The organism is Halobacteriovorax sp. GB3 (assembly GCF_028649655.1).
In the GTDB taxonomy this organism is placed as follows: Bacteria; Bdellovibrionota; Bacteriovoracia; order Bacteriovoracales; family Bacteriovoracaceae; genus BSW11-IV.
Genome location: NZ_JAQSLN010000003.1, coordinates 516,779 through 632,121, shown reverse-complemented (window position 1 = coordinate 632,121; position 115,343 = coordinate 516,779). Strand labels below are relative to the sequence as shown.

116 protein-coding genes (2 of these 116 running past the window's edge) are annotated in these 115,343 nt (G+C 37.7%); 64 read left to right on the top strand and 52 right to left on the bottom strand.

Annotated elements, in window-relative coordinates:
- Nucleotides 1-330: the start of a sulfite exporter TauE/SafE family protein gene (locus tag HBN50_RS09305; protein ID WP_273869433.1), read on the bottom strand. The gene continues 531 nt to the left of window position 1, outside the view; 330 of the gene's 861 nt are visible here — the first part of the coding sequence; it begins with the start codon at nt 328-330; its stop codon lies beyond the left edge, outside the window.
- Nucleotides 331-392: 62 nt separating this feature from the next.
- Nucleotides 393-1,052, bottom strand: a complete 660-nt coding sequence (locus HBN50_RS09300) for a Crp/Fnr family transcriptional regulator (RefSeq protein ID WP_273869432.1) — start codon at nt 1,050-1,052, stop codon at nt 393-395.
- A gap of 122 nt (nt 1,053-1,174) precedes the next feature.
- On the opposite strand from HBN50_RS09300, the gene HBN50_RS09295 reads away from it, so the two are divergent.
- The 3 genes from HBN50_RS09295 (at nt 1,175) to HBN50_RS09285 (ending at nt 5,465) form a co-directional block, all read left to right on the top strand.
- Nucleotides 1,175-2,026, top strand: a complete 852-nt coding sequence (locus HBN50_RS09295) for an MBL fold metallo-hydrolase (RefSeq protein WP_273869431.1) — start codon at nt 1,175-1,177, stop codon at nt 2,024-2,026.
- A gap of 68 nt (nt 2,027-2,094) precedes the next feature.
- Nucleotides 2,095-4,221: a response regulator gene (locus HBN50_RS09290; protein WP_273869430.1), complete on the top strand. Its 2,127-nt coding sequence runs from the start codon at nt 2,095-2,097 to the stop codon at nt 4,219-4,221.
- Between the two features lie 2 nt (nt 4,222-4,223).
- Nucleotides 4,224-5,465, top strand: a complete 1,242-nt coding sequence (locus HBN50_RS09285) for an HD-GYP domain-containing protein (RefSeq protein WP_273869428.1) — start codon at nt 4,224-4,226, stop codon at nt 5,463-5,465.
- Between the two features lie 16 nt (nt 5,466-5,481).
- Here the strand turns inward: HBN50_RS09285 and HBN50_RS09280 are convergent, their stop codons facing one another.
- Together HBN50_RS09280 and HBN50_RS09275 are read right to left on the bottom strand one after the other, a co-directional pair.
- Nucleotides 5,482-6,048: a YceI family protein gene (locus HBN50_RS09280; RefSeq protein ID WP_273869427.1), complete on the bottom strand. Its 567-nt coding sequence runs from the start codon at nt 6,046-6,048 to the stop codon at nt 5,482-5,484.
- Nucleotides 6,049-6,127: 79 nt separating this feature from the next.
- On the bottom strand, nt 6,128-6,580 hold the full coding sequence (locus HBN50_RS09275) for a hypothetical protein (RefSeq protein WP_273869426.1): 453 nt from the start codon (nt 6,578-6,580) through the stop codon (nt 6,128-6,130).
- Between the two features lie 158 nt (nt 6,581-6,738).
- On the opposite strand from HBN50_RS09275, the gene HBN50_RS09270 reads away from it, so the two are divergent.
- Nucleotides 6,739-7,389, top strand: a complete 651-nt coding sequence (locus HBN50_RS09270; RefSeq protein WP_273869424.1) for a response regulator transcription factor — start codon at nt 6,739-6,741, stop codon at nt 7,387-7,389.
- Here the strand turns inward: HBN50_RS09270 and HBN50_RS09265 are convergent.
- Nucleotides 7,359-8,642, bottom strand: coding sequence for an alkaline phosphatase family protein (locus HBN50_RS09265; protein ID WP_273869423.1), 1,284 nt, complete (start codon nt 8,640-8,642; stop codon nt 7,359-7,361). The genes HBN50_RS09270 and HBN50_RS09265 overlap by 31 nt on opposite strands.
- A gap of 168 nt (nt 8,643-8,810) precedes the next feature.
- Here HBN50_RS09265 and HBN50_RS09260 point away from each other — a divergent pair, with 168 nt between their 5' ends.
- Nucleotides 8,811-10,514, top strand: a complete 1,704-nt coding sequence (locus HBN50_RS09260; RefSeq protein ID WP_273869422.1) for a hypothetical protein — start codon at nt 8,811-8,813, stop codon at nt 10,512-10,514.
- 1 nt (nt 10,515) lies between these two features.
- Here the strand turns inward: HBN50_RS09260 and HBN50_RS09255 are convergent, their stop codons facing one another.
- From HBN50_RS09255 to HBN50_RS09220, 8 genes are all read right to left on the bottom strand, one after another.
- Nucleotides 10,516-11,703, bottom strand: a complete 1,188-nt coding sequence (locus HBN50_RS09255; protein ID WP_273869421.1) for a M20/M25/M40 family metallo-hydrolase — start codon at nt 11,701-11,703, stop codon at nt 10,516-10,518.
- 112 nt (nt 11,704-11,815) lie between these two features.
- Nucleotides 11,816-13,084 carry a radical SAM protein gene (locus HBN50_RS09250; protein ID WP_273869420.1) on the bottom strand — a complete coding sequence of 423 codons (1,269 nt, stop codon included), beginning with the start codon at nt 13,082-13,084 and terminating at the stop codon, nt 11,816-11,818.
- Nucleotides 13,084-14,118: a uroporphyrinogen decarboxylase family protein gene (locus HBN50_RS09245; protein WP_273869419.1), complete on the bottom strand. Its 1,035-nt coding sequence runs from the start codon at nt 14,116-14,118 to the stop codon at nt 13,084-13,086. The genes HBN50_RS09250 and HBN50_RS09245 overlap by 1 nt, the downstream gene beginning before the upstream one ends.
- Nucleotides 14,119-14,121: 3 nt before the next feature.
- A complete protein-coding gene (locus HBN50_RS09240) occupies nt 14,122-14,826 on the bottom strand; it encodes a response regulator transcription factor (RefSeq protein ID WP_273869418.1) in 705 nt (234 codons plus the stop codon).
- Nucleotide 14,827: 1 nt separating this feature from the next.
- Complete coding sequence (locus HBN50_RS09235) at nt 14,828-15,733, bottom strand: sensor histidine kinase (RefSeq protein WP_273869417.1); 906 nt, start codon at nt 15,731-15,733, stop codon at nt 14,828-14,830.
- Between the two features lie 14 nt (nt 15,734-15,747).
- A complete protein-coding gene (locus tag HBN50_RS09230; RefSeq protein ID WP_273869416.1) occupies nt 15,748-17,016 on the bottom strand; it encodes a glutamate-1-semialdehyde 2,1-aminomutase in 1,269 nt (422 codons plus the stop codon).
- A gap of 9 nt (nt 17,017-17,025) precedes the next feature.
- The gene (hemC, locus tag HBN50_RS09225; RefSeq protein ID WP_273869415.1) at nt 17,026-18,576 is read right to left on the bottom strand and encodes a hydroxymethylbilane synthase; all 1,551 of its coding nucleotides are present in this window, start codon (nt 18,574-18,576) and stop codon (nt 17,026-17,028) included.
- A complete protein-coding gene (locus HBN50_RS09220) occupies nt 18,569-19,498 on the bottom strand; it encodes a hypothetical protein (protein WP_273869414.1) in 930 nt (309 codons plus the stop codon). Before HBN50_RS09220 ends, hemC begins: the two co-directional genes overlap by 8 nt.
- Before the next feature lie 166 nt (nt 19,499-19,664).
- Here HBN50_RS09220 and HBN50_RS09215 point away from each other — a divergent pair, with 166 nt between their 5' ends.
- The 10 genes from HBN50_RS09215 (at nt 19,665) to HBN50_RS09170 (ending at nt 28,505) form a co-directional block, all read left to right on the top strand.
- On the top strand, nt 19,665-20,084 hold the full coding sequence (locus HBN50_RS09215; protein WP_273869413.1) for a hypothetical protein: 420 nt from the start codon (nt 19,665-19,667) through the stop codon (nt 20,082-20,084).
- A 136-nt stretch (nt 20,085-20,220) separates the two neighbouring features.
- Nucleotides 20,221-21,882 carry a Na/Pi cotransporter family protein gene (locus HBN50_RS09210; RefSeq protein WP_273869412.1) on the top strand — a complete coding sequence of 554 codons (1,662 nt, stop codon included), beginning with the start codon at nt 20,221-20,223 and terminating at the stop codon, nt 21,880-21,882.
- A 103-nt stretch (nt 21,883-21,985) separates the two neighbouring features.
- A complete protein-coding gene (locus tag HBN50_RS09205; protein WP_273869411.1) occupies nt 21,986-23,047 on the top strand; it encodes a guanosine monophosphate reductase in 1,062 nt (353 codons plus the stop codon).
- Between the two features lie 8 nt (nt 23,048-23,055).
- Nucleotides 23,056-24,837, top strand: a complete 1,782-nt coding sequence (locus HBN50_RS09200; RefSeq protein WP_273869410.1) for a 1-acyl-sn-glycerol-3-phosphate acyltransferase — start codon at nt 23,056-23,058, stop codon at nt 24,835-24,837.
- Nucleotides 24,838-25,767 carry a cation diffusion facilitator family transporter gene (locus HBN50_RS09195; protein ID WP_273869409.1) on the top strand — a complete coding sequence of 310 codons (930 nt, stop codon included), beginning with the start codon at nt 24,838-24,840 and terminating at the stop codon, nt 25,765-25,767. It abuts the gene before it with no gap.
- Nucleotides 25,764-26,201 carry a hypothetical protein gene (locus tag HBN50_RS09190; protein WP_273869408.1) on the top strand — a complete coding sequence of 146 codons (438 nt, stop codon included), beginning with the start codon at nt 25,764-25,766 and terminating at the stop codon, nt 26,199-26,201. The genes HBN50_RS09195 and HBN50_RS09190 overlap by 4 nt, the downstream gene beginning before the upstream one ends.
- A gap of 69 nt (nt 26,202-26,270) precedes the next feature.
- A complete protein-coding gene (gene infC, locus HBN50_RS09185; protein ID WP_337961807.1) occupies nt 26,271-26,843 on the top strand; it encodes a translation initiation factor IF-3 in 573 nt (190 codons plus the stop codon).
- A gap of 185 nt (nt 26,844-27,028) precedes the next feature.
- Nucleotides 27,029-27,226 (top strand): 50S ribosomal protein L35, encoded by a 198-nt coding sequence (gene rpmI, locus HBN50_RS09180; protein ID WP_273869407.1) that lies wholly within the window; start codon nt 27,029-27,031, stop codon nt 27,224-27,226.
- 114 nt (nt 27,227-27,340) lie between these two features.
- Complete coding sequence (rplT, locus tag HBN50_RS09175) at nt 27,341-27,685, top strand: 50S ribosomal protein L20 (RefSeq protein ID WP_273869406.1); 345 nt, start codon at nt 27,341-27,343, stop codon at nt 27,683-27,685.
- A gap of 148 nt (nt 27,686-27,833) precedes the next feature.
- Nucleotides 27,834-28,505, top strand: a complete 672-nt coding sequence (locus tag HBN50_RS09170; RefSeq protein ID WP_273869404.1) for a response regulator transcription factor — start codon at nt 27,834-27,836, stop codon at nt 28,503-28,505.
- Here HBN50_RS09170 and HBN50_RS09165 read toward each other — a convergent pair.
- Complete coding sequence (locus HBN50_RS09165) at nt 28,502-29,266, bottom strand: DUF547 domain-containing protein (protein WP_273869402.1); 765 nt, start codon at nt 29,264-29,266, stop codon at nt 28,502-28,504. The two genes, HBN50_RS09170 and HBN50_RS09165, sit on opposite strands and share 4 nt — an antisense overlap.
- Nucleotides 29,267-29,398: 132 nt before the next feature.
- Here HBN50_RS09165 and HBN50_RS09160 point away from each other — a divergent pair, with 132 nt between their 5' ends.
- Entirely contained in the window at nt 29,399-29,989 is a 591-nt protein-coding gene (locus tag HBN50_RS09160) for a sigma-70 family RNA polymerase sigma factor (protein ID WP_273869401.1), read from the top strand.
- Between the two features lie 22 nt (nt 29,990-30,011).
- Here the strand turns inward: HBN50_RS09160 and HBN50_RS09155 are convergent, their stop codons facing one another.
- Together HBN50_RS09155 and fsa are read right to left on the bottom strand one after the other, a co-directional pair.
- Nucleotides 30,012-30,830 (bottom strand): matrixin family metalloprotease, encoded by an 819-nt coding sequence (locus HBN50_RS09155; RefSeq protein WP_273869400.1) that lies wholly within the window; start codon nt 30,828-30,830, stop codon nt 30,012-30,014.
- 86 nt (nt 30,831-30,916) lie between these two features.
- Entirely contained in the window at nt 30,917-31,561 is a 645-nt protein-coding gene (gene fsa / locus HBN50_RS09150) for a fructose-6-phosphate aldolase (RefSeq protein WP_273869399.1), read from the bottom strand.
- Nucleotides 31,562-31,671: 110 nt separating this feature from the next.
- Here fsa and HBN50_RS09145 point away from each other — a divergent pair, with 110 nt between their 5' ends.
- The gene (locus tag HBN50_RS09145; protein ID WP_273869398.1) at nt 31,672-32,490 is read left to right on the top strand and encodes a hypothetical protein; all 819 of its coding nucleotides are present in this window, start codon (nt 31,672-31,674) and stop codon (nt 32,488-32,490) included.
- Here HBN50_RS09145 and HBN50_RS09140 read toward each other — a convergent pair.
- Nucleotides 32,487-33,461, bottom strand: coding sequence for a tyrosine-type recombinase/integrase (locus tag HBN50_RS09140; RefSeq protein ID WP_273869397.1), 975 nt, complete (start codon nt 33,459-33,461; stop codon nt 32,487-32,489). The genes HBN50_RS09145 and HBN50_RS09140 overlap by 4 nt on opposite strands.
- A 197-nt stretch (nt 33,462-33,658) precedes the next feature.
- On the opposite strand from HBN50_RS09140, the gene rnc reads away from it, so the two are divergent.
- From rnc to HBN50_RS09120, 4 genes are all read left to right on the top strand, one after another.
- Nucleotides 33,659-34,510: a ribonuclease III gene (gene rnc, locus HBN50_RS09135; RefSeq protein ID WP_273869396.1), complete on the top strand. Its 852-nt coding sequence runs from the start codon at nt 33,659-33,661 to the stop codon at nt 34,508-34,510.
- Between the two features lie 22 nt (nt 34,511-34,532).
- Complete coding sequence (gene era / locus HBN50_RS09130) at nt 34,533-35,519, top strand: GTPase Era (protein ID WP_273869394.1); 987 nt, start codon at nt 34,533-34,535, stop codon at nt 35,517-35,519.
- Between the two features lie 17 nt (nt 35,520-35,536).
- Nucleotides 35,537-37,480: a ribosome biogenesis GTPase Der gene (locus HBN50_RS09125; protein ID WP_273869393.1), complete on the top strand. Its 1,944-nt coding sequence runs from the start codon at nt 35,537-35,539 to the stop codon at nt 37,478-37,480.
- A gap of 186 nt (nt 37,481-37,666) precedes the next feature.
- Complete coding sequence (locus HBN50_RS09120) at nt 37,667-38,056, top strand: response regulator (protein ID WP_273869392.1); 390 nt, start codon at nt 37,667-37,669, stop codon at nt 38,054-38,056.
- On the opposite strand, the gene HBN50_RS09115 is transcribed toward HBN50_RS09120, so the two are convergent.
- Nucleotides 38,057-38,530 carry a hypothetical protein gene (locus HBN50_RS09115; protein ID WP_273869391.1) on the bottom strand — a complete coding sequence of 158 codons (474 nt, stop codon included), beginning with the start codon at nt 38,528-38,530 and terminating at the stop codon, nt 38,057-38,059. It abuts the gene before it with no gap.
- On the bottom strand, nt 38,527-39,276 hold the full coding sequence (locus HBN50_RS09110) for a hypothetical protein (protein WP_273869390.1): 750 nt from the start codon (nt 39,274-39,276) through the stop codon (nt 38,527-38,529). Before HBN50_RS09110 ends, HBN50_RS09115 begins: the two co-directional genes overlap by 4 nt.
- Nucleotides 39,277-39,507: 231 nt before the next feature.
- Between HBN50_RS09110 and HBN50_RS09105 the strand changes: the two genes are divergently transcribed.
- A complete protein-coding gene (locus tag HBN50_RS09105; RefSeq protein WP_273869389.1) occupies nt 39,508-39,870 on the top strand; it encodes a hypothetical protein in 363 nt (120 codons plus the stop codon).
- Nucleotides 39,871-39,910: 40 nt separating this feature from the next.
- Here HBN50_RS09105 and HBN50_RS09100 read toward each other — a convergent pair whose 3' ends face one another.
- A complete protein-coding gene (locus HBN50_RS09100; RefSeq protein ID WP_273869388.1) occupies nt 39,911-40,684 on the bottom strand; it encodes a hypothetical protein in 774 nt (257 codons plus the stop codon).
- A gap of 14 nt (nt 40,685-40,698) precedes the next feature.
- Nucleotides 40,699-41,181, bottom strand: coding sequence for a hypothetical protein (locus HBN50_RS09095; RefSeq protein WP_273869387.1), 483 nt, complete (start codon nt 41,179-41,181; stop codon nt 40,699-40,701).
- A 148-nt stretch (nt 41,182-41,329) separates the two neighbouring features.
- Here HBN50_RS09095 and HBN50_RS09090 point away from each other — a divergent pair, with 148 nt between their 5' ends.
- Together HBN50_RS09090 and HBN50_RS09085 are read left to right on the top strand one after the other, a co-directional pair.
- Nucleotides 41,330-41,998, top strand: coding sequence for a tetratricopeptide repeat protein (locus tag HBN50_RS09090; protein WP_273869386.1), 669 nt, complete (start codon nt 41,330-41,332; stop codon nt 41,996-41,998).
- Between the two features lie 10 nt (nt 41,999-42,008).
- On the top strand, nt 42,009-43,121 hold the full coding sequence (locus tag HBN50_RS09085; protein ID WP_273869385.1) for an outer membrane protein assembly factor BamB family protein: 1,113 nt from the start codon (nt 42,009-42,011) through the stop codon (nt 43,119-43,121).
- 2 nt (nt 43,122-43,123) lie between these two features.
- On the opposite strand, the gene HBN50_RS09080 is transcribed toward HBN50_RS09085, so the two are convergent.
- The 10 genes from HBN50_RS09080 to dusB all read right to left on the bottom strand — a co-directional run bounded on the left by HBN50_RS09080 (nt 43,124) and on the right by dusB (nt 58,215).
- Nucleotides 43,124-44,020 (bottom strand): hypothetical protein, encoded by an 897-nt coding sequence (locus HBN50_RS09080; protein ID WP_273869384.1) that lies wholly within the window; start codon nt 44,018-44,020, stop codon nt 43,124-43,126.
- 87 nt (nt 44,021-44,107) lie between these two features.
- The gene (locus HBN50_RS09075; protein ID WP_273869383.1) at nt 44,108-45,028 is read right to left on the bottom strand and encodes an endonuclease/exonuclease/phosphatase family protein; all 921 of its coding nucleotides are present in this window, start codon (nt 45,026-45,028) and stop codon (nt 44,108-44,110) included.
- Complete coding sequence (locus tag HBN50_RS09070) at nt 45,025-45,756, bottom strand: hypothetical protein (RefSeq protein ID WP_273869382.1); 732 nt, start codon at nt 45,754-45,756, stop codon at nt 45,025-45,027. Before HBN50_RS09070 ends, HBN50_RS09075 begins: the two co-directional genes overlap by 4 nt.
- Before the next feature lie 115 nt (nt 45,757-45,871).
- Nucleotides 45,872-46,897, bottom strand: a complete 1,026-nt coding sequence (locus tag HBN50_RS09065) for a hypothetical protein (protein WP_273869381.1) — start codon at nt 46,895-46,897, stop codon at nt 45,872-45,874.
- Nucleotides 46,898-47,112: 215 nt separating this feature from the next.
- Nucleotides 47,113-47,955: a metal ABC transporter permease gene (locus HBN50_RS09060; RefSeq protein ID WP_273869379.1), complete on the bottom strand. Its 843-nt coding sequence runs from the start codon at nt 47,953-47,955 to the stop codon at nt 47,113-47,115.
- Nucleotides 47,955-48,743: a metal ABC transporter ATP-binding protein gene (locus HBN50_RS09055; RefSeq protein WP_273869378.1), complete on the bottom strand. Its 789-nt coding sequence runs from the start codon at nt 48,741-48,743 to the stop codon at nt 47,955-47,957. The genes HBN50_RS09060 and HBN50_RS09055 overlap by 1 nt, the downstream gene beginning before the upstream one ends.
- Nucleotides 48,744-48,750: 7 nt before the next feature.
- Nucleotides 48,751-49,512, bottom strand: a complete 762-nt coding sequence (locus HBN50_RS09050; RefSeq protein WP_273869376.1) for a metal ABC transporter solute-binding protein, Zn/Mn family — start codon at nt 49,510-49,512, stop codon at nt 48,751-48,753.
- Between the two features lie 60 nt (nt 49,513-49,572).
- Nucleotides 49,573-54,600 carry a hypothetical protein gene (locus HBN50_RS09045; protein WP_273869375.1) on the bottom strand — a complete coding sequence of 1,676 codons (5,028 nt, stop codon included), beginning with the start codon at nt 54,598-54,600 and terminating at the stop codon, nt 49,573-49,575.
- A gap of 225 nt (nt 54,601-54,825) precedes the next feature.
- Nucleotides 54,826-56,964 (bottom strand): hypothetical protein, encoded by a 2,139-nt coding sequence (locus tag HBN50_RS09040; protein WP_273869373.1) that lies wholly within the window; start codon nt 56,962-56,964, stop codon nt 54,826-54,828.
- A gap of 159 nt (nt 56,965-57,123) precedes the next feature.
- Nucleotides 57,124-58,215, bottom strand: coding sequence for a tRNA dihydrouridine synthase DusB (dusB, locus tag HBN50_RS09035; RefSeq protein WP_273869371.1), 1,092 nt, complete (start codon nt 58,213-58,215; stop codon nt 57,124-57,126).
- A gap of 64 nt (nt 58,216-58,279) precedes the next feature.
- Between dusB and HBN50_RS09030 the strand changes: the two genes are divergently transcribed.
- Together HBN50_RS09030 and ffh are read left to right on the top strand one after the other, a co-directional pair.
- Entirely contained in the window at nt 58,280-58,948 is a 669-nt protein-coding gene (locus HBN50_RS09030; RefSeq protein ID WP_273869370.1) for an HAD family hydrolase, read from the top strand.
- Between the two features lie 9 nt (nt 58,949-58,957).
- Nucleotides 58,958-60,397, top strand: coding sequence for a signal recognition particle protein (gene ffh / locus HBN50_RS09025; RefSeq protein ID WP_273869368.1), 1,440 nt, complete (start codon nt 58,958-58,960; stop codon nt 60,395-60,397).
- 9 nt (nt 60,398-60,406) lie between these two features.
- Here ffh and HBN50_RS09020 read toward each other — a convergent pair whose 3' ends face one another.
- The 3 genes from HBN50_RS09020 to HBN50_RS09010 form a co-directional block, all read right to left on the bottom strand.
- Nucleotides 60,407-60,754 (bottom strand): hypothetical protein, encoded by a 348-nt coding sequence (locus tag HBN50_RS09020; RefSeq protein WP_273869367.1) that lies wholly within the window; start codon nt 60,752-60,754, stop codon nt 60,407-60,409.
- An 84-nt stretch (nt 60,755-60,838) separates the two neighbouring features.
- Nucleotides 60,839-61,795 carry a hypothetical protein gene (locus HBN50_RS09015; protein ID WP_273869366.1) on the bottom strand — a complete coding sequence of 319 codons (957 nt, stop codon included), beginning with the start codon at nt 61,793-61,795 and terminating at the stop codon, nt 60,839-60,841.
- 87 nt (nt 61,796-61,882) lie between these two features.
- A complete protein-coding gene (locus HBN50_RS09010; RefSeq protein WP_273869365.1) occupies nt 61,883-62,944 on the bottom strand; it encodes a tRNA-dihydrouridine synthase family protein in 1,062 nt (353 codons plus the stop codon).
- Between the two features lie 112 nt (nt 62,945-63,056).
- Here HBN50_RS09010 and HBN50_RS09005 point away from each other — a divergent pair, with 112 nt between their 5' ends.
- Nucleotides 63,057-63,491 (top strand): response regulator, encoded by a 435-nt coding sequence (locus tag HBN50_RS09005; RefSeq protein WP_273869364.1) that lies wholly within the window; start codon nt 63,057-63,059, stop codon nt 63,489-63,491.
- Nucleotides 63,492-63,506: 15 nt separating this feature from the next.
- Nucleotides 63,507-63,908, top strand: a complete 402-nt coding sequence (locus tag HBN50_RS09000; protein WP_273869363.1) for a response regulator — start codon at nt 63,507-63,509, stop codon at nt 63,906-63,908.
- Here HBN50_RS09000 and HBN50_RS08995 read toward each other — a convergent pair.
- Entirely contained in the window at nt 63,898-64,587 is a 690-nt protein-coding gene (locus HBN50_RS08995) for a TatD family hydrolase (protein WP_273869362.1), read from the bottom strand. The genes HBN50_RS09000 and HBN50_RS08995 overlap by 11 nt on opposite strands.
- 170 nt (nt 64,588-64,757) lie before the next feature.
- Between HBN50_RS08995 and HBN50_RS08990 the strand changes: the two genes are divergently transcribed.
- The 6 genes from HBN50_RS08990 (at nt 64,758) to HBN50_RS08965 (ending at nt 68,406) form a co-directional block, all read left to right on the top strand.
- A complete protein-coding gene (locus HBN50_RS08990; protein ID WP_273869359.1) occupies nt 64,758-65,189 on the top strand; it encodes a Dps family protein in 432 nt (143 codons plus the stop codon).
- A gap of 82 nt (nt 65,190-65,271) precedes the next feature.
- Nucleotides 65,272-65,682 carry a hypothetical protein gene (locus HBN50_RS08985; protein ID WP_273869358.1) on the top strand — a complete coding sequence of 137 codons (411 nt, stop codon included), beginning with the start codon at nt 65,272-65,274 and terminating at the stop codon, nt 65,680-65,682.
- A gap of 106 nt (nt 65,683-65,788) precedes the next feature.
- The gene (gene rpsP / locus HBN50_RS08980; RefSeq protein WP_337961801.1) at nt 65,789-66,034 is read left to right on the top strand and encodes a 30S ribosomal protein S16; all 246 of its coding nucleotides are present in this window, start codon (nt 65,789-65,791) and stop codon (nt 66,032-66,034) included.
- A 108-nt stretch (nt 66,035-66,142) separates the two neighbouring features.
- Nucleotides 66,143-66,382, top strand: coding sequence for a KH domain-containing protein (locus HBN50_RS08975; RefSeq protein ID WP_273869357.1), 240 nt, complete (start codon nt 66,143-66,145; stop codon nt 66,380-66,382).
- 129 nt (nt 66,383-66,511) lie between these two features.
- Nucleotides 66,512-66,880, top strand: coding sequence for a response regulator (locus HBN50_RS08970; protein ID WP_273869356.1), 369 nt, complete (start codon nt 66,512-66,514; stop codon nt 66,878-66,880).
- Between the two features lie 50 nt (nt 66,881-66,930).
- Nucleotides 66,931-68,406, top strand: a complete 1,476-nt coding sequence (locus HBN50_RS08965; protein ID WP_273869355.1) for a hypothetical protein — start codon at nt 66,931-66,933, stop codon at nt 68,404-68,406.
- Between the two features lie 13 nt (nt 68,407-68,419).
- On the opposite strand, the gene HBN50_RS08960 is transcribed toward HBN50_RS08965, so the two are convergent.
- A complete protein-coding gene (locus HBN50_RS08960; RefSeq protein ID WP_273869354.1) occupies nt 68,420-68,617 on the bottom strand; it encodes a Sec-independent protein translocase subunit TatA/TatB in 198 nt (65 codons plus the stop codon).
- Nucleotides 68,618-68,672: 55 nt separating this feature from the next.
- On the bottom strand, nt 68,673-69,110 hold the full coding sequence (gene queF, locus HBN50_RS08955; RefSeq protein ID WP_443135170.1) for a preQ(1) synthase: 438 nt from the start codon (nt 69,108-69,110) through the stop codon (nt 68,673-68,675).
- A 211-nt stretch (nt 69,111-69,321) separates the two neighbouring features.
- On the opposite strand from queF, the gene hemH reads away from it, so the two are divergent.
- Genes hemH through HBN50_RS08940 form a run of 3 tightly spaced genes read left to right on the top strand, consistent with a single transcriptional unit; the run spans nt 69,322 to nt 73,419 of the window.
- Nucleotides 69,322-71,775, top strand: a complete 2,454-nt coding sequence (gene hemH, locus HBN50_RS08950; protein WP_337961800.1) for a ferrochelatase — start codon at nt 69,322-69,324, stop codon at nt 71,773-71,775.
- 1 nt (nt 71,776) lies between these two features.
- A complete protein-coding gene (locus tag HBN50_RS08945) occupies nt 71,777-72,637 on the top strand; it encodes an EamA family transporter (RefSeq protein ID WP_273869350.1) in 861 nt (286 codons plus the stop codon).
- Nucleotides 72,638-72,696: 59 nt separating this feature from the next.
- Nucleotides 72,697-73,419 (top strand): transporter substrate-binding domain-containing protein, encoded by a 723-nt coding sequence (locus tag HBN50_RS08940; RefSeq protein ID WP_273869349.1) that lies wholly within the window; start codon nt 72,697-72,699, stop codon nt 73,417-73,419.
- A gap of 28 nt (nt 73,420-73,447) precedes the next feature.
- On the opposite strand, the gene bfr is transcribed toward HBN50_RS08940, so the two are convergent.
- Both bfr and HBN50_RS08930 read right to left on the bottom strand, forming a co-directional pair.
- Entirely contained in the window at nt 73,448-73,918 is a 471-nt protein-coding gene (bfr, locus tag HBN50_RS08935) for a bacterioferritin (RefSeq protein WP_273869348.1), read from the bottom strand.
- A gap of 83 nt (nt 73,919-74,001) precedes the next feature.
- On the bottom strand, nt 74,002-74,208 hold the full coding sequence (locus tag HBN50_RS08930) for a (2Fe-2S)-binding protein (RefSeq protein ID WP_273869347.1): 207 nt from the start codon (nt 74,206-74,208) through the stop codon (nt 74,002-74,004).
- A 215-nt stretch (nt 74,209-74,423) separates the two neighbouring features.
- On the opposite strand from HBN50_RS08930, the gene HBN50_RS08925 reads away from it, so the two are divergent.
- Nucleotides 74,424-75,896, top strand: coding sequence for a phospholipase D-like domain-containing protein (locus tag HBN50_RS08925; RefSeq protein ID WP_273869346.1), 1,473 nt, complete (start codon nt 74,424-74,426; stop codon nt 75,894-75,896).
- Here HBN50_RS08925 and HBN50_RS08920 read toward each other — a convergent pair.
- The gene (locus tag HBN50_RS08920; RefSeq protein WP_273869344.1) at nt 75,855-76,694 is read right to left on the bottom strand and encodes an ATP-grasp domain-containing protein; all 840 of its coding nucleotides are present in this window, start codon (nt 76,692-76,694) and stop codon (nt 75,855-75,857) included. The two genes, HBN50_RS08925 and HBN50_RS08920, sit on opposite strands and share 42 nt — an antisense overlap.
- A 64-nt stretch (nt 76,695-76,758) precedes the next feature.
- Between HBN50_RS08920 and HBN50_RS08915 the strand changes: the two genes are divergently transcribed.
- From HBN50_RS08915 to HBN50_RS08900, 4 genes are all read left to right on the top strand, one after another.
- Nucleotides 76,759-77,898, top strand: a complete 1,140-nt coding sequence (locus HBN50_RS08915) for a M14 family zinc carboxypeptidase (RefSeq protein ID WP_273869342.1) — start codon at nt 76,759-76,761, stop codon at nt 77,896-77,898.
- An 86-nt stretch (nt 77,899-77,984) separates the two neighbouring features.
- On the top strand, nt 77,985-78,902 hold the full coding sequence (gene speB, locus HBN50_RS08910) for an agmatinase (RefSeq protein WP_273869341.1): 918 nt from the start codon (nt 77,985-77,987) through the stop codon (nt 78,900-78,902).
- A gap of 8 nt (nt 78,903-78,910) precedes the next feature.
- Nucleotides 78,911-80,842 carry a biosynthetic arginine decarboxylase gene (speA, locus tag HBN50_RS08905; RefSeq protein ID WP_273869340.1) on the top strand — a complete coding sequence of 644 codons (1,932 nt, stop codon included), beginning with the start codon at nt 78,911-78,913 and terminating at the stop codon, nt 80,840-80,842.
- Between the two features lie 61 nt (nt 80,843-80,903).
- A complete protein-coding gene (locus HBN50_RS08900; RefSeq protein WP_273869338.1) occupies nt 80,904-81,131 on the top strand; it encodes a hypothetical protein in 228 nt (75 codons plus the stop codon).
- Between the two features lie 3 nt (nt 81,132-81,134).
- Here the strand turns inward: HBN50_RS08900 and HBN50_RS08895 are convergent, their stop codons facing one another.
- Genes HBN50_RS08895 through HBN50_RS08885 form a run of 3 tightly spaced genes read right to left on the bottom strand, consistent with a single transcriptional unit; the run spans nt 81,135 to nt 83,401 of the window.
- On the bottom strand, nt 81,135-81,593 hold the full coding sequence (locus HBN50_RS08895; protein ID WP_273869337.1) for an EVE domain-containing protein: 459 nt from the start codon (nt 81,591-81,593) through the stop codon (nt 81,135-81,137).
- A 9-nt stretch (nt 81,594-81,602) separates the two neighbouring features.
- On the bottom strand, nt 81,603-82,460 hold the full coding sequence (gene speE, locus HBN50_RS08890) for a polyamine aminopropyltransferase (protein WP_273869336.1): 858 nt from the start codon (nt 82,458-82,460) through the stop codon (nt 81,603-81,605).
- A 2-nt stretch (nt 82,461-82,462) separates the two neighbouring features.
- Complete coding sequence (locus HBN50_RS08885) at nt 82,463-83,401, bottom strand: adenosylmethionine decarboxylase (protein ID WP_273869335.1); 939 nt, start codon at nt 83,399-83,401, stop codon at nt 82,463-82,465.
- A 257-nt stretch (nt 83,402-83,658) separates the two neighbouring features.
- Here HBN50_RS08885 and HBN50_RS08880 point away from each other — a divergent pair, with 257 nt between their 5' ends.
- Nucleotides 83,659-85,614, top strand: a complete 1,956-nt coding sequence (locus HBN50_RS08880) for a sigma 54-interacting transcriptional regulator (protein ID WP_273869334.1) — start codon at nt 83,659-83,661, stop codon at nt 85,612-85,614.
- Here the strand turns inward: HBN50_RS08880 and HBN50_RS08875 are convergent.
- Complete coding sequence (locus HBN50_RS08875; protein WP_273869333.1) at nt 85,611-86,027, bottom strand: secondary thiamine-phosphate synthase enzyme YjbQ; 417 nt, start codon at nt 86,025-86,027, stop codon at nt 85,611-85,613. The two genes, HBN50_RS08880 and HBN50_RS08875, sit on opposite strands and share 4 nt — an antisense overlap.
- An 81-nt stretch (nt 86,028-86,108) precedes the next feature.
- On the opposite strand from HBN50_RS08875, the gene cdaA reads away from it, so the two are divergent.
- The 9 genes from cdaA (at nt 86,109) to HBN50_RS08830 (ending at nt 94,580) form a co-directional block, all read left to right on the top strand.
- Nucleotides 86,109-86,921, top strand: a complete 813-nt coding sequence (gene cdaA, locus HBN50_RS08870) for a diadenylate cyclase CdaA (protein WP_273869332.1) — start codon at nt 86,109-86,111, stop codon at nt 86,919-86,921.
- A 2-nt stretch (nt 86,922-86,923) separates the two neighbouring features.
- Entirely contained in the window at nt 86,924-87,853 is a 930-nt protein-coding gene (locus HBN50_RS08865; protein WP_273869331.1) for a CdaR family protein, read from the top strand.
- Between the two features lie 25 nt (nt 87,854-87,878).
- On the top strand, nt 87,879-89,249 hold the full coding sequence (gene glmM, locus HBN50_RS08860) for a phosphoglucosamine mutase (protein WP_273869329.1): 1,371 nt from the start codon (nt 87,879-87,881) through the stop codon (nt 89,247-89,249).
- Nucleotides 89,250-89,260: 11 nt separating this feature from the next.
- Nucleotides 89,261-90,013 carry a pyridoxine 5'-phosphate synthase gene (locus tag HBN50_RS08855; protein ID WP_273869328.1) on the top strand — a complete coding sequence of 251 codons (753 nt, stop codon included), beginning with the start codon at nt 89,261-89,263 and terminating at the stop codon, nt 90,011-90,013.
- Nucleotides 90,014-90,024: 11 nt separating this feature from the next.
- Nucleotides 90,025-91,611 (top strand): NAD(P)H-hydrate dehydratase, encoded by a 1,587-nt coding sequence (locus HBN50_RS08850; protein WP_273869327.1) that lies wholly within the window; start codon nt 90,025-90,027, stop codon nt 91,609-91,611.
- 9 nt (nt 91,612-91,620) lie between these two features.
- Nucleotides 91,621-92,067, top strand: coding sequence for a tRNA (adenosine(37)-N6)-threonylcarbamoyltransferase complex ATPase subunit type 1 TsaE (gene tsaE / locus HBN50_RS08845; protein ID WP_273869326.1), 447 nt, complete (start codon nt 91,621-91,623; stop codon nt 92,065-92,067).
- A 359-nt stretch (nt 92,068-92,426) separates the two neighbouring features.
- Nucleotides 92,427-92,984: an Rrf2 family transcriptional regulator gene (locus HBN50_RS08840; protein ID WP_273869325.1), complete on the top strand. Its 558-nt coding sequence runs from the start codon at nt 92,427-92,429 to the stop codon at nt 92,982-92,984.
- On the top strand, nt 92,968-94,131 hold the full coding sequence (locus HBN50_RS08835; protein WP_273870848.1) for a cysteine desulfurase family protein: 1,164 nt from the start codon (nt 92,968-92,970) through the stop codon (nt 94,129-94,131). Before HBN50_RS08840 ends, HBN50_RS08835 begins: the two co-directional genes overlap by 17 nt.
- Nucleotides 94,132-94,301: 170 nt before the next feature.
- Nucleotides 94,302-94,580 (top strand): HU family DNA-binding protein, encoded by a 279-nt coding sequence (locus tag HBN50_RS08830; RefSeq protein ID WP_273869324.1) that lies wholly within the window; start codon nt 94,302-94,304, stop codon nt 94,578-94,580.
- A 141-nt stretch (nt 94,581-94,721) separates the two neighbouring features.
- On the opposite strand, the gene HBN50_RS08825 is transcribed toward HBN50_RS08830, so the two are convergent.
- The 5 genes from HBN50_RS08825 to HBN50_RS08805 form a co-directional block, all read right to left on the bottom strand.
- The gene (locus HBN50_RS08825) at nt 94,722-94,874 is read right to left on the bottom strand and encodes a hypothetical protein (protein WP_273869323.1); all 153 of its coding nucleotides are present in this window, start codon (nt 94,872-94,874) and stop codon (nt 94,722-94,724) included.
- Nucleotides 94,875-94,975: 101 nt separating this feature from the next.
- Nucleotides 94,976-95,782 (bottom strand): ankyrin repeat domain-containing protein, encoded by an 807-nt coding sequence (locus HBN50_RS08820; RefSeq protein ID WP_273869322.1) that lies wholly within the window; start codon nt 95,780-95,782, stop codon nt 94,976-94,978.
- Between the two features lie 9 nt (nt 95,783-95,791).
- The gene (locus tag HBN50_RS08815) at nt 95,792-97,168 is read right to left on the bottom strand and encodes a D-alanyl-D-alanine carboxypeptidase (RefSeq protein WP_273869321.1); all 1,377 of its coding nucleotides are present in this window, start codon (nt 97,166-97,168) and stop codon (nt 95,792-95,794) included.
- 24 nt (nt 97,169-97,192) lie between these two features.
- Nucleotides 97,193-97,969: a trypsin-like serine protease gene (locus tag HBN50_RS08810; RefSeq protein WP_273869320.1), complete on the bottom strand. Its 777-nt coding sequence runs from the start codon at nt 97,967-97,969 to the stop codon at nt 97,193-97,195.
- 405 nt (nt 97,970-98,374) lie between these two features.
- Nucleotides 98,375-99,022: a MarC family protein gene (locus HBN50_RS08805; RefSeq protein ID WP_273869318.1), complete on the bottom strand. Its 648-nt coding sequence runs from the start codon at nt 99,020-99,022 to the stop codon at nt 98,375-98,377.
- A gap of 125 nt (nt 99,023-99,147) precedes the next feature.
- Between HBN50_RS08805 and HBN50_RS08800 the strand changes: the two genes are divergently transcribed.
- Together HBN50_RS08800 and HBN50_RS08795 are read left to right on the top strand one after the other, a co-directional pair.
- Entirely contained in the window at nt 99,148-100,335 is a 1,188-nt protein-coding gene (locus tag HBN50_RS08800) for a hypothetical protein (protein ID WP_273869316.1), read from the top strand.
- A gap of 134 nt (nt 100,336-100,469) precedes the next feature.
- Nucleotides 100,470-101,477, top strand: a complete 1,008-nt coding sequence (locus HBN50_RS08795) for a PDC sensor domain-containing protein (RefSeq protein WP_273869315.1) — start codon at nt 100,470-100,472, stop codon at nt 101,475-101,477.
- Nucleotides 101,478-101,529: 52 nt separating this feature from the next.
- On the opposite strand, the gene HBN50_RS08790 is transcribed toward HBN50_RS08795, so the two are convergent.
- Nucleotides 101,530-102,150 carry a hypothetical protein gene (locus HBN50_RS08790; RefSeq protein WP_273869314.1) on the bottom strand — a complete coding sequence of 207 codons (621 nt, stop codon included), beginning with the start codon at nt 102,148-102,150 and terminating at the stop codon, nt 101,530-101,532.
- A gap of 289 nt (nt 102,151-102,439) precedes the next feature.
- Between HBN50_RS08790 and fusA the strand changes: the two genes are divergently transcribed.
- The gene (fusA, locus tag HBN50_RS08785) at nt 102,440-104,605 is read left to right on the top strand and encodes an elongation factor G (RefSeq protein WP_273869313.1); all 2,166 of its coding nucleotides are present in this window, start codon (nt 102,440-102,442) and stop codon (nt 104,603-104,605) included.
- A gap of 843 nt (nt 104,606-105,448) precedes the next feature.
- Complete coding sequence (locus tag HBN50_RS08780) at nt 105,449-105,850, top strand: response regulator (RefSeq protein WP_273869312.1); 402 nt, start codon at nt 105,449-105,451, stop codon at nt 105,848-105,850.
- Here the strand turns inward: HBN50_RS08780 and HBN50_RS08775 are convergent.
- The gene (locus HBN50_RS08775) at nt 105,822-107,183 is read right to left on the bottom strand and encodes a sensor histidine kinase (protein ID WP_273869311.1); all 1,362 of its coding nucleotides are present in this window, start codon (nt 107,181-107,183) and stop codon (nt 105,822-105,824) included. The two genes, HBN50_RS08780 and HBN50_RS08775, sit on opposite strands and share 29 nt — an antisense overlap.
- 54 nt (nt 107,184-107,237) lie before the next feature.
- Between HBN50_RS08775 and HBN50_RS08770 the strand changes: the two genes are divergently transcribed.
- A complete protein-coding gene (locus HBN50_RS08770) occupies nt 107,238-107,693 on the top strand; it encodes a hypothetical protein (RefSeq protein WP_273869310.1) in 456 nt (151 codons plus the stop codon).
- Here the strand turns inward: HBN50_RS08770 and HBN50_RS08765 are convergent.
- Complete coding sequence (locus HBN50_RS08765) at nt 107,690-108,394, bottom strand: hypothetical protein (RefSeq protein ID WP_273869309.1); 705 nt, start codon at nt 108,392-108,394, stop codon at nt 107,690-107,692. The genes HBN50_RS08770 and HBN50_RS08765 overlap by 4 nt on opposite strands.
- A gap of 306 nt (nt 108,395-108,700) precedes the next feature.
- Between HBN50_RS08765 and HBN50_RS08760 the strand changes: the two genes are divergently transcribed.
- From HBN50_RS08760 to HBN50_RS08730, 7 genes are all read left to right on the top strand, one after another.
- Nucleotides 108,701-109,600 (top strand): LysR family transcriptional regulator, encoded by a 900-nt coding sequence (locus HBN50_RS08760; RefSeq protein WP_273869308.1) that lies wholly within the window; start codon nt 108,701-108,703, stop codon nt 109,598-109,600.
- Between the two features lie 7 nt (nt 109,601-109,607).
- Nucleotides 109,608-110,828: a hypothetical protein gene (locus HBN50_RS08755; RefSeq protein ID WP_273869307.1), complete on the top strand. Its 1,221-nt coding sequence runs from the start codon at nt 109,608-109,610 to the stop codon at nt 110,826-110,828.
- Between the two features lie 92 nt (nt 110,829-110,920).
- Nucleotides 110,921-111,343, top strand: coding sequence for a hypothetical protein (locus HBN50_RS08750; RefSeq protein WP_273869306.1), 423 nt, complete (start codon nt 110,921-110,923; stop codon nt 111,341-111,343).
- A gap of 137 nt (nt 111,344-111,480) precedes the next feature.
- The gene (locus HBN50_RS08745; RefSeq protein WP_273869305.1) at nt 111,481-113,256 is read left to right on the top strand and encodes a hypothetical protein; all 1,776 of its coding nucleotides are present in this window, start codon (nt 111,481-111,483) and stop codon (nt 113,254-113,256) included.
- A 73-nt stretch (nt 113,257-113,329) separates the two neighbouring features.
- On the top strand, nt 113,330-114,085 hold the full coding sequence (locus tag HBN50_RS08740) for a DUF3050 domain-containing protein (protein WP_273869304.1): 756 nt from the start codon (nt 113,330-113,332) through the stop codon (nt 114,083-114,085).
- Nucleotides 114,086-114,093: 8 nt separating this feature from the next.
- The gene (locus HBN50_RS08735; RefSeq protein WP_273869303.1) at nt 114,094-114,519 is read left to right on the top strand and encodes a YqaA family protein; all 426 of its coding nucleotides are present in this window, start codon (nt 114,094-114,096) and stop codon (nt 114,517-114,519) included.
- A 94-nt stretch (nt 114,520-114,613) separates the two neighbouring features.
- On the top strand, nt 114,614-115,343 hold the 5' portion of the coding sequence (locus tag HBN50_RS08730; protein ID WP_273869302.1) for a hypothetical protein. It continues 473 nt past the right edge of the window; only the first 730 of its 1,203 coding nucleotides appear in the window; the start codon lies at nt 114,614-114,616; the stop codon falls past the right edge of the window.

Sequence of the window (115,343 nt, the reverse complement as noted above, 5' to 3'; positions counted from 1 at the left end):
AACTGAGGCAATGACCATAATGATGGCAAAGAATATGAGTTGTGTTTGACCTGAAAGGTAGGCCGCAATCCTTGCTCCAGCAAAAGTTCCAATCATGGCAAAAGGTCCAAAGAGAATTCCAATTTTTAGATTGATATTTTTCTTTTTATAATGACTAAGGCTGCCAAATAAACTTGTGATACCAACGATTGCTAGACTAAGGGCGATGGCAAGTTTTGCATCCATTTTTAAAACGTAGACGAGAATGGGAACAGTAAGAATCGAGCCTCCGCCGCCCAAGAGTCCAAGGGTTAATCCAATAAAAAGAGCAAGAGAGAATCCTAAAATCATAATATCTATCCCCGTTTTTTTATTATTCTATAGAAAGAGGGGTTTTATAAACATGACCGTGATCAAATTTTGTGTCGTTCTTCCTCTTTATGAATGAAGTCGAGAAGTAATTGAGGCTCGGGAATCATGATTGAGCGTCCCTCTCTTTTGATCAGTCCTTGTTGTTCAAGAGAGCTTAACGTTCTAGAAACCGTTTCTGTTTTAGCTCCACAGAATTCTCCGATCTCTCTTCGCGTCCACTTGTGATGTGGGTATCTGGTCTTTAAAAAGATGAGAGACTCAATGATTCGATCAGCAACCTTTTTTGAACTCATATCTTTCAAACGGATCTCCGAGCGTCTAAGTTCTTTTGCCAAAACTTTGGCAATATAAAGAAGAAGTTCGCTGTTATCTTGGCACAAGTTCTTGAGGTCTTCTTTGTTAATGAAGAGGATATTTGTCTTTTTAAGAGCAATACTTGTCGCATGATAAGGCTCTTCACTAATAAGAGAGCGATGGCCAAAGAAGTGTTCGTGACCAAAGACACGAAGGAGGGATTCATCACCATTTTTTGCAATATCAACTAGTCCCACAAGGCCGCTTTTTATGAAATAGAGCCCCTCTGGTTCGTGACCAACATGATAAATCGTCTCATCTTTTTGATAAGTTCTAAGCTTTAAGGATTGAGGAGCAAGCTCTTGAATTCTATCAAATAATTCTTTTCCAAAGTCAAAATGATTCATGTAATCTATCTTAACATTAAAAAATTCTCTGGCAATAAATGAAAGAAATCGCTCGAATTTTGATCGTCATCAAAGTTCTTTTGGTGCGAATCTTTTATGATGAATATAAAGCGAGGTGACTTATGAAAATAGAAGTCTTTTACGATAAAACAACTTTCACACTGACATATCTTGTATTTGATGAACAAACAAAAGATGCCATCGTTATTGATCCTGTTTTGGACTATGATCAATATGCTGGTAAATTATCGCATACAAGTTTTGAAAGAGTTCATCATTTCATTCAACAGAACAAGCTAAATCTTCACTATGTTTTAGAAACTCATGCTCATGCTGATCATTTGAGTTCTTCTCAAATTTTTAAAGATCACTATCCAAATGTAAAAATTGGAATAGGTGAACATATAAAAGAGGTTCAAGAAACATTTAAAGGTGTTTTCAATCTTGAAGGTTTAAAGATAACGGGAGAGCAATTTGATCATCTTTTCAAAGACGGTGAAGTTCTTAACGTTGGTCCCATCGAAATTAAAGTTATCAATACTCCAGGGCACACTCCGGCCTGTGTTAGTTATCTAATTGAAGATCAACTTTTTACGGGAGATGCTCTTTTTATGCCTGATTTTGGTACTGGACGTTGTGACTTTCCAAAGGGCTGTGCAGAGGACCTTTATCACTCGGTTCATGAAAAACTCTATGAGCTACCAGATGAGACAAAGGTCTATGTTGGGCATGACTATCAACCAGGGGGAAGAGAGCTCATGTATCAAACGACAATTGGAGAGTCTAAAAAGAGCAACATTCAGCTCAAGGGTGAAACTTCGCGTGAGGATTTTGTAAGCTTTAGAAAGGCTCGAGACGCGACACTTTCAGCACCAAAGCTTCTTCTTCCAAGTATTCAGGTTAATATTGATGCAGGAAAGCTGCCTAAGGCCGAGGAAAATGGTGTCTCTTACCTTAAGTTGCCTTTAACTTAAAATAAAATTAAAGAAGGAACCTTAGGGTTTTGCTTTAAAATACCGATAAACCCTCTAAATGAGGACATATGTTTAAAGTTTATCGGTATTTGACCTACCTTATCATGGCCTTTGTACTTGTTAAGTTAGGTATGACAATTCAACTCGGACACGAGAAGGTTCCTCTGATTTGGCCTTTGGCCGGATTTGCGGTTGCTATTTGTGCAAATAGGGAAAAGATCACTCTCTTTTTGATCTGGCTTGGAACTTATTTAGCTCTTTTAAGTCACTACCTTCCTATGAATGTCGAGGCCTTTTCATTGACATCTCTTTTAGGGACTTCCCTTTGCTATATTATTTCGCCACTTATTTTTGTTGTTTTCTATCGTAACTACAGAGTTAAAGTCCCTCTTTTTTCTAAAACAAGAGAGTTTATTAATTTCTTTTTTATGAGTATTTTCTCATCTCTTGTTATGTCGTGCTTTTTTACGATATTCATGGTGCAGTCTAATATTATCGAAGTTATCAATGCACCGTTATGTTTTATGGGGATGTGGCTAACAGAATTTTTTAGTGTTTTTGTTTTCGCACCAATCTTTCACTATATTATAAGTAATCGTACTGAATTCTTTCCATCGCTTCCTCGATGGGTCGACTTCATTCTCTCGCTCTTAGTTTTCTTTTTCCTCTTTCTATTTTCATCTTATTCGTTGGTCTTTAATATCAATGAAGATGTTATTTTTCTTTTAGGTATTGAAGCGGTTTCATTGATTTTTTGCTTTTTTGCTCTTTATTTCTTCTTTTCTGTTTATAAAGGCGGGGAGCAGGATATTTATGACAATCGTTATTTGAGTCTGTCATTAACAGTTGGACTATCCCTTTATAGCTTTATCATGTCCTTCTATCTCTTTAGTCTAAAGACGACTCAGAGACTGGATCAAGATCAATTTATACTCTTTTCTTTCATTCTCCTGCTCTTTAGCCTCTCCATCTCGATTGTTCTTGGAACACTCTTTTTCTTATTAGAGAACTATAAGCGCAATCACGTTATTATTAAGAATAAGTACGATAAGAAAGAAGAATTTATTTTCTCTAAAAACCTCTTTCTATCAAATATTGGTCTCGAAATGAGAACACCTATGAATGGGATTATTGGAACACTTGAAATTCTTGGTGATACAAACTTAGATGTCGTACAAAAGAATCTCATTAAAACGGTTAGAGATTCTTCAAACTCGCTTCTTGATGTTATTAATGATGTTATGGATTTTTCTAAAATCGAAGAGAGTGAATTAAAACTAAAAGAAAGAAGCTTTGCTGTTCACGATCTTCTTTCAAGCCTGGTTGATTATTTTAATTTAAGTTCTCATGGTAAAGATGTCTCTTTTGTCGTTAGGCAGATGGAAAAACTTCCTGCCAGTATTCGAACAGATGAAGATCGACTAAGACAAGTTCTTAAAAAACTTATCTCTCACGCATATCACTATGTTGATCATGGCGATATCGTCTTAACGGTAAAGGTTTTAGAAGAAAGTTTAGATGGACGCTTCTATGTTTTAGAATTTGAAATAAGAGATGCCGGACGAGGAATTCCAAAGAACCAACTTAAAAATCTTTTTAATCCACTTCGTTCGCATGACTACAATACACATTCTACAATTGGACTCGGCCTATCTGTATGTCGAAAAATTATACAATTGATGGGAGGTGATATTTCTGTCGATTCTCAAATGGGTAAAGGGACGACTGTTAAATTTACGATCGATGTGCCAAAAGGTGATGATGATGGAAAATCAATGAAGTCCATGGAGAATTCTGATTTTGCCAAGGCCTTTCCTTCAAACATTCTCGTTGTTGAAGATAATCATATCAATCGCAATGTTGTCGTTCAATTTTTAAAGAAGCTTGGTTACGCTCCTGATGAAGCGTGTAATGGAAAAGAGGCCATCGAGGCCTTTCGTTATAAAAGTTATGACTTTGTTTTTATGGATCTCATCATGCCCATGATGAATGGGATAGATGCAACACGAGTTATTATGGATCACTATGGACAGGGGAGACCTCCCATTGTTGTCGCTTTGACTGGACAAGAAGATGAGAAGGTTCGTCTTGATTGTTTAAATAGTGGCATGAGTGAGTTTTTAACAAAGCCAGTAGATCGCTTGTCTCTTATGCGTGTGATTGAAAAATACTTAATTATAAGAGAGTCTAGGTAATTATGAGAGTTATTGTTATCGATCAAAATGAAAAGATAAACTTTATAGAGAAAGTGTGTATCGAAGCAGCACTTAGTGCGGAAGTTTTTGTTTACTCCCCCAAAGAAGTACTCGATCATTTAGACAAAGAAAAGGACGATATTATTGTTGGAATTGAATATGATGAAGATTATTTTCAAAAAATTGAAGGACAAGTCCTAGAGAGTACAGTTCCTTATATAAAAATTCCCTATGAAGAGTTTGGTCTGAGTGAGAGCATCATTTTTAATATTCAAACTTTTTTTAAGATAGATAAAGATAACATGCGCTGGTTCTCTTTAAAAAAAGATACAATTCTTTTAAGTGATGGCCATTACGATATTTACATAAAAATCTCTGATAATAAATATGTTAAGATCCACTCGGCCCATGGACTCAATTTTAAAGATTCAATTGAAAATTATTTTCAAAAGGGGATAGAGTTTTTCTTTCTTCATAAAGAAGACTTTAGCTACTTTCTTGAATCAACTAAGAGAAAACTTCTAAGTAAAGAGTCGACGACTGAGCAAATGAATTATCAAAAAAGTTCAATTGAGCTTGTCCAAGAAAAAGTTCGAAAGTTAGGTATTAGAGAGAACGTCGTTTCAGATGTTAATTTAGTTGTCGATGCAATCGTTGCTTCTATCTATAAAAGAAAGGATCATTTGATTGATTTAATTCAAAAGATTAAAGGGAATGACTATCTCTATGAACACTGTCTACTCATAAGCTATGTGGCGCCTTTAATTGCGGAAAATCTTGGACTTTATTCCAAGTCTTTTAATGAGAAAATCGTTTTTGTGGCCCTTTTTCACGATGTCACTCTGATTGATGAAGAAAAAAAATATCTCGATGCTATGAATGAAAATAGTTTTGATCACTTGAGCTGGCAGGTGATTAAAAAAATTAAAAATCATCCTCTTGCAGCGGTTAATATTGTTAAGTCGTTCTCAAATGCTCCACCAGATGTTGAGATGATTATAATGAATCATCATGAAAAAGAAGATGGAAGTGGATATCCCAAAGGTCTTGTCGCTTCACAAATACCACTTATGGCCGCTATTTTCATTGTCTGCGAAGATTTTTGTCATCGAATTTTTCGACTTGAAATCAGTGCCTTGTCTATTGAAATTGTCTTAGAAGATATGAAGGAAAGTTATACGCAAGGTGTTTTTAAAAAGTCTTATCAGGCCTTAGAAACTGCCATATCAAAAGCGGCGCTCTAGAAGCGCCGCTTAGAAATTATTTACATGCTTTAAAGTTTGAAGTGATTTCAATATTTACATCACTCCAAGTTTTCCCTTCGTGAAGAGAGTAGCAGGCTTTGTTGATGGCCTTAAGCTCGTCATTCATTGCAAAGTCGAGTACATCGATAACTCCGTTTGCAACAAATTTGTTATTCTCAAAAGTATAAGCGAGTGGAGCTTCTACTGTTTTTCCATTCATTGTTAGAGCAACAGTTACTTTCTTATCTGTTACATTAACAACTTTCCCTTTAATAACTTCACCATCGGCCATTGTTTTGAAAAAGAAAGTAGCAATTTTCTTATCTCTAGCTGTGTTTTTTGTGAAAACAGAAGTTGTATCAATAGAGAAAGTTGCTTTTTTAAGCGCGTCTTTAATTGATTTTGCTTCTTTAGATGTTGAAAGAGTAAACTCTTTGAAAGATCCACCAACTCCTACTTTTGCAGGTGTTTTATAGGCCTTCCAGTTAATAGAAGTTTGTGATTGATCAAAACTAATACAATTAGCTGATGCAATTGGTGCTAAAATCATTAGTGAAGATATAGCGATCATTTTCTTAAGCATAATAAGCCTCCTAATTTTTTGTTATTCTATCTTAGAGGTAACGGGGAGACAAATATTCTTAATGAAATTAAATATCTAATTACATCTCTTGATTTGGTGTGACATTTAAATAGAGACCTTGTCCATGTCTTGATTGAAGTGATGTTCTTAGAACTGGAATTTTCTTTTTAAGATTAGATAAGTGAGTATTTGTTGAGCTCGATCTCTTGCCTATATCGACAACACAATTAGGTTTTTGACATAGTGGATAAAGGATATCAAATTCTTTTTCTGTCAGTTTATAGACTTCATCAACAGTTTCAAGTTCTCTTGAAATTGTATTTAGCCTAAACTCTCTAAAAGAGAGAAGAGATTTATCATTAGCTGTACGTGGGATTTTTGCTAAGTCGTAACTATCATCTTTGATCTTTGATAGGCCGCGCATAATGGTTTCGCTAATTTGCTTATCGTCGACAGTTCTTCTTATAAATTCATTTAAAAATTCAATTTCTGAAATAATTGAGTTTACAATTAATTCTTTTGAATTCCCCATTTAATCCTATCCTTACCATCTATAGTTAATATTTATAAATATTTTATATCCACAAATATTAACTTCCCATTTCTATATTCGAATTACTGTTTCGCAATACGAACAAATGTTTAATTAAGAACTCTTTATGTTTTATTTATATTCGAGTACCATAAATTATGACTAAGTTTACCCATACTATCGCAGTCATCGATGATGATGAGATTTCAAGAAATTCTATTGAGGCCATTGTTTTACCTTTTGATGTGAAGGTCATTCATTTCGATAGTGCTGAGAGCTTTTATCAGTGGAATCAATTTGATCTCATTGATGGACTCGTCACTGATATTCGACTTAAAGGCGATAATGGTGTCACAATGGTTGAAGAGATTCGTGAACGTGGGTTTCATTTACCTTTTGTCGTGATCTCTGCCTATTGCTTAACTAGGCTTGTCGTTAAGGCCATGAAGCTTGGAGCCGTCGATGTCTTAGAAAAACCTTTGGATGAACAGCTTCTTTGGGATTCTGTCAGTGCCATGATTAGAGAGAGCGATAGGGTTAAAAAAGAAAAAGCGATTGTTTCAAAAATTGAGCAAGATTTTGAAGGACTTGATGATATTGATCGCTCTATTGTTCATGGAATCGTTAAGGGGATGATCAATAAAGAAATTGCAGCACATCTTAGTCTGTCGACGCGATCAATTGAAATACGAAAGAACAATATCCTCCAAAAAATGACTGCCGGCTCAATGAGTGAGTTTATTTACTTTCTGAGTAAAACCAATCTTCTTGAAGATTTCTACTGTTCTGAATTTAAAGATTCTTTGTAAAGTGGAAGTAAGTAGCGAAGCTCTCCATCTATTTCATGATTGATTTCTAGATTTAAGAGTTTTGCTAAAAATGGATAGATGTGAATATTATCCACAGTCCCTAGTTCTACATCTTTTTTTATATTTGGACCACTGGCATAGAAGATTCCATGCATTGTCTTATGATTGTTGTCATACCCATGATTTCCTGGATGGAGCTCTTTATCTTCCAAAGAAACACTGACGCCTTTGTTTGCAATGATAACAATATCTCCAATATTTGGATCTTTTGAAAAGTGAAAACGCTTAGGGATATCTTCTCTTAAATACGCCTTAAAGGGGAGTTGTTCTGAGTTCATAGAGTGTACAAGGCCTATGGACATAGATTTTTGATCACGCTTTTGATCTTCCTTAAAATAAAAATGAACGAGTGGGCCATGGCCATAGCTTGTGTAATTCTTAAGAAGACTCACAGATCTGGCACTTAGTTTCTCTTTTAAGACGACCTTCTTATAAATTGGCGCCATTCCGTGATCAGAAGTGATAACTAAGTTAATAGGAAGCTTTGATTTTTTGATAACTCGAAAAATTTCTAGAAGTGTCTGATCCACTTTTGTAATTGCTTCTTTTACTTCTAATGAATTTGGCCCAAAACGGTGACCAGCTGTATCGACATCGCTAAAGTAAAGGGCCATGAGATGAGGGCGTTTATTCTTTTCAATAGAAAGCCATTTTTTAACTTTCTTTACTCGCATTTCATGTGTTGCCTTTGGATCATAAGAACTCCAAAAGCTTGGGAGGTGACCAGCGATCTTTGCTTCAGAACCCGGCCAGAAGTAAATAGCACTCCTCATTTGTTGTGACTCAGCAAGCGACCATAAAGGGATACCTCGATAAAATTTTGAATTTGTCACAGCACTCTTGTCACTTAAGCGGTATTCTCTTTTAAGTTCTTTGTTGTAAAAGTGGTTGGCCACAATGCCATGCTTTTCAGGATAGAGACCGGTCATTATCGTCAGGTGGTTAGGAAAAGTCTTGGTTGGAAAGCTTGGCCTAAGAGACTTTACTCGTGAAGCTCCCTTTGTAATGTAATCATAAAGAAAACTTGGCCTATAGGTTTGGGTATAGTCATGCCTGTAGCCATCAATTGAAATAACAAGGAGGTAGGGGGCCTTTTTTGCAGTTTCTCCATTTTCACTAATTTTCTCTAGCATAGAAGTTGAACAGCTTTGCAAAATAAAGAGCGCGAGAATAAGAGTGATTAAGTTTTTCATGATTTCCCTGTGTTATTAATTGTATCTCTGTTCATTATAAATAACTCACTTAAAGGTTCAATTGAAAAAAAGACTCTAAATATTCCAAAAGTAAAAATTTATCTAGTATTAAGGATTACTTCAGCTAAAAGAGCTTAGAATGGAATCATATCTAAGTGAGGACAATTCGTGTTTAAAAGAACCAGCTTATCACGCTACATTCGTTTTATTGGAATTTTACCCATCTTCATTGTTATTAGTGGTTTTGTTCTTTTTTACTTATTCAATGATCTCGTTGATAAGAAAAATAAGGAGCGAATTAAATCCTATGAACAACTTCATCATACAATCGTCGAGTATGAGGAGAGTTTATTTCGTATAATACTCTTTGATTTTAAAGACCCACGCTTTTTTAAAGATATTGTCTTAATGAATACGAAACATTTTGAGACATCTAAAATGCAACTCTTAAATCATATAACGAAACTAAATTATGAGTATGCAAGGGATAAGGATGTCTTAAAGGATCTCTACAATGCTGTCGATAAATCAGCCTATGATATGAGAAATCTTATACGTATACGAAGAGAAATTGGAAACTCAGAAACTGGAATCTATTATTCAATTGGTGAAATCGAAAAAGATATTGTGCGAAAGAATCAACTCTCTAGGAATCAATTTGTACAATTCTCAGAAATCCTAAGTTTAAAGGGTCACTATCTTAATAATCATGAATATGCCGTACTTTTAGAGGCAAAAGAAAAGCTTCGACGATTAAATAAAGAAATTAATAGCCCCTCAGTTGCTGAATATATTAAAATTTTAGATCATCTTTCTGAGGCCATTGATGGTCAAAATAAATCAATGAGATTATTTCTATCAAAAATATCAAGATCAAAAGTTCTTACAAACCGCCTTTTCGATGATTCTGATCGTATAGGTAAAGAAAGAGAGATCTTAACGAGCTTCATTACTCTTTTTTCTCTCGTTGCTCTCGTTGCTTTGAGTATTTATCTCGTTTTACGGCTTTCTCTTCGAATTCAAAGACCACTCAATCGCATACAGAGTCATCTCTATGATCCTAAGAGAGATTGGCTTCATCCTAATGAAGGAGAAGGTATTAAAGAATTAGAGCATCTGACATCTTCACTTAGAGATTATGAGAAAACCATTTTGAAACTAGAGCGTAAGCAGGAACGTTCTGGAAAGGTTATTTCCTTTTCTAAAATTGCATCGAGTTTATCACATGAAGTAAGAAATCCCCTTGCTATCATTTTGGCCAAGGCCAAGCACATTTCTAGAATTCCAATTTCAACAAATCAACAGGTTGAAATGAATAATTCGATAGAGAGTATCAAAAAACAAGTTTTAAAAATAACTGAGCTCTTTGATAGTCTTTGGGAATTGAAAGGTACAAAAGAAGATACGTCTTCGATGATTCAGACAAAAAATGTTGAGGACTTTTTAAGGCCAATTTACGAGGGATTGCAACAGAAGTTTAAAGAAGAGGGAATTATCTTCAATATTTCAGGAAAAATAGATGAACTTACAATTCATGGCCACTTTATTTTATTAGAACAAGCAATAATGCTTCTTTTGGAAGATTCAAAAAAACGCTTAACAGGTTCAACCAAAAAAGTGATATGGCTACGAGTGATGGCCAATAGAAATAATCTTTTCTTTCTTATTCGAGATACAGCAGACTTCTCATTGGTAGATAAGAAAAGTATTTTTGCTTTCAACCAGATTGAGAAAATTATTAAAATGCACAGTGGAAAATTATGGACTAAAGGCGATAAACGGGAAGGACAGTTGAAAGAGTATCGTTTTATTATTCAATTGCCCAAAAAGGCCGCGCTAGATTTTGAGAGTCGCGGCCAGATCGGGGCTTAAATTATTTCGCCAATTCGATGGCGTAAGATAGTGCTAACTTAGAAAATTTAAGGGCGTGATTTGCATTTCCACCCATACTTTCAAGTGTGTCATTCTTTGTATGGATATTGTGATTTTTTTCACTCATACGAGACTCAAAAGGAATCGAAGCTGGGAAACCTTGGAGGTGCCATGAGGCGTGGTCAGAACAACCATATCCACATTTGTCATATCCCCACTCAAGTCCTGTCAGGTATGTGTCAATAAGCTTGCCAATAAATGTGTTTTGCTCAGCATTTGTATAGTCTTGCATGAGAACGATATCCCATTTTTGACCTTTAAAATTTGTCATATCAAGTTGGAGAACACCTGCAATTTCCACATTGTCTTGCTTATACTTTTTAGCGATTTCTTTTGATCCAAGAAGACCAACTTCTTCTGCAGCGTAGGCCATGAATGCAATTGTTTTTTCTGGTCTATGGTTCATTTCCATGAGAACTCTAATTGTTTCAGTCATCGTTGCAATACCTGAAGCATTATCGTCAGCTCCTGGAGCATGAGCTTTATGACGGGCCCAAAAACCTGCAATTGAATCTGCGTGACCACCGATGACAACAACTTCTGGCGATTTCCCTTTGATTGTTAGAATTACTGATGGTTGTGGCCAATTGCTATGATTGAAAAGCTCTACGCTGACATCACTTCTGTGGTCCGTTAGAGATTTCCACTGATCAAAGATCCAGTTACTCGCTTGAACACCTGTTTCACTCTTGTAGTAACGGTTATGGTAAGAAGAAAGTTTTGTAATAACGTTTCTGATATTTTCTTCTTTTGCCATTGATATGGCCTTAGAGACAGTCGATTCTTGATTGATTGTATAATCTTGAAAAGAGAGCATACTCTGTTGGAAGTGAGCGTGATTATCAAATTCAGAGATCGCTTCTTCTAATGTTTCATAGCTAAAAAAACCACCGCAACGGTGAAATTTTTCGTGTGCAAGTAACGAAGCTTCAAGCTTGTCAGATTGCTTAACTTCCAAAAGAGAGTGATTATGATCTTCCTTGATCACTTTAATATGACTGTTAGACTTCATTAAGTCTTTGGCCATGTCATTACCCACACTGATGTAGTGTGGTGCAGCGTGAGAAAGAACTGTTGTCGCTAGAGCAAATGTGCTGATGAGTGTTTTCAATGGGCCATTCCATTTCATGAGAACCTTCCATGGTTTTTGTAAAACTTATTATTATTTTTACACATGTTCTCTTGGGCTAAAATGTCAAAAAACAAATACTTTCTTACTTTTTAAGATAAAATTGACTTTACTACTTGGATGCTAAAGAGCGAGTGAGCTCTTCTAGGATGTACTTGAGAAAGTGGAGGCCGAAACTATCGATGAGATAGTCGTTTTGAGACTCAATGATGACCTTGTCACGAAGCATCAATTGTGTGAGCTCAGACTTTTGTAAAAGGCTTTTTGGAATTCGTTTCGTTATGAGGATTTCATTAATGCGTTGATCTATTTCTTTTTCTTGCTCACTTTGCCTATGAGTCATCTGAAAATTCAACTTCCTCTGCTTCGCTTGAAAGAGATACTTGTCATAAATCGATTCATTTTGAAAAAAGAGCCCTTCCAATTTCGAAATCGCCGATGGGCCAAGTCCAATCAGTGAGTCTATGGTGTAGTTCATATTACCCATGATGGTTCTGTTTTGAAATGAAGTGCGTTTTGAAAGCTCACTTTGTTGCCAGTGACCAAAGTTTATGTGTTCGAAGTTTAATTTTTCAAGCGCCTTAATTGCTCCGAGGTATACTTCGTATAATTCTTTAGTTGAAAGTGGACAATAAACTCCAAAAGCATTTTGACTGGCCTTTTGCCATGGCACTGGTGCGAGGGGGTAGAGTTGAAAGCTTGTTATCCCACATTGGGAATAGAATTCCACCGCTTTTTCAAGATTTTGCTTCTGTTGATGTGGGAGACCGTAAATAAGCTCTGCCGTTATATCAACACCTTTCAATTGCTTGAGTGCGTGAATGACAGCACTCATTTCTTCCTGATCTTGATCGCGATTAACTTGTTTTAAAACTTTGCGATCAATGTCTTGCAAACCAAGAATGACCCGTTCTACATTGTAACTTTTAAGAAAATCAATGAGTGTCTCCTGAACTCGTCGCGGGTCAAGTTCAAGAATAATTGGCGTCTTCTTCGTTACTCCAAGAGTATCAAAGAGAAGATCTAGATCCTTTACACCTAAGAAATTTGGACTACCCCCGCCAAAGTAAACACCCTGTAGTTCAAGTGTAGGGTTTAACTCTAGGTAGTGTTGCCACTGTGCTTTTATGGCCTCGATGTAGTGTTCGACGAGATCTCTATCGGAGGTAACTTTTATATTACAACCACAAAAAGTGCAAAGGCTCTGACAAAAAGGGATGTGCACATAGAGATAGGCACTTCCCTTAATGTTTTTAATTGAATGTTCAATTTGAGAGATCTCTACCTTGTTTTCCCATTGTGATTTTCTTGGGAAATAAGTGAAACGGCCACCGGCCGAGTGGTACTTTAAAAGATTCTCATAGAGTCTTTGCTCATCCATTAGTAGCGAAATCTCTCGTGGATAAGGGCAACAGAATTTTTAACATTCTCTTCTGGTGTATGTTGAAGAACACCGTGACCAAGTCCACAAATCCAGCGATTTGCTTTTCCAGTTCTCTCTACTTTCTCCCAAAGGGCCATCCATTTTTTCTCTAGAAGTTCCCATGGTAAATGAAGGTGAGAAGGATCGAGGTTTCCTTGGATATAGTATCTGTCAGAAAGCGCATTGAGTGCATCTTCGATATTAACACGCCAATCAATACCAAGGACGTCGATATTTTTATCATCGATCATTTCTAGGTAATCAATGTGAGTTAACTTAGAATAATAAACAATTTTCTTGTCAGGAAATTCTGATTTAAATTTCTCTGTTACTTCTTTTATTTTTGGAAGAACAAATTCACAGAAATCATCTTTGGTTAATTCACCAACTGCTGTGTCGAATAAGCAGATGGCATCAGCACCATTTTGGGCCTGAACACGCATTTCTGTTAAAAGATTTGGAAGTAGAAGTTCACAAAAACCAGCAAATCTTCCATCGTAAAATCCATTCTTAGAAGGTGTCAGGTTTCCGGCGTGAGATCCTTGACAAGCATAAGTATAAAGAGTCCATGGTGAACCTACAAAACCTAAAAGTGTTTTGTACTCAGGCATACTTTCTCTTAAAAGAGCACAAGCATCACCTTGGAAAGCATAAAATTCTTCAGCTGGTGCTAGGGGAGATAGTTTTTTTAGGTCCTCTGTCTGCTCTAGTGTGAAACCTAGTTTTGGCCCTGGTGCGTATGTCAGTCCCATTCCTAAATGTTCTAGTGGAAAGAGAAGGTCACTAAAGAGGATGGCCGCATCGAAGTTAAATTCATCAAGAGGTCCATGCGTTACTTCTTGGGCAAGTTTTGGATCTTTACACATCTCCATGAAGTTACTTTTCTTTTTGATATTCTGATAGTGTGAATGGTAGCGCCCGGCCTGTCTCATAAACCAAACTGGAACGATCTCTTTGCCATCTTGTTGTTGTCTATTGTTAAAAAGTCCCATTTTCTAATCCTTATGTAGAATGACTAATTTATATCCAATTCCGCGAATGGACTGAATATCAAGAATTCCTTGCTCATCAGTTTCCATCCATTTTCTAAGACGCACGATATAGTTATCAACTGTGCGGTTACTAGGGTACTTATCAGCGCCCCAGATTTTTTCAATAATTTCATTCCTATCAACAGCCTCACCCGCTTTTTGATAGAGGAGCTCTAGAATCGCGCATTCCTTTTGAGGAAGAGCGAGAACTTTCCCACTTCCATCTTGAACTTCGAATTTTTTAAACCAAATGCGAAGACTTCCATGAGTGATTTCATCGGGAAAAGTTTGCTTGAGGTCTTGTGAACTAAGAATACGCTTCAATCTCAACACCAATTCTTTCAAGGCGAAAGGCTTTGTAATATAGTCTTCAGCACCGATCTCTAAACCTTCAACACGAGTGTCCGGGTCATTTTGAGCGCTTAAAAAGAGAAGAACAAAGTCTTTTCTAAGAAGTCTAAATTCTCTCGCAAGCTCAAGGCCACTTCCATCGGGAAGCCCGATATCCATGAGAATGATATTTGGAGCAAAATCTTTGAAGAGTTCTCTGGCCTCTTTAGCAGAGGTTGCCAGTTTGCAGGTGTGCCCTAGACCATTGAGATAGTCATTGAGCGTGAATCCCAAGTTTTGTTCATCTTCTACGATGAGAATCTTTCCACTTTGCCCCATATTAGCTCTCGGTTTCCTTCTTGAAATAAAGGGTGAAAACAAGATTGCTCTTATTTTCTACGACAAGGCTTCCAGACATTTTTTCCATTAATTTTTTAATGAGATAAAGTCCAATTCCAGAGCCTTTGGCCGAATTGAACTTGTAAAAAAGGTTTCCAAGCTTTTCAATCTCTCCTTGGAAAGTTCCACCATCGTTATAGACAAGAATAATAGTATCTTCTTTTTGATCAATTTTGATGTTGGCCTTTTTTTCTTCTGTGTGAGCTTTTGTATTTTCAAATAAGTTTTTTAAAATTAATTCGAGTGCAAATAAATCGGCCAAGATAATTGGATCTTCAATACGTTGATCAATCTCAACACTTAAATTCCTTGCTCTCTTGTTAATTGTCGTTCTTAGAACAGACATAAGATCAACAGGAGCTGGGTTTAGGTTACCACCTCTCTCAATTCTTGAAAGTTGGAGAATTTTATCCATTTGTGTTTCAAGATTTCCGGTATCCTCAATGAGTCGATCTGTGAGTGTATCTAGTAATTTATCTTCTTTATATTTCTCTTCAATTGTATCGTTAATGACCTCTGCTTGCAGGCGAATCGATGCAAGAGGAGTTTTCAGCTCGTGAGTTAATCCTGCAAAGAATGCTTGAAGGGCCTTGGTTTTTCTTTGATCTTTGTAATAAAGAATAAATAGTGAAATAGACAGGAATGTAATGAGAAGGATTAATGTTGTTCCCTCCCATTTTAGCATGCGAACCAGATTCGGCCTGAAACCAAGCTCTGGAAGTGTCATTCCTAATTTTTCTAATTTATCTTCATACATCACAAGTAGGTATAACCACCATGAGCCAAGGGCCAAGGAAGTTGTGATCCACAGTGTTGCAAGAATTGGAAAAACGCGTTTTTGAGTCAATTAAATATCCTCTCTTAGCTCCAAAGTCTCTTTTCAAGATCATCTAAAACGGACTGATCGTGAGAGAGGCTTAGGAAGCCAACTTCGTATGCGTTTGGTGAAAGATAGATCCCCTTATTGAGAAGAACTTCAAAAAGCTCGTAGAATCTTTCATTTAAGTTTTGTGGCATTTGATTAATATTTTGAATAGAGTTTCCTGGGTGAACCCAAAAGAGCGATCCAGATCTCGTAAGATTGTAATCACTAAATTGACCGTCATTGAATTCATTTAGCCATTTGCTAAAAATAGACTCTAGTTTCTTTCCATTTTCTTCTAGTGTTTCGTAACTCTTGTCATTTAGTTTTTTCAACGTTGAAAGACCACCAACCATGGCAAGAGGGTTGGCACTCAGAGTTCCCGCTTGATAGACATTTCCAAGAGGGGCGAGGTTTGACATGATCTCATTTGTTGAAGCAATAGCACCAACTGGAAGACCACCACCTATGATTTTTCCATAGGTCACGATGTCCGGGCGAATTCCCGTTTTCTGTGCCATACCACCAAAGGCCACTCTAAAACCTGAAATGACTTCATCAAAAATTAAAAGTGCATTATTTTGTTTTGTGATCTCTCTTAGAAATTCTAAATATTCTTGATCTTGAATCATGAGACCATTATTGGCCGGTAGTGGCTCAATGATGATGGCCGCAATTTGATCTTTATGGTCTTCAAAACATTTGATAACTTCTTCTTTGTCACCAAGTTCCAAGATAAGAGTGTCGTTTGCAATCCCTTCTGGTACACCCGCAGATGAAGCCTCTGCACTTCCTGCTAGACCAGAGCCTGCCTTAATAAGCATTGAATCGACGTGACCGTGATAGCAGCCATTAAATTTGATGATTTTATTTTTCTTTGTCACACCTCGAGCTAGGCGAAGTGCTGTCATCACGGCTTCAGTTCCAGAGTTTACAAAGCGTAGTTGATCGACAAAAGGAAGTTTTTCTAAAAGATATTCAGCAAGATCTAGCGAGTAGGGTTCACAAGCACCATAACTCCAACCGCGAGATAAGGCCCCTTGTAAATCTTTTTCTACTTCTTCGTCTTTGTGTCCAAGGATAAGTGGACCAAAACTCATACAGAAATCAATATAGTCTTTTCCATCAACATCGCTAAAGTATGCACCATTCGCTTTTTCAATAAAGCGTGGCGTGATGTGAAGACCTTTGAAACTTCTAACAGGAGAGTGAACTCCACCTGGTACTAATTTTTTTGAACGCTCAAAGAGCTCTGTTTGTTTTGTCATATATTCCTCTTATTTATTAATCCATTCTTTGAATTCACTGAGTGTCGCAAATGCTCTTACTCTTATCCCTTCTTCTTGAAACTTTTTATAGGTTTTGCCAAGTCCCGTTGCGTGAAACTTCTTCTTAATAGAAGGGCAAAGTTTTGTGAATTCTTGATATTGATGAAAGCTCGTCCAAAAGAAGACTTCGCACTTTTCAAGGCGCTCAAGATACTGGTCACTGACTTTCAAAGTTTCTCTTTGATAACAGGCTAAAACCTCTCCTTCAGTGCTTGTTGCTTCGTCGTTTGATAGGGCCGTAAGGGATCTCTTTTGCCCAAGAAATAAAGAAAGAAGTGCTGAAGAGCGCATATGGTTAAGATAATCTTCCGAGAGACCTTCTGATGAACCATTTACCCAAAAACCTTCTTTAGTTAACTGTTGTAGTGTTTTAGAGCCTGCTGCAAAGAGGGCCTTATAGGATCTCGCAGTTTTAAGGGCAGGGATTGTGTAATTAGATGTGGCAAAGACATCTTCTAAATTCTTGTCACTTAGATCGACATTTAACAGGGTCTTTGAAATGTACTCATCGCAAAGAATGTCGTCATCCATTTTATCTTTTGGCAGACCGATAAAAACGTTCTTTTTATTTCCTTCAAAAGTTTCAAAGGCACCTTCTGTTGTTGAAACAGAAATGACCTTGTCATCAACACTTCCACGGTGAGTGTGAAGATAGAAGTCTCCAACTTTTTTAACGTGAACACCTACGGCAAGGTGGCATCCTCCGCCATAGCCAGTAAAGGCCGAGCGCTCTCTTTGAACTTCAGAGATCGTTGTTTTATCATTCATCTTAATGAGTTTCTCTAATAATTCTCCGTTATCATCTCTTCCCTTTTTGCATTCGATGGCAAGGGCTCCTTGTGAAGCCGCTGGAGGGAAGTCTCCGTGAGGGAGAATCATAAAGTCGAGGTCTTTAATTAGTGGTAAGAGATCTTCTTTTGCTTTATCACAAATTGCCAGTCTTTCGATTCCTGCCCATGCGAGTACAATGGCATCGTATTGCTTGTCATTTAGCTTTGCTAGACGAGTGTTTACGTTTCCTCTTAGCATTTTTGTTTCAACTGCAATGTCTTTTTTTGCAGGAATATATTTTGAAAGTGACTTTTCAATATTTACAATTCTTCTTGGTGAACTGGTTCCAACAATGAGTTTGTCCATTGTGTGAAGCTTTTCTTTTACATCTTTTCTGATGAAGAGAATATCCTCTGCGTAGGCCCTCTTAGTAATTGCCGCCAGTTCAAATTCTTCTGGGCGATCAGAACCAAGATCTTTATACGAGTGAACCACGAGATCAACAGAACCTTCAACAAGGGCCTGGTCGAGTTCTTTAGTAAAGAAGTCTTTTCCTTCAAGTTGCCACAGAGGACGATCGACAATGATATCTCCTTGAGTCTTAATAACTTCAAGCGTGAATTCATCTCCCGTTAGGGCCTCGAGTTCTTCTTTTACTTGTGTACATTGAGTGAGGGCAAGAAGGCTGCCACGTGTTCCGATTTTGTAGTGCTTTTTTGAGTTAGACAAATTGTAGGTCCTCCCAGCCAAAAGGGTAATTTAGGCTGAATGATTTTTTTCTTTTAATAACTAGTTTTTCAATATGAGCGCGCGCGTTTTTAACTTTCAGATCTTTTTGTTCATTCAGGTAATTGGCGTGGGCAAAGACATCAGGGAGTCTGTAGAGTCCCTGTTTTTGCGTAAAGTTTGTTTTAAGAACACTTGGAGATCCAAGATCGACAAAAACTTCACCATTGGCCCCAGACCAATTTTTAAAGAAGTTCTCATTGAAAAGAATTGTTTCAGCTCCAATAGTATTTACAATTAACTCAAAAGTTTCATAGGCCGAATAATCGAGCCAGCTCACAGTCTTAATAATCTTATCTGGGTATTCTTTCAAGAGTTCTTTGATCTTTTGCTCATTACGAGCTGTAACAAAGAGCTCATAATTTTTATCGAGAAGTTTGATGAGATCTCTTGTTAATTTTCCTGAACCTACTAAGAGGACGCGACCCGAGTTCTTTTTAGATTTTAAAAACTGACGAGACAACCCTGCATAGGATTGTTGTCCTACGGCATAGAGATATTGTGAACGAACTTCTTTGGCATCTTTAAAGAGCTTTTCTAGAACATTCATAATTAAAGGGTTTCTCTGATCGTGAGCGAGGTATTCAAGATAAGCGTCTTTAAATTGGCCCGTCACTTCGTTTTCTGCGAGAACTTTGCTCTTTAATCCGCAGATTGTCTCAAGTAAATAGAGATAAGCATCTTCCTCGTTAAAGACATCATATTGAGTTTCTTTAAGAGCACTATCGACATAGAGAAGAGGGACGATATTGTGACCTATGATCATCGTTCTTTGACATGTCTTTAAAATAAAAGCATCGCCACAAGGCTCTTTTGCCAAAGGGCTTGCTGGTGGTAAATTAATTAATTTTAGACCTTGGATCATACAATGTTCCAGATGCGATAAATAAAGGTTGCGTGGTTTAGCCCAATATAGCTTGGGGCCTGTATTTATTTGTCACAGTTTTGTAATAAGTTTAATGATATAGCTCATGTTTATAAGATTATCTAAACGGCTTTGCAAGGGTGTTAAATTCTGTTAATGTCCGCTCATGGAAACTACTGAAAATGCCCTAAATAAAAAGACTCAGGCCAAGAATGTCGCTAAAGCTTCAAGTGTCGCTACATCGAGTGGCGAGAGTGATTCTCAAGAGGTGATTATGCCTTTTTGGAAAAAACTAGGGGATATTCTGTGGGCGTTTATTTTGAAAGTGACTCCACAATGGGTCAAAGATCAATTTTTGGCCTTTGATAGAAAAGTGGACGGAGCGATCTCTTTTTTCTTTAAGCACTGGGGAAAGAGCCGCTTTATGATCAGTATGTCAAAGAAGGTGCAATACCTTGGCGTTGAAAAACTCTATTTCAAAAGCCCCAAAGCGTTTGTCTACTTCTTTCTCTTTTACCTTGTTAGGGACACAATTCTCTACATCATTATTCCAATCTTCTTTGCAAAAGCGACGACGGGTAACTAAGAAAAAGCTAGTTATTTTCTATGTTTAGCAGTCCATTCTTGAAGTTTTATGGACTTAGCCACCTTTTGCTTGATCCTATCTTTCTTTAGATGAATAATAATAAAGTTATTAAGTTGTGTAATCTTAGGGAGATTGCTTGGAAATTCTCTTGGCCTTATTCTCTGCCCTCGGATCCTTTGGGCTCTTTTACTTTGGTTTAAAAACGTTCAGTGAATCTTTTCAGGTTTTGAGTGGACCTAGTATTCGTCAAATTATTCAAGGTCTAAAAAGATCAGATCGTTTTGGTGCACTCTTTGGAGGACTTTCTATCAGCTTCCTTGTCCAAGGGGAGTCTGTGGCCCTCTTTATGATCGTAGGATTAGTTAATGCGGGGTTAATGGCCTTGCCAATGGCCATCAGTGTTATTTTTGGCGCCAATATCGGGGCGACAATTTTAGGTTGGCTCTTTTCCATGGAGCTTTCAAAGTACTCCCTTATTATTATGGCCTTAGGTCTTTTATGCAATATCATTCCTTACTCTCAAAAGTTTAGGGAGCTAGCAAAAGTTCTCTTTGGACTAGCTCTAATCTTTTTTTCTCTCAATCTTCTAGGGGAGAACCTCTTAAAGCTGCAAGTGAGTGAGGTTTTAGATAGCGATACGTTTATTCTTTTATTTTCAAACGAGAGTTATTCTTATTTTCTATTAAGTCTCTTTGTTTTTCTCATTGGATTTTTTGTTAGGCAGAGCCTCCTTGTCTTGGCCCTTGTTATGGCCTTTGCCACATCGGGAATCATTGACTTTTTTCAGGCCTCGCTATGCCTTGTAGTAATGAGCCTAGCTTGTTCTCTAGGTGATCAGATCTTTCAAGCAAATGGCAATGTCATTGCAAAGAGAACGAGAAAGGCGGGGACGATTTATGCTCTTTTCAACTTCACTTTTTCACTTCTTTTTATTAATCAGATTATGTCTCTATCGGTTTGGCTTATTCCTGGGCATCCCGGTTTTCATGTTGAAAATGGGCCCTACCCGAATGTCGCCATTCATTTGGCCTTCTTCCACACTTTTACTCACTTGTGTTCTGCGCTAATTTTGGTGCCATTTGTTAGGCAAATTACAAGCTTTGTCAGCTCGCTTCACCCTCATAAAGAAATGAAGGAACAAACAAAATTGGAAGTTCTCACTGATCAGGCGCACTTAATTCCCGCAACGGCCCTTGTTCTTGGGGAAAGAGAGTTACAAAAGTTAAAAGATATCGTCGATCGCATGTATGACCGTTGTGATGAATATATTAAGTCTCCCACAAACCTTCCTCGTGTTCTTGCTAAGATAAAGGATTACGAGAGAATCACTGATAATATTCACAGTGAGATTAGTCGCTTTATTTTAAAGCTCATGGAAAGTCCTCTCTCTGATGAAGAGTCCAAGAGAGCTCAAGTCATTATGGAGTCAGCAAGGGAATTAGAGAGTATAGCTGATTACTTAGATAAATTGATCACATCTAAGACGAGGTTTTGTGAAAATGCGCTCTATGAAGGAGAGATACGAACGAACTTCATGGCCTACCACCAGAAAGTGAAAGAGTTCTATCTCAAAACGACTAGTGGCATTATCGAGGGAGGATTTCTCGATGAATTACTTGTTAAGGAAGATATGATCAAACTTAAATCCGAAGGTGAGAAACTTCGTGAGGATTTTATGCTGGAAAGTGCCAAAAACTCTGCATCGCCCTATACGGTTTTGGCGTTCTCGGATATGGTTACTTCTGCCAAGAAGATTCGAAGCCATTCCATGGAGCTCCTACAGGCTAACATTCGCTGACATGTCCTTGGTTTAATTCAAGTTTAAACTCAGATTTCTTTCAATATCGTTCCAAAAAAGTTATTCTTTTTGTGCCAGAAACATTTGAAAAGGAATCACACACATGGAATTAATGTTTAATGCAGCGGGTATTTTAAACCGCTCTAAAGGTCTAACTTTCGATGATGTTTTATTAATCCCAAGACACAGTGAAATTTCTTCTCGTCGCCACCCGAGTCTAAAAACTCAAGTGACAAAGAACCACAGAATTGATGTGCCAATCGTTACGGCCAACATGGATACTGTTACAGGTAAAGAAATGGCCTGTGCTATGGCAAAACTTGGAGGAATGGGGATTCTTCACCGTTTCATGAGTGCTGAGCAACAAGTTGAAGACATTCGTTTTATTAAAAAATTCCTAAAAGAAAATAACCTCAATACACCTGTAGCTGCTTCTATTGGTGTTAAAGAAGAGGGAATGAAACGCGCTCAAATGTTAAGTGAAGAGGGCGTTGATATTTTAACAATTGATATCGCCCACGGTGATTCAGTTATGATGCTAGATGTTTTAAAATTCGTAAAAAATAAATACCCTCATATTGATGTGATTGCAGGAAATGTCGCCACAGCTGATGGTGTTGCTCGTATGATTGATGCCGGCGCCGATGCGGTTAAAGTTGGAATCGGTCCTGGATCAATGTGTACAACACGTATTATTACCGGACATGGTGTTCCTCAGTTAACGGCAATTGCAATGTGTGTCGATGAGGCGCAAAAGCATGGTATCCCTGTCATTGCCGATGGTGGCCTCAAAAACTCTGGTGATATGGTCAAGGCACTCTGTGCAGGAGCAAGTAGCTGTATGGTTGGATCTTTAGTTGCTGGAACTCTTGAAACACCGGGTGATGTAAAAAGCGGAAAGAAAGAGTATCGTGGAATGGCCTCTAAGGCCGCGCAAGTCTCTTGGCGTGGAGAACTTCCAAAGGGAATGGCCGCTGAGGGTGAGGATACGATGATTGCTTGTAAAGGACCAGTTGGTAATATTATTGATGAACTCACTGGAGGGATTCGCTCTGGAATGACGTACCTTGGTGTGGATAATATTAAATCAATGAGTGAAGCGGCCCTTTATATGGAAATGAGTAGCTCGGGGATGAGTGAAAGTAAACCACACGGAGTTCGTTAGGAATTATTATGTTAACAAAGTTACAAAAAATATTTTTAAGTTATCCAAAGCTCAAAGAGAGAATCGATTCACGAGATAATCCAAAACTTGAGCAGGAAAAGGCCTTAAAAAACCTTGATGAAATTAAGGCCGAGTATTCAAAAACTTATATTAAGACATTTGAAAAGATGCTTGATGCCACTCTTCCAAATCTCTATGATGGAATTAATTTTAACGAAAATGGACACGACTTTAAAAAACTTGTGAAAGAAAATTGTGTCGTCCTTGTTCCCAATCATCAGTCTCATGCTGATTATTTGGCCATTAACTACATCGTTTATAAGACCTTTGGTTTTCCGCTCTATGTCGCTGGTGGAATTAATCTTAATATCTTTCCTATTGGAAAGCTTTTTAGAAAGTCGGGCTGTTTCTTTATACGCCGATCTTTTGCAAGTGATATCCTTTATAAGTTATCTTTAGAGGCTTATCTCTACTGCTTACTCATTCAGAAAAAACCAATTGAGTTTTTCTTTGAGGGGGGAAGATCGAGAACAGGAAAATTACTTCCTCCTAGATTTGGCCTTTATCAAATGCTTCTTGAGGCCCATAGTCACATTCCTGAGAATGAAAAAGCTAAGCTTCTTTTTTGCCCTGTGAGTATCAATCACGAATACGTACCAGAGACGAAGTCCCTGGCCCGTGAGTTAAAGGGAGCTAAGAAAGTAAAAGAAAGTTCTGGCCAGCTTTTAGGGCTATTGAAATTTCTTTCTTATCAATTTGGAAATGTTCACATCACTCTTGGAAGCCCAATTGAAGCGAAGAAAAATGATGATGTAAATCTTAAAGACACAACTTATGAACTGGCCTTTAATTGTTTTAGACAAGTCGGTAAGCGCATGGTTGTGACTCCTACAGCTCTTTTATCATTGATACTTTTAGATGAACCCGCAGGGGCCATGCAGTGGAATGAAATTCTTTCTAAAGCAAAGAAGATTCTCGAATACTGCGCCTTGTTTGACGTTCCTTTTACGGACTCTCTCAAAGGTGAGCAGGTTGAAGATACTCTCGGTCGCGCCGTTGATATTTTGATTGGTAATAAAAAAATAAATGTCATTGGTAAAAATAAGAGTGGTCACGTCTTCTATTCAATTAAAGAAGAGTCTCGTCAAGAAATGCTCTATTTTAAAAATACTATTCTTCACCACTTTCTTGTTCCTTGGACGATTAACTTGGCCTGGATCAATCTCTTTAGTGGTAATTTAAATACAGTAGAAGATTTGAAAAAGTTCTTTCTTAATCAGCGTAGCCAGATGAAGCATGAGTTCTATTTACCGACAGTTAGAGAATTCTTTATGCAGGCCGTGCAAATTGTTTCTAAGGCCATTGGTCGAAAGGTTGAGACAATTGAAGACTTAATGAATCTCTCTCATAAAGAACTTTATGCCATTGCTAGTTTTTTAAGTCCATTTTCTCGCTCTCTAAGTTATATTAACGAAGCTTACTATGTGAGTGCCCTAACGCTTAAAGAACTAGGGGAGACAAAACCTGAAGGCTTTAAAGGGGATGACTACTTTAACCTTTTTAAAGAAAACTTTAATAGTGAACGCGATCTTGGAAAAATCATAAAGTTTCAAGAATCCTATAGTCAGCCACTAATGAAAAACTCATTAAAGTATTTCACACAAGAGTCTTATGCTGAAAATGATAAGGGCCTCTATAAGATTACTAATAAAGAAGAGTTGGAAAAAAAGCTTTCTCATTTTGAAAGTGATTTAAAAGAGCAACTTAAGTTTAATCTAAGGGCCGATTAAATGAGGCAAGCTTCTGAGGTTAAAAAAGAAAGTCAAAAAAATCGAAAGAAGGCCATTGCTAAAGTTCTGATTATCACCTTGGTGTTGAATCTCTTTGTGGCCTTCTTGAAAATCATTGTTGGTAATCATTATCATTTTCTTTCTTTGACATCTTCTGGGCTTGAGTCACTCGTTGATGGATCAACAAATATCTTGGCACTACTGACGATTTCATTTGCATCAGCTCCGCCTGATGAAGATCATAATTATGGGCATTATAAAGCTGAGAATTTAGGAAGTTTAGTCGTTGCGGTTCTTCTTCTTTTTTCCGCCTATCAAATTGCTTCTCAAGTTGATTTAAAGGCCCTTGTATCTGGAAACTTTGTTAGCCAAGCAACTTTTAGTCCATGGACAATTGTGAGTATTACCATTTCGATGGCGACGTCACTTTTTGTTTCTTGGTATGAAAACAAAGAAGGGAAAAAGTATAATTCAACGCTACTGCTTGCTGATGCCTCTCATACGTTTGGAGACTTCTTAATTAGTGGGGCCGTTTTAATTTCACTTATTCTCTCTAAGTTTGGATATCATTTCTTTGACCTCTTTGTAGGTCTTTTAGTTACAGGTTATTTAGTTTTTCTTGCCCTAAAAATTGTCCGTATGAATATTAATGAGCTCTTAGATGGAGCACCAGATATTGATGATTCCTTTCTTTTAGAAATTGAGAAAATGGACTTTGTTTACGATGTTCATAATTTTAGAGTTCGGGGCAATGAGCATTGGCTCCATGCTGATTTTCATGTACACCTAGATCCTGCTCTCTCACTTGTTGATGCCCACCGCATTGGTAAAGATGTCGAGCAAAGAGTGCATCGTTGGCTTAGGGAGTATTCTCAAAATGTAGATGTACTCATTCATATCGAGCCCTATGAAGAAGAGGAGAGTCCATGAAAGTGGAACTAGGTAATTCAAGATTCCTATATCAGTGTTGCGATGTTCATAATGAGAATTGGCAATTGGTTGATGGACAGCTAATGGCCTTTATTGAAAAACACCCAAAATTAAACCTTAGAAGCGATCAGACGGTTCTTTATTTTTTTGATGATAATCAAAGCGAGTACTGGGTATCAAGAGAGATAGTTGGCTACCCAACTGGTCTTCCTGATTCTTATCAGGTTGAAGATTTTTCCGGTGGAGAGTGTCTCCAGGTACTTTGTAGTAAAAATTGGTTTGAACTGACAATGGATGAGCTCCTCTCTCTTGGGCGACGCAGTAAGGCTGAAGCTGAGTCTGCTGGGGAAAAGTTGGCCCCTACGTGGAGAGTGGTTATTGATTGGCAGCAAGAAGCTCCAAAGCTCTGGTTTAACTATTTTTTTTTGATATAATTTTGGTAAAATAGACTTTCAAAAGCTTAGGCCGCATGTTATTTCATTAGGGCCTGAATTTATTAACTTATCCGGAGGTGGATTATTAGAGATAGACGTGGTGGCAAGGGAAAAAAGAACCTTGGTCCAAGAGTAAACGACCAAATTAGAATTCAAGAGTGTAGACTCATTAGTGATGAGGGTGAAGCTTTTGGTATTGTTTCTTTAGATGAAGCAAGAAAAATTGCAGCAGATAAAGGACTTGATTTAGTAGAAGTCTCTCCCACGGCCAAACCGCCTGTTGTTAAGGTTATTGATTACGGTAAGTATAAATATGACATGCAAAAGAAGGCCAATGAGGCCAAGAAAAAGCAAGCTCAGGCGCAATTAAAAGAAATTCAATTCCGTCCAAACATCGAAGAGCACGATCTTCAGACTAAGCTTAAGAGAGCTGAAAAGTTCTTAGAGCAGGGTGATAAAATTAAAATGGTAATGCAGTTTCGTGGTCGTGAAATGGCCTACAGAGATGCAGGAATGGAAAAATTTAAAGGGATTATCGCCGTCGTTGAAGAGATGGGAGCGATCGTTGAATCGAATCCAAAAATGATGGGGAACCGTATTATTACAATCCTTTCACCATCAAAAGCACCGGCGAAAAAGTAAAATCGATACCTTAGCATTTGCTAAGTTCTTGATATAAGGAGACTTAGGTCTCCTTTTTTTATTGAGGACCTAAAAAATATGCTAACCTTTCGTTTTTCCTTTTACTTTTCACCGAGTTATTGATATTTATAACCGCTTATTAAAGTGAATTTTTGGTCTTAATGCAGATATTGTAGGAGTACAACATGCCTAAAATGAAGACGAGAAGAGCTGTTGCGAAGAGATTTAAAGCAGTAGGTAATGGAAAGCTTAAAAGAAAAAGAGCTAACCTAAGACACATTCTTGAAAAGAAAAGCCAAAAGTGTAAGAAAAGAGCAGGTAAAACTGACTACGTACACGAAGCTGATCTTAAAAAAGTAAAGAGATGTCTACCTTACGTTTAATCGCTTAGCCGGTTATTTTTGTTAAAAGAAATTTGAAGTTATTTGACTGAGACTTGGGAAAAACGACATAAGAAGAGCCATTGGCCCCCAAGGATCGTTTAAAGGAGAAAAAAGATGTCTAGAGTAAGAAGAGGTTTTAAGGCAAGAAGAAGAAGAAATAAAGTCCTTAAACTTGCAAAAGGTTTTCACTTCGACAGAAGAACGAAATACAAGCACACTGCAGAAACTGTTAAGCGTGCACTACACTACAGCTACATTGGTAGAAGACTACTAAAGAGAGATATGCGTAAGCTTTGGATTACAAGAATCTCAGCTGCGTCTAAGCAACTTGGAACATCATATTCTAAGTTCATGGGAACACTTAAAGCGAAAGGTTGTGTTCTTAATAGAAAAATGCTTTCTGAAATTGCTGCAAGAGACTTTGATGGTTTCAAAGCAATCATGGAATCAACTAAGTAAAAATTCACATTCGAAATTAAAGACCAAAAATATAAAGGGCCGCATTTATTGTGGCCCTTTTTTTTGTTAATTTTCTTCGGAATCTGTTTCATCCTCAACCTAAATGCATTATAATTTTAATGATAGTAACAACTTAAAGAAAACGTATATGCAGAAAAAAATACTTTGTGTGGAAGACAATTCAACAATGCGCCTGTTGGTCGAATCAATTTTAAAAAATGATTACCTCGTTCAGACGGCAGAAGATGGAAGAGAGGGCTTGCTTAGGGCCAAAACTTTTAAGCCTGATCTAATCATCCTGGATATTCTTTTACCAGATATGAGCGGCTATGAAGTTTGCTCTTTCTTGCAAGGTGAAGATGAGTTAAAGAATATCCCAATTATCATGCTCTCTTCAAATAAAGACGTTCAATCTAAAATTACTTCTTATAAGTTGGGGGCGATCAATTACGTTGAAAAACCATTTGATAAAAATGAGTTTAGAGCGATTGTTTCCTCTGTTCTTGCTAAAAGTGAAACTCGCGGACATGTTCTTAAGTATGGTGATATGACTCTTAACTTGGACTCTCAAATTGTCATGATTCAAACGAGTAAAGTTGATCTAACTCCTAGTGAGTTTCGCCTTCTCGTTGCTGTTATTAAAGAGAGAGGAGCAATTGTCGAGCGTGCGCAGTTAAATAAGTTATTCAATGAGAGTGATTCTGAAGGTGTCGATCGCGTTGTTAATTATCATATGAGTCTTTTAAGAAAGAAAGTGAAGAGCTCGAATGTTGCGATTAAGTCAGTTTATGGAAAAGGTTATAGAGCAGAGCTTGCTTAATTTTCTTCAAGATCATTGAGGCTCCAGTCATATCTTTCAAAGCGTACCCTAAAGTCTTCGCGATCAAGGGCTTCTCTTTCAAATGTATCATCGATATATGTTCTAATGAAGCCTTGTATAGAGCCGCCATCTTTTAAAAAATCTTGTTCATACCACTGAAAAATTTTTGAGAGATAGAGTCTTTTTTTCTTTATACTCAAGCGGTTTCTCTTTTTATCATTGATAAAATCATATGTCCGCTGATCAAGTTGTTCGTTGAGTTTGTCTGCTTGGTAGGCTTCTTTGGAAAGTGGTGGACAGCTAATAGAAGCGCAGACGAGTGCAAAATGTATTCGAGGTTCATTAAAATTTTTTCGAATCATATCGTGTTCAATTTCATCGAGATGTCTCTCTTTACCAAAAAGAGTAAAGAATGTTTTTTTCCAGGGCGACTTAAATAGGGTTCCTATGTCTTTTAAGCTTCGAATCGGATAGTTGTCGATAACAAGCTTTAGCGTAAAAGCATTGTAGGCATTGATTAAGAAGGCAAGCTGTTGCTCATTTGTAAAACTTTTAAACTCTCGCTCACTTAGTGATGATAGTTCGTTTAAATAAGATTCAAGTTCCTTAGACGATTTCACAAGCTTGGAATAATTCACTTTGGATTGGGTACCTTTTACAAGGACATGTTCTTCAAGGACATTTGAGAATTTTTGGTGGGAATGGTCAAATGACCACGAAGCTACTGAATAAATGAGTCCAAAAAAGAAGATAATTTTCATAATGCACTCGAAGACCTCTGTTTGCCATCGCCTTATTTCTTGATACAATTTTAACATGAATCTCTCAGTTAAATTGTATTTCCAATTTCTTAGAGTAATCTTGAAGAAGGCCCTATAAGCTTAGAGGTACTAGTGAAAAATGGTGATTATCTCTATTTTAAAAGTGAAGAATTTTTAAAGAAACTCTTTGAAAGAGAGGAGAAGGCCGTATCAAAACTAGTTAAGGTCTATACTCAACATTTGTATAAAGCGGCACTTGGAATGGGACTCAGCGAAGAGAAAGCACATGATGTCACTCATTCTTGCTGGCTTACTTTCTTTGAAATATTAGATCGCTTTGAAAAAAGAAGTCATATTCGTACGTTTCTCTTTGGCATTCTTTATCATAAAGTTTCTGAGCAGCGTCGCTCCAATATGAAGTTTGAAAATACTGATCCTATTGAAATGGTCGTTGAATCTCAATTTAAAAGTGATGGCCATTGGTCCCAGGATATTCGAGAGCCAAGTGATGAGCTTGAAGGAAAGGAGGCCATGAGTATCATTGAGAAATGTCTCGAACACTTACCTGATCTTCAAAAAAGTGTTTTTATGATGAAGGTTGTTCAGGAATTTGATAGTGATGAGATTTGTGATGCTCTTGATATTAAGGCCACTCACCTTAGGCAACTACTCTTTCGCGGTCGAAATCGTATGAAGGATTGTGTCGAAAGAAATATGAAGTAAAAAGGGCCTTTAGGCCCTGATATTAGAGATTTGTTTCATGTGTTTCAATGAGCTCATTTTCTAGATAGTGATAGCAAGTACCATCGGGATGGAGTTCAATGACTCCGCGGTAAACTTTTTCATCAGTATCATCTTGTTTTTCAATTCGAAGGTTTTGAATTGACTTTGATAGTGCTAAGGCCGTCGTCGAAGGGTAGAGTTCTGTGAGGTTTTCTTTATCGACATCGTAAACTTCTTGTTTGACTTCTTGTGCACCTAAGCTATCACCCATAATACTTGGATACTCCCACCAAGCAGTATGCTTAAGTCCTATTAAATGTCCTAGCTCATGTAGGGCCACTGTCGCAAGATCGTAGCCACCATCTGTAGTCGTATCAGTTGAAAACGTATAGTCTCTATTATTAAAAATAATATCACCATGAATAATCAAACCAGAGCTTGTCGCCCAGTATTGAGTCACAGCAAGAGCACTTGAAGAAAAATCATCGTACCAGCTATGTGAGAGATAAATTCCAATAAGACCATCTTTGTAAGTGGCCGAAGTAGATGGTTCATAATTTACAACTTTTGAAGGGTCATTGAAAAATGTAAGTTGTGGATGAGAGTCATTCCAAAGCGCCATCATTCTTTCAATGGGATCTTTTCCATCAACGGTGTCATCAGAATCATAGAAAGAATCAAAATCTGTAGATAGTTCGATACTTAGAGGGAAGGCCGTGTCTTGCCATTTATTTTTGACTTCTGCAGTTTGCCCACCTTGAATTGTTGGGGACTCGTCATCACCACCAGTACAAGAGACTAGTGCGATCAGCATTAACAGAGTGAATAGGTAAGATTTCAAGGCTTCATCTCCTTTTAGAAAGCTATGTTCCTATCGGGAAATGAAACCTTATATTAAGAAATAATAAGCAGAGCTATTTAGTCTGGTTATTTGTTCGCATTAGCGTGATCTTTAAGGAATTGCTCAAGTCCTTGATCAGTGAGCTGATGCTTGAAAAGTTGTTTAACAACCTTGATAGGCATTGTTGCAACATCGGCACCAATAAGAGCACATTCTTTAACGTGCATTGGGTGGCGAATTGAAGCTGCTAGGATTTGAGTTTGAAATCCATAGTTATCGTAAACTTGTCTGATTTCGTTGATGAGCTGAACACCATCATGTGAAATATCGTCAAGACGACCTAGGAATGGAGAAATATAAGTTGCTCCATTTTTCGCAGCTAAAAGGGCCTGGTTGGCCGAGAAACAAAGTGTGACGTTCGTGTTGATATTATTGTCAGAAAACCACTTACAAGCAGAGATTCCATCGATTGTTAGAGGAAGTTTAATAACGATATTTTCATTGATCTCAGCAAGTTTTGCACCTTCTTTAATCATCGCTTCTCTTTCTGTTGAGATAACTTCCGCTGAAATTGGACCATCAATAATCTTAGTAATATCTGTGATGACCTCTTCTTGAGTGCGTCCTGTTTGAGCGATAAGTGATGGGTTTGTCGTTACACCATCAATGATTCCCCATGTGGCCGCTTCTTCAATTTCTGAGATGATTCCTGTATCTAGGAAAAAGTCCATAATAACTCCTAAGTTTTGTTGAAATACTAGATTAAGGTAGCAATGAGAAGGCCTCTAGACAAGTTTTTCCGCCCAAAACAATTTGTTTCACCTTAGGCCATAATAAAGTTATGCGTCACAAGTTTATCTTACTTACATTGATGATATTTAGTTTAGCTCCTATGGCGATAGGGTCTGAATTTACTAAAAAAGAGGGTCTTAGAAGAAAGCCTGTGGCCAAAGAAAAAATGGCGACAAGTGAGAGCTTAGAGGGTCTCGATTCCTTTTATGATCGCGATTTAAATTATGCTAAATTCTCCGGTCGAGTGACTGATAGAGATAAAACGGCCAATCTTATGAAGATTAGTTCTGAAAATTCGACAGTGCGTTTTTTTAGGGCCGGTGACCGCGTGGAGTTTAATGTGATTACAATGAAAGATCGCACTCCTTGTGTTGGTCATGTTCGCTCATCTGAAGATGGCTACTTTACAATTTATGCGGAAAATCTCAATCCTTGTTGGGGGGAGAGTCTTTATTTTCGAAGAGGGACGGTTCTTGTTTTTGATTCTGAAGATCTTGCAAAAAGAGTTGATCAAGCCTCTCTTTATCGAATGACCCTTCTTAGAAGAAAGAAAGATTTTTTCAACCAGCTCAACAAAGTAAATCACTTCATTTGGAGTTTTGATCAGGAAAAAGTCAAAGTTGCCGCTAAGTATGATGAGCAAATTAATGATTTGATAAAGCAGAGAGAAAAAGCTGTTGATCAGCTGATTAGTAAGAAAGAAGATTTTGCAAAACTTCAGCGCCAATTGGCCTTTCAAATAGATGAGCTAAAAAAGGATCTCGATTTTTATAAGATTGAGCGTCAAGAACTCTTTGTTGATCGTTGGCATCTCGACCAAGACACTGGAGTCCCTGTACAACAGAGACCCCAAGACCTTCGCGACTAATTCGTCTTAGATAAGTTATTTTTATAAAGTTCTTCTAGAAATGTATCGTGGTAGATATGTGATGACATGTGTTCTTTATAGAGTTTTAAAGAATAAGAGGGTGCTAGTCCAAGCCATTCCTTGATAAGGTTATCGGCCTTATCTTGCCCAAGCCATTTGAAGATACAGGCCTGTCTTAGAGACTTGGGTGTGAGTGTTATCATAAGCTTTTTTCTAAGCTCTTCAAAAACAATCTCAAGCCCTCGTGCAGAAAGTCCTCCAGAGAGGATTCTATAAGGATTCGCATTAAAAAGAAGTTCATTAAATTCTAAGTTATCTTTCTTTTTGAAAGTATTGAGTAGTTCTAAGTAGCGATCAAAAACTAGACTTGTAATGGCCGGGAGTGGAATTGTGTAAGAGTCGCGTTTTGGATGATGAATAAGCACTCTTGGACTTGTTCCCTTAAAAATTTGGGCCGTCGTAATATTTTGAAGATCACTCACTTTGAGACCTGCTCCATAGATAAGAAGCATGATCACTTGATTTCTTAAGGCCAAGAGCTTGGCCATGTCACTCTCGTTTTTCTCTTCTTCAAGTAAGTGAACCCAAAGTGTTTTTACATCGATAAAAGGCGTTGGGCGCGGGATATCGAGAAATTTTGGAGAGGTTGGAAGTTTTCTCACTGGGTTAGAATTAAAGGCTCCTCTTTCAACGAGGTAATCAAAGAAAAGGCGAAGTGCCTGAACACGTCTTCTTCTTGAATTATGTGAGTTGTACTTATTATCTAGATAGGCTCCGTAGTCTTTAATATGAGAAATCTCAAAGCCACTGATATCGAGATGCCCCTGTTTGTGCATAAGGTAGTTGTTAAAGCACTGCAAGTCTGTTTTGTAATTTTTAATGGTATTTGGACTTTTTCCATTGGCATCCATGAGCTTGAAAAAGTTGTTTTGCCAGTTTTTTAAATTTTCTTTATTGAAATGATTGTCCATTTGTGAACCTTTCTTATTTATAAGTCACTGATTTTTGGTAATAACTGATTAAGTTCAGAGATTCCTGTCTAAAATATTATCGCCCTTGATAAAATTTCACAACACCTTAATCATCTATTGATTCAAAAGAGTGAAAGTGTTAGAAAAGGGAAGAATTTTAATTAGTTAAATATAAGTGGGCCCTTTTGGAGCATAAGATGACCTTTAATTCACTCGTGAAAGATTACGCATTTGAAAATGATGATGCAAAGTGTCTTTCTGGTTGGGTACAAGGTATCAATGCTTTTTATAAAGGACGCTCTTCGGCACCACTTCCTTATCAAGACTTTAAAAAAGCTCTTCTCGAGCATGAAATCCTCGATTCATTCATACAAAAGAACTCTTTAGAAAAGTTGGAGCGTGAGCTTCTTTGTGAAGCACTTACTCACAAATCTTTGGTTCATGAAATGAAGCCTCTCGCTAACAAAAGCTATGAGCGCCTTGAGTTTCTCGGTGATACAGTTCTTTCTCTCATTGTTAGCACAACTCTTTATAGTGACATTCACGACTTTTCTGAGGGTGAGCTTTCAAAAATGAGAGGGGCGCTAGTAAATGAAAAGACTCTCGCAAAGATTGCTGAGCTTATGGGAGTGTCCGAAGTTGCACTTGTAGGTAAGGGTGAATTCCTAAAAAGAGGTCATTTTAATGAAAGTGTCATGGCCGATATTGTTGAAGCCCTTTTAGGAGCAAGTTATTTAACAGGTGGTCTAGGTTTTGCTAAAAGCTTTTTTAGTCACCTTTGTGAGCTATTTAAAAGTAAATACAATATGGATTTTTTCAGTCCTGATCAGCTCTTAGAATTCGATTCAAAATCTAAATTACAAGAATTAACAATGAAAATGTTTACAGAGACACCTCTTTATCGAGTGATCGATCAAAGTGAAACGGGCTTTGTTATTGAACTTGTTATTTGCGATAAGGTTATTTGTAAGGCCAGTGGGAAATCTAAGAAAGAGGCCGAGCACCAATGTGCAAAAAAATGCTTAAAAGAAAAACTATATAATTTTTAATTCATCTATCGGAGGAAAGACTATGCTTATTGAACATCAACACCCGGATAATAAATCGATTATGGTTGCTATTCTTGGAGCTCCAAACGTTGGTAAAAGTTCTATGATTAATTATCTTCTAGGGCTAGATTTAAGTATTGTTACTAATAAAGCACAGACAACGAGAAATAAATTTCACTGTGTTTTCACTGTTGATCATACGGAAGTTATTCTCGTTGATACTCCGGGTCTGCATAAGTCGAATCAAGAACTAAACAAAAGGCTTAATGAACAGGCGAGAGAGGGAACTGAAGGTGCCGATATCAATCTTCTTTTAATTGATCTATCAAAAGAGATCTTTCCTCAAATTACAGAATTTAAAGAAAATATTCAAAGAGAACTTGGAGAGACTTGGATTGTCTTTACGAAATCTGATCGTATCGAAAATGCTGAGGCCTTACCTCTTGCTGAAGTTTTTGAAAAAGCAAAAGAAGTTCTTCCTGAGCTTACAAAGTTTTTTGTTGTATCATCTAAGTCTGGGGATAATATGCACGCACTAACAGGTGCTCTTTGTGATAGTGCGAAACCAGGTCCACACCTTTACGATGGTGGAGAAATCTCAAATAAGAATGAGAGATTTTTTGCAACGGAATACATTCGTGAGCAGGCCTTCGAACTTTTAAAAGATGAAATTCCATATGAAGTTGCTGTCGTTGTTGATGAATACAAAGACATGAGACAAAGAGATGAATTTGATAGAGGGAAAAAGCCAAGTGTTACGGCCTTTATTTCTGCGACAATCCTTGTGAACCGTCCATCTCAAAGGGCCATTGTTGTTGGTTCTAAGGGAACAATGATTAAAGAAATCGGGACGCGTTCGAGAAAGAAAATTGAGGCCATGGTCGCTGGTAAAGTTCATCTAAACTTACACGTAAAAGTTTCACCAAAGTGGTTTAAAAACAACTTTGTACTTGAAGAGCTTGGACTTCCAAGAGCTCAAGATTCAAATCGTGTTTGGAGAAAAAGATAAATAAAAGGTGAATGATTATGAGTAAAAGATCTATGGTTATTTCCTTAATTGGAAGACCAAACGTGGGAAAGAGTTCTCTCTTTAACCGTTTATTGAAAAAACAACATAAGGCCATCACACATGATATGCCAGGAGTTACGAGAGATCGTCACTATGGGATTGCCAAGTTTGATGATCTTGCTAATGAACAAGAGTGTGAAACGATCCTGGTTGATACTGGTGGTTTCTATCCACAAAAGATTGAAGAAAAAAGAAGTGATTCAAGTATCAGCAATGATGATATGTATGCTGATAAATTCTTCAATATTATGACTGAGCATGCTGAAATGGCCATTCAGGAGTCTGATTTGGTTCTTTTTGTCGTAGATGTGCGTGAAGGTGTTCTTCCTTTTGATGAACAAATCGCTCGTTATATTCGAACACAAAGAAAAGACTTTTGGCTGATTGTGAACAAGTTTGATTCTGATAAACAATGGGGTGATGAAGTTGACTTCTACTCTCTCGGTCTCGACCCTGAGAATATGTTTATGGTCTCTTCTGCACACGGTTTAGGAGTGCAAGAGTTACGTGAGAGAATTCACGGAAAACTTGCGAATTATCAGACAAATAATGAGACACTCGTTAGTGGGCATTTACAAAAAGGTGTTACACCAAGAGAACAAGTTGTTTCACGTGTGGCCCTCATTGGTGCTCCTAATGCTGGAAAGTCTACTCTTCTTAACCACCTCGTTGGTTCAAAAAGGGCCCTTGTATCCGATATTCCTGGGACTACTGTTGATCCAATTGAAGGTTACTTTGATCTTTATTTTGGAAAGGAATCTAAGGAATTGAATGAAGATATGAATATCTTTAAACAAGATGGACTTCTCTTTAAGCAATACGAAGACTTCAGAAAAAATAACCCAGATGTCTATGAGTCGATGATCAATTCTTATAACCGTGAAGAAAGCGCAGATAAGAGTAATGGGATTCGCCACTTAGAAGATGATATGCTTCTCGATGGTCTTGTTGATAATTTTGAAGGAGAGTACGATCAATTTTCTGAAGAAGATTTTTCTGAGGAAGACGTTTATGTTGATGATGATTTCTCTTCGGCCGAAAGTGATGATGAAAATCTCGATCGTCTTTACTCTCAAGTCTTTGAAAGCGATGAGAGCGAACAAGATGAACAACAGGACGAGCAAGATGAGCAACAAGACTCTGAGTCACAACAACTAGATGAAGAAATCGATGAAGGAAGTTTTTGGCGCTCTCTACACGTTGTCGATACAGCGGGGATTCGTCGTCAAAAATCAGTAAAAGGCTTCATTGAAGAGCAATCTGTTTATCGCTCACTTCGTTGTATTACAGAATCTGATATTGTCATCTATATGATTGATGCAACCAAAGGAATGGGGCACCAAGATCGTCGCCTTCTCGATATTGCCCTTGAAAAAGGTAAGTCAGTTATTGTTTGTCTCAATAAGATTGATCTTTTAGGAGACGAGCTTAAAGACGAAAAGGCAAAAAGAGAGTGGTTAAAAGATCTTCGCCGTGATGTTCCTTGGCTTTATTTCTGTGATCTCATTCCTATTTCTGCAAAGTATGGAAAGAGAGTAAAACAACTTAGAAATGCCATGAAAAAAACGGTTCTCATTAGAAAGCGCCAGATTCCAACATCGGCCCTTAACCGCTATATTTTTGATCTCATTGAAAGACACCCTATTGTTACTAAGGGAGCAAAGGGGAAGCGTTTTAAAGTTAAGTATACGTCTATGGTAAAGACGAGTCCTCCTACTTTTCTTTTCTTTACCAATAAGTCTCAGGGAATTCCTGATAGCTATCGTCGTTATCTTAAAAATGGTCTTCGTGATGCTTTCGAATTTGATAATACACCAATTCATTTGATCTTTAGAACGGGTAATGATCTCGCTAAGAGAATGAAAAAATCTAAGCTCGCTAAAGAAATCAACTTTGATTAATTCTTTTTATGGCCGCTCCTTTTTTATGGGAGCGGCTTTTCTCTATAGTCCTTATTGGATTCGACCTTTGTAAGTTCCCTTTATTATTCAAGAAATGACAGATCAATATAAAACATGATCCATCTCAGCTTTTAAATTTTCAAAATGCCGAAATATTATCTAGAGGATAATTTATTGGAGTTTGTTATGAAAATTCTTGTTGTTGATGATGATCGTTCGATTCTTGAATATTATAAGCATAAACTTAGAAACGTTGGAATCGTTGATGTTATTAGTGCAAGTAATGGGCGTGAAGCCTTAGATGTCCTGGAAAAGAATCAAGATATATTTCTTGTTCTCTCTGATATCTGTATGCCTGTAATGAGTGGGCTCGAATTTTGTAAAGAAGTTAAAAAGAAAAGAGAAGATCTTATTTTCTTTTTACTATCCTCTAAACTCTCTCTTTCCCCACGAGAAGTCTTAGATATTGGGGCTGATTATTTCTTTGTAAAACATTCTTCAATCGAAGATGAGCTCTTTAAAATTGTTGTGAAGTATTTTTTAAGGGCCCATGAACATTCACAGGCCCTTGCATAATTAGTCTTGTGATTCAAGCTCTTCACATGCCTTAAGAATCGCTTTCTTTGTAAATAGCTTACGACCGGCACTAACATTTCTGGTATTTCTGTGTGAGCCTGTATAGCGCTTCTTACTGACTTTAATTTCGTATTCATCTTGTAAGATACGCTTTCCTTGATCATTGAAAAGAGGGGCCCTTTTAAACTCCTCTCCAACTGTAACATACTCGTAAGAATCATTACGGCGACCAAGCCATCGTTGCTCTCGAATTGGTAATTTTTCAATACTTCGTATTGTATTTCCTTCGTTACAAATTTTCGTTATATCGAGCCAGAAACTTTCAAATTTATGTCCAGGAAGATCAAAGATAATCTTCTCGTTATTTTTAAGTTGTTGCCAAGTTAAACTCTTGCCCGATCCTCCGGCACTATCGCCAAATCCGGCAAGTGTATTGGTTATCAATAAGGCCATTAGGAGAAGTGTTTTTTTCATGAATTAATTCCTGGATTCATTTTGTCCACACATTGAAATGTTATTCCTCTAATGTGGCCTTGATAATTTTTATTATTGGCAATTTCTATTTTCTTTTTATAGGCCTGCTCATCGATATTGATCCACTCTTGGTAACCCTCATCATTTAAACCTTCACAATAGATGGCCATGTGATTTTCATTATTATCATCTGTGGCCTCGGGCCTTAAGAAACGCTCAAGCATCTGAATCGACAATTGCTTAATGCTTTCAGCTCGCAGATTGGTTCTGGCCTTTCCAAGAATGAGTGTCCCATCTTGTTGAACTTCAATGGCGCCGAGTTTGATCATTTTCTTTAACGTTTCTAGCCCGTGTTCTCCGTAGCGAAACGTGATGAATTCTTTTGTTAACGGACCCGTAGCTGCAAGAAAGAAAATTTCACTGAAGGCCCTGTCGCGAATCATTTCTTGCTCTATATCGAGAGTGTAGATGAGTTCTTGGTCAAGGGGCTTGAAAGATTTTTTTTCGATGGTATCTCTTATAATCGGTGAGACGAGATCTAGTAGCTCAGAGTCATTTTTTGAATCAGTTAAAACGCGATAGATTTTATAAAGCGTTTGATGTCCCGGTTTATTTTCACCCTGAATGAGACGCTTTAATGTTTTTTCATGAATCTGCATCTTTGAAGAAAGAATGCGCAGGCCCTTTTTAGGGTCGTTAAATTGACTAATTGCTTTATCCAAATCATAGGCGACTTGGTCTTTCAAATTGGGACGATCGGAATAGGTCTCAGTAAAAGTCATGGCCTTTTATAAAAGAAGTTGTGAAAAACATCAATACATTTTCACAGAAAGTGTGAACAGTGTAAAATTGATAGGATTTGTTTATTTAATCATTGTGTTCTATGGATTCTTTAATCCAAATTTGCAATTTACTTTTAGTTTAAGTACTAATGCAGTCACCAATATTTTGAGTTTATTAATAAGCAAGGGGACTTTATGAAATTTGTTATCGCTTCACTATTGTTATTTATTGGGGTTTGCTCATTTGGCTCTACTTTAATTAGTGAAGATTACGATGCTGTTAAAAGTGTCGTCTTAGAGAAGTCTTCAAAAGTGATGATGAAAGATAATCTTATTAAAAGTGAGCTTCATGAGAGAGACCTTTTTGTGTTAAATGTAAAAACAGATATCTTAAATTACCAAGACTTTGTCGTTATCGAAGCAGTTGTTCTTCCAGAAGAGTCAAATTGTCTTTGTCAGGACGTTTTTGAGATCAAGATGGAGCTTTTTAAGAAAGAGAATCACTGGCAAGTCGTTAGGGACTCTTTGAAATTAGTACGCATCGAAGACGAGCAATAAGCAAACGTTCTTGTAAGAGAGGGCCTTGAATGATCCTCTCTTACCAGTTAAAGACATAAGAAACAAACATCGTATATCCATCTCCAGTTAGGTCGGCCACTCCACCAGAAAGGTTACCCTCGCTATTAACTTGGGCGTAATCATCAGTGTACTTATCGTGGAAATTAACTCTGTGCCAGAGAAATTCTGCGTTGATATAGGACTCTCTAATTCTAATTGGGAAATCAAAACCAAAGCCGAGTCCTACTCCAAGACCGCCTCCCTTGTCATTTGGAAGGTCTTCTTGATCGACGTACTTCGTTGTTGTGTACCAGTACTCCATTCTTCCAATGAAATAGGGATTTGAGTAGGTAAGGGCCGTACCAAGGTCAGAGGTGTCAATATAGTAACGCCAGCTTAAAAAGACGCGAAGTAATGATACATCGACGAAACCTAGGGGCTCGCCATCGAGTATTTGTGTTTCTTCGGCCATAAAAAAATGGTGTTTTGAAAACTCAAATCCCATACCGAAGGCCGTTTGAAAGTCGACAAAGTAATTGATCCCCATTCCATAAGAAGGATGATCGTCTTCGTAGAGCTGTCCTCGGTTACCACCAAACTGAGTTAGTCCTAGCCCTAGTTGGAAAGAGAAGAGGCGACCAAATTTGTAGAAGCGCTCATCTTCCATGACTTGAGTGTTTTCTAGGTCTTCGTTGAAGTCACTAAAAATATCTCCACCTATATTTAATTCATCTTCTTGAAAGTTGATAGGATCAAATTGGGCGTTGGAGCTAAGGGCCAAAAATAGCAATAGAAGAGCAGCGAGCTTTTTCACAGGGCTAGGGTTCCTTATAAGTAGAAATGTATCGATCCAATGATAAATTGACTTCCAACAGTTTGGATAGCAAAGTCATCGATCTTATTAAGTGAGATTCCTGTTTCAAAGCTTAGACCAAGGCTTGTAAGTCCTGCGAAGCTAAATTCTGATCCCACCGTAAGGTCAAATTGAAAGCCTGTCTTATCAGTGCTTTCATCTTTTTTGTCGTTTAAAAGAGCTCCAAGAAAACCCAAGTAAAAGTTAGTTTGTGGCTCTTCAAAAATGACGCGATAGAGCTTAACTCCTGCTCCCCATCCCCCTGTATCAGAAGAATCAAGGCTTAAGAGTCCGCCAAAAGAGAAAGTCTTTGATTGCTGTATCTTAAAAGAAACGGCCGGCAGATCATTGACTAACTGAGTCGTCATTCCGACTCCTAGGCGGCCTATTCTCTCTGTGGCCAGTGTTGTTGATGTAATAGCGAGAAAAGAAAAAAGAAAGATTATTGTATTTTTCATGTTTCGCATCCTTGCGTCAAAAATTAAATCTTTATTATGATAACGAAGCTCAGTATTTTTGACAACTTCAACGAAGATTTTTAAAATTTAACTTTAGAAAATCGACCCTTATGGTCTTACTAAGTTTTTATAACAAGGATGTAGAGTAGTGAATGCAACAACGGGAACAACTGGTGGAACTCTTGAAGGTGAACTTCAACAAACTGAATTAGGAAGCTTTGTCTCTAAGAACAAAGGATTTGTTGTAGGTTTAATCGTTTTGGCCATCGTTGCCATCTTTGGATATGGGATTTTCTCTATTCAAAAAAATAAGTCTGATGAAGTTAAGGCCGACAAGGTTGCTGCTTTTACAACAACATTTGCAAAAAATTATACAGATAAAAAAATTGATGCCGCTCAATTATCAAAGGCCTATCAAGAACTCGTTAGTGAAGTGGGATCATTCGTTGGACTTACTCCTGTAACGATTTCTCTTTCAGATCAACTTGTTAAAAATAATGAAAAAGAAATGGCGCTTTCTTTCCTTGAAAAACTTAATGATGTATCAAGTTCAACGGCAAGATTCTTTATCGATACTCGTCTTGCGGCCCTTTACGAAGATATGGGGAAAGTTGATATGGCCATCGCTTCTCTTGAAAAAGTTAATCAAGGTGGACTGAAGCTTCTTGAAGAAAAGATCTACCTAGACCTTGGTCGTCTTTATATGGCCAAAGGTGATAAAGAAAAAGCTCGTGCAAGCTTTGATTATATTAAAAAGAACCTTGCTCAGGATGAGTACAAAAAGCTAGCTGATATTTATCTGTCGAAGCTTAAGTAAGGAATTTACTATGTTAAAATTCATTGGGCCTTTGGCCCTTTTAATCATGGCCGGTTGTTCAAAACTTCCAGCTAAGTATACTCCAAGTGCTGTTAAAGATGATCTTGGTGCTTTTCATGTTTCTTGGACTAAAAATTTAGATCCAGTTTATGAAACAGGTAATTTACCAATCTCACTTAATTCTCCTCTCATACATGGAGAGTTGCTTTATCTTGGTGATGCTTCCGGTACGATGAGTGCTTACAATTTATCTAATGGACGTATTGTTTGGAAGACAAAAGATAATGGTGCCTACTTTTCTAGACCAGTTGTTTTCAATGACAATCTTGTATACGGAAATGTTCAAGGAAGACTTTACTCGAGAAATCTCATGACAGGTAAACTCGATTATGAAGTTGATCTCGGGGCCAGTGTGGAAACTAGACCATTTATTCATAAAGGACGCCTCTTTGCACAGACGAGAGATCACAAGATCTTCTCTTTAGATGCAAAGACGGGAAAAGTTCTTTGGGCCTATAAGCGTTCAGTTCCTTTTTTGACAACACTACAAAGAGCATCGAGACCTGTTGTAATCGATAATAAGTTGTTTGTAGGCTTTGCTGATGGATCAATCGTTGCCTTTGGTCCTGAGGATGGTGTTGTTCTTTGGGAGAAGAGAATTGCGACGGGAACTAAGTTCGTCGACGTTGACACCGATCCGGTTCTCTTTAATGGACATTTGATTGTTGGATCTATTACTGGGGATCTTGTTGTTCTTTCTCCTGAATATGGACAAGTGCTTAGACGCCTTCCTTATAGCATCTCAAGAGAAGTTTACGTGGATGGAAAAAATCTAGTTGTTTTAACTTCTAATGGGGAAGTTGTTCTTTTAGATGAATTTTATAACGAAAAGAAAAAACTTTCTGTTAGCAAGGAAGCTTTAAGTTCTCTTGTAAAATGGAAAGGTGGATATGCTATCTCTTCTGTAGGGAAGAAACTTTATTACGTAAAGAGTGATTTATTAAAGGTTGAACAAACTTATTCTCTTGGAAGTGAGTACTCGGCCATTTTTGGTGAACTCGTCCAAGCGGATGAAAGGCTTGCCGCCTTCTCATCACGCAATAGACTCTACGTCTTTAAGTAAGACTACTCTTGTTCAAAGTAGTCTTTACTCCAATTTACATCTAATCTTTGGAAAAGTTCATCTGTAAGGATGGACTTTTCTTCTGAGCTTGCAAGCCCTCTAAAATTTCTTTTTTCTTCTTTCTTTTGTAGTGATTTCACAAGAGACATATTTGAGAACACGGTTGTTCTAAGAAGAATATTTATCCCGCTACTTGAGCGAGAAAAGAGAGACTGTCTCTTATTTTGTGTAAGAAGATTCTCGTAAATATAGTAATTATCACTATAGCCCGTTTGGCATAACTCACTCAGTTCGGCATAGGTTTTTGCTACATGGATATTGAGAGCTTTTTGGATTACGGCCTTTTTCTCGTGGTTTGGAATATCTTTTGTAATGATATCAACGACACGAGGGCGAATGCTATCTGTAGAGAGAGGGAGATAGTATTCTGGATTTTGTGCTAAGAACTCTTCGTTTGTAGCATTTTTATTAAAAGTTGCGATATCAAAGTTAAGTTCTTTTTTAGTGTAGTTTTTGTGATCATTTTCTCTATACGTTAAAAGCGACGTATGAAAATTTGGGCACGTATTAATCTTTGGCGCATTTTGCTTGTCTGTATATTGGGACATCGCTTGGTACTGCTCGTAAAGAGAAAGAAAATAGAGTCTCTTATTTGAGAACTTCTTTGCTTTTTTGCTATCTTCGCTCACCGATGCTGGGGCACGGTTGGCCTTTCGCGTAGGGCGATACTTTCCCGCATTGATTAGGGGAACTTGATTAACTTGACTATTTTGTGGCTCAAATCTTGCCATTTTCTCTTCAATAGACTCAGGTCTCTTGTAGTGACCTGCACAACCGGCCAAAAAGCTCAGAGAGAGGGCCATTGGTATGATTTTTTGTTTTTTTCCGCCAAATTTCATGAACGCTCCTTAACTTCAGCTAAGGAACTTATCGGCAAAAACTAGCATTATTTGAGAGAAATACAGGAGTATAAGATCTCAAAATGATTACAACTTCCAAGAAAATGTTGCGACAACTGGATAGTGGTCTGATGGCAGTCCATAGCGATGGTAGTGCTCTGTTGGTAGACCCATCCGATTTCCATGTTGATCTTTGTAGCGATAGACTCCCGACTGTTCTGGGTTGATCCTATTCCAAAGCAGAGGATGAAGGAGAATGTAGTCTAATTGGTAAAATTTAGCAGGCTCCTGATGGGGAAAGTGGACATGCGTGGCCTTCATATGATCAGGAAGATCGAGAAGTTCTAAAATGTCTTTCATTTCAAGATCTCTTAAGGCCTGGAGCTCCCAATTAGTTGAGTCAGAAAGTGTATTATTAAAATCACCTGCAATGAGCTTAGGAACTTTTGGAAATTGCTCTTCTAATTTTTTATAGGCCTTGGCCAAAAGATTGGCCTCCGCCTCTCTTCTATAATTTCCCTCGGGATCAATTCCATCTTTATCGAGTTTTGATTTGAGATGAACGAGTAAACATATAAAAAGAACCTCTTCCGTTTTGGGGTCCTTTATGTGAAGTTCAGCAATGTCACGACTCATTTTTTCAAATGGCCCGTCTTCTTCAGTATTTTCGTATTTAAAGCCAAGAGAGTGATTCTTGTAAGTAAAATGAGAATAATGAAAGGGGAGTCGTTTATTAATGAGAAAGCCAATCTCGATGCCACGGTTTGTGTTACCGCGAATGACAGAGACATGGTATTTTGAGTCTAAGTACTTATCATTAAAATAGTGAAGAGAGTCTTCGGTGCCAACTTCTGTTAGTAGATAAATGTCTGCATCGATCTCTTCGATAACATTGGCAATCCACTTGATTTTGTCTAAGGATTTGTAGGCCAGTGGATTCTCTACGTGTTCCGTTTGCACAAGAAAGAAGTTTTCAAGATTAAATGTACAAGTTTTAAGTTCTTTCAAGGGCAGGCCTTTCCCGTTATATATTTCGAGTAAGACTTTTTCTTCTTATTCCAAATGAGGCGACAATTCATAAACATGTAGAGATTCTTATCGTTGATTTCACTCACAAACTTCTTTTTAAGTGCTTCGGAGCAATTGGTCGCTTCAACAAAGTGATCCGTTTTCTTTGTTTGAACTATACTGAAAGTGTTGTTCTTATCAACTTTGAGTCCGTAATAACTACCGGCCTCTTCAATGGTAAAGTAGAGATCATCACCGTCAAGAAATAAGGGACTCTCATTTCTTGGGACGATATACTTTTGAATACCACTTTCCTTTTCAATAAAAATTTTATGGAAGAGGACATTCTCTTTAAAGGTCTTTTTATGAAAAATTTCAGCTGTGCGAATGTTGATTTCTTCTTTTCTGTGAGTTTCACATTGTGAATGCCATGAGATGACATTGCTATCTTTTGAATGACTGGCCTTTACCCATGCTTTGAGAGGGAAGCCATTTTTTTTAATGAAGCGATTAAACTCTTTTGGAGATTTTTTTTCTTTAAAAAGGTTTTCCCATTGCAAGCGGATGAGTCCGAGCTCTTTGGAACATTGAGAATTTGTAGGACAGCCTTTATTGATGTGATCAAGCATGTGAGGTTTGAATTTTTTAGACCAATCAACTTCCTCTTCAGTGAGAGAAAGAGCATTAGAACAAAATAAGAGAGTAAAAATGATAATGGAATAGTTCAATTATAACCTCGCTAGCTTTATTTTAGAGAAAAAGAAGAGTGAGGTCAAAGAAAAGGCCTTCATTTGAAGGCCTTTTGTATTTAATCTTTGTATATTATCTTATTTCGAATTCTTTTTATCGAGACTCTGACTTATAGCGTTTTCTCACTTCTTCTAATTTGCTATGTGGCATGAAGTCACTTGAGCTATTTTCTTCAACTGATTCTTGTTGCTCATCATCTAGATCTTCATCACTCCATGAATTGTAAGAGTATGAACATTTTGTGTAATCAACACCAAGAAATTCTCCGTTGCTACAACCATTTCTCGATTCATTATAGACTTCTTTTGAATCATCGGCCTCGCCTTTCATCCACTTGGCAAATGTTGTTTCAAGTTCTCTTTCTTCTTCATCAGTAATATGAACTCTTTCATTTCCAAGTATATCTCTAAATTTTACGATCGTTTTTTGATCTTTTAGTTTATCTTTTGCATCTCCGGCCTTCATACAGCGAATCGATTCAAATTTCAGCGCGTGTGGAACTTGAAATTCGTCTCTGCGATCGAATTCTTCTGATTTGTCATAAGCGTATGGCTGAAACTTTTCACTAATTTGATGCCACTTTCTTGATATGACAAAGGCTTCATTTGAAATTGATGATGCTCTATTGTTAATTTTCATTTCGGCCTTAACAATGGCCTCTGTTGCCATGTCATAGCCCTTGAGCTGACAGAAGGCATTGGCATCTGTTTTTTCCACAAGCTTCGCGTGCGGTCTTGGAATGTCACTATTTGTTTGCATATGTTTAAGTTCAAAAGCAATGAGTGGAATTCCAAATTGTGAGACTTCGTCACTGTCAAATACAGTTTCCTGTCTCTTGGCCATTCGTTCGCGCTCTTCTTGTTCCTGGCGCTCGCGATCTGCAATTTCTTGGTTTCGCGAATTTTCATTCGATTGAAACTTTTTATACGTAGAAGACTTTGTCGCTTCTGGGTATTGAATTGTACATTCATTAATTCTATCTTTTTCAGCAATTGTTAATTCACTGAAGCTCGATTTTCCCTTGTTCTTATAAGACTCCAAGAGTGCATCACAAATATTAGCCGATGCGACTGATGAAAATCCTAAGGCCATAAGTGGTAGTAGAATTTTAGTTTTCATGGTTTTCTCCCGTTATTCCAAGCAAAGTATTATGCCATGTATAAAGCAAGAGCTATGCCAGAAAATAGGGACGTTATTTTAGGAGCTTAGGGCATTAATCTGATTGGGATGTGTCTAAGAAATAGACGGCCGTACAAAGCGAGCACGCATAACTTTCTATTATCATGCAGTATTTAAAGAGGTGTAAGGGCCCTTAGTCAAAAAGATAGGGGTGTTTATGCTTTAGACACTTTTCTGTAGAGATAGAAAACTCCAAGAACAGCAAACTGAATCACTGTCATTGTTGCACCTGAGGGTTGATCGAAAAAATTTGCTATGCTTAGTCCAAAAGTTGAAGTGAAAAGACAAAATAGAATAGAGTAAACAAAGACACTCTTTATATTTCTTCCCATTTTCAAAGCAAAGACCCCTGGCATAATAAGCAGGGTGTTAATAAGAACTGTTCCTGATAGTTTAACGGCACTTACTATAACAAGAGTAATGAGAAGAAAAAAGCCATAGTGAAAGGCCTTTGTAGAGATTCCTGAAACCTGTGCTCCTTCTGGGTCAAACGTCGTATAGATCCACTTTTTAAAGAGAGGAAAGATACTTAAAGAAACAATGATGAGGAGTAAGCTTGAAATTAAAAGGTCGCCATTATCGATAAGTAGAATATTTCCAAAAAGGTAACTCACAAGTTCAGAAGAGTTTTTTCCAACAAGTCCATGAATGATGATTCCAAGTCCCATGGTTGCAGTGAAAAAAATTCCAATAAGAGAGTCTGCTGGAATTCTATCTTTATATGTTGAGTAGGCCAAAAAGAGATTGAGCATGAGGGTGATTGCCAAGAGAGTTAGGAAGATCACATAAGGGGTGCTCAGCCCTAAAACTCCGATGGTTAAGGAGAGGCCTAGGAGAGTTGAATGGCTTACGGCCGATCCAATAAAGGCATATTTTTTTGCGACAATAAAAGGAGAAAGTATTCCTGAACAAAGTGAAAGTAGAAGCGTTCCAATCAATGCCCTTTGCAAGAAATCAAATTGAATGAAGTCATTGAGTGATTGAAGATATTCTATCATTATTCTTTCTCTTCTTTATTTTGTTCGTGTGAATTGTGCTTGTGCGCGCCATGATCTTTATGGCATTCATGATGATCAACTTCTGGACCTGCTCCAAGTTGCTCGTGAATCATGAGATGCTCTAATTCACAGTGGTAGACAGACTCAACCATAGACCTATTTGCAAGTTCTTTGTGTCCATGCCAGTGGTAGGTTCTATTAAGACAGAGAACTTTGTCTGCGTGTTTTAAAACCTGTCCGATATTGTGATCAACGATAATCACTGCGGCCTTATAATCTCTTTTTACATCTCCAATGAGTTTTAAAAGCTGATCTTGACCGTCACTATCGAGGCCATTTGTGGGTTCATCTAAAATGAGAACTTCAGGTTTTTGAACAAGGGCCTTCGCTAATTGGACTCTTTGCTTTTGACCTCCGGAGAGTTCCCTTACAAGAGCTTTGGCATGGGCCTTCATATTAACAAATTCAAGTGCCCACTCTAAATTACCATTTGGGGCATCAAGAGAGAGTTTCAAATATTCTTCAACTGTCAGAGGAAAAGTCGTATTTAATTTGGCCGTTTGGGCCACGTAGGCAATTTTCTTCGAGTGAAGAGTAATTTTTCCCTTGCTTACTTTTTCTAGTCCGACAATTAATTTTAAAAGAGTGGACTTTCCCCCTCCATTTGGGCCAATTATGCCAAGCATCTCTTCTTGCAGGACATCGAAAGTAATCGACTTCAAAATGTCTTCGTGCTCGTTATAGCGAAAGTGAAGATCTTTAATGGAGATTAGTGCTGTATCGGCCATTGTATTCCTAGTGAAAGATTGAAAAAAGATGATCGAGAACACGGTAGGATGGTTGTCCTACTTCGCCTGATGTATTGATTGTTATCTTTTTATCGCCCTTTCTGTACATTTTCTTGATGACTGTCGGTAAATCGATATTTGTCTCAATTAGCCAAGTGACTTTAGGATGCTGATTTAAAAAGAGGGCCAGTTTTTTCATCTCTTTTGGTCCTACAACATGGCCATGCCCACTTGTTCGAATGGCAAAATAGAGATGTCCTTCTTTTTTTAACAGAGGGCCTAGAGCATCGTGAGTAATGATGTAGACATTAGTCTTAGATTTTTTAGTTCCAAAGTTTTTGCATTGAAATGTCTTTGTTTCTAATTTCCAGTTTTGTAAAACTTTTTCGAGCTCTCTGGCCGTTTGGCAAAGGTGCTCGGGATCAAGCCAAAAGTGGGCGAGGCTTTCTTTAGAAAAACCATCCATTTGCCTTTCTTTTAGAAAGTATGTTTGTTTCGAGTCTCTTTGATTTCCAATTTTTTTTAGCCACGGGCTCAAGTGAAGGTTAGGAGCAATTAAGTATTTTGCCTTGATGAGATCTTTGATCTCTTTTCCTTTTAATTCATAGTGGTGGGGATCAGCTCCCTTTGGAAGAAGCGCTGTTTTGACAACTTTTTGATCGATTAAGAGCTCTTTTACTAAATTACAAACTTGGGTTTGATAACAAACAAGTTCGGCCTTCGCATGACTAGCAAAGATCATAAATATAAAGAGTGTTAATAATCTCATCCTGAATCCTTCGTTACTAACGCATTATCTCTATAGAATTCAGGTAGTCAATATTTGTCATTATTTACAGTAAATATGGTGACCCCAGCGATAACCCTGTAAATAGTAGCCAGCTCCCGTGCTGATATCGGCATCGTCATCATCGGCCGAGTCAACAATAGAATAGTAGCCCACTGTGTTAGGGTCGAAATCGTCATCTGAGCCTATAAACCCACCAGTATTAGGTTCTGGAGTGAAGGAACCAAAACTGGCACCATTTCTAGTTTTAGAGCCAGAGGAGTCGCTTGAACCAAGGCCATCATCACAGTATTCTTCACCTAGAGCTCGAATTTTTGTGTATGTCGATGAACGCAGTTTAGGTTCACCTGTTTCCATAATAAAATCATCATCGACAAGTCCACCACCTGGTTGCTCGTCGCCAACACCTTCACCTGAAACGAAGCGGTTAAAATAAACCATAAGATTTGTTTTACTTGGCAATTTACAAGTAAGGGCACCATCTTCATCTGATGTTGCATAACCAGAGCAGCAATTGCTGGCATTATCAACTTCTTGACCAAGATTCGTACAGCACATGAATTCATTTTCAGAGAAAAATGGTTGTTGCGTAATTCTTGTCTCATCGACAACTAATCCCGCTGTATTTGAATCATCAAGTGTCGTATTAGTTGGATCATGAATTTGATGGAGATCGTTTTGCGATCCGTTTGTTCCATTGTAATCATAAGATCCATAGGCTCCATTTTCAAAGTCCGTTCTCGTTGTTGCACTATTAAAGAGCCCTGGGACAAGATTTTCTCTATTGTCGTTGCAGTAGAGTGGCTCGTAGAACATTTGTGGAATACCTGCTAACTCGAAGCGTGAGAGCTTTGTCGAGTAATAGAGATCATTACCGGCCTTCATTGGTTTGTTCGTAACTGCAGCCGTTGCTCTATAAGTGTAGAATTCAATGACTAGACCGGCATTTGTATACGGATCTCCTGTTAGAAGATCTCCTGCTCCCGCATTAGCGTGTAAGATCGTGTAACCATCCCGGTTTTCCATACACCATGTTCTGTCGGGTAGATTTGCTGCCGCATTTTGATTAGCATTACTTGTACCGTCATCAAGACAATTTGTACCAACTGGAGTGTGCTCAAGTAGCCATTCTTCATGAATCTTTTGCCCATTTTCATTGTAATAAAAGGCCCTGATACTTTCAATTGGTGACGTTGTTATATCGGCATCATGATCGACTGGTCTTAAAGCATTTACATCTCTTATGTAAATTGGCAGGTAGATACTCAGTCCATAGGCGAACTCAGAATCAAAGAAATAATTATACATTTTCCCATTACTAAGCATGTCGACAGGCGTTTTATAAGGTGTTGGCATATAGAACACTTCACTTGAGAGTTTATCGTATTGCGTTTCGGGTGAAGTATCCAAAGTTGTGGCCAATCCTGAATTAATGGCCCGTGGAGGTGTTACATCAAATGTCCCTGCCGTTAGAGGAATTTGTAGACATCCATTATTTTCACTTGGATGGAGACAAAGTTTTGAAGCATCTTTTGCGTAGTTTAGAGTATTAGCACCAGGTAAGGCCTCTTTATAAAGTGGGTTTTCATAGTTGATACATTTCAAATCACTCATATTAAGTGCCATCAATTTCTTTCTAGGCCAAATATGTGTTCCATCAGAAAACTTTCTAATCCAACCGCCTCCACAACAAGTCTTTTGAGCTGTTGAATTAATCGTGCGCCATTGGTAGGCCTTTGGTGCTTGAAATTGAGTGACAGCAGGAACTTGGTAAACAGGAGAGCTACTTCCTGATACTGAGTAGTTTGCTGCACTGGTAACAGCGTAGCGTGAGTATCTACCAGTTGAGCTAGGACTGCTTGCAGGGTAGAGATCAGCGTTTAGCTGTTGATTATTTACATTGCTATTAAGATGAGTTCCCTCGGTGAACATTGTGATTGTTTTTCCAACTTCACGACAGCATCTATTTTGTGTGAGATCGTAATTAAGAGCATCTTCTGATCCCCAAGAAGGTTTTGGAGTGGCCTGACCACAAATGAGTTGCTCTTGCCAATAGTTATATTCAGCTTCCGTATTTCCAAAGTCTAGAAAACTAAGGGAAGAGGCCACTTCTTTATGAAGCCTATTTGGCGAACAGTCTAGGTCTGTGTGACAAACTGATCCAGGTCTTCTAAAACAGGCATCTTTAACGAGAGTTGGGCGAGAGATACTTGTCACACTTGGTAAATTAAGTGCTTCAATAAAATCAAAAGTGGATGTGTTGTCAGACTTTAAAGTCTCTCCGCCACAAGAGTTCTGTTCGTTTCTTAGAGCGATTGTCGCTGTTTCATTGATGTAATTTCCATCGCTATCAAAAGCAGGACAGCTTTGAACTCTCGATGTTGAACTAAGTGAACTATCACAGCTACCGATCTGATTGATGTAGTCAGCTCTTTTTATATTATCTGCCACTTTATGCTGGTTTTGCCATGAACCAGTGAGAAGTTTTCCTGGGCGACAGAAGCCAAAGTCATTCGCTTGAGCATTTGAGGTATCTTTATCAAAAAAGAGGGCCGCATTGTGAAGGAGATTTTCTTTGATACTTGCAGTCAGTGAACCATTTGATGCTCCACCAACATAGTTAAGAGGTCGACCTAGAATGTCGGCATCTTGTCCATAAGCGATATTGCTAATATTTGTTGTGCTTCTAACAAGCTCGTCGTTGAAATTGATATCGTTCATAGAAGAGCAGTAGAAGTTAGGTGCACATTGAAAGAGCTTTTGTGTTTTTGCATCAGTCAGCCCATCTTGGTAGCTCACTTTACAAGGTGCTCCAGCTCCTCTGTAGACACATCTTTTTAAAGTCGTATTTGTTCCACCAAAAATTAAACTCGAAAATGTATAGTCGGCATACTCGTCGCCAGCAACCTCTTCGGCCGTTGTTGAATATTTAGGCCAGTATGTTTTAAACTTTGAAACATCGGCACAGGTATATTCCCATCCTAAAGTTGTGACACAATCTGAATCAACATTACAAAAATGATTTTTTTGACAAGTTGCCGCTCTATTTTGATTGTAATCATTAATTGCGAGATCTGGATCGTAGTCCTTTGTTGAAACATCGGCCGCGCCATTATCTTCAATAATTCGAACAGAGATGGAAGACTCTTGGGCAAGATCGGCAAATGGGGCATTGATTGCGAGAAAGAGCTTCTTGCTAGTAGAGCGAACCCTTCTTGTTAATGAACCAACTGCAAACCACTTTACACCGTCAAATGAACCAATGACAGCACCTTTGTTAAACCCATACCAGTCTCTTTGGTATCCATTGATATACATGGCCGCTTGGGTGGCAAGGCGATCAAGGCGTTGAGTTTGAAGATCTGATTTCGCTTTGTGAGAAAAAGGAAGCATTGTCGGAGGGACAAAGCAAGCTCTTCCAAAAATATTATCTTCGTAATTCGCACTATGAGTACTGTAGCCTGTGACGGCACGGTTTGTCGTAACTGGATCAGCATCAATACCATTTCCATAGTCAGAAGCGGGATGGGGAAGAAAAAGCTTCCACCATTTATCTTTTTCGCAGCTTGGACAAGGAGTATAGTAACCCTTGTTCACAGCGATACGATAGTTCTTATTCAACTCAACTGTCACAACTTTAGCTGGGAGTGCCTTATCTAGTCCAACACTCATCTGTCCTAAAATGGCATTCATACTAAAGCGTGTTGGCATTGGTCCTGACTTATTGATTTCATCGAAGTATTTAAACTCTTCACCCTCTTGTTTTAGATCGGGAAGTATTGTTTGAAGACTGTCGATTTCATCATAATTTGTCCCATTCTCCGCGTAGAAGCGGTGAGGAGTGGAGCGAGTTGATAGAGTGACATCGAGCTCTTGAAAAGTTCCATCACTATCACTAGCTGGAATATCACAGACGACATTTGTTACGGTACCATCTGTGGCCGTGACGAGTTTTAGGCCGTAGTTAATACAAGTCGAATCTGTTGGGTTTGAATCTTCATCAACAGCACAACCACACTCTTGCCAAAACTTTGTTCGAATTGTTTGAAAGCTTGTAAGATCTCCCGATGGAAGACAACTCGAGTAGGAAGCTGGATCACTTTTTGCACCTTCAAGGCAATTATACCAACCTACCTTTTCATCAATTCTCGCTTGTGCCTCATCGTCGGGATCTGTTTCATCTTCATCTCCCGTACTCGGCGCGCCTGTTCCACAAACATTGTACACAGAAGGCCATTTCTTATAATTTTTAAAATCTAAATTAACGGCAGCGATCGCTTCAAGAAGATCGTCTTGGTTTGGATTTAACTTCAATGTTGCATCTTGAACACATTGCCCATCAACACAACAATCAAGTCCTTGAGCGCGACAGTCTGTATCGCTACAAGATGAGCCTGAACCTGTACCACTAGAGTTATTTGTATAATCGATTCTAAAAGAAAGTCCGCCAAGACCAACAAGGTTTGAGCTAATGAGTGAGCTTGTTGATATTTGACTTGAGACAACTCGATAGAGATCAATTTTTGTTGATGATTGCTTTCCAGAGCAATTGGTGCACAGATTGACAAGATCGTAGGCTCCGTTTGCTTTGAGTGTTGGAGAGCTTGCTAGGGTTTGATAGTGATTAATTGTACCAGCACAAGTTGAAGTATTTGTCGCTTGATCATTCAGTTCGATTCTTAAGTAATATTCTCTTGTGTTGTTTTTTAAATTCAGTGAACTTAGTGGAAGTGCTCTTGCCCTAATGAATGGAGCGTTTGATGTTTGTGAGTCATTGAAGTTAATCACTAAACAGTACTGATAATCTTTGTTACTGTCTGTGTTTAAAAAATCATGAATTGTATTCCCTTTTAAAAAGAGATTGCTAGACGAGTCTTGATTGATTGTTAGCTGACCTTCAATTTTTGATGTCGTATACCAATAGACTTCACTTTCTTGATCAACTTCTGTTGGATCATCACTGGCCGCCTGTTCCTGTGCATCGGTATTTCTTTTAGAAGAAGGTGTTTGCCCGATACATCCTGTGAGCATAGTCAGTGCGAGAAATAGAGTTATAATTATTTGCGCCAAATTCATCATCCTTAAATTTTGTGCTCTTCTACTATTCCTTTCGGTCGTTAGAAAACGGGAGTTTAACTTATTTCATTTTACCTCTATTTAGGGGAAGAGATTTCAAGTTGACTAAGGTTAAGTTCTCAAGTTGTTAGAAATACTGAAAACTGATGAAGAATTTACAAAAGAAGAGGGGGGAGTATGAGGGGAAAATTGATTGTAAGTGTCAGATATTCTTGTCAATTACCAAGCAAAACCAGAGTTTGTATTAGTGTAGCTATTTGTTCCATTAAAATAGATTGGTGAGTTGTGGCTAAAGATTCCACCAAAACCACTAGAATAGTCCGCTATTCCATAGCCATACCACTCATAGGCACTTTGCATGTTATTATAATACTGCTTTTGCATAATGGCCTGGTTGGCGGCTGCATCGTAGTAATAGCGCGATTGATTTCTATTAATCACTGTCGGAAGAAGATTACTCATGGATTTAAAGGCCGCTGAGGCAAAAAATGAAAGAGAGGACTTTCTTCTTGTTTTGATAATTTGATCGCGATCAGCATCGTATGTGTAATTGTAATCCCCAATATTTTGCAGCTCTCTTTTAACTTCTTGAGCTTTCTCTCTTGCGACATGGGCACTTTTAAAGCTCTTTTTCTTATCTGCGCACATGGACATCATCATGTCTTTATCAAGATCATTTAATGAACTAATAACAGGGAATATAGAATCGCAACTTTCTGAAACAAGTTTAAGTGCATCGTATTTATCCATATTTGATGTAGAGTAATGGTCATCTAGAGAGACGATCGCATCTTCAGCAAACTTTTTAAAATTAGAAAAACGTGATTGATCGACTTTTGGGTTACAGTGAGCAAGGTTTAACTCTTCTGGTTGATCTTTACACACCTGATATTCTTTGATGAGTTCTCTTTTTAGAGCTTCCATTCCCATGTACTTGGGGTTTGAACCAGCGCTCAATCCTGGAAGAAGTTTATTTTTCTTAAAAAGTTCGTAATCTCTTTTAGCTTTTTTATACTCTTCATCGAGATATTCTTGATTCACTGTCTGGATACAATTGGTTAGTCTTTCATGATCAACATCTTGAACCGTTTCACCGCGACAAAGTGATTCCATAATATTTGTCATCCCTTGATAAGCATTACCCTTACCAAGCTTATTTAGTTTACTAGAATATTGATCGAGATCGAGAGTCATCGCTTTAATTTCATCTTGAATTTTTTTAACTTTGTCGTAGTCGATAATATCTCTATCGGTAACTTTAATTTGGTCTGCTGCAAGGAGTGCCTGCATAATTGGAGTCGTCTTTTTAAGCTCTTCATTAAGAGCTTGTGCTTGATAAAAACAAGTTTTAGAAGTAACTGGCACACTTTTTAAAATAGAGGCCGTTAGGCAATTTCCAAGAGCACTTTTTTCAGGATTAAGTGGAATCATTTTATTTTCAAGCTTATGGGCAAGGCCTTTAAGAGTTGTATCCACTTGCTCTTGAGGAAGTGATTTGACATCTAGTTTTTTCATTACTTGATGAACAAGCGACCTTTCATAGTCGGCAAAAATTTTTAATTCATCAGTTGAAGTGAGACCAAAAAGTCCTTCTTCTCCATCTTTTGATTTTTTTACTAGCTCAAGAAACTGTTTGAGTACTTTTTTTCTTTCTTCTTTACTTTGTATATCGCTATATCCAACGTGAAAAGCTTGAAAGAAACCTTCAATCATTTGCGTTGTTTCACCTTTAGAGAAGAATTGATATCCCTCTGAATCAATTTGCGAGCAAAGATTTCGATCATTCATACTGACGATTTCTTCGCACTTTTTTTCTATGAGATTACTGGTGTAAGGTACTTTCTCAAGTACTGATGGAGTCTCTATTTTTGGAAACGCATTATCACGCATTTTTCCAATATCCTCTACATTGGGTGTTTCATCTGGCATTGCTGCAAGCTCTTTTCGTGGATCTCCAATCATCTGAGTGAGTTGATCTTCTAAAATCGAGAGCTTCTTCGCTGATTCAATTCCTTGGCTGATTGTATCGAAATCTTTGAAGATATTGGCATTAATGACACCAAAATTTTCATCTGTTAGTACTGAGTGCTTAAATTTATTGTACTTGCTTTTAAGGTCTTTGATTCCTTCAAGAAGTACAAGGCGTGCCAAAAGACGGTCGTACTCACTTTTCAATTCTTTGACTTTATATTTATGGTCTCCATTTCCAATGGGAGTGCTTAGTTCATTTTGAACTTTTTCAACAGTTAGAATACTGTCTTTGATTTGCGTACATTTGAGTTTTTCAGGTGTGACTGCGTGCACTTCTAAAAGAGAAGCTACGCTTAGGATGAATGTTGTTGTTTTCAATTTATTCATGTTCACACTTTGATAATAATCCTAGTGCTTATCTTTTCGTGAATACGATGAATAATCTTTAACTATAAACTCGGGTATTTGAGTTCTTTCTATAGCTTAGAAGCTCTATGAGAAGGAGAGTTTAAGAAAATTGAGTGCCAAGAAATTGTGCGTTCTTTATTAACCGTGACCTGAAGTCATAAAAGCTTCATCGTGATTAATGTTTTTATCCTTACCTTCAAGGCCCATAAAAAAGTCCTCAGTAACTTTCATGGTGTCTCCAAGATCAGGGGTCGTAAAAATTTGTCCACGAAATTGGGCAACACCTGGAAAGCCCTGGGCCATCCACACAATGTGCTTTCTCATCTGCACTAATTGTGTTCTTTCGCGCTCTGTGTACTCACTAATATAATGGTAAAGGCGTTGAATAATTTCAAAGTAATCTCTTGAACTAAAAGAGAGATCTTCTCCTTCTTGGATATAACTTTCTAGAAAGATGAAAGGATTTCTTAGTGGTCCTCGACCGAGCATGAGAGCTTGGCAAGTCGTTTTAGAGAGGCGCTCTTGAACTTGCTTGTGCGTATGGAGATCACCATTTCCAATGAGAGGAAGCGGGGAAGTCGTTGCGAGGTTTTCAAGAAGTTCCCAGTTTGCTCTACCTTTATATTGTTGTGTTCGCGTTCTGCCGTGAACTGCAACAAATTCTAATCCTTCTTCTTTAGCGATATGAATGACTTCTTGAGCGTTAATTGACTCTTCATCCCATCCCGTTCTAATTTTTACGGTAAGAGGAATGTTGATGGCCTTTTTCATGGCACCAAAATAAGCACCAAGTTTTTTTGGATCTTTCATTAAGGCCGATCCACCACCTTTGCTTACGACTTTTCTTACCGGGCAACCCATGTTGATATCGATAAATTTTGGATTTCTCTCCTGGGCCACTTCTGAGGCGCGGGCCATGGCCTCTGGGTCTTCACCAAAGAGTTGAATACCAATATTCTTTTCACGCGGATCGATGCGAAGCATCTGGTGAGTTTTTTCATTACCGTAGTTGATTCCATGACAAGAGATGAGCTCACTCACTGTTCCACCGGCCCCGAGTTCTTCCATAAGAAGACGAAATGGTGCAATGCAGATGGCCGACATAGGAGCAAGAAGTAGTGGGGAGTCAAAAGAAACGTCTCCCATTTGAATCTTTGTTGTGCGTTTTGATAGCAGATCAATCTTGCTTTGTAGTTGTTTGGAAAATGGTGTTCTTGTCGTATTTGTCATGGCCCAAATGTTTACCAGAGGTTATGATTAGCGTCAATTGACGATATCGCATAAGGAAAAAAAGATGAACCTTGATAAGCCCCGTGGACACGTCGTTTTTGACTGTGATGGTACCCTTATTTCAAGTGAATTTGGGATTTATCGTGCTGTTTCTAAGCTTTTTAGTGACTATTTAAATAGACCTGTCACGATGGAAGAAGTGCGCGAAAAGTACGTACCAGATTTAAGGCAGTTAGCAGAGAACTTTGGTGTACAGGCACACGATGATCCCAAAGTGCAAAAAGAGATGATCAAGCGCTTCCAGCTGATGTCAGCTAGGATGGGACTAAACTATGAACTTTTTCCTGGGATTAAAGATCTTTTATTGGAACTTGGAAAAGCGAACTTTTTGCTTTATGTTTGGACAGGTCGCGATCGAAAGACAACACTTGAGATTTTAAAGAAGCTCGATGTTGCAAAGTACTTTCTGGATTTTCGCTGTGTCGATGACACAACTCCTAAACCACATCCACAAGGGATTTTCGAGTTAGTGGGAAATGACTGTCCTAAGGATAAGGTCATCGTTATTGGAGATAGCTATACAGATATACGAGGTGCACGAAGCTTCGGTTGTCAGTCCATTGGTTGTACTTGGAGTGAGTATGCGAATAATGGGCAGCTTGAAAACGAAGGTGCTGACTTTATCGTGAATGAACCAAAAGATTGTTTAGATATAATTTTAAAACATAAATAGGATTAAAAAATGTTTGATACTTTAAGTGAGAAGTTTTCTGAAGCTTTTAAAAACATTCAAGGTAAGGGTAAAATTAGTGAGACGAATATTGAACAAGCGCTTAAGCAAGTTCGCACGGCCCTTCTCGAAGCTGACGTTAACTTTAAAGTCGTCAAAGAATTTATTGGCAATGTAAAAGAACAGGCCCTTGGTGAAAAGGTCATCAAAGGTGTCAATCCTGAAGAGCAATTCATTAAAATTGTTCACGATGAACTTGCTAAGGTTATGGGTGTTGCTAACGAGGAAGTGAATCTCGATAGAAAAGATATCGCACCAATTCTCGTCGTTGGTTTAAACGGTCAGGGTAAGACGACTTTCTCAGGAAAGCTCTCTCTTCACTTGTCTAAAAAGAAAAAGAAGAATGTTCTTCTTGTTCCTGCCGATACTTTTAGGCCAGCTGCTAAAGATCAATTGATCACTCTTGCTAAAAGTATGCAAATGGACTGGTTTGATTCAGATCTTTCAAAGCACCCAAAAGATATTGCAACAGATGCCCTCAAATTTGCTGAAGAAAATGGTAAGGATGTCGTAATTATTGATACGGCCGGGCGTTTACACGTCGATGAAGAATTGATGGGACAAATTAAAGAGGTAAGAGAATCTCTTAATGATAGAAACCCTGAAGTTTTGATGGTTGCAGATGCCATGACAGGTCAGGAAGCCGTTAATGTTGCCAAGAGTTTCCATGAAGCTGTTGGTCTAACAGGTGTTGTTCTCTCAAAGATGGACTCTGATGCACGTGGTGGGGCGGCCCTGTCTATTCGTCACGTAACGGGTGTTCCAATTAAGTACATCTCAACTGGTGAGAAGATGAAAGACCTTGAACTCTTTCATCCTGATAGGCTTGCAGGAAGAATTCTCGATATGGGTGATGTCCTCTCTCTTGTGGAAAAAGCAGAGGAGAGTATTGATAAAGATGCTGCAGAAGGAATGATGAAGCGTCTTGAAAAGGGAAAATTCACAGTCGATGATTTCATGAAGCAAATGGATATGATTAAGAACCTCGGTTCTATGAGTTCTATCTTAAAGATGATTCCTGGAATGGGAAATATGCTTCGCCAGGTGGGTGACCTTTCACCAGCAGAAGCAGAAATGAAGCGCATGAGAGTTATTATTGATTCTATGACAAAAGCTGAAAGAGATGACTACAAATTAGTTAAAGAGTCTCGTATTAAGCGCATCGCTACCGGTTCAGGTAATACAGAAGCTCAGGTCAAAGACTTTTTATCAAAGTTCCGCCAAATGGAAAAAATGATGGGTGGAATGATGCAAATGATGAAAGGTGGCGGTATGCCGGGGATGCCAGGAATGCCTGGAATGCCTGGAATGGGTGGAATGCCTGGAATGCCTGGTGGTAAGAAAAAGAAAAAAGGTAAGAGAAAAGGTCCATGGGGTGGTGGCTTCTTTTAGCCACCAATCTTAATTTAAGATTACTTTTAGAACATCATCCGTAACGGTTTCATTGATTTCCATACAGTTTTTTGCACTCCATGCAAAAGGATTAAATTCAAGAATTACTTTTTGAGTTTTTGCCATTTTTTTGGCATCCATCAATTTCTTTTTTAAAATCCTTTGTACTTTTCTTACATGCTGATAATCGAGACAGTAATATTGTTCCATTTTTCCTTGGTTCTTAATCGCGAAAATCATATTGGTCTTGAAGCTTACAATCTGTAAGTCATCAGGATGAACACGCAGAACACTTGGTCCGGAAGCTGTGCTTAAGATGGAAAATAAAAAGACCGAAAGAAAAAGTAGTTTTTTCATAATTCTATTATTTCAGATAAATGATATTTTTGTAGGATTGTTAAAAAAATTACCAAGGCCGTCTATTTCTAGGACGGCCTTGTATTATTCTAGGCAGATAGGGTGGAATAGGCCTTGTGCCCATTTTCCATATTTTTCAGTTTCACTCTTGCATTCTCTAAGATTCACAGGACAGAAATCAAAATTATCAAAAAAGAAGTCTTTAATCCAAAAACTCTTTTTAATTTTAGAAGTCACATGATCTTCGATGGTTTCACTGTCGTAGAGATTGCAGTTGATTCCTTCATCCCAGGCCGGGTCTACATACTCTTTAATTGTGAATCTCTTGGCCATTTTCCAATTGGAATCTTTGCACGAGAGATAGGCCGGAAGTTTCTTCTTTGCTAGGACGTCTTCTTTAAATGAGAAGATTCGATTCCAAAAGCGCATGCCATTAAAGTTTGCAATTAAGTCACTATGAGAGAAGATCCCCGTTGTAGTCATGCCGAAGTAAGTCTTCTCTGTAAAACGCCCCCAGTCGATAGCATCATCAATATAGACTTGATCTAAGTCTTCGAGATAGGCCCTTTTATAAAAGCCCCATCCCTCGACAAAGAAGTGGCCAAGCTTGTCGACTCCAACAATATTTCCTTTGATTTTCATCGTTGAGAGGATTCCTTTTAGTTTTAAAGAGATTCCTTGCCATAGAGTCGTGTCGCTATAGATTGACTCTTCATAGCTCGTATAAATTTTTCGGCGATCGGGAAGAGTGTCTTCTAATTCTTGGGCTATGCTGTGACCAATGAAGGGGGAGGCGAGTTTTTCATGTATGAGATCAAACGCTTCTTCGGCCTCAAATTCATTCGTTGGGCATTGAAGTTCAATTTCATTCATCTCTTTTACGGCGGCTTCAATTTTTTGATTAAAGAGTTCATCAATAAAATGAGAAGCATCAAAGACAAAGAGTTTGTCTCTATGAGTATAGGAGTCTATTTCTGCACTGTAAGCATTGAGACTAGATAATGTACTTAGAAGTGTAAGTGAAAGAATAATTTTTTTCATAATGGGCATTACGCCTTTATTTTTCTCTACTGACAAGGCGAGGGCCACACTTTTACAGGGGTGTCGAAGTTTTAACATGATAAGAATTTATTGATGAAGAGAAGTTGTTTTGGCCATTTTAAGTGAGGAATTTTCTTTCATTTTAAGTAGAAAGCTCTCAATCTCGATGGCCGTCTTGTTTTTGTGAACGCCACTGTAAATACTATGGCCAAAATTAAGCCAAGCACAGCTGGTTTTCACAAAGAAGCGAAACTTTCTAAGGGCGTAGGCCATTTCAAAATGACTTGTTAGTTCTCTTAGAAGATTGATTAGCATTTGCACATATTCGCGCGCTTCTTGTTCTGGAGTTTCTGGGCATTGTTCGTGATTCTTTCCAAGAGGAGCGGGAAGTCCTACCTTCTTAGCATATTGCCAAAAGAGCCAAGGTCTCGCTGTAAGGGCCCTTCCTATCATGACGCCATCACAATTGGTTTGCTCGTGCATTGAAAAAATATCATCGAGTGTTTGGATGTCTCCATTACCAATGACTGGTATATCAAGATTATCGCGAACAAGAGTTATTTGAGACCAGTCGGCCTTTCCCTTTCTCATTTCACTCGCAAGTCTTGGGTGGAGAGTGATCCAGCTCGCACCGGCGTTTTGCATTTGTTGTACAAAGTTAACAAGAAACTTTTCATCTCTTTGGTGGCCGGCCCTAAGCTTAACCGAAACTGGAACCGTTGCGTTTGCAACTGTCATTCGAACGACTTCTTTTGCATAGTCGATATCACCCATTAGGGCGACGCCATAGTTATGTTTAAGGGCCTTGTTAACAGGACAACCCATATTGATATCGATGGCCTTAGCACCCCACTGTTCAAGTTTTAAAACTGAGGGGGCGATGTATTTCTCTTGGTTACCAAGAATTTGTGGGCAAAGAAATTGTTCATGCTCTCCTTTAATCGTCTCAGGAGTCTGGCCCAATTTTTGACCCGGAAGCCTTCGTGAATTGAGCATCTCTGTTGGCCATAGAGCACTCATGCCTTCAGGCATGTAGTCGGCGACTATTTTTCTAAACGGATAATGACTGATGCCAACCATTGGAGCGAGCATTAAAGGAAATGTTACATTTCCTTCAAGAATCGGTCTCTGGTTTAAGAAAAGCTTCATTTATATGACCTTAGAGATAGGTTTTAGTGGCGCATATTTGGCCCAAATTAAGGTAACTTATTTTCGCTTTATGGTCTAATAGTTAATAATTTTAAAATGTCGGGAGCCCTTGATGATTTTTCAACCACCTTTTCAAATCCTTCTCGTTGATGATGATCCATCCATTCACGAGCTGATTGAAACTTATGTAACTCTTCGCTATGCCGGAGATGTCGATGTCGTTTATCGAAACACGCTTCAAAGTGCGAGAGAATATATTGATAATTCAAAGAGTGTCATCCACTTTGCCTTTTGTGATATCCATCTTGATGATGGTCGCTTGGCGTGGGATGTAATCAAAGAGTGTTTTATCGTAGAAAAGGGGATTCAGATAGTTGCTCTCTCAGCCGATCAAACTCTCATCACGGCCATTGAATCCTATAACAATGGCGCCCGCTACTTTTTGGAAAAACCTATTGATAAAAAAGAACTCTATAGAGTTATTGACCATTGTATTGAACATCTTAGCTATTGGCATAATTTAATTAAAAAAAGAGTCGATAAATAGATAGAGGAGCTCTTTATGAAAGTTAGTTCATCACTAAGAATTCTAATTGTTGATGATTGTATCGATACAAGAAATTTCATTAAGCAGATTCTTCTTAAAAAAGGTTTTAAAAATGTATTAAGCGTTTCCGATGGAGAGCGTGCAATAGAAGTCTTAAATGAATCCTACACTGCGTTTGAGCCTGTTGGTGTGATTCTTGCTGATTGGCAAATGCCAAATGTCGATGGGCTTCAATTGCTTTCGCGCGTTCGTCTTGATGATCGATTTAAAGATGTCCCATTTATCATGGTCACTTCCGATCGCGAGAGAGATCATGTGATACAGGCCTTAAATGTCGGTGTTGATAGCTATATAGTAAAACCTATAAAAGGAGATGTGCTCTTAGAGAAGTTAACGGCATCACTGGTTAGGACTTAGTAAACTCATCAAAGTATTTAAGTCGAAGAAAGTTTTTTTCAATCTCACTAGCTAGAGCGTTCACGTCTATTTTTAAAAGAGAGGCCATTTCATTGTACATATGTTTAATAGAATAATTGGAATCATCTGTTTCTATAAAAATTCGATCAATGGGAACAAGGCGAATATTTTGTCGTATTTTACTTGTCTCTTTCAAAATTGTTGGGCCAAGAGAAAAATAAAAATCTCTTTTCACCATATCGCTTATCATTTGCTCGTTGGCATTAAAGTCATGTAGTACCCAGGGCGTATGATTGATATATTTCTTTGAATACTTAATGATTAAATTTTGAGCGCGTACGCAGTGGATGATCAAGGGTTTTCGAATTTTGTTTGCCAGTTGTATATGTTTTTCAAATATTTTTTCTTGCTCTTTAAGATGATTTTTTTTAACAAGATCAATTCCCGTTTCTCCAAGAGCAAAGAAGTTGTCCCTCTCATAAATTGTAAGAATCATTCGTTCAAATTCATCCCAGTCAATTTTTTTTTGACCTAGTGACCAAGGGTGGATTCCTAGACTAAAGAGGCCCTGTTCGTGAAGGAGTTCGTGATTCTCTTCTGGCCAGCTAAGAGAGTGGATTTCTGGCCCTTCTTCAAAGGTTTGATTACCAGAATGAGTATGAAAGTTGATTAAGCTCATAGTCATATTATTGGTCTATTTATAAAACAAATCAATAAGAGTTGAGATTTGATCAATATTTAGAACTGATAGAGAATATCTATCACCATATGGACAAAATTGAATTTATTTTCCATTAGAATTGTCGATAATAGTAAATGTAATTTAATGAAAACCTTGAAGGGGGATATATGAGTAAAACAACAGAATCAATGAACTTGCTACTGGCCGACATCCACGTTTTGTATACTAAAATTCAAAACTATCACTGGAATGTAAAAGGGCCATACTTCTTTGGTATGCACGATAAGACAGAAGAGTATTACAACCACTTTGCTACAATCTATGATGAGCTTGCTGAGAGAGTTCTTCAATTAGAGGGAAAGCCAATTGTTACTTTAAAGCAAGTACTAGAACTAAGTCGTTTACAAGAAGACGGATCGACTGATTTTGATGCGGCTTACGTTGCTAAAAATCTTCTTTCTGATTTTGATTTTCTTAGAAAGGAATTTAAGTCACTTGCCGAAGTTTCAGAAGATGACTCAACGACTGTTGCTTTTTGTGATGAGCAAGTGGCCTTCCTTGAAAAAGAAAACTGGATGCTCAAAAGCTTTCTTTCTTAATTTCAAATAAAATTTACAAGGCACAACCATCTTGTTGTGCCTTGTGCTATATTCCTCCATCTCATTTTAATTTGGAGGACTTATGAAGCGATATATACTTCTTATAACAGCAATCTTTACATTCTCAATTTCAGCTTCTGCAACATATTCTGATGCAGACTGTCGTCAGCTTTTTCAAAATGCCTACGATGAGCTCGTTGGTTATGTCGATGATTTCAATTCTGGTTATATGGATGATCAGGACTTTGTCATGAGAGTTGGACTTTTAAGTACTGAGGTTGCGGCCAATAAATTTGTTTGTCACCTTGTCGCGACAAAGGAAAGCCTTTCATGTTTAAGCGCTTATGAGGAGAGGTATTCAGCTCTTCGTAATGAAATTCGTTTAGGGGCAGTGATTGCTGGCAACCAAACACGTATTGAGCAATCAGTTATGGAAAAGATTCGTGGAGATTTTAGTCACCTTGTGACAAGACTTAAGTGCCAAGGCCTATAATTAATGGGAAAAAAGGCCAAAACGGCGAAAAATAGGTTGATTTCTCTAGGAAATATCTATATTTTACAAATTCGTTAATGTTATTACTGATGTAGGAGTAGGATAAATGCTTACAATTAGAATGCAACGTGGTGGTAGAACACACAAGCCAATTTATACAATCGTTTCAACTGATTCAAGAAACGCGAGAGACGGTCGTTTTATTGAGAAGCTTGGACAGTACAACCCACACCTTGCTGAAAACAACTTGATCGATGTTAAGGCCGACAGAATTAAGACTCTTCTTGAAGGTGGAGCTACAATTTCTGATTCAGTTAGAACTCTACTGAAAAAGAACAAAGTTTTAGCTTAAGCGAAAAAAAGAGTACCTTTTTCAAGATTTTATTTATAGAATAGAATTTATTGAAATTGGTATTGTTAACGCTAAAGTTTTTTAACTTGTTTTTTTCGGGATTTGAGTATGAGTGAATTGAGAGATTTGATTGAATACGTAAGCAAAGCGCTTGTGGATATGCCAGAGAATGTTGAAGTCAATGAAATCATTGGCGAGCAGACAACTGTTGTCGAACTCAAAGTTGACAAGAGTGATCTTGGTAAGGTTATTGGAAAGCAAGGTCGCACAGCTCGTGCTTTAAGAACTATTCTTAATGCAGCTTCAACAAAACTTAAGAAGCGTTCTGTTCTAGAGATTATTGAATAATCCTAGATATACATCCTTAAGAAAAGATTAAATTCTAAGGCTCCTTGTCCATGGGGCCTTTTTTTATTTCTCTCTCTATATAACCTTCGTTTACAATAGAATAAATGATGGTGATGGAGAAAGTCTAAAATGAGTGATGAAAAAATCACGGTCTTAATCGTTGATGATGAAAAAGATCTCTTGGATATTTGTGTGGAAACCTTCGAACTCGAAGGATTTCGTGTTTTTGGGGCCGATAATGGGCCGAGGGCCATTGAGATTCTAAAGACCGAAGAAGTTGATGTTGTCGTAAGTGATTATATGATGCCTGAAATGTCTGGTCGCGAATTCCTTGAAAAGTTAAGTTCTCTATTTGATAGGGACTCATTTCCAAAATTCTTTTTTTCAACAGGGGCGATGGATATTGATGAGAAAAGTCTCATCGATGCTGGGGCCACTGGTATCATTATCAAGCCTTTTGATATTGATGAGCTAATAAAGTTAGTTAGAGAATCATAATTCCACTTTGGGCAACAATCCATAAGGGGGTTGTTATCAGTGAATCTCGTATGGAAGATCGTGAAATTTATCAGCTTGGTAATTTGGTTAGTGAATCTTCCCATGAGTTGACGACAAATCTAAGTGAGCTGGCCAAAAGTCCTTCAACTCTCTCAAAAGCATTTGAGACTTTTCAAAAAGTGGACTCCCTTGCTCTTTGTTCTTTAAGAAAAAACCTTTCAAAAGTTCATGAATTATCATTGGATATAGAAAAAACGCTTTCTCGTGGGGGCAGAATTATTCTCTGTGGCTGTGGTGCTACGGGTCGTTTGGCCCTGTTGCTTGAGCATCTTTTTAAAAAGTACTATCAGGCCCATATAACAAGTTTCATGTGCGGTGGTGATTACGCACTTGTCCAATCGATTGAAGCGTTTGAAGATCATCCCGAATATGGTCTAAGGCAATTGCATGAACTAAGACCAAAGGAGATTGATCTTTTTATAGGAATCACTGAAGGCGGTGAAACTCCCTTTGTCATCGGTGCCACTGAAGAGGCAGCATCTTTGTGTTCTGTTAGTTATTTTCTTTATTGCAATCCTGATGATCAATTAATGCAAATTAAGCGCTCACGCTCTGTGCTTGAAAATGAGAGCATAAAAAAAGTTAATTTGACATGTGGACCCATGGCGCTAAGCGGTTCAACGAGGTTGCAGGCAACGAGCGTTCAGCTCATATTTTGTGCACTCTCTTTGGAGTGTGCCCTTGGCCTTCATAGAGATTCTTTAGAGAGTCGTTTTGAATCTCTCGTAAAAGAACATGAGTTATTGGATTATCGTCATTTGGTTCCTTTTACTCTGTGGGAGAGTGATATTTATTTGAATAATGGGGCCGTCGATTATTTTTGTGATGAGAGAGATTATCTCAATATTTTAACTGACACCACTGAGAGGGCACCAACTTTTAACCTTCGTCCTTTTGAAAGAAAGCAAGATTCTTTTAACTCTCTTGTTTATTGCAAAATCAATCGAGCTTATAGTCGAAGCGAATTCTTTAGGGCCATCTTATCGCGCAGCGAGCGTCCGTTGGATTGGAATGAGCTTGAGGGGCGCTACTCGAGAAAGGCATTGTTTTCATTTTTACTCGATAATAAGAAAAGAGAGAAATCACTGCGCGTTGATTTTCCCTATAGCGAAAATAAAATCATGATTTATTTTCAGGACATCGAAATTGATATCTCATTTTCACAGTCTTCTCATTGGATGCGGACACTTTTTTTGAAGATGCTTATGAACGCACATTCGACTATTCTAATGGGAAGGCTTGGCCGTTACGAAGGGAATATGATGATGTGGGTTAAGCCAAGTAATGGTAAGTTGAAAGATCGTGCCATTCGCTACGCACAGTTCCTATTAGCGCGTGATGAAAAGTCATATCAAGATTTATCATATGATCAATTATATGAGCTGTTAGAAGAGGAATTAAAAGAAATGAATGATAAAGAGTCGATTGTTATGCGACTTTTAGAAAGAGCAAGGCCTTCTCGGTGAAGGCCTTGTTGTATTAAGAATTTTTATTGTCGTCTTTTGAATTGTCGGCGATTTTTTTATTGTCTTCTTCGCTGCTGTCTTTCAGTCCTTTTTTGAAACCGTTGATGGCCTCACCCATAGACTTTCCAAGTTCTGGAAGTTTCTTTCCACCAAAAACTAATAGGACGACGGCCAAAATAATAAGACCTTCACCAATACCTAGTCCAAACATATATATCTCCTAATGATAGGTCTATTTTCTTATCTGCAAGGATCGATGTCAATCGTTAATAGATCTTTGAAACATCCATCGAGTATTTCCCTGGAGCATATTCCATGAAACGCTTATCTTTTAAGTCTTTATACTTTTTAGAGCGATTGCTCGAGCTAGCATAAGGGTAAATACAGATTCCACCACGTGGAGTGAATTCACCGATAACTTCAAGATACTTTGGCTTCATCAGCTTTGTTAAGTCATTACAGATTTTTTGCACGCAGTCTTCGTGGAAATCCCCATGGTTTCTAAAGCTAAAGAGATAGAGTTTTAACGATTTTGATTCAACCATGATATCATCGGCGATATAGTTGATGTAGATGCGCGCGAAGTCAGGCTGATTTGTTTTTGGACACAGAGAAGTGAACTCTGTACAGACAAATGTTGTCCACGCATCGTGACCAGGGTTCTTATTTGGAAATGTTTCTAGAACCTCTGGAGCATAGCTCATGAGATATTCTGTATTGCTCTGCCCAAGGGCTAGATCTTTGAGTTCATTCGTTGAACGCCCCTCTGAGAGAGCTCCCTTTTTTTGTCTCGAATTTGCCTTAGTGACCTTCTTTTTCGCTTTTGCCATTTTCCTAGTCCTAGTATTTAAAATTTGATATGTTACGTGATATTTGAGTCATTCTCAACATAACTTAGATCATAATAATTTTGTAGTGGAAAGGTGTCTTGTGCAGAAAAAATTACGGGAACTAAGCCAAAGAACCCAAGAGGGTAAAACAAAAGTTGTTTTTGTGCAACTTGGATCTCCAAAATCTCCAAAAATTCCTGATGTGCGCGCATATCTCAAAGAGTTCCTTGGCGATCCGCGAGTTGTGGATATTAATCCCTTCGTTTGGAAGATTATTCTCAACCTCTTTGTCATTCCATTTAGGCCAAAAAGATCTGCTGCTCTTTATTCGAGAATTTGGGATGGTCGAAGTTTTCCTTTAATCGAAATTACAAAAAGCTTTAGTGAGAAAATTGATGCTCGCCTTAAAGACTGTGACGATATTGAAGTCAATCATGCTTTTTTACTTTCATCACCACGTGTTCACGAAGTCTATACAGACTGGGAAGAAGATCTCGATGAGAGAGAAAATGGAGCCAGTGAACTCTTTGCAGTTCCTCTTTTCCCACAATATTCAGAAAGTACTATTGCCTCTGGGATTGATGGGCTTACTAGTGTTCTTGAAAAGAGAGTGAGAATACCAAATCTTAAAGTAATGACAAATTTTCACCGTTCAAGGGCCTTTATCGATAATAGTGTTCGTATCGTTGACGAGCATATCGCTAAACTTAAGGAGCAAGGTCAGTTTGATGGTCTGATCATGTCTTTTCATGGGATTCCAAAGAGAAGAGTTCTCTTTAAAAAAGACCCGTACTATCAGCACTGCTATGAAACCTTTGTTCTCATTCGTGATCGTTTAAAACATGCCAATGCCGATGAAGTTCATATGACTTTTCAATCGCGCTTTGGTTCTGAAGAATGGTTAACTCCTTATACTGATGAGTATGTTCAAGATTTAATCGAAAACAAAAATAAGAAGAACTTGGCCGTTTATGCACCAAGTTTTGTCGCCGATTGTTTAGAAACAATTGATGAACTTGGACATGAGCTTAAGGTTGAAGCGAAAGAGTGGGGTGGGGATGTTCACCTTATTCCATGTTTAAATGATGATGATAAGTGGTGTGATGACTTTGCTGGCTTTATTAAGAATCAAAGTCTGGCCGATGTTAAAACACGTAAAGAAGATTTTTATCAAATGGAAAAGGATACATATATGGATATGCCACAACAGGAAATGAAGGCCGAGCCTTTAAGTGATCAAACAAAGCTCACGTTAAAGATCATCTTTTTAACTCTCTTTTTAGATCTCGTCGGTTTTTCAATTATTTTTCCTCTGTTTCCAGCTCTTGCAAAACACTATCTGACAGTGGATGGAGATAATTACTTTTTACAATTGATCTTTAATACGATTTCAACTTGGGCCAATACCGGTGGAATGCAGACGATGAACTCTGTTGTTCTCTTTGGTGGTGCTCTTGGAGCTCTTTATAGTTTACTACAATTTATTGCAGCTCCTATTTGGGGAACACTCTCTGATAGACTTGGAAGAAAGCCAATTCTCCTTTGGTCAGTTTTTTGCTTGGCCTTAAGTTATGTTCTTTGGTTTTTCTCAGGATCATTTACTCTCTTAATCGCAGCTCGTTTTATCGGCGGGATTATGGGAGGAAATATTTCAACTGCTACAGCTGTTGTTGCTGATATTACCTCTAAAGAGAACCGCTCAAAGGGAATGGCCATTATTGGTATTGCCTTTGCTCTTGGTTTCATTATTGGACCGGCCCTCGGTGGAATTCTTTCTATGTGGGATCTTTCTTCATATTATCCCGCTCTTAAAGAAATTGGTGTGAACCCATTTTCACTACCCGCTGCACTTGCTGCCATTTTGTCGTTTTTTAACTTTTACTATATTTGGAAAAAATTTGAAGAAACACTTCCAGAGGATAAACGTGGTACTCACGAAACGGATAGAACGTTCAATCCGATTAAACTATTTAAGCCACTCCCTTATGCTGGTGTGAATTTAACAAATTTTGGACATTTCTTTTTCTTAGCGGCCTTCTCTGGAATGGAGTTTACTCTGACATTTCTTGCAGTAGAAAGAATGAGCTTCTCTTCAATGGATAACGCTTATATGTTCATTTTTATCGGATTGATCATTGCTTTAGTTCAAGGTGGAGTTGTTCGTAGAAAGGCCAATCAAGTAGGTGAGAAGAAGATGGCCGTTATGGGACTAATCCTTCTTATTCCTGGATTACTCTTAATTGGTAAGACTTACTCTATTGGCATCCTCTATTTAGGTCTCTTCTTTTTAGCAATGGGATCTTCAATGGCAATACCTTGTCTAACGAGTCTTGTGAGTATGTATACGCCATCTCAATACCAAGGAAAGAGTATTGGTATTTTTAGATCTCTTGGGGCCTTAGCAAGAGTTGTTGGTCCTGTGGTTGCTTCTGTCATTTATTGGCGCTACGGTTCTCATACTCCATATTATTTTGGGGCCTTCTTTTTGATTATTCCAATTTTGATGATTTCAAGATTACCAAAGTATCAAAAGGCGTAGAGTGATTAAATTGTGGATATGCTCTTTTTTATGGGCCTTTTCATTTACTTTAATTGGAAAGTATCTCTCGGGAGCCGTTGATAATTACATCGCTATTTTATCGCGCTTTATTTTGGCCTTTGTTCTGTTTATTCCCTTTACTAAGTTTAAAGGGGTAAACAGAAAAATAATGTTAAAGTTAATGGGAATTGGCTCAGTTCAAGTTGGACTGATGTATCTTTTTTTCTATCAGTCTTTTACTTATTTAAAAGTCTATGAAGTGATTCTTTTTACTATATTTACGCCTCTCTATATTTCACTTATAGGTAATGCTCTTGATAAAAAGTTCATTTTAAAAAATGTTCTTGGAGCTCTTATAGCCGTCATAGGTAGTTTTATCATTCGCTATAAAGGTATTGATTCAAACTTTTTGTTGGGTTTTTTTCTCGTTCAAGGCGCCAATATTTCATTTGCGATTGGGCAAGTGGTTTATCGTAAACTTTCTCTTTCATCGTCAATGAAGGGTATTGATCAAATGAGTGTCTTTTCTTATTTCTATTTGGGTGCCATTGTCTTTGTTACACCACTTTGTTTCTTATTTTCTGACTTTACTAAAATTCCAACAAGCTCATCTCAGTGGCTTGCTCTATTATGGCTAGGTCTTGGTGCAAGTGGGATTGGCTATTACCTATGGAATAAAGGGGCCAGTGAAGTTTCTCATGGTGTTTTGGCCGTAATGAATAATATGGTCATCCCCCTAGGAATTGTTTTAAACTTTTTATGGACGAAAAATATGAATTTCAACCCAAGTTTCATTGTGGGAACTGGGCTGATTTTCCTCTCTCTTTATGTCGTTAAAAGTAATCGATTTTTCGCTGATTAAAAGCTTTAAATTTAATAAAAATTACTCTTGAAATCCTCTTTATAAGATATAATAGAACAATGAAAACTTTGTTTTTATTCCTATTCTTTTTTTTTGCCATAGACTCTTTTGCAACAGAGTCGAACAGAGTTGTGGTGGCCATTGAGAAACTTCAGTATCATCCTCTCTATTATATTGAAAATGGTGAGTTTAAAGGCTTTGCTAGAGATATTCTCGATCAGTTTTTTCAAAAGAAAAACTACTCTGTTCAATACAAGGTACTCCCTTATCTTCGGGCAAATAAAGAGCTTAAAGAAAAGCAAGTTGATCTGATGTTTCCCGACAATCCTCTTTGGATTAATGACAAAAAGTCCGGGGAGAGTTTTATCTACTCAAAACCAATTATTTCCTATACTGATGGTCTCTTTTCTTTAAAGGGACACAGGCTTAAAGAGAAAGGTGATATTAAAGTTGTCGGCACTTTATTTGGTTTTACTGTCACGCCGTTAAAAGAGCGAGTTGATTCTGGTCTTGTACAGTTAAAGGAAGTCTTTGATGTGGAAAAACTGCTTGAGCTTCTCTATCTCGGTCGCGTCGATGCGGTTTTTCTCAACACGAGTGTTGGACTTTTCTACGATAGAGAGGTTTCTAAAAAAAGGCAATTAGAACTTCTTCCAATGGTAAAGCATGTTGAGAGCGGCTATTGCTTTTCATCTATTTCAAGGTCGGATTTGGTTTTGGAGTTGAATGATTTTTTTAAACGGCCTATTCGACTAGGTGATCAAGCAGAAAAGAAGAAATAAAAAAGGCCCTCATGAAGGGCCTTTAATATTAATCATCTAATTGTGATTGCATGTAATTTTCGATTCCAATTTTTTGGATCAGATCTTTTTGAGTCTCAAGCCAATCAACGTGCTCTTCTTCACTTTTTAGGATCTCTACAAAAAGCTCTCTTGAAACGTAATCAGCTTCTTTTTCACAAAGAGCGATATTTTGCTTTAGAAGAGGAATCGCAGCGTACTCAACTTCTAGGTCAGCATCAATAATTTCTGTGACGTTTTGACCAATTTTAATGCGATCAAGCTTTTGAAGGTTTGGTAGCCCTTCAAGAAAAAGAATTCTCTTGATCAGCTCATCAGCGTGCTTCATCTCATCAATACTGGCATCGTATTCAAGCTTACCTAGCTTTTCAAGACCCCAGTCTTGGAGCATACGTGCGTGAAGAAAATATTGGTTAATGGCCGTTAGTTCTTTTGTTAATACAGCATTGAGTGCATCAATAACTTGTTGATTACCTTTCATGGAATCTCCTCATTTTTAGTTAATTTAAATGGGTACATTATTGATTATAGGGAGTGCACGGAGTCTGTGCAATAGAACAATGGTTACTTACTTGAAACAGGGGAAATTGTTACAGACTCGCTCGATTTGAGTTCTGATTCAGGAGCAATCTTTTCAAGAGCATCAATTAAGCAAATACCACAGCTATCACCAACGCCTAATTTCTTTAAGACGTCTTTGTGTGAATGACTAGTTTTAGCAGCACTCTTTAATTGTTCTTCAGTGATTCCATTACAGATACAAATATACATATTGCTATCCTTACTCCTGTTTATATTTTACATAAAAAATTTGAATAGCCAAACTATTTTTCGGGTCCTTAAGTGAAAACTTTAGATGGAAAACTTTATGGCTCCAAGTTATTGAAATTATAATGGTGTAGTTATTACATGATACTACCTTTTTATTGTGCAAAATGAAGCCGTGTGTCAGGTTGTGCTTGTTATGAACTAATTTGGGGAAATTAGTGTATAGATGTTTTGTACTTTTAAATTTATTTTTTGTCCTAATCTCAGGGACTAAGGCCAGCGATTCCGTCTTTTCTTTTGAATCGAAAGAAGAGCACTTGTTAAAGGTTCTCAACCATGGCTCGCTCGCTTTAAAAGAGAGATATGATCTCATCAATCAGGCCAAGGAGTCTATTGAGATCGAGTCTTTCATCTTTGAAGATGACAACAGCGGTAGAATTATACTGAATGCACTCATGCGTAAGGCGGCACAAGGGGTAGAGATACGTCTTCTCCTCGATAAGGTTTTCGCTTCTAAAACAGTAGATCCTTTCATCACTCATGAATTAAGAGATGCTGGGGTTAAAGTTCGATTCTTTAATACGCTCCCTTTTATCTTTTTTAATCGTATTCAATATAGAAATCATAGAAAGTCATTTATTGTTGATGGGAAGATGGCCATTGTCGGCGGACGTAATATTGGAGATGAATATTATGATTTGAGCGATGACTATAATTTCATTGATCGCGATGTTCTAGTAAAGGGTCCTGTGGCAAAAGCCGTTCAAGGGACATTCAATGCCTTTTGGAATTCAAAATACACAAAAATCATTAAAAGGAAGTCTAGGCCTCAGGAGAAACGTTATAACCGAGCTGGTAAGAGTAACTTTCACGATGAATGGCGATTTAAAAATGCCCTCCGCCGCTGGATTCAACGTAAAGAGATCGCAAAGAATTTTCTCGCGATGAAGGAGAATGATAAGCTTCTTGTTGATCTTGAAAACTTCTGGATGGATCTTGAAGCACAAAAGATTAATAAGAGTTACGAATACTATTGTCGAGATCTTGGCTATTACTCAGATAAACCATCTGTTGGTAAGAGAAAGACAAAGAAGTCTCGCGTTCTTAAGTATGAAATCTTTAATATGTTAAGAAACGCCAAAAGAAGCGTTCTTATTGAGACTCCCTATTTTCTCTTTGATGATGATACTCGTGAAATCTTTGAAGACTTACTTAAAAGAAAGATCGACGTTAGGATTTTAACAAATAGTCTCTATTCTTCTGATGCGATTCCTGTGGGAAGTCGCTTCTATGATATCGTCTCTAAGTGGATTGATCGCGGACTTAAAGTTCATATGTACGCGGGAGTATCACTCTCTGATTATCCACTTTTTAAAGAAGACCTCACTGAGCAAAGATGGGGCGCCCATGGGAAGACTTTCATTATTGATAGTAAAAAAGTTATCGTTGGTAGCTATAACTTCGATCCACGTTCAAATAATTACAACATGGAACATGCTCTTTTTTGTCGCGATAATTATGTGTTTGCTGATGATCTACGCGAAAATGTACAGAGAAGGCTTAAGCACTCTCTTCTTTTAAAAGACAAGAAGACCTTTGATAGACTTAAGTTTGATCGCGTTGGTTTGGGAAAGAGAATTCTCTACTATCTAGCTAAGATTCCTGCGGCGCTCTTTGAGCATTTGCTCTAATAAGTTTTTCGCAATATTAAGCTTTGATTCTTTTTCAAAAACTTCAAATCCAGGCGTCGTATTGATTTCTAAGACAATAAAATTTTGATTTTCATCTTCTATCATATCGATGCCACTGTAGAAGAGTCCACTTTGAGCATGGGTCATCAAGGACAATTCAATCAGTGCTTTTGGTAATTCACTAACTTCTCTATACTGACATTTTACTTTGGAAGCATTGGCAATAAGTGAGAGTTCAGTTTTTTCAAGTGCACCAAGGCATTCAGTTCCAATGAAGAGAATTCTCCACTCGCGGATCTTTTTAACAAATGATTGAACAATATAGCGCGTATCACTTTGCTCTTTTTTCTCCCTGTAAAAGGCCTCTAGTTTTTCATTTCCATCTATATATAAAATACCTCGTCCTTGATTTCCTCTTAGTGGCTTTACCATATAAGGGGCCTTGATCGTTTGTGAGCTCAATTGCATAAAATCATCAAGAGATTGAGTTTGTGGGTGAGCGATGGAGTTATCTGTAAAGAAGCGTGCTTGCTTTGATTTGTCGCGAAGGGCCAAGGTCTTGTGAGGGTCATTGAAGGCCAATTTACTGGCACAAAGATCGAGATCAGTGTCTGTATAACGAATACCACTAATTCTATTGAGAATGATGTCGCAATCATTAAGAGATTGATGGGAAAAGTCCTTAAATGGGTTTTCATTTTGTATATTTAGACTTAGAAATTGAGCTTCGGTCCAAAGCCTTTTAACGCTGTATAGCAGTGGGTTTTCAGTGAAGATCAAAAGTTTTGGTGTTCGCATAAAACTTCTTTTGTTTCGGTTCTTAATCATTATAATGTGTTAAGATTAAAACTGATAGGTACTTATGATGAAGCATTTAATTATATTAGTCTTTTCAATTCTTTTGAGCTCTTGTTCTGTGAACAAGTTAAATCCCCTAGGTTGGATGGGAAGTGATAAAAACGCCACTTCTTCAAATGAAAAGAAAGAACTCGTAGATCACACTGACAGCGCACAAAAAAATCTTGAGATTACGAAGCCTAAGATTACATCTTTGGATCAATTACCAAAAAAAGAAATCAAACATACGAAGGCCGTTCGTGATTACTGTAGAAAAATTGATAAGAAGTTTCTTCACTGGGGTTGGGGTCTTTCACGTTGTGAAGATTATAACTGGCATCACGTAAGAAATTCTTATAAAGGTGATCCTCTTATTTGGACTGTCTTTGGGGATGAAGCCGCTCATAAGAAAAATAAAAAAGATATGACGATGATTATGTGTGGAGTTCATGGTGATGAAATTACTCCTATAAAATTCTGCTTTGATGTCATTCGCCACCTTGAGCGCATTCAGGCCGGAATTGAGCCGGGTCAGGAAGAGCTTAAAAATAAACTTATCGTTGTTGCTCCTATTGTAAGCCCTGACTCATTCTTCATTAGAAGACCTACAAGGACTAACGCGAGAGGAGTCGACCTCAATAGAAACTTTCCAACAAAAGACTGGAGTAAAGACGCTCTTAGACTTTGGAAACACCGTTACAGTAAAGATAAGAGACGTTTCCCTGGGAAGAAACCACTTAGTGAACCTGAAACACTTTTTCAAGTGAATCTCATCAAACGCTATGGGCCAAATAAGATCCTCTCAGTACATGCGCCTTTAACAATTCTTGATTATGATGGGCCGGAAGAGTTGGGGGTGAAAATCTCTCATAAGGCCACTCAACTGCTCTTACAGATGAGTCGTGAGGCCAAGGGTTATAGAATCAAGAACTATCCTTTCTTCCCTGGAAGTTTAGGAAATTACGCTGGTAATGAGCGTTCAATTCCTACTTATACGTTAGAGCTTCCAAGCAGTGATAACCGTAAACATAAAGTTTATTGGGAGCGCTTTAAAAAAGCGATTCACTATGCTCTATTACACGACCTAAGAGATGAAAAAGAGGTGAATGTTGCCCTCGAAAAGTCTCATGAGGAAGGTGAGCAAACCCACCAGCAAGCTAATTAAGATACAAATTATCTGGCCATTAGGAATTAGTTGACCAAGCCTTTGGTTACGCTTACTTAGTAGGAATAATTGTGAGGTAAAATTCTATGAGTAAAGAAATCGTGAAGGGCGATCTAAAAGATTTTAAGACCCCTTCTACCGTTTATGATTTTGCAACTGAAGCGAAAGAAATCTATCGTGATTCACTTCATATTTTAGGTTTTGAATTTGATGGAACTGCTTGTTTTAGAAAGGGCACAAAAGAAGGTCCTGATGCGCTAAGAGATGTCAGTGATGGAATTGAAAGTTTTTCTCCTTATCTCGATATGGATACAAGTGAAGGGAAACCTTTTTACGATCTTGGGAACCTTCCGCTTGGAGATTCTGAAGATGCTAAAGAAATGTGGCAAACTGCAACAGATTACTTCTTCGACGTTTTCAACGATATTAATCTTAAAAAAGATGGAATAAAGCTTCTAACTCTAGGTGGAGAGCATTCAATTTCCTATGCTCCTATTGCGACTTACTTAAAGCAATATCCTGATCTTGTTCTTATTCACTTAGATGCTCACGCTGATCTTCGTGACGGTTATGAAGGTTACCATTATTCACATGCTTCAATTATAAGAAGATCACTCGACCATTTTCAAGAAGGCCATGAGTTGATTCAGTATGGAATTCGCTCTGGAACAAAAGAAGAATATGAGTGGATGCGTGAAAATAAAACGATTAAGACTTCTCGCGCTGAATTTATTGAAAGTGTTGAAAAAATTGCTGATGATCGACCAGTCTATTTGACTCTTGATCTCGATTATTTTGATCCAAGTTTTCTACCTGGAACAGGTACACCTGAACCGGGAGGAGAGGACTTTCATTCATTTATTAAATTGATTAAGATCTTAAGAAACAAGAATTTTGTAGGTTGTGATGTTGTTGAGCTATCTCCTTCAATTGATCAATCTGGTAATAGTGACGTTTTTGCTGCGAAGGTAGTAAGAGAATTAATTTTAATTCTCAATAAGTAGGAGTGACTATGAGTGATTCAAAGTGGTCAGTAGAGGATGCTGAAGCAACGTATCACGTTTCAAAATGGGGTAATGGATATTTTGGTATCGGTGAAGATGGATGCCTAACAGTTAACCCAAACGGTAAGGAAGCTACACAGAGCTTTGCCATTAAAGAAGTTATAGAAGAGATGAAAACAATGGGTGTTCAGTTTCCAACTGTTATTCGTTTTCATGATATTTTGCGTTCACAAGTAAAGCACATCAATAAGGTCTTTCGTGATGTTATCGAAGAGGCCGACTACGAAGGGCGTTTTCTTGGGGTCTATCCTGTTAAAGTTAATCAGATGCGCGAAGTTGTCGAGGAGATTGTCGATGCCGGTGCTAAATTTGATTATGGACTTGAAGCAGGCTCGAAGCCAGAGCTACTAAGTGTTCTCGCTTACAATAATAATAAAAACTCTCTTACTGTTCTCAACGGTTATAAAGACGAAGAGTATCTTCGTCTTGCTATGATTGGACGAAAGTTAAAGAGGAAAGTTGTCGTTGTTATCGAAAAATTCTCGGAATTAAAACCACTTGTTGAGATTTCACGCCAAATGGGTGTTGAACCAATGATTGGAATTCGTGCGAAGATGACTGTTAAAGGAAGAGGTAAGTGGGAGAGTTCAAGTGGTGATCGCGCTAAGTTTGGACTAACTACTGCTGAAATCCTTAGGGCCATTCAATTTTTAAGAGCTGAAGGTCTCGATCATTGTATTAAACTCTTTCACTTTCACATTGGATCACAAATTACAGACATTCGCTCTATTAAAGAGGCGATCCAAGAAGGTGGTAGAATTTATGCTAAACTTCACCAGATGAATGTTCCAATCGAGTACTTCGATGTTGGGGGAGGACTTGGTGTTGATTATGATGGTTCTAAAACGACTAATGAATCTTCGACTAACTATTCAATTGTCGAATACGTTTCTGATATTGTTTACGGATTAAAACAGATCTGTGATATCGAAGCTGTTCCACACCCAAATATTGTAACTGAAAGTGGGCGTGCCATTACTGCGCATCACTCATGTCTTGTCACAAATGTAGTCGGTGAGATTGATAACACGGCCGAAACGCTCGATACAAAGAGAACTACGGGTGAGCATATTTTGGTTACGAATATGCGTGATCTTGAAGAGAATATTGATCAACTCTCTTCTCTTCAAGAGGCTTATAATGATGCTATTCAGATTAAAGATGATGTGAATAACGGTTTCAAGCTCGGTGTTATTACATTGGAAGAAAGGGCCAAGAGTGAGACTCTCTATTGGAGAGTTCTTAAAAAGATCAATGATAAGCTCGATGATCAGGAATTTGTTCCTGAAGACTTACAGGGATTAGATGAGCTTTTATCGGCCCAATATCTTTGTAATTTCTCAGTCTTTCAATCGGCCGCTGATAGTTGGGCCATTGATCAGTTATTGCCAATTTGTCCGATTTCTCGCCTAGATGAGAAGCCGACGAAGAACGCTTCTTTAGTTGATATCACTTGTGACAGTGATGGGAAAATTGATAAGTTTATCGACCTTGAGGGTGAGAGAAAAACGATCCCGATACATAAGCTTAAAAGTGATGAGCCTTATTACTTAGGTATCTTTTTAACGGGTGCTTATCAGGATGTTATGGGTGATATGCATAACTTATTTGGTCGTCTAAATGAAGTTCACGTGTACTCGCACGAAGAGGACCCAAAGAAGTTCTATATTGAAGAAGTTATCAAGGGCTCTTCTGCAGAGCTTGTACTTTCGACAATGCAGTACAATCCACAATTTATGGCCTTCACTGTGAAAAAGGCCATTGATAAGGAAGTTGTTCGTGGCAGTATCAATCCTAGAGAAGGTGTTCGCCTGATAGACTTCTATGAGGATTGTCTCGCTGGTTATACCTATTTAAAGACTTCAGATAACAAAAAATAAATACTTATCTCCTCCATCTAAGGTTCTCGTCTGGAATGACGATAATTAAGGTGGAGGAGTTATGAGTTTTGCCCACGATTATTCATCACAAGGAAATAAAAAGTCATCTAAGCATTCATTACATGCTTATTATGATCAAACATTTAAGGCCCGCGTTGGGACTTTTGGACTTTTTTTTCTTGGCTTTTTAGCCTTTACTCTTTCCGTCTTTTTTCTTTTACTTGCCTTCACTTATTCACCAAAAGGTCAGGCGTTTCTACAAAATTTCAAATTGAGAATTTTTTATTGAAAGTTAAGAGAGACCTTGAATAAAGTCGAATTCTTCTTTTGTTACAGGCATGATTGATAAACGAGAGCCTTTTTGTAAGAGTTTCATTTCTTTTAACTCTTCGAATGTTTTAAGTTCTTTTAGAGTCACTACTTTTTTGAATTTCTTTTCAAATTTTACATCGACCATAAACCAGCGAGGATTTTCCTCGCTTGATTTAGGATCGTAGTAATTTGAATTTTTATCAAAGGCCGTATGATCAGGGTAGGCTTCTTTAACTATCTTTGCTATTCCAGCGACTCCTGGAACCTTGCAGCTAGAGTGATAGAAGAGAACAAGATCTCCCTTTTTCATCTCATCTCTCATAAAGTTTCTGGCCTGATAATTTCTCACCCCATCCCAGTGTTCTGTACTCTTTGGACGTTGTTTTAAATCATCAATTGAAAAAGTATCTGGTTCACTTTTCATTAGCCAGTAGTTCATAAGAATTTCCTAGTTTTGAATAAGACCTTCGAGCTCTTTCTTTTGAAATGTAGGCAGTGCAAATGCTCCACTGTGAATTTGCTCATTGTAATACTTAAATTCTAGACCGCTCGCGGCCACTCTTTTAGCATCAAAGTCTTCTATTGGGTGAAGACCTTTTGTTGCAAAAGTAAAACTCCAAAATGAACCTGGATAGGTTAGGTTTACGAAGTTATAAATGAATGTCTTTTCAAATAGCTTGTTTTTAATTGATACAAGTTTCTTTTGCATTGTTTGCTCATACCAAGGAGATTCACCCTGTGAAACAACAATACCGTTGTCTGTTAGACAGTTATAAATATCTTGGTAAAAGCTCTCATTGAAGAGTGGTTGAGCTGGTCCAATTGGATCAGTAGAGTCAACGAGAATAACATCAAATTTCTCAGTCGTTTCTTTAACGTATTTTATACCATCTTCAATTCGAAGCTCAATTCTTGGATCACTTAGTTTTTCACTCGTAAGAGGAATGTGCTCAAGACAAGCATCAACAACCATTTTGTCTATTTCAACCATGACGCATTTTTCAACACTTTCATGACGAATAACTTCTCTGGCCGTTCCACCGTCACCACCACCGATGACGAGAACTTTTTTCGGATTAGGGTGAACAAAAAGAGGTACGTGAGCTATCATGTCGTGATAAACAAACTCATCTCTCTCTGTAACCATAACAAGACCGTCGTTTAGGAGCATTTTTCCATGTCCTTTTGTTTCTACGACATCAACAGTTTGAAATTCGCTCTTTCCAGAAAAAAGAACGTTTTCAACTTTATATCTCATTCCATAAAAGTCTCTAAATTTTTCTTCAATCCATAGATTTGAGTGCATAATTAAAACTCCTCAAGTTTATAAGGGGCAAGTGTTTCTTGTACATGTTTGTAGAAGTGAGAAAACGTTACTGTGTATCCACATCCAAGCTCTCCTTGGACTTTTCTCTTATCAGTATATGCATCTGGAACTTGCGCTATCAGTTGCGGAATATTATCCGAGTTAAATGTAATGAGGTCAAATGATCCCGGTCTAAAGACTTCAAGTGGGATATTGATTTTTTCAACAAGGTCGAAATTCGTTTCAAAACTAATATATGAACTCGACTCTTGAGGTGTGATATGAATCGTTAAGTAGTGCTCGTCTTTAATCGCATTAAGAGAGTATCCATATGGTTCAAAGACAAAGTCATCAATAATAAAGCCAGGAATCAATTTATCAAGTGCTAGAAAATCTCTTAAGACTTCTTTCGTCTGATTTTCTTTTGTAAGTACTTCGATGCATTTTGGACAAATATCATACATCAGCAATTCGTAAGTTTTATCCAAGTTTGTTGGTTTGTATTCCTTATTAATGTGGAATAGGTAATTGTGGTGTCCATCAATTTTTCCAAAGCGGTAAGCTTCACCATCAATTGTTTTTTTAAGTTTCTTTACGTCATCGAAAAATGTTGTCGGCTGAAGATAAGAGAAGTACTCATTCTTTCTTTGGAAGATCAATTGTCTTACGGCTTCTTGGCCATGGGTTTCTAGGAAGAAAACAATCGAATCAATCAATGTCGTTTGACCACAAGTGATGAGAAGAAAATGATCTTTCCATACAAAGAGAGATGATTCACTTAAAAGATAAGCATCACAGTGTTCATTAGAAATCGTTGATAATATAGTTGCGTTGCACTTAGCAACGAGCTCTTTCCAGAATTCTTTGTCTAGTTCTCTCAAATTGATTTTTGAACTATCAACAATGAGTTCGCACTTCTTTTCAGATCCTTCAAATAACAAGGCCCATCTCCCGAAAAAATAATGATAAGTAATGAAGTTTTATACACATTTTTTGAATAATCACCAAAAGAAAAAAGAATTTAAGGAAAAAAAAATATCTCAGGGCCGTGTCGCAAGTCGTTGAAAGTTCATTCATTTGCCATTCACAATCTTTTGTTTAGTCTTCTTGCCTCATTTTTAAGGCAAAACGCTTAAGTTTTGCTCTCTCTCAACCGAAATGTCTAAGAGGAAAGGCCATCAATCTTTAGGAGTGAGTTATGCTCGCAAGTTTTCAAGAGTTTAAATTTTACCAGTCATTTAGAATTCCAGTTGAAGAGGCAGATGATCTGCGCTTTTTGATTCAAAAGGAAGATGAATTAGGAAATGATGTTTATATAGAGGACGGAAAGTTACAAGATATCTCAGTGACAGGACTTGGATTCTCAACGAAAGAGAGAATCTCAGTTGGTACGCCTCTTACAATCTCACTTCAATTTAAGAAGTATCACCTAGACCTAACAGGGCAGGTTGTTCGTGCTTTTTCTAATACAATTGAAGATGAAGAAATTATCTATGGTGTAGAAATTGATGAAGAGAAAAAGATTCATAAATTTTTAGAACAATATATTCTAAGCTTTTCAAGTGAGCGCTTGAAAGAATGTCTTATCGATTCAGCGTTAAAAGAGCGTTATACCAAGGCAAGTGAAGGCTTTGAAATGTTCTCGCTGCTGCTCTCTCTATTTAAGGACATTACTCATTTTGGTGATAAAGAAGGCTTTCTTGATAATATGCTAGAAGAGGTTGTTCGTATCATGAACGCTCAAAGATCTTCAATTTTTCTGATCAATCCTGAGAATAATGAATTAGAGGCCATTGCAGCTCTTGGCTGTGATAAGGACCAGTTGAAATTTGATTATAGACTAGGTATTGCTGGTTCTGTTTTTACAACAGGCGTGGCCCTTAATATTGATGTGCAAAATGATAGTTCACGATTTAATGAGTGTTTTGATAAAATGCTCGAATTTCAAACGAAGTCAATTATCTGCCATCCAATTCACAATAGAGAAGATAAGATCATTGGTGTTATTGAAGTTATCAATAAGAGAAACCAAGATCGTTTTACCATTGAAGATGAAAAGACAATGAAGGTTCTTGCCCTTGTTTTCTCTTCGGTATTTCATGGTTTCAATCCAATTAGTGAGACTTCACAGTTAAGAAGATTCTCTCAACCGTTTGATAGAAAATTCGCGCTTATTGGTAAGCATCCTCACGTGGGAAGTCTTAGAAATTCAATTATTAAAATTAAAGACCTTGATGAGCCAGTTCTTATTCATGGTGAAAAAGGTGTCGGTAAAACACTTTATGCAAAGATTCTTCACCACGAAGGATCAAGAGGATTACATTCTTTTGATACCATTCACTGTGAAGATAAAGATGTGGCCCATTTAGAAAAGAAACTTTGGGGGCCAGGAGAACAAGAGTGTGTTCTTACTTCTAATCAAGGTGGTACAGTTCTTCTGCATGAAGTTAGCCAGTTAAGTCTCGAGCAGCAAAGAAAGCTTCATGAGATTATTAAGAAGAGAGGAATTCCTGAATCAAGAATCAATATAGATGCTCGTATTATAGCAACAAGTTCAAAAGATCTTGGGAAGCTTGTTGATGAGGGGTCTTTTGATAGAGAGTTTTATGAATTCTTATCAAGTGCATATATTGCAATAGAGCCTTTAAGAAGAAGGATCGATGATCTAGAACTTCTTACTGAGTATTTCTTAAAGATCGAATGTAAAAAACAAGGTCTCCTTTTAAAAAGCTTTTCACCAAAAGCAATGCAAAAGATGAAAGACTACGATTGGCCAGCGAATGTTAAAGAGCTGAAGACTTGTATTGAAAGAGCTGTTCTTTATAATCCAAGATCTCACGTTATTACAGAAGTTGCCCTTGAAAATACAACGACACCTCTTCTTGACTTTAATCACAAGCAGAGAATGTTTGGATCAATTCCTTTTGTTAGTGATTTCAGCATTTCACTTAAAGATAGAATTGCTCTTGTTGAAAGAGAGATGATTCTTGCTGAGATTAAGAGAAATAACGGAAATAAATCTAAAGCAGCAAAAGAGATGGGAATTTCTAGAGAGGCTTTAAGAAAGAAGCTTCTTATGTCTAATAAGGTTCTGGATTCTCTAGAAGGTGATTCTTCTCCAGCTTCTTTAAGCGAAGAGAAGAAGGCCGCCTAATCAAAAAACGGTTTGACTAAAATAGATCTGGTCTTGGGGTCATCTCTAAATTCACAGAGATAGACTCCTTGCCAGGTTCCTAAAATAAGTTCGCCCCTTTCTACAATGATACCAAGATTTTGATTCATTAAAATGGCCTTCATATGAGAAGGTGAATCATCTTCGCCCTCGTCTGTATGGGTTATAAATTTTAAATCCCTTGGGGCCAGATGTTTTAAGAAATTTTCTAAATCGATTCTTGCACTTGGATCGAAAGACTCATTGATTGTTAATCCTGCACTAGTATGCGTGATAAATAATTGAATCATTCCACTTTCATTTGAAAAGAGGTCTTTGGCCATTTTACGAAGCTCTCTTGTTACATCGTAAAAGCCTTCTCCTTTAGTTTGAACGTTAAGTTTTTTATAAGTCATATTTAACCTTGCAAATTGCTCAATTATTTTGAGATGATAGCCGATAAAGACAAGTAATTAGTCTAAATAGAGGAATAGATCATGCAGATCTTAGATATTTTTGTCAATCAGATGAGTATGAAAGACTTCGTCGATGTCTTTCTTGTCGCTGTTTTATTATATCAAATTTTAAGAATTGTTCACGGAACGAGGGCGCTTCAAATGCTCATGGGAATTGTTATTCTTGTGGGATTTTTCTTTGCGGCCCAGTATTACAAGTTTTACTCGCTCAATTGGATTCTTAGACACTTTTTCGATTCTTTCTTTCTTATTTTCATTATTCTTTTTCAAGATCAAATTCGCTCTGCACTTGCAAGTGTTGGTACAGGTAAAAAGTTTTTTGGTTTTTTTCAAAGACCAGAGGCTGAACTTGATATTGAAGAGATAATTGAAGTTACAAGTGCAATGAGTAGAAAGAGAATTGGTGCCCTCATTGTTTTTGAAAGAAAAAATGGTCTCTACGATTATATTGCAACTGGTACGAAAATGGAGTCACATATCCATTCTGATATTTTGTATTCAATCTTTCAGACGAAGTCTCCACTTCACGATGGTGCTGTTATTATTCGTGGTAATAAGATTGCGGCCGCAGGTTGTTTCTTACCTTTATCGAAGAACGTTGAGATTGATCGACATCTGGGAACGCGCCATAGAGCGGCCCTTGGTATTAGTGAAGTTACCGATGCTATTGTTGTCACGGCCAGTGAGGAAACGGGTCGCATCAGTCTATGTGTTAAAGGTGTTTTTTATCCTTGTGAAAATGAGGGGCATCTTCGCCAGTACATGAAGCACATTTGGGCCCAGGAGAAATTAAGTAAAGAACTCGCTCCGATTACAAGTGTGGAAAAGGTTTAATCATGGTCATTCGATCTAAAAAGAAAATAAATAAGGGGAGAATCGAGCGAACTTTTTTAAAGCTCGTCAGCATATTGCTATCGCTTTTTCTTTGGTTTTATGTCGTCAATTCTGAGCCACAAGAAATTGTTAAGCAGATGCGAATCGATTTTATTGCGCCAACTGGTCTTGCGGTCTCTAAGGCCGAAACTAGACAAGTGAGTGTTAAGCTTAAGGGGGCGCGTGCCTTTATCAATGATATTATTGGAAGAAATGAAAAAATAAAAATTGATCTCTCAAAAGTTCCTTTTAAAAAGGGAAAAGACTTTCAAGTTCATATTGGTCCAAATGATATTGCTGTTCCATTTGGTGTTGATGTTCTCGAAGTTATACCTCATGAAATTACACTGGGGCTCGATAGAAAAATCAAAAAGTATATTCCCATTCGCGCTAATTTAGTTGGTGGGCTTCCAAGTGAACTTAGACTTGTGAAAAAGGAATTGCTACCAAAGAGAATTCTCATTGAGGGGCCTGTTGAATTAATGCGCAAAACAGGACTTATTCGCACTGTGCCAATCGATATCTCAGACTTAGAGGGAAGCGGTGAGCTAAAAATAGCTCTCACCGAATTGGATGAAGGCATTGGTTATGATCGCGATCAGATGATTGTCTTTGATTATAACGTCCGCGCTAAAACGGCGAATATGACCCTCAAAAATATTCCCATAAGGTTTTTAAGTTCAAAAAAAGTTACGAGTGCATCGAGTCGTATGGTTTCAATAGACGTTCTTGCGCCCGATGGCGTTTCTATAAAAGAATCTGATGTGCAGGTTATCGCCGATGTACCTGAAGGGAAAAAAGGAAGAGTACGCGTTAAACTCAGAGCAACACTGCCTGAAGGCGTTCATCTTTTGCAAATCAATCCACAATCTATTAATGTAAGAGTCCGATAAAACACTCATTTTAAAGAGGAAATGTATGGCACAAAGAAAGCTATTTGGAACGGATGGAATTAGAGGCAGGGCCAATATTTATCCAATGACTCCAGAGGTAGCAACGGCCCTCGGTCGTGCTGTCACTCACTATTTTCAAACTCACGGTAATGGAAAGAGAAAAAAACCACTTATTATCGTAGGTAAAGATACAAGATTAAGCTGTTATATGCTTGAACAGGCCTTTGCTGCTGGCGTTTGTTCTCAGGGGGGAAGTGTTATACTCACAGGTCCTCTTCCAACTCCTGGTGTTGCCTTTGTCACAAAGTCAATGAGGGCCGATGCAGGTGTTATGATTTCGGCATCACACAATAGCTTTGATGATAACGGAATTAAAATCTTCGATGCCAATGGGCACAAGCTTCCTGATGAAGTTGAGCTAGAGCTTGAAGAACTCGTTCTCACGCCTGAGCTTATGACAGTTAGGGTTGGCCATGAGCTTGGAAACGCGAAACGCTTAAAAGAAGTCTTTGGACGTTATATTGTTCATGTTAAGTCGGCCATCAAAGGTGATGTGGACCTTGATGGAATGAGAATTGTTCTCGATTGTGCCAATGGTGCTGGATATAAAGTTGCTCCAATGATGTTTGATGAGCTTGGAGCTGAGGTCATGCTCTTAGGCGTTCAGCCTAATGGTGAAAATATCAACCTTAACTGTGGATCACTTCATCCTGAGAAGGCCGCTGATAAAGTGGAAAAGTATCGAGCAGATTTAGGAATCTGTTTGGATGGAGATGGTGATCGCGTAACGATTATTGATAAAAATGGTGAAGTTATTGATGGCGATGTGCTTATCGGTCTATTCGCTAAAATGCTTCTCGATCAAGGATCTTTGAAAAAAGGTGATACTGTGGTTGGGACAGTCATGTCAAACCTCGGACTTGAAGTTTACCTTAAAAGCTTAGGTTTAAAATTTCACCGTACAAAAGTTGGTGACCGCTACATCATGGAATACATGAGAGAGAGTGGAGCGATTCTAGGTGGTGAGCCATCTGGTCACATTATTTTTAAAGAGCATTCGACAACAGGAGATGGTTCTCTTGCAGCTCTTAAAATGGTTGAAGCAATCAAAACTTATGGTGATGAATTAACAAAAATTTTAGAAGAAATTAAACTATACCCACAGGTAACAAAGAGTGCCATTGTTAATAAGAAAGTTCCTTTCGATACGATTGAGCCCGTTCAAGCAATGTTGAAAAAAGTTGATGAACAATTAGGTGACAAGGGGCGTGTTCTCGTACGCTATTCTGGTACAGAACCTCTTGCAAGAGTAATGGTAGAAGGAGAGAGATTTGATCTAGTGAACTCTCTTTGCGATGAACTTGTTAGTGTTGTTACTGCAGAGTTAGGACAATAAAAGGAAAGACGATGATCCCAAGACTTGGTGTCAATATTGATCACGTGGCCACATTGAGACAGGCCCGTGGAGAAGATTACCCCTCTGTTGTTGAGGCCGCAAGAGTTGTTCTTGAAAACGGTGCCGACCAGATTACAATCCATTTGCGCGAAGATCGACGCCACATTCAAGATACAGATGTGGAGGCCGTACAACTTGTGACAAAGCGCTATGGTAAGCCACTAAACTTAGAACTAGGATGTAATGATGAAATCGTTGAGATAGCCATTGCAACGGCCCCTGAATGGGTTTGCCTCGTCCCCGAAAAAAGGGAGGAGAGAACAACGGAAGGTGGACTGGATCTGGTTTCAAGTACTAACTTTGAAAAAGTGAATAAGACTTGCGAGCTTATTAAGGAAAAGAGTCCTAATACAAAGATTTCTCTTTTTTTAGAGGCCGATCTACAAACACTAGAACTAGCCTCGAAAATGAAAATTGATGCCGTTGAAGTCCACACGGGAGACTATGCTAGAGCTCATCTTTTGGAAGAGGACTATTCAAAGTATTTAACTCAATTTAAAGCTGCCCATGAGTTTTTACTGAGTAAAAAAATCAACTGTCACGCAGGACATGGATTAACCAAAGAAAGTGTTGTTCCACTACTAGAAAATAATCTCTTTGAAGAATACAATATAGGTCATTGGATTATTTGCCAGGCCGTCTTCAACGGACTTGGAAATGTGACAAAAGACCTACAAAGTCTTTTCACTCATTACGATCACTAAAAGGAGTTTCTGTGAGAGTTGTCGATCTAAAGGAAATGATTGAAATTGAAAGAATAACTAAAGAAGAGTTTGGTTTCAGTGAATCTTTAATTATGGAGAATGTTGGTCTTCGTGGTGCTGATTTCATTGAAAAGGCCTTCTTAGATGATCATAACTTTGGAGAGATTGTTCTTCTTGCTGGAATGGGAAATAACGCAGCCGATGGATTTGCTATCGCTAGAAACTTAGCTAATCGCGGGCATCGAGTGCGTGCTTTTGTTCTGTTTCCAAATGAAACACCTCGTGATGAAGTTCTCGTTCAGGCCAAAAGGGCCAAGCGCTACGGTGTACGAGTTAATGAAATTAGAAACGTAGATGAGTTGAGTTCATATTTTTCTCAATCTCAAAATGAATATCTGATGATTGATGCCATTGTTGGTACAGGCTTTCGTATGCCACTTTCCAACTATCTTTTTGACGTTGTTAATCTGGTTAATCAATACGCAACTGTCATGGTGTCTGTAGACATTCCTTCCGGTGTTACTGGCGATAAGGGAGAGTCTTCATCAACGGCGATTCAAGCAGATTATACTCTTTCTATTGGACTTCCTAAGATTGGTCACTATGTAAATGATGGTGCCAGACTTACTGGGGAGCTCTTTGTTATTGATGGAGGTTTCCCTCATAGCTCACTTGAAGGTGGGGATAAGTTTTGTTTGAACTTTCATCACTTTGGAGATGTCGTTGGTCACAGAAGTAAATTTGATCATAAAAACCGTTTTGGACACACTCTTGTTCTTGGTGGCTCTCGTGGAATGACGGGCGCATTGATCATGGCCAGTGAGTCTTGTTTAAAAGTCGGTACAGGTTTAGTTACAGCGGCCACTTGGCGCGATAATTACGGGGAGCTTTGCTCTCGAATTACTCCTGAAATTATGACAGGTCAGATTCCAACTCATAAAGATGAAGTTGAATCGGTTCTTCTTGACCTAGATCATTATGATTGTGTTGTGATGGGACCTGGCCTTGGACTTAGAGAGTCGACAAGAGAGAATGTTGTGAATCTCTTAACGCATTTCGCTGGTCCAGTAGTTCTTGATGCCGATGCAATTAAGTCTCTCTCTTTAAAAGACGATGCTAATTTACTTGCTAAGAGAAAGTATCCAACAATTATGACTCCTCACGTGGGAGAGTTTGCAAACTTCATAGGTAAAACTGTTGAAGACGTTGAAAGTGATCCTATTAGCTATTTAAAGCAAGTTGTTGATGAAGCAAATTGTATTGTTGTTTTAAAGAGCTATTGCACTTTTATCGGCCTTCCAAATGGTGATACTTATATCAACTATATGCCAAATGATGGGATGGCCAGTGGTGGAAGTGGAGATGTACTCGCTGGTATTATCGGTGGGCTTCTGGCACAAAATCCTATTGAGCAAATGACGAGTACACTTTTTATCGATAAGAAAAAAATGTATCAGTCAGTTCTATTTGGTGTTTATATTCACTCTCTTGCTGGTAAGCACGCGTGTGAAGCACTGGGTGCAAGAGCGATGAGTGCAGGCTCTATCATTGAGTATTTGACAGACGCATTTAAAGAAATTGATGAGATGATTGGGTAAGGTTTATTTGTGAAATTACTTAGAGAGTGGAAAAAAGTATTTGAATCTGATCTAGAAAACCTAGCAAGTGAATTAAAAGAAACGGTCGATACACCGGCCGTTATTATTTTATCAGGGCCCGTTGGTGCAGGTAAAACTACCTTTACAAAACACTTCATCTCTTTTGATAGTAAAAATGAAATTCAAAGCCCGACATATTCATTAATAAATGAATTCGGAGACTGTGCTCATGCCGATCTCTATCGACTCGAATCAAAAGAGGACATTGTACATTTAGAGATAGAACTCTATCTAGAAGGAAAAACTTTTTTTCTCGTTGAATGGGGAATGGATTACGCTAGGGAGCTCTCTCGTCATGTTCCCTACGAATTTAGCTTCTATGAGCTCGCATTATCGATTAATAATGGCACTGATCAAGAAAGCCGCAATTTTCTTCTTTCAAAGCTTGACCTCTAGGGAAAAGATTGCCGAAACACCCCATCATATGTACTTTTTACGCTGTGCGCATTTTGTCGACACTCGCTATTAACCGCTTAAAAAAGCCCAGTAAATACCTGAGCTTATTGATCTTTAGCATAAGTGAAACTTAATTTCGTAGAACATGACATTTTTTGTTCTTTTTTATCTGGAAATGAAGTTGACGGGGCTTTCGATTTCTTGTCATACTATTTGTGTAGCTCGGGTTCACTGGAATGAACAAATGCTACAAGATGAAGGCAAAGGACTTGTGACTTCATCGAGAGCGACACGCACATTACGATTCATGAAAGAAAAACCGAGTTCACTCTCTTATTAGGATTTATGGAGGAAGACCAATGAGACTTACATCTAAAGGACGTTACGCTGTAAGAGCAATGTTAGACTTAACTGTTCACAGCAATGGAAACCCTGTCCGTCTGCAGGAAATTTCACAAAGACAAAACATCTCACTACACTACCTAGAGCAGCTTTTTAGAAAGCTAAGAAATGGTCAAGCAGTTAAGTCTGTTAGAGGACCAGGTGGTGGATATGTTTTATCTAGATCAATGGATCAAATCACAGTTAAAGACGTATTAGACTGTGTTGGAGAAAATATTAACCCTGCTAAGGACATTCTTGGAAGTGAAGCAGAACAAGCGAACACAGTAGAATTTCATCTGTCTAAGAATTATTTTCAAAACCTTGGTGTTATTATGAGCGAATACCTAGCGACAACTTCACTAGGTGATCTTGTAAGAAAGTCTGTTGAGATTGAAATTCCAACTCAAGAAACTTCTTCTCAAAATAATACAGGTAACGAAACTGTAACAGAGTCTACAACTTCTTCTTCTGACGTAACTTTGGGTGGCCTAGCTTCTGCTATTAGGAACCCAATTGGTGAAATTAATCAATAACAGATTTTATTTCGATTATAATGCAACATCACCCTTAGCGCCTTCTGTTCAAGAATGGATCGCTAAGGGTGATTTACCTTTTGCAAACCCCAGTTCAATCCATCATTCCGGTAAACAAGCTAAAAAGCATATCAACGAAACGACTGAGTTTCTTTTTGATACTTTTTCACTTGAGAAATCACATGATGTCTTCTATCACTCTGGTGCTAGTGAAGGGATTAACACTATTGTAAAAGGACTGTCTTTTTCAGCTTTCAAAGAAAAGAAGAAGTTTACTTTTATTCATTCGAAAACTGATCATTCATGCATTAACAACCTTAGAGAAGATTTAGAGCTTCTTGGTCATAAAGTCATTGCTTTTGATGTTGATGATCAAGGTGATATTTCTTTAGAGGAAGTCGTCTCCCTAGTAAAACAATGCGAAGGTGAAGTCTTACTGAATTATACTTTTGTCAATAATGAGACAGGGGTTGTGTGGCCTTTAGAAGACGCCTTAAAAATTAAAGAACAAACTGGTTGTCTCGTTCACGTTGATGCCGTTCAATCAATTGGAAAAATTAACGAGTGGGAAACAATCAAAGAGGAGCTCGACTTCTATACTTATTCTGCCCATAAATTTGGTGGAATGAAAGGAGTTGGTTTTAGTTTTGTTCGTCACGGCCTACGATTTCATCCTCTTGTCAGAGGTGGGGGACAGCAACAAGGTATGCGCTCTGGAACGGAAAATGTTCCTGGGATCTATTCTATAAAACTTGCACTAAAAGATTTGATGGCCTCTTTTTCTTATGAGGAGTTGAAACAAGCAAGAGACTTGATAGAAGAGCATCTTTTATCTTTAAGTTCAAGGCTTGTTGTCGCCGGAGCTAAAGCAAAGAAAAGAAATGCGAATACGATTTATCTTATTATACCAGGTCAAAAAGTAGATGTTCTAATGACTGCTTTTGACTTATCTCGAGTTGATATTTCATCAGGTTCAGCTTGTTCGTCAGGGGCCATCGTTCCTAGTCGTGTCTTATTAAGTATGGGATACAGTGAAGCAGAGTCAAAATCGGCAATTCGGTTTTCTTTCTCTCATTTAATGAGAAAGGAAATGGTAGATGACTATATCGAGGTTATAGGACGCGTTTTAAAGCGTTTTTTAAAGTAGGAAGTGTCAAAAGGTGCATTGACATTGGTTTGTAGATGTGCCTTTCGTGAAATGCCGCTCTATCATTGAAGTTTTTTAGCTTTTTTGTCATTTTTTTTATTTCAAGTACTTGTCAAAATTAAGAAAATACCTCACCATTGAATTACGTTATTAAACTGTATGGAGGCATTATGAACAAGAAAGAATTAATTGAAGCAATTCTTAAAGACAAAGAACTTAACCACATGACTAAGAAAGATGCAGAAGCATTCCTTAACAAGACAATTGACGTTGTTAAGAAAACTGTTAAGAAAGGTGAAGACGTTTCTCTAATCGGTTTTGGTTCTTTCTCTAAAGTTAAGAGAGCTGCTAGAATGGGTGTTAACCCAGCAACTGGTGAGAAGATTAAAATTAAAGCTAAAAATCTTCCAAAATTTAAGCCAGGTAAAGCTTGGAAAGATATGTTCTAATTAGAACTTTCAAAAAGTTTTTATCTAATGACTGGAGCCTTTGTGCTCCAGTTTTTTTTTCTTTTTTTGGATAAAAATTGAGAGCAGGCTGGGAATGAGGAAAGAATTTGGGAATTGAGTGCCTGCCCTCAAATTTAAGGTCTAGTGACCTTGATTGAATAATTTTTCCATTAACATTTTTTCTTCAAGGTTGATTGTTTTCTTCATTTCAAGCTTCAATAATTCTTGATCGCTTGAGTGACTTGAAACAAGAAATTTAAAAACGGCATCCATGACATTTCTAAGTCGCTTCATCTGTTCCCCCGAACATGTATAAGTTGTTTTCAAGATGATACTAAAGTGAAATGTCTCGTTTGTGTTTTAGGATTTTATTAAGTTTGTGTTGAGATAGATTTTTAATTGAATAGGTCAACAATTCTTGTGAAGTTTGATTCTTTAGCATATTGAGAGGGCGTTTTACTCTTAGCATCCTTTGAAGAGCGCGCCCCGTATTTTAAGAGCTCTCTAACAATCTGCTCATGTCCTTCTTTAGCGCTAAAGTGGAGGGCCGTTTCTTGATAGCGTGTCTGATCATTTACTTGCGCTCCTGCCTCCAGAAGCAATTTGAGAGTCTTTAAATTGCCCTCTCTTGCAGCGTCCATTAGGAGAGTGAAGTTTTTCTTGTTAAATTTAATATTGGGATCAGCACCCATCTCTAAAAGTTTAGAGACAAGTTGTTCATCTCCATCACTACTGGCAAAGACCAGTGCACTTTGGTTTCTTTTATCCTTTAAGTTGATATTGATTCCTCTTTCTAGAAGTCCTTTGATCAGTTCTTTATTTTGGGCATGAATGGCCATCATTAAAAATGACTGTCCACTTATTTCGCCTTGATAGTTGAGATCAATTTTTTGTTGATCGATAAGTTTGAGGATTTCGCCGTGCTTATTTTCAAAGATAAGTTCTGCGTAATCAATTTGAGTTAGTGCTTTTGTTCGCTCATTACTTTGCTTTAGATGATCTATTCGAGCTTCTCTTTTTGATGTGTCTTTGAGCTCTTTTTCTTTTTTCTGTTTTGGTAGGGGGAGTGAGGGAGGGTTTTTCCGTTCAAAACTTCTGTTTAATTGTTTTTTAGATTTTTGAGAGTAGTAATTTTTCATCGTAACGACGGCAAAGGCCAGCGTCGTTACGATAAAAAGAATCTTTAATATTTTTATTTTCATAAAAATAGTTTACTTCATTAGTTGATCTACTGGAAAGAAGAACTCATTTGCATATTCAATTTTCTTTGGTCCACCATATTCATCAATGATTTGCGATACGAGCTCATTTTGGGCCATCTTCGCATTTCCTTTCCACCCTCTAAGTTGGTGGAATACTCCAAAAAAGTGCTCTCCTTTTTGAGAATAGACTTTTCCTGCAAGTGCCGATGTGTGAAAGAGTGTACCTGTTTTTGCTACCATTGTATTAGTAAGTCTAGGTGTATTAAGTCTTTTCTTAAAAGTTCCACCATCGCTACCTGGAACGGCGACAACTTCTTTAATATGCCTTTCGATTTCTTTTAACTTTAAATCTAGTCTTTCAATGAGTTTAACTACAACCGCACATGTGGAATAGTTATCGACTCTTTTTTTATTTCTTTTGGTATTAAGACCTGAACCTGTAAAGAGCTTGATCGTACTTTCACCCTTATCAAATTCTTTTCTTGTTTTCTCATATTCAGGATAAATCTCTTCAATCACTGGTGTGATATATTTATCAAATTCTTTTTCACCACCAAGTTGGTCGAAAACTTGGTCAGCAATAAAGTTGTTCGATTTAATATTCATATATTTCAAGTAACGAGCAAGTTCTGGTGAGATGTGAGTATAAGTTTTTAATGCCTCTGGCATATCTTTAAATGGATTTTCGTCTTTATATTCAACTTTTTTGACTTTAAGACTAATTTCATCAAGCGATGTTTTTATTTGAAGCTTTTCTATAATTTCTTTTGGAGTTTCATTAATAAACGCTTTATAGGCCTCTTGCATTTTCTCCCATGTGTCTGTGTTGAAAAAATACTTAAGGTTCATCGCTGTTCTTTCTTTTGATGTGTTAAAGATCCATCCGACGTAACCCTCAGCTCCTGTTACAACTTTCATCTGTGTCGCATAACTTAGGGAGCGATCTTTTTTCTCTACAACATGGCCTGTGAAGGCAAAGAAATCTTTGTTAAAACTTAGAGTGTCGATCTCTTGAATACCGAGATTGTTAAGTTGAGAAAGAAAGAAAAAGAGCTTTCTTTTTGTATTGAGCATATCACCATCGCCTTCGATATGAATATCGTTGTCGTGGTGATAAAATTTTGTCGTGTAATGAGAGTCTATTCCCATTTTCTCTGTGGCCCATAACGTTGTAATGAGCTTTGATACTGAAGCAAGGCGAACTCTTCGATGGGGATTAAGACCTTTAATTTCACCTTTGTCATCAGTATAGCAAAAACCGTGATATTTCGGTGTTAGATCGTAATCGTCATAAATTTGTGCATATTTGCTTTGGTCAGCACTAACAGTCCCAATAGTGAGTCCTGTCAGTAGAGACGCTAAGATTAGCGCTTTTGACATCATCATTCCCCCCCAGAAATGAATTCGTTTTTAAATATTTTTTTCGATCCAGTCTCGGTGTTTTCTTAAATCCGAGTAAAAGGAGCGATGGCAAATTTTTTTGAAATAAGATTGATTCGCAATCTCATCTTCGTAAGTCTTGCCGGAGTTTATGCCAAGAATGAAAGTGTTCCTACCATCTGTGTAAAAAAGACCATTTCCACTGTCACCAAGGGCCAAATCAATTCCACTGATTAAACTTTGATCGAGGTGATTGAATTGGCAAAGAAAGTCTTTTTCTTTAACTTTCAAAAACTTTTTCTTTAATTGGCCTTTATTGCCATTTTCGTCGTGGCCAGTTCCAAGAACAAAGAGTGAGTCGCTGGACTTGTTTAACTCTCTTATGTCGAGATCTTCTTTCGCAATGATAATCAATTGATCTTTCATTGGAGCTTTATAAAGTTTTATAATGGCCAAATCATTTTCACTTCTAATAGAAGAATCATCTTCATAATCAGGGTGAAAAAGGAAGTCTTCAACTTCATAGATTTGATCTTGAATAAGGATCTGAGTTTCATCGGGCCAAAGATTCTCTAGGCAGTGTGCCGCCGTGAGAAGTGTTTTCTTTCCCAGATAGACTGCTCCACAGATGGAGTCATAGTTTTTTAAAAGCCGCGCACTAAATAGGTAGCTGGATTCATCAACATGCTTTCCGTGGATGATTCCACCCTTAAGTCCGACAAAGTCATTTGAATTAACGTTCTGCTTACCACATGAAATAAACGTCACAGCGAAAACAAATGTGATGACCATACCTAAAGAGTGCACGGCATTCCCCCCAAAAAACAATGATTGATTTATAGCACCGCGTAAAAAAATGTTTAGGGGGCATGTATTATTTATTCGATGGCACTTTGTCCAAGGTAAAGGTTTCATTGTGACCCTGATTTTTCTTGTTGATACTAGGCCGGTGCCAAGGGGCACTTGGGCACTATAGTGCTAAGTAGCTGAAGATAGGTGATTTTAATTGTCGGGTATTTTGGCACGTGTCTTGCTTATATACAAATCAAGTTGGCCGGACAATTTAGGCCTTGGAAGAAAGTCTACTTCTTGTCCCACTGTCCCACCTTACCGGCCGCATATTAAGAGGATCAGAATTGATCCCCTAGAATCTTTTCTTTTATCCTACCTTTCAAGATTTAAACTTTTCCAAGGCCTCACTTTTTAGTGAAGTTATAGGCCACTAGTTTGAAGAAGTGGAAAGATATCTTTGATTCCACCAGTAATCATTTCAATTGAAATGGCCAAGAGGATGATACCAAAGACACGAGTAAGAACACTCATTCCAACCATACCGAGCTTTCTTCCAAGTTCACGAGAGCTTCTTAGAATTAAATAAATGGCAAAAGACAGAACAAGAATAACGACTACAGTGCCGACCCATGAGCTAAAGTCTGAGAGTTCTTTAGCGTGAATAATTGATGTTGAGATTGCCCCTGGTCCAGCGAGGATAGGGATGGCAAGCGGTACAACGCCGAGGTCACTTCTTGATTCGAAGTTTTCCATTTCGCTTTTACTAATTTTTGCCTTACTTGGTGCCGCTTTAATCATGGAAAAGGCCATACTAAAAAGAAGCACACCACCACCAATTGTGAACGAGGCAATCGAGATACCAAAGAAAGTAAGAATGTTTTGACCAAAGACGGTACTTAGAGCAAGAGTTGTTGCAACTGCGATAGCACATGTTTTGGCAACACTTTTTACGTGATTCTGACTGAAACTCTCTGTTAAAGAAAGAAAGATGGGAATTACCCCAATTGGGTTGATGATCGTAATAAGTGTGATCATGAACTTCAATGTTTCAGTATTTTCAATGTTCATTTGTAGCCTCTAACGTATTGTAATTCATGTTTATATAAATTGCTTGGACGAAAACTTGAAGGAAAGCATAAAGGGGAGGAAAAATTTTCCGATCTGCTCTTATATCAATAACAAGAGAGCAGAATATGAAGAGTATCTTGATCGTTTTCCTTGGTTTATTTTGTTTATCAAGCGAAGTTTTTTCGATGGGTTTGTTTCGTCCAAGACAAATTTCTAAACCAGCTGAGCCTGCTCCAAGTGAACCTGATGAAGATAATTCGAGAGAACCAGGAAGTCAGGCGCCCATTGAACCGACTTCTCCTACTTACAATATTTCCTTTCTAGAAGATGCGACGCTTTTTGAAGAAGTGCCAAATTTCATTGGTGCTGAAGTTGACTCTCAGTTTTCAACAGAAGAGCTTTTGAAAGAGAGAAGTTTTACTGGAGAACATTTTGTCGATCAATGCCAAAGTTCTCTCGTTGGTCGTACGCGTTTTGCTGATAGAATAAGCTTTTATGTTGATCAGCATATGTTCAATGTTAGGCCCTATTTATCTCATTTAGCTCCTTACTATAGTGTCCCTAATAAAATGGATGATCACATTCAAACGGGTTTGGCCCATTTTCCTCTTTGTCATTCGACGAGAAGCTCGCTGAGTTCAATGGTTAAAAAAGTTCCAAGTAATGATGTGATTGAGATGCTTAATGAATTTGAAGATAAGGTAAATGATTTGCGTGAAAAGACTATTGGTGGAGATGAGATTGCTAAAGTTGATCTTGTGAAAACGTGGTCAAAATTTATGGGTTGTCTCTCTTATGTCGAGTCTTTAACAACGGCCGATGCCTCGAGTTCTGAGCGTGTCGCCAATAAATATGCTCCTTCTAATTATAGAAAACCGGCCGGGGTTAAGTTTTATGAAGATCCTTATCAATCGAGTGCAAGTAAACTCAATATCGGTCTCTATCAGTTCACACCGAATTGGACGGGAAATATCGGCGCATGTCTAAAGCACTGGAACCAACTCTATCCAAGTTGTCAGGTTAATGAGAAATCGAATCAGGGAGAGCTTATCAAGATGTTTGGAAGTTCTTTTCAGGGGATGAATAGCTTTTGTGGTGTCAATAAAGTCGCTCAAACTTTTGCTATTCAAGTGAATACATCACAAACTAAATCAACCCACCCAAGCAATAGAACATCCAAAGGCCTGAAGGATAAAGATCAGCGCTGTGTGAGTCCATTTATTTACGCTGGCTATGGATATAATCACTTTGGACCACTTCAAAACTCCACCGGTTCAAATCTCAAGAAGTTAATGACCTGTACTTTAAGATAATCTCAATAAAGAATGGAGGCCTGGGCCTCCTTTTTTATTTTTTTGATCTCGTTTAAAATGAAGTGAATTTACTTTTATTAATTACTAGGTCGACTTTGCTTATGAATTTAAAAAAAACTATCTTCATATTTAGAATGATTGTATTTCTACATTGTGGTTTTTTATTTTATCACGCTTATGAATATCTCAATGAATCACTCTTTCAAAATATTCTCATTCATGAAGCAAAACAATTAGAGAGACCATTTAACAAATCTTCTGAAATTTTAGATAACTTTTTTGATACCCAAGTTCAAAAAATTATTTCCATAACAAACGACGCTTCTTTTGATCATATGGATTACAAGAAATTTCTACCATTCATAAAAGAAAAGTTAAAAGAAGATAAGACCTTTGAAAAGTTTATCGTTGGAACCCCTAAGGGAGAGTTCTATAATACTCATGGGGGTAATCCTCACTTTAACATGATTCGAACTTTTGATGATACGAGTGAAGATACTAGGCCACGAAGTATCAGGCGTCGTGATTATTGGAAACAAACTGTTGGTAGTAATGAACAACATAAGAAGAAGATTTTTATTTCTTCTCCTATGATCTCGTATACAACTTCTGTGAAACAAATTGTCGTCGCCGCTTCGATTGTAAGAGACGGAAGAGTCGTCGGTATGGTCGGAGGTTCTCTTTCGTGGGATATTATGAAGCCCTTTCTCATTGATCTAAAAAATAATTTTTCTCATCCCGAAAGAATATACCTCTCTTTAATAGCCCCAAATGGGACCTATTGGTATCATTGGGATCGCGCTAAAATTATTCACCCCCTTAAAAACTTTCAAGGTAATAATATTCTCGACAATTTTGGTGAAAATGTCGCAGTTAGCTCTTTTGTTCAATATGATAAAAACGATTCTGTCGCCTTAATAGGGCGAGAGGTTTTAAAAGGGAAGAGGGGCTTTGAAACTTTTGAACACAATGATAAGCGCTATTCGGCCTTCTATGGAAAATTGGATAATTCTGGATATGCATTAATTGCTGCCAGTTATACGCCTAAAGAGGAATCTATCCTCTTAGCAATTCTCTTTGTATTACTTTCGATATTTTTAACCGAACTTGTGGTTTACTTTTTGAAAAGAGGATTACTCTAATTAAGTGAGAGATGTTTTGGGCCTCTAATTTTCACTAGTGGCCCAAGTCGACTTATATTTTGTCCCAATCAAGTTCGTTACTCAATGTAACTCCCGAGACTGTTTTTTCGGCTTCTTTTTTAATAAATGGAAATCGAACAATTTCAAGATCCTCAAATTCATCCTCAAAAGAAATTGTTAAAGTTCTTGGTACAAACTCTGTTAGAGAAGTTAAGAAGTAATTTTCTGGTAATCCTTCAAAGAGAACTTCCTCTTCACTTCCAGCTTCAACTAATTCATTCATTGGTCTCTTCGTCGTATTTTTGACAATAAGAGCTCCCTTGAGTTTTTCTTTTGGAATGTCTTTTGTCATATTCCATGTTCCAAGGTGAAAGAAGTCCAGATAGAACATACTTTTTCCATATTTGAGTTTTCTTGGAATTAGAAGTGACTGAAGAAACTTGCGCGTACTTTCATCTTTAGCTTTTCGATAAATTTTTTCGGCCAGATGACTGTCTTCGATTCTTAAAACATAGGCACCTGGATTTTTAGTTGATTGGTACAGTAGATACTGAAAGCCAATACTAAAAAGCGTATAGAGCTTATGTTGATTTAAATGGATGTGTGGTGCATCAGTTTCGACGAGCGTTTTTACAGATTCGTATAAATCTTGCTTATTGATTGCGTCCCTCATTCTCAAATTACCCTCGGTCAATAATGAATATTGAAAGCTAATCTCTTAATTTTACATTGGTTGTTTTGCGTCAAAAAGTTTTAAGGCCGAAAGGTGTTCTTGTCAATATCTGATTAAATCACTTTTGAAAAAAAGAGGTGGGTCAATAAAACCTAGGTAATGTAACTTTAATGAGGTTTTTTCTTTCTTCCTAGATTGACTCATTCCCAGAATTTCACTAAGATGCGGTTTTAAATATGCTAATTTTAATCGGTTAATTAATAACAGTCGTTAAGTTTGGAGAGAAGTAATGATTAACAACAAACTAATGGCCAAAACTCGTAACATCGGGATTTCGGCACACATTGACTCAGGAAAGACGACTCTTACTGAGCGTATCCTTTTTTACTGTGACATGATCCACAAGATCGAAGACGTTCGTGGTGGTGGTGATGGTGCAAAAATGGACCACATGGAACTAGAGAAGGAAAAAGGGATTACAATTACATCTGCTGCTACAACAGTATTCTGGAAAGGTGCTAGCGGTAAAGGAACAACTTTCGCTGACGGTGTTGATAAAGATACTCGTATCAATATTATCGATACTCCGGGTCACGTTGACTTCACTGTAGAAGTAGAAAGATCACTACGTGTTCTTGATGGTGCAATCCTTGTACTTTGTTCTGTTTCTGGTGTTCAGTCTCAGTCTATTACTGTTGACAGACAAATGAAGCGTTATAACGTACCAAGAATGGCCTTCCTTAACAAAATGGACAGAATGGGAGCGAACGCTTTCAATGGTAGAGATGCTCTTAGAGACAAGCTAAACCACAATGCTGTTCTTATGCAATGTCCTATCGGAGCTGAAGACGGTTTCCTAGGTGCTGTAGACCTCATCACTAGAAAAGCTTGGTACTACGATGGTGATAACGGTGAAAATATCAGAATCGAAGACTGCCCAGCAGACCTAGCTGATAAAGTAGAAGAGCTAAGATCAGAAATGGTTGACGCTGTAGCTGAATTTGATGATGACGTAATGGAAGCTTACCTAGAGGGTAACGAGCCAACTGAAGAGCAACTTCACCTTTGTATTAAAAAAGGTGTTCAGTCACTTCAACTAACTCCTGTATATATGGGTTCTGCATTCAAGAACAAAGGTGTTCAAGCACTTCTTGAAGCTGTTGCAAGATACCTTCCTTCACCACTTACTTGTGCTGCGCCAACTGCTGTTAACTCTGATAATGATGAAACAGTAGAAATCAATCCAGATCCAGCAGAAGATCTACTTGCTATGGCATTCAAGATCACTGATGAGCAATTTGGACAGCTTACTTATACAAGAATTTACCGTGGTACTCTTAATAAGGGTGACACTGTTTACAATACAAGAACAGGTAAGAAAGTTAGAATCGGACGTATGGTTCGTATGAACTCTAACGATAGAGAGAATATCGATTCAGCACACGCTGGTGATATCATCGCTATCGTAGGTATCGACTGTGCTTCAGGGGATACTTTCGTTGGTAAAGATGACAACCTTAACCTTTCTCTTGAAGGGATTCACGTTCCAATTCCAGTTATCGAACTTTCGATTTCATGTAAGGATAAGAACGAGCAAGCTAAGATGTCTAAAGGTCTTGCTAAATTCCTTAAAGAAGACCCTACATTCCACGTTTACACTGATGAAGAATCAGGTGAAACAAGAATTGCAGGTATGGGTGAGCTTCACCTTGAAATTTACGTTGAAAGACTTAAGCGTGAATTCGGTGCTGAAGTAACTGTTGGTGCGCCACAGGTTAACTACCGTGAAACAATTAGAACTCAAACTAACTACGAATACACTCACAAGAAGCAAACGGGTGGTTCTGGTCAATTTGGTCAAGTTGTTGGTGTTCTTAAGCCACTTACTGATGAAAACAAAGAAAAAGAAGATCAGGTATTTAGATTCCACAACGAAATTAAAGGTGGATCGATTCCTAACGAATATATTGGAGCTTGTGAAAAAGGTTTCCAAGACGTTATGGATAAAGGACCTCTTGCAGCGTTCCCAGTTATTAACTGTGAAGTTTTCCTACAAGATGGTAAGTACCACGATGTTGACTCTTCTGATATGGCCTTCCGTATTGCTGCTAGACAAGCAATGAGAAAAGCTATTAGAGCTGCTGATCCAGTAATTATGGAACCAGTAATGAAAGTTGAAGTTACAACTCCTGATGAGTATCAAGGTTCAGTAATTGGTGACCTTTCTTCTAGAAGAGGGATGATCCAAGGTTCTGAGACTGATCCGGGAGGAGAAGTTATCATCAACGCTGAGGTTCCTCTTTCTGAGATGTTTGGATACTCTAACGACCTACGTTCTATGTCTGCTGGTAAAGCGTCATACACAATGGAATTCGCTAAGTATGTTGATTGTCCATCAAACATCCAAGAAAAAGTTATCGCAGAAAGAAAAGAAAAACTTGATAACGATGATTAAAAAAAGAGCCCCTCACGGGGCTTTTTTTTAATCATCGCCTTTTCGACTAGTGTCACGATAGTGACAATAGGCGAATAGGTAAGACAAAGTTCGATTTAAAAGAGCCCCTCACGGGGCTTTTTTTTTAATCATCGCCTTTGTGATTAGTGTCACGATAGTGACAACTGAGCACATAGGGAAGCTTTAGTTCGATCAAAAAGAGCCCCTCACGGGGCTTTTTTTTTAATCATCGCCTTTTCGACTAGTGTCACGATAGTGGCAATAGGCGAATAGGTAAGACAAAGTTCGATTTAAAAGAGCCCCTCACGGGGCTTTTTTTTTAATCATCGCCTTTTCGACTAGTGTCACGATAGTGACAATAGGCGAATAGGTAAGACAAAGTTCGATTTAAAAGAGCCTTTTCGACTGAGCTCTCGATAATGACAATGAGTGAATAGAAAAGACGCGACCGTCCTACAAATATCTCTAAAATTCAAAAAAATTCCCTGTTGTAAATAGATGCTATTGTTAACAGTATTTTATCTAATAGAAGATCAAGAATCTTTAGTTTTGTCATTTATTCTTTTCGTTTTACCTTTCAAACTTTTCTTCGATCTGCCGATTAGAATTAACGGTTTATCGGTGAGTTACCTCGCTGAAATGTGAAGATTTACACAAAAAATGGCCATAGCACATGTAGTTTGCCGTTTTTAGTAGTCGTAGCACCAGAGAGAGTCATATTTATATTTGTCATGTAAGTGACCGAAAAGAAATAAGTTTGAAAGTATATTAACAAAAGGCCGTGATTTGGGCTTTACTCAACTTATAATCAGTGAATCGAAGAAGTAAGGTGAGAGGGATTGGATGACAAAGAAAGTTTTAATCGTAGATGATGAAAAAGATGTGCACTTTCTATTTGAGTGTAAATTGGGTAGAGATTCAGATCTCTCTGAGAACGAATATATCTTTGCGGAAAATGGTCAAGAGGCCTTCGAAATCTATAAAGAGCGCGGAGACATCGACATGATCATTACCGACTTGGATATGCCTGTTATGAATGGGCTCGATTTCATTTCTTTAATTAGAGAAGAAGATGAGCACACGCCAATTTTTGTTATTAGTATGCATAGTGACATGGATCGTCTTAAGAGGGCACATGCTTTAAAGGTGCGAAAATATCTGATTAAGCCATTTGATTTTGATGAATTATTTGAAGAGATGAAAGCTCTTATGAGCTTTACTCCTGTTGCTGATGCTCAGCTTTAAGCGTTGCGGGTCGTAAGTAAATTTTAACAGATGTTCCATGGTCTTTTGGTGATTCATCTTTTGTTTTTGAATCAATTGTCAGCTCTCCATCAAAGAGCTCTGTAAATGATTTTAAAATGAGAACGCCTAGACCATTTCCTTTTTCTCCACTCGTTCCTTTTCTTGTGGCATTGATGTGATTGTCCTTCATTTTATCGAGCATCTTTTTTGGAATTCCTATTCCAAAGTCTTTGACTTCAATACATATAAAATCAAAATGTTCTTTCAGTGTAATATGCAGCTTTGAGTTTTGATCTGAAAACTTAATTGCATTGGAAATAACGTTACCGAGGATTTGGTTTTCTAAAATAGTTTTTTCTGCAAGAACAGATATATCGTTTTCTAAACCAAAAACTGAAAGTTCAATTTGCTTTTGATCGAGTTTTTCACGAAAGAGAAATTCAATATGTTCTATCGTCTCTTTCATCGAGCATGGAGTTCTCTTGATAAATTCCTTCGACTCGTAAGTGTGCATATTGCGAACTTGCTCAAGGATACTGGTGATGGTCTTTGAGGCCCTATCGATTTTTTGAACCTCGTTTTCAACCTTTTCAAGACTTAATAAATCTCTTTCGACCATTTTCTTTAAGCGGTAACTTGCTCCATAGACAATTGTTAGTGGGTTTAAAATATCGTGTAAAATGACTCTGAGTAAGTTTTGAATTTTATTATTTTTTTCAGAGAGGATTTTTAGATAACCGTGTTCTAATCCAAGATAGATAGAGATTAGAAGTCCTGAGAGAAAGATATAGCCGAAGCAAATGAAGCCTTGAGCGAGAAGATGCCCTTTAACGGAAATGTCATAAGGAAAAATGTGGCCGCTTAATTGAAGGCCCAAAAAAATACTTGTGAGGAAGCCGACAATGAGTGACCAAAGTAGGGCCCCTTTAATTCCACAAATAAGACCTGCAAGAAAAGGGATGACACCAAACCAAATTAAAATATTACTATTAAAGCCTCCAGAAAAGTAGGCAAAGGTACTTTGATGGATAACTCCCGCTGCGAGCATTATATTAGTGATGGCAAAGAGACGACTTGCAGACCATCTTAAAGTAAAGACACTTAACAAGTGAATGATAGAGCAAACAAGTCCCACATAAAAAGGAATGGAACTTTCAAAATAAAGGAGTGCAATTAAAGTATAAGACCACATCAATAGAGAAGTACTGAGGACAGAGAGTATGAAAGAGTGTAGCCTTCTTCTTTCAAGGTCATTCTTTTCTAGTCCCTCTTTTGTGAGAGCGTAGAATAGTTTGCCGTATAATTTGATCGTCTTATGATAGATGGAGGTCATGTTAGTATTTTAATCTCTATCCTGTTTTTATTCTCAATATTTCGAAGGATTATTATGAACGCTTCTTATTCCCAAATTTTCTCGAATATTAATTCTGAAGAGAATTTCCGCTCAATGGTCATTAGTTTATATCGTGAACTAGTTGATCACCCTGAGATTGCGTTTCATTTTGTCGGAGTTGATATTGAAAGCCTAGTCAATAAGCAAGCTCTTGCACTTAGAGATCTTATCCTAAATAAAGATATTGGTAAACTTGAGAATCATTTAAGAAAAACTCATTTGACTCTTGGGATTACAGATTTTCAATACGATCAGGTCCTTCATTTTTTTCGCTTTGTTTTTGAAGATCATGGTGTTGAAAGAATTGAGTGCGATCTTATGATTTCAAAGCTAGAGGGACTTCGCACGATAATCGTGACAAAAAAAGAGAGCCCTATAGACTCTCTTGTAAAACCTTTTTACCGCTTGATTGATTACTGTCTTTTTAAAATAGGTCGAAGACGTATCTAGTAAGGAAGAAAATTCCTAAAACGTTGAAGCTGATGCTTGGCCTTTTTTAGGGCCTTTTTCATTGTCCTTCTTACCGCTGCTTTTGATTCTCCTACGAGAACAACTTTACATGTCTTTCTGTCCCACACAAGAATATCGAGTTCACCAACTGTATTTTGATTTAATTTCTTTCGATAAGAAACACCACCTCCAACATTGTAGCGATCACTTGGAAAACGTCCCGTATATTGTTGAAGATAGTATCTCGATAAGATTTCAAGAACGACACCAACATTTGGTCTCGTGATTTGATCTCTGTGATAGTGCTCTAGAACAAAGTCTAGATAGAAGTTGTACTGTTCTTCTTTCGTCTTAAAAAGTTTTAGAGATTTCTCACCATCTGGAAGTTCATTTCTCATGGCATAGAATGGACGAGAACTCGAAACGTTTACTCTACTTTTTTTACAAATTCTATTTTCACTTCCTCTCTCAGGTACAGAAGCACACCAGATATAATCGACGCCTTTTCTATCAATTGGAATTTCATGGTCGTATCCAAATTTCTTGGCCGTTAGTACACCAAAAGTTTCCCAGTTTTGAACATTAGAAAAACGAGTCGTTTTCCAATCTGGGCATTCAAAGTCTTTAGCTCCATTGATTTGTTCAAAGTAGCGAGCTTGTACTTGAATAGATAGAATTAAAAGAAGGGCGATAAATCTCATAATTGGAAATTCCTTTCAGTGGTGAGAATGATACGGGTGGTCAATAAGTAGCGAAATTATAAGAGTAAAGCAAGAATTTTCTCACTCTTAGGCGGTTCTTATAAAGGGAGAGTTCATAAAGGGCCTGTGTTTTTACTATTTTACTTATTTGAGCGTTTCTCGATTGATTTCAGGTTCTGGACTAAGATCAATAAAAGAAAGTTGATATAATGTAATTTTGGATAGTTGGTCGATTTGTGTAGACGAGTTTTATTATTTGAGGTATAAGTTTAACCTAATGTTAACTATTAATTAATGGACTTAAACATGATAGAGACAAGTCAACTTCAAACTTTAGTGGCCGTTGCTAAGGCCAATAGCTTTTCAAAGGCGGCAGAGGACTTGAATGTTACTCAATCTGCGATCTCTCAGTCTATTAAAAATTTAGAAAAAAAGATTGAAGTAAAACTTTTCAAAAGAACGGGGAAAAAGGTTGTTCTTACTCCTGAAGGGGAGAAGCTCTTTTCTTTGGCCGAAGGTTTTATTAGCAATCTCGATGTCACTCTAGAAGAAATTCAACACGATAAAAATACAATGTCTGGAAAGGTGAGAATTGGTACTTTAATTGGAGTTGGAAAGTCATGGCTTGCCCCTGAATTTCTCTCTCTCAGTAAAGACTTTTCTGATCTTACTGTTTCAGTTCAAATGGGCTTTCAAGAAGATCTAGTGAAAGGCTTTGAAAACTTCCGTCTCGACTTTTTGATTTTACCGGAAGATGCTGTTCCAAACGTTGGAGAAAAAGTCCTTCTTAGTGAAGAGAGAATCAGCCTTGTTTATCCAAAAGACAATCCTTTTGGAATTTCAAAAGATACAACATTAGAAGAACTATCTGAAATGCCGACAATCCTCTTTCAAGAAGAAGATCACCTCTTTTTAAAATGGTGTCGTGAGCGCTTTGGCAAAACTCCTAAAAAGACGAATGCCCGCTATATCGTAAACTCTCACGGGAATATGCTACAAGCCGTTAGGGAAGGTCTTGGCCTTGCTGTCGTTCCAAATCATGTTCTTAAAAGATCTTATTATAGAGACAAAATAGAAACTCTCGGTGAAGAGTTTGAAGTTTCAAATGGGAAATTCTATATTGTCTATCACAAAGATTCGACAGAACTTCTTAGAATTAAAGAAACTCTTTCACGATTAACAAGTGAGAGAAATCCTCTCTTATAATAGAGCTATGATGATTTCTTTTGAAAAAGAACTCTTTTCCAATTCCATAGATACAGAACTTCGTGAAGTTCTAGCTCTTCTCTTTGATCATGGACTTTATGTCTGTCTTGTTGGCGGTGCTGTTCGTGACTTTCTCCTGAGTCAGAAGCTTGGGAGTGATTTAGATTTTGAAATCCGTTCAGATAATAAAGATATACTTTCCAAATGGGATGACATTTCGAATAAGCTTAAGAGCATTTTTCAGGGGAAGTTCAGCGTAGAGACGTTAAATTTTCAAGTCGTCAGAGTGAAAGGCGATACAAGAGAATATGAGTTTTCTTCACCAAGAGTTGAAATTTTTGATAAGTTGGGGCGAGGTCATTCTAATTTTAAGGCCGAGTTTAATGGTGATCTCTCTTACCATGATTCCTTTACTAGAAGAGACTTTACAATCAATGCTATGGGCATTGAGATCAAATCGTTTAAGGACATTCAATTTATTGATCCATTCAATGCTATAAATCATTTAAATGAAAAAACTCTTGTGCCTTGTTCATTAGATTTCTATCAAGATCCTGTACGCTTTTTAAGGGCCATTCGATTCAAAGAAAGATTTTCGTTTGAGTTTAGTGAAAAATTAATCGCGCAAATGAAATTAATGAACTTAGAAGAGCTTTCACTCTATTACTTTTTTAGTGAGTTTTATAAATCTAAAAAGGGCCGTTTCTTCAAAGAGTTTTATAATTTTTCGAAAAAATTATCATTAAAACTGTCGAGTGAAATTGATCAATTATCGTTTCTAAAAGATTTAGAATTAAAAGATTCACTAAAATTTGTGCCAAGTAAAAGAGACTTTATTCTTAAGGCCTATGCTCAAAAACTACTTTCAATTGATCAGGTTGTGGCCATTTCATCTTTTCTTTCTCTTAAGAAATCAGGCCTTAAGAGTGAACTAGAGGGCATTGATTATTTTTATACACTTGAAAAGCGAAACTGGAACTTTGATGATTTGCAAGGGGATTTTTTTTCGATCATTCACAAAAGTGATTTTTTAGTGTTTCATAGATTCTACCAATTTATAAAAAGGCATTCAGATCAAGAGTGGTTTCTTTTTATATTTGATAAAAATCATCCATTGATGTTGGATGGAAAAGTTGAGTGTTATCGCAGAGAAGAGTTGTTAAAACAGACAGAAGATTCAAAAGAGTTACGTCAGTATATTTCTACTTATCTATTCCTTATTTCCTAGGAAACATTTTCCTCTTGTCCAGGCCCTTTGCCTTTGTTCATATTTATTGAAATAATAGTCAATGAGAAGAGATAAAAGTCATGGAGGCTCTTATGGTCGATCTACAAACTATTTTAAAAGGACATCGGACAAAACTTGACCGAGAAAAAAGTAGTGATCACGAACCTAAGATCGAACTTCCGACATTTGCTGAAATTCCTAGTGTTTTTTTTGATCGTGTTCTCGTTGAGTATAAATTGTCGCGAATTGAAGTCTTAGTATTAATGTACTTGTATAGACGAGTTTGGTGTAAACAAAACATTTTCAAAAAACATGGTATTTCTCAATTACTCTCTCATACAGAGATGGGAAACAGTCTCCATCTTTCCATCGATGAGATACACCAAGCAACTAGAAGATTAGAAGAATATGGTTTCATTGAAATTATTCGTTCAGGACAGTATTTTGTAAGAAAATACTTCTCTCGCGAGTTTGATGAAATGTTTGAACAAACTTATGATGATTTTGAGAATTGACAACTAAATCTGCCATTTTTAATAAATGTTGTTTTTTCAAAAAAAGCAAGTAGTGAATTTTATTAGGGCTAGTGCTAAATCCAATTATAAGTTTATCATAAGACTTAGTAGTCAGTAGATATTTGTGAGAGTGTTAAATGGCAGATAATAATAAAAAATATTTTGCTTATTGTGGATTTGATAAAGGTTTTTGGGGTGAGATTCAATATCGCCTGCAAACGAGCTTTGCTCAATTTGATAACGTCTTTTTAGATGCTTATTCACAAAGTCCCGAAGATCATCAAAAAATCTTTTTGAAGCTCATCGATTTTGATGCCCATATTTATTATATCGATTTCTCTACTAATCCTGAGACTCAATCCAAAATCGTTACAATGATTAAGCGTCTTAACAGAATGGAAAACCGCTGCGTTGTGGCCCTTCTCGATTCTGTTGATAAGATTCCTCTGGCCTGGGCCAGTGGAGCCGATTTCTACTTTGTAAAAGGAAAAGAAAAGTACAATCTAATCCATCATCCGCTGGACTATACCTTTCCAGGAGTTGTTTCTAGACCAAACTTTGCTGTAGCGAGACTTGATAAAGAGTTTTTCATTGAAGAAGACTTAAAAGTTGGCTACTTCGGTCCGGACTATATTCACTTGGAGTGTAATAATAAATTCGAGCAAGGTGAGCTTGTTTCGTTAAAACTCGACTTCAAGTCCAATATGATTCCGAGTCAAAAATATAAGATTAAAAATATAAATAAGAGCAATCTTTATTATGACTTTGAATATGCATATGACTTAGACTTTATTTTTTTAGATCCACCTGAAATGGATCCTGAGGCCCTTGAAAAGTGTAAGGCCTTAGATGATGTTATGGAAAGAGATCGCGCTATAACTGCTCTTGAAGAAGAACTTGAAGTTCGTCAAAAAGAATACCCAAATGAATTGGCCTTTGTTAAAAAGAAATATTCATCTTGGTTAAAAGATAGCACTCTCTCATCTTCTCCTAAGAAAACAAAAGTTCTCATCATCGATCAGATGTTCGAATTTATGAGAAAGGAAGCTCAGCCTCTTGATAACTATCCTTATACGATAAGATGCCTCGACTTTATTTCAGAAGATGCGACTGAAATTGATCGTATGATGCCAAATATTATCGCTTTTAATTTTAATGTTCTGGGTGAGACGGCCGAAGATTCCAATGACGGGCAAATTGAAAAACTTGAAACAATAATTAGAAAAGTAAAAGAATTAAAAGAACTCAATCCTTTTGTTATTGTTTTCAATTGTAATACGTTTTCTTCTAAGGCCTTACAAGACAGTTTTCGCTACCCACTTCTTATGGCCAATAATTCAGAAATTGATCTCGATGTCATTGTTAAGATGGCTAAGATGTATGAGATGAAAAAAGAAGAAAAGCAGACTAAGGCCATAGAGAAAAAAATCTTAGAGTTAAGAAAGAAAGATCCAAAAAAATATGGAAGACTTAAACCAAGTGATCTTGAAGAAGAGAGATTTTATGTAAAGAAAACTAGTCCGCTAAGTATTGCTACTATTTCTCATGCCATTTCTTTTCGAACGATTAATGAAGCAACACTTACTTTTTATTCAGATAAAGAATTAAATCTTCAAAGTTATCGCTTAAACGAGCCTATGAAGTTTTATTTAAAAATTGTTCCCATAGATGGTAAGCCTTTTCAAAGAGAGGCGGGAAGGTTTCTCTATCGCGCGCTTATTCATGGTGTGAATGCTGAGAGAATCGAAGAGGTACGTCGCTTTATTAATGCGACTTTTCTATCTAAAGATACGGAGATGGAAGAAAAGGATATCGCCAATTTCAAGAAACTCAATGAGCAAGTCGCCCAAATTAGAGAGGCCAAGAATCAACCTGAACCGACTGAACCTGAACAAATTCAAGAAGATAGCTAATATCTAGAATTTGTATGAGTTGATTTTTCACTCTTATCTGTTCAAAAATGGGGCCCTTTGCTATCATGGCCCCATGAAAATTGAACAACTCGAATCCAAATTATCACAGTGCCACACTGAAGTTTCTAACCATGCTATGTACAAAGAAGTGCGTACAATGGATGAACTTCATATTTTTATGGAAAGTCACGTTTTTGCTGTCTGGGACTTCATGTCTCTTCTAAAGTCTTTGCAAAGAACGATTACCTGTGTTGAAGTTCCTTGGCGTCCATCTCAATATCCTAAAGATGTTGTGAGAATGATTAATGAAATTGTTTTAGGGGAAGAGAGTGATTTAGATCAGAATGGAAATCCTATGGATCATTTCACAATGTATCTCAAGGCCATGGGCGAAGTGCAAGTTTCGACTAAGCCTATAACACAATTTCTTGATGATCTCGATTTTCAAATTCTTAGACCGGCCGTGCGCGAATTTGTTCGCTTTAATATCGAGCTCGCTCAAAAGGGGAAGCCTCATGAAGTTGCGGCAGCTTTTCTGTACGGGCGAGAGAAGTTGATTCCGGATATGTTCACGAATATTTTAAAAGAATTTAATGAAAGCTCTCTCAAGTATCCTTGTCTTACATACTATCTTGAAAGACATATCGAGCTTGATGGCGGAGAACATTCAATTTTAGCTAAAAAGTGTCTTGAGTCGCTTTGTGAAAATGATTCTTCAAAGTGGATGGAGGCCTATAGGGCAGGAATTGAATCTTTAGATCTTAGAATGCGTATGTGGGATGAAGTTTTAATGCTTATTCAATCAAAGCGTCTAGGAGCAACTCAATAGTCTCTTCCATGACTGTTTCGCTAGCTTCTCTTTGTCTTGGCGCTTTTATAGGCGCCACCATCTTTCCCTTTCCTTCGGAAGGTGGACTTTATCTCTATCTTACTCAATTTGATAACCATCTAACAGCACTCATCTGTATTACATTGGCCAATACGCTCGGAAGTTATACAACTTATGGACTTGGGAGACTTGGAAAGGTTGACTGGGCCGTTCGCTATTTTCGAATTGATGAAAAAAAAGTGCTCTATTACCAAGATCAATTCTCTCATCGAGGCACTTTATTGGCCCTTTTTGTTTGGCTCCCACTGGTCGGTGATGTCTTTGCTCTCGTTTTAGGTTTGATACGCTTTAATCTTTTGAAAGGACTTCTTTATATTGCACTTGGGAAGTTTCTTCGTTATCTGGGTATTCTTTTATTTTTTTATCAAAGTTGATGTTAACACTCGGTCATTCTTTTCTTTTCTTACATTCGTAGTCACCTTGAATTTTCTCTCTTAAAATTAGATTTATCGATTTCATGGAGGAGATATGATTAAAAAATCACTAGCAATAGTGGCCGCGTTTATTTTCGTTTCAAATGCATTGGCCCTAGAAAGCTTTCACAACAGATTCAAATTAATTAGAGATGACAGTGGTAAACTTGTAGAAATCAGAGATGCTTCTTTGACGTTTAAATTTTCTATTTGGCCATATGTTAATCATATCACTGAGACTCTTGAAAGAGAGCAAGATAGAATGAATCAAAAGTCTAATTACGAAGCTGAAATAGAGGACCTACTCGCCGAAGAGGCTTACCTTGCAGGAGATAAGAACTCTGAGAATATAGAGAGAGTAATCCTTTCTCTTAAGTCACTTCAAGGTCTCGATTTAAGAGTGATGCTTCAGGATGAATCCGTAAAAGAAGTGCTAGAGGTTTTTCAGACTAAAATTACTGAAGTTCTTCAAGCTTTTAATCCATCAATTATCGCAAGACTTGATAACCCAAGCTTTTTTTATCAAAGAAATGTAACTTACCAAGTTCTTACGTTCGCTCTTAATTTTGCCAAGAAAAAATTAAGTCATCTTCCAGTTCTTAATACAGTTTCTTTTATTCTTATGGAGTCTGAGAGGCTTATTAATCAACGTCGTATGTACCACCAAAATATGTTACTTCACTATTTTGAGAGAATGGATGAGGCTGAGCTGAAGATGACTGCAAGTGAAGTTGATCTTGCATACTCTTCAATTTATGAGTCGCGTATCCCATGGTTTGCTGTTT

Coding starts and splice junctions, on each gene's coding strand:
- HBN50_RS09300 (WP_273869432.1), bottom strand. CDS start 1,052: ATGAATCATTTTGACTTTGGAAAAGAATTATTTGATAGAATTCAAGAG.
- HBN50_RS09295 (WP_273869431.1), top strand. CDS start 1,175: ATGAAAATAGAAGTCTTTTACGATAAAACAACTTTCACACTGACATAT.
- HBN50_RS09290 (WP_273869430.1), top strand. CDS start 2,095: ATGTTTAAAGTTTATCGGTATTTGACCTACCTTATCATGGCCTTTGTA.
- HBN50_RS09285 (WP_273869428.1), top strand. CDS start 4,224: ATGAGAGTTATTGTTATCGATCAAAATGAAAAGATAAACTTTATAGAG.
- HBN50_RS09280 (WP_273869427.1), bottom strand. CDS start 6,048: ATGCTTAAGAAAATGATCGCTATATCTTCACTAATGATTTTAGCACCA.
- HBN50_RS09275 (WP_273869426.1), bottom strand. CDS start 6,580: ATGGGGAATTCAAAAGAATTAATTGTAAACTCAATTATTTCAGAAATT.
- HBN50_RS09270 (WP_273869424.1), top strand. CDS start 6,739: ATGACTAAGTTTACCCATACTATCGCAGTCATCGATGATGATGAGATT.
- HBN50_RS09265 (WP_273869423.1), bottom strand. CDS start 8,642: ATGAAAAACTTAATCACTCTTATTCTCGCGCTCTTTATTTTGCAAAGC.
- HBN50_RS09255 (WP_273869421.1), bottom strand. CDS start 11,703: ATGAAATGGAATGGCCCATTGAAAACACTCATCAGCACATTTGCTCTA.
- HBN50_RS09250 (WP_273869420.1), bottom strand. CDS start 13,084: ATGGATGAGCAAAGACTCTATGAGAATCTTTTAAAGTACCACTCGGCC.
- HBN50_RS09245 (WP_273869419.1), bottom strand. CDS start 14,118: ATGGGACTTTTTAACAATAGACAACAACAAGATGGCAAAGAGATCGTT.
- HBN50_RS09240 (WP_273869418.1), bottom strand. CDS start 14,826: ATGGGGCAAAGTGGAAAGATTCTCATCGTAGAAGATGAACAAAACTTG.
- HBN50_RS09230 (WP_273869416.1), bottom strand. CDS start 17,016: ATGACAAAACAAACAGAGCTCTTTGAGCGTTCAAAAAAATTAGTACCA.
- HBN50_RS09220 (WP_273869414.1), bottom strand. CDS start 19,498: ATGATCCAAGGTCTAAAATTAATTAATTTACCACCAGCAAGCCCTTTG.
- HBN50_RS09215 (WP_273869413.1), top strand. CDS start 19,665: ATGGAAACTACTGAAAATGCCCTAAATAAAAAGACTCAGGCCAAGAAT.
- HBN50_RS09205 (WP_273869411.1), top strand. CDS start 21,986: ATGGAATTAATGTTTAATGCAGCGGGTATTTTAAACCGCTCTAAAGGT.
- HBN50_RS09200 (WP_273869410.1), top strand. CDS start 23,056: ATGTTAACAAAGTTACAAAAAATATTTTTAAGTTATCCAAAGCTCAAA.
- HBN50_RS09195 (WP_273869409.1), top strand. CDS start 24,838: ATGAGGCAAGCTTCTGAGGTTAAAAAAGAAAGTCAAAAAAATCGAAAG.
- HBN50_RS09190 (WP_273869408.1), top strand. CDS start 25,764: ATGAAAGTGGAACTAGGTAATTCAAGATTCCTATATCAGTGTTGCGAT.
- rpmI (WP_273869407.1), top strand. CDS start 27,029: ATGCCTAAAATGAAGACGAGAAGAGCTGTTGCGAAGAGATTTAAAGCA.
- rplT (WP_273869406.1), top strand. CDS start 27,341: ATGTCTAGAGTAAGAAGAGGTTTTAAGGCAAGAAGAAGAAGAAATAAA.
- HBN50_RS09170 (WP_273869404.1), top strand. CDS start 27,834: ATGCAGAAAAAAATACTTTGTGTGGAAGACAATTCAACAATGCGCCTG.
- HBN50_RS09165 (WP_273869402.1), bottom strand. CDS start 29,266: ATGAAAATTATCTTCTTTTTTGGACTCATTTATTCAGTAGCTTCGTGG.
- fsa (WP_273869399.1), bottom strand. CDS start 31,561: ATGGACTTTTTCCTAGATACAGGAATCATCTCAGAAATTGAAGAAGCG.
- HBN50_RS09145 (WP_273869398.1), top strand. CDS start 31,672: ATGCGTCACAAGTTTATCTTACTTACATTGATGATATTTAGTTTAGCT.
- HBN50_RS09140 (WP_273869397.1), bottom strand. CDS start 33,461: ATGGACAATCATTTCAATAAAGAAAATTTAAAAAACTGGCAAAACAAC.
- rnc (WP_273869396.1), top strand. CDS start 33,659: ATGACCTTTAATTCACTCGTGAAAGATTACGCATTTGAAAATGATGAT.
- era (WP_273869394.1), top strand. CDS start 34,533: ATGCTTATTGAACATCAACACCCGGATAATAAATCGATTATGGTTGCT.
- HBN50_RS09125 (WP_273869393.1), top strand. CDS start 35,537: ATGAGTAAAAGATCTATGGTTATTTCCTTAATTGGAAGACCAAACGTG.
- HBN50_RS09120 (WP_273869392.1), top strand. CDS start 37,667: ATGAAAATTCTTGTTGTTGATGATGATCGTTCGATTCTTGAATATTAT.
- HBN50_RS09115 (WP_273869391.1), bottom strand. CDS start 38,530: ATGAAAAAAACACTTCTCCTAATGGCCTTATTGATAACCAATACACTT.
- HBN50_RS09105 (WP_273869389.1), top strand. CDS start 39,508: ATGAAATTTGTTATCGCTTCACTATTGTTATTTATTGGGGTTTGCTCA.
- HBN50_RS09095 (WP_273869387.1), bottom strand. CDS start 41,181: ATGAAAAATACAATAATCTTTCTTTTTTCTTTTCTCGCTATTACATCA.
- HBN50_RS09085 (WP_273869385.1), top strand. CDS start 42,009: ATGTTAAAATTCATTGGGCCTTTGGCCCTTTTAATCATGGCCGGTTGT.
- HBN50_RS09080 (WP_273869384.1), bottom strand. CDS start 44,020: ATGAAATTTGGCGGAAAAAAACAAAAAATCATACCAATGGCCCTCTCT.
- HBN50_RS09065 (WP_273869381.1), bottom strand. CDS start 46,897: ATGAAAACTAAAATTCTACTACCACTTATGGCCTTAGGATTTTCATCA.
- HBN50_RS09060 (WP_273869379.1), bottom strand. CDS start 47,955: ATGATAGAATATCTTCAATCACTCAATGACTTCATTCAATTTGATTTC.
- HBN50_RS09055 (WP_273869378.1), bottom strand. CDS start 48,743: ATGGCCGATACAGCACTAATCTCCATTAAAGATCTTCACTTTCGCTAT.
- HBN50_RS09050 (WP_273869376.1), bottom strand. CDS start 49,512: ATGAGATTATTAACACTCTTTATATTTATGATCTTTGCTAGTCATGCG.
- HBN50_RS09040 (WP_273869373.1), bottom strand. CDS start 56,964: ATGAATAAATTGAAAACAACAACATTCATCCTAAGCGTAGCTTCTCTT.
- dusB (WP_273869371.1), bottom strand. CDS start 58,215: ATGACAAATACGACAAGAACACCATTTTCCAAACAACTACAAAGCAAG.
- HBN50_RS09030 (WP_273869370.1), top strand. CDS start 58,280: ATGAACCTTGATAAGCCCCGTGGACACGTCGTTTTTGACTGTGATGGT.
- ffh (WP_273869368.1), top strand. CDS start 58,958: ATGTTTGATACTTTAAGTGAGAAGTTTTCTGAAGCTTTTAAAAACATT.
- HBN50_RS09020 (WP_273869367.1), bottom strand. CDS start 60,754: ATGAAAAAACTACTTTTTCTTTCGGTCTTTTTATTTTCCATCTTAAGC.
- HBN50_RS09015 (WP_273869366.1), bottom strand. CDS start 61,795: ATGAAAAAAATTATTCTTTCACTTACACTTCTAAGTACATTATCTAGT.
- HBN50_RS09010 (WP_273869365.1), bottom strand. CDS start 62,944: ATGAAGCTTTTCTTAAACCAGAGACCGATTCTTGAAGGAAATGTAACA.
- HBN50_RS09005 (WP_273869364.1), top strand. CDS start 63,057: ATGATTTTTCAACCACCTTTTCAAATCCTTCTCGTTGATGATGATCCA.
- HBN50_RS09000 (WP_273869363.1), top strand. CDS start 63,507: ATGAAAGTTAGTTCATCACTAAGAATTCTAATTGTTGATGATTGTATC.
- HBN50_RS08995 (WP_273869362.1), bottom strand. CDS start 64,587: ATGAGCTTAATCAACTTTCATACTCATTCTGGTAATCAAACCTTTGAA.
- HBN50_RS08990 (WP_273869359.1), top strand. CDS start 64,758: ATGAGTAAAACAACAGAATCAATGAACTTGCTACTGGCCGACATCCAC.
- HBN50_RS08985 (WP_273869358.1), top strand. CDS start 65,272: ATGAAGCGATATATACTTCTTATAACAGCAATCTTTACATTCTCAATT.
- rpsP (WP_337961801.1), top strand. CDS start 65,789: ATGCTTACAATTAGAATGCAACGTGGTGGTAGAACACACAAGCCAATT.
- HBN50_RS08975 (WP_273869357.1), top strand. CDS start 66,143: ATGAGTGAATTGAGAGATTTGATTGAATACGTAAGCAAAGCGCTTGTG.
- HBN50_RS08970 (WP_273869356.1), top strand. CDS start 66,512: ATGAGTGATGAAAAAATCACGGTCTTAATCGTTGATGATGAAAAAGAT.
- HBN50_RS08965 (WP_273869355.1), top strand. CDS start 66,931: ATGGAAGATCGTGAAATTTATCAGCTTGGTAATTTGGTTAGTGAATCT.
- HBN50_RS08960 (WP_273869354.1), bottom strand. CDS start 68,617: ATGTTTGGACTAGGTATTGGTGAAGGTCTTATTATTTTGGCCGTCGTC.
- queF (WP_443135170.1), bottom strand. CDS start 69,110: ATGAGCTATGCTCCAGAGGTTCTAGAAACATTTCCAAATAAGAACCCT.
- HBN50_RS08940 (WP_273869349.1), top strand. CDS start 72,697: ATGAAAACTTTGTTTTTATTCCTATTCTTTTTTTTTGCCATAGACTCT.
- bfr (WP_273869348.1), bottom strand. CDS start 73,918: ATGAAAGGTAATCAACAAGTTATTGATGCACTCAATGCTGTATTAACA.
- HBN50_RS08930 (WP_273869347.1), bottom strand. CDS start 74,208: ATGTATATTTGTATCTGTAATGGAATCACTGAAGAACAATTAAAGAGT.
- HBN50_RS08920 (WP_273869344.1), bottom strand. CDS start 76,694: ATGCGAACACCAAAACTTTTGATCTTCACTGAAAACCCACTGCTATAC.
- HBN50_RS08915 (WP_273869342.1), top strand. CDS start 76,759: ATGATGAAGCATTTAATTATATTAGTCTTTTCAATTCTTTTGAGCTCT.
- speB (WP_273869341.1), top strand. CDS start 77,985: ATGAGTAAAGAAATCGTGAAGGGCGATCTAAAAGATTTTAAGACCCCT.
- speA (WP_273869340.1), top strand. CDS start 78,911: ATGAGTGATTCAAAGTGGTCAGTAGAGGATGCTGAAGCAACGTATCAC.
- HBN50_RS08900 (WP_273869338.1), top strand. CDS start 80,904: ATGAGTTTTGCCCACGATTATTCATCACAAGGAAATAAAAAGTCATCT.
- HBN50_RS08895 (WP_273869337.1), bottom strand. CDS start 81,593: ATGAACTACTGGCTAATGAAAAGTGAACCAGATACTTTTTCAATTGAT.
- speE (WP_273869336.1), bottom strand. CDS start 82,460: ATGCACTCAAATCTATGGATTGAAGAAAAATTTAGAGACTTTTATGGA.
- HBN50_RS08880 (WP_273869334.1), top strand. CDS start 83,659: ATGCTCGCAAGTTTTCAAGAGTTTAAATTTTACCAGTCATTTAGAATT.
- HBN50_RS08875 (WP_273869333.1), bottom strand. CDS start 86,027: ATGACTTATAAAAAACTTAACGTTCAAACTAAAGGAGAAGGCTTTTAC.
- cdaA (WP_273869332.1), top strand. CDS start 86,109: ATGCAGATCTTAGATATTTTTGTCAATCAGATGAGTATGAAAGACTTC.
- HBN50_RS08865 (WP_273869331.1), top strand. CDS start 86,924: ATGGTCATTCGATCTAAAAAGAAAATAAATAAGGGGAGAATCGAGCGA.
- glmM (WP_273869329.1), top strand. CDS start 87,879: ATGGCACAAAGAAAGCTATTTGGAACGGATGGAATTAGAGGCAGGGCC.
- HBN50_RS08855 (WP_273869328.1), top strand. CDS start 89,261: ATGATCCCAAGACTTGGTGTCAATATTGATCACGTGGCCACATTGAGA.
- HBN50_RS08840 (WP_273869325.1), top strand. CDS start 92,427: ATGAGACTTACATCTAAAGGACGTTACGCTGTAAGAGCAATGTTAGAC.
- HBN50_RS08830 (WP_273869324.1), top strand. CDS start 94,302: ATGAACAAGAAAGAATTAATTGAAGCAATTCTTAAAGACAAAGAACTT.
- HBN50_RS08825 (WP_273869323.1), bottom strand. CDS start 94,874: ATGAAGCGACTTAGAAATGTCATGGATGCCGTTTTTAAATTTCTTGTT.
- HBN50_RS08820 (WP_273869322.1), bottom strand. CDS start 95,782: ATGAAAATAAAAATATTAAAGATTCTTTTTATCGTAACGACGCTGGCC.
- HBN50_RS08815 (WP_273869321.1), bottom strand. CDS start 97,168: ATGATGATGTCAAAAGCGCTAATCTTAGCGTCTCTACTGACAGGACTC.
- HBN50_RS08805 (WP_273869318.1), bottom strand. CDS start 99,022: ATGAACATTGAAAATACTGAAACATTGAAGTTCATGATCACACTTATT.
- HBN50_RS08800 (WP_273869316.1), top strand. CDS start 99,148: ATGAAGAGTATCTTGATCGTTTTCCTTGGTTTATTTTGTTTATCAAGC.
- HBN50_RS08795 (WP_273869315.1), top strand. CDS start 100,470: ATGATTGTATTTCTACATTGTGGTTTTTTATTTTATCACGCTTATGAA.
- HBN50_RS08790 (WP_273869314.1), bottom strand. CDS start 102,150: ATGAGGGACGCAATCAATAAGCAAGATTTATACGAATCTGTAAAAACG.
- fusA (WP_273869313.1), top strand. CDS start 102,440: ATGATTAACAACAAACTAATGGCCAAAACTCGTAACATCGGGATTTCG.
- HBN50_RS08780 (WP_273869312.1), top strand. CDS start 105,449: ATGACAAAGAAAGTTTTAATCGTAGATGATGAAAAAGATGTGCACTTT.
- HBN50_RS08775 (WP_273869311.1), bottom strand. CDS start 107,183: ATGACCTCCATCTATCATAAGACGATCAAATTATACGGCAAACTATTC.
- HBN50_RS08770 (WP_273869310.1), top strand. CDS start 107,238: ATGAACGCTTCTTATTCCCAAATTTTCTCGAATATTAATTCTGAAGAG.
- HBN50_RS08765 (WP_273869309.1), bottom strand. CDS start 108,394: ATGAGATTTATCGCCCTTCTTTTAATTCTATCTATTCAAGTACAAGCT.
- HBN50_RS08760 (WP_273869308.1), top strand. CDS start 108,701: ATGATAGAGACAAGTCAACTTCAAACTTTAGTGGCCGTTGCTAAGGCC.
- HBN50_RS08755 (WP_273869307.1), top strand. CDS start 109,608: ATGATGATTTCTTTTGAAAAAGAACTCTTTTCCAATTCCATAGATACA.
- HBN50_RS08750 (WP_273869306.1), top strand. CDS start 110,921: ATGGTCGATCTACAAACTATTTTAAAAGGACATCGGACAAAACTTGAC.
- HBN50_RS08745 (WP_273869305.1), top strand. CDS start 111,481: ATGGCAGATAATAATAAAAAATATTTTGCTTATTGTGGATTTGATAAA.
- HBN50_RS08740 (WP_273869304.1), top strand. CDS start 113,330: ATGAAAATTGAACAACTCGAATCCAAATTATCACAGTGCCACACTGAA.
- HBN50_RS08735 (WP_273869303.1), top strand. CDS start 114,094: ATGACTGTTTCGCTAGCTTCTCTTTGTCTTGGCGCTTTTATAGGCGCC.